Source organism: Streptomyces sp. NPDC107538 (genome assembly GCF_055657445.1).
In genome coordinates, this window is sequence record NZ_JBVKAY010000014.1 from 112,460 (window position 1) to 212,293 (window position 99,834).

Sequence of the window (99,834 nt, forward strand, 5' to 3'; positions counted from 1 at the left end):
GCCGGGCTGGTGCTGTTCACCGTGGGCCCCGCGGAACGTGGCGCGTACCAGTCGCTGTTCCGCGACCGGCTCGTCGCCAAGGAGTACGAGGCCGTCGCCCCGTACGATCCGGCGCTCACCCTGCCGCGCACCGTGCGCAGCCGGATTGTGAAGGAGCGCGGAGTCATGGCGGCCCGAGAGGTCGAGGGCGAACCCAATGCCGTCAGCGGCGTGGAGTTGCTGGACCACCGACAAGACGGCCTGGCCCGCTACCGGCTACGACCCCGCACCGGGCAGACCCATCAACTGCGGGTACACATGACGTCGTTGGGGGTGCCGATCCTCGGTGACCCGCTCTATCCGGAAGTGCGGGACCCCGTGCCGGCCGATGACTTCCGGCGTCCGCTGCAACTGCTGGCGCGCACACTGGAGTTCACCGATCCGTTCACAGGGCTGGAGCACCGGTTCGTGAGCGGGCGGACGCTGCAGGCCTGGTCGTCGTACGAGGAGTGGGCCGGTAGGGCGTACGAGGACCAGGCCTGACGGCATCGCTAGCGGCCGATCAACCAGCGCACCACTCGGCGCAGCAGGCCGGGTCGCGTGACCGGTTCGCCCCCTGTCGCCGCCGGCTGTGTGGGCTCGGACGCGGCGGGGGCGGCCCCGTGTGACGGGCTCGGCGTCGGCATCGGGCAGCCCCCACGCTGGGACGGCACCGGGCGGCCGAAGGACTGTTCCAGGTCTTCCTTGTCCTTCGGCTCGAAGCGCACCGGGAGCCTGACCAGATGACGGGTCGAGATCGACGCCCGCCAGCGCAGTTCGTGTTCCTCACAGTCGAGCTGGATGTCCGGAAGACGCGACAGCAGTGCGTCGACGCCGACATCGGCGATGGCGCGGCCGGTGTCCTGGCCCGGGCACTCGTGCGGGCCGCCGCCGAAGGCGAGGTGGGACCGGTTGCCCTGCATGTTCGCGGTGAGGTCGGGCCGTACGCGCGGGTCGATGTTGCCCGGGGCGATACCGAAGAGCAGTCCGTCGCCCTTGCGGACGCGCTGGCCTCCCAGTTCCGTGTCCTGCTTGGCGAAGTAGGCGAGCTGGGTGCTGAACGGCGGCTCGTCCCACAGGGACTGTTCGACCGCCTCGGGCACCGTCATCTGGCCGCCCTTCAACTGGGCGCGGAACCCGGGGTTGGTGAGGACCACGCGCAGTACGTTGGCGAGGAGGTTGGTGGTGGCCTCGTACGCGGCGATGAGCACGACCCGCAGGTGCTGGCCCACCTCCTCGTCGTTCAGCCGCGCCGGGTGGTTGATCAGATGACTGGTGAAGTCCTCCTGCGGCTCGGCCCTCCGCTGGGCGGTGAGCCGCATGAGGGCTTCCATGATGTAGGCGTTGCTGGCGATCGCCGTCTCGGTGCCCTTGAGCATGTCGCGGGCCGCGTGCACGATCCGGTCGTTGTACTCGTCGGGCATGCCGAGGATCTCGCACATCACCGCCATCGGCAGGTGCTCGGCGAACTGGCTGACAAGATCCGCCTCGCCCTCCTCGCAGAACTCGTTGACGAGCTGCTGGGTGTAGCGGTTGATGCTGCGGCGGATGCCCCGGAAGTTGATGGTCGACATGGCGCCGGTGACCGCGCCGCGCAGCCGAAGATGTTCGTCGCCCTCGGCATGACAGCAGATGGGCTGCCAGGCGATGTGCGGCATCAGCGGGTTGTCCGCCTTGAACGTGCCGTCCTGGAGCTTGTTCCAGAGCCGGGTGTCCCGGGAGTACTGCGACGGCGTACTCACCATATGCATGTTCTCGCCATGCCCGAGCACCACCCAGATCGGCACATCGTCATGGAGGAGGGCGGGGGCCACCGGGCCGTGTTCCGCGCGGAGTTTCTCGTAGACGGCTCCCAGGTCCTCCGCCTCGGGGCCGTACAGGCGGCGGAGGCCGCCGGGTGCCGTGCCGTGGGCGGGGCAGCCGGGGGGCGGGGCGAGGGTGGGGTCGTCCGTGCCGGTCAGGGCGTGTGATTCAGGCGTCACGGTGATCGCTCCGAACTGAGGTGGATCCGTTGTCCGACATGACTTGGATCCGGTGTCTGAAAGGGTGTGAGGGGGCGGGCGTGGGTCAGGCCGACGCCGCCCCCGAGGCCGCCGCCCCCGTGGCCGCCGCTCCCGAGATCGCCAGGGAGTGCAGGAAGGTCATGAGGGTCATCAGGACGTCCCGGCTGGACGCCCGGCGGCGTGCGTCGCAGCGGATGATCGGGATCTCGGCGGCGAGGTCGAGCGCCTGCCGCAGTTCCTCGATGGCGTAACGGGGCGCGTCCGAGAAGTCGTTGACCGCCACGACGAAGGGCACCCCGCGCTCCTCCAGGCGCCCCATGACGTCGAAGCTGACCTCCAGCCGACGGGTGTCGACCAGGACGACCGCGCCGAGGGCTCCCTCGAACAGGCCGTTCCACAGGAACCAGAAGCGCTCCTGCCCGGGGGTGCCGAACAGGTAGAGGACCAGCTCGTCCGTGATGCTGATCCGGCCGAAGTCCATGGCCACGGTGGTGGCGGTCTTGGACTTGGAGCCGAAGTTGTCGTCGACCCCGATGCCGGCCTGCGTCATGGTCTCCTCGGTCGTCAGCGGCCTGATCTCGCTGACGGACCCCACCATGGTCGTCTTGCCGACGCCGAAACCGCCCACGATCACGATCTTCGCCGCGGCCTGCGCGGTGTGCGGGAGGTGGTCCTCGGTCCGTGGACCCGTGATGGTGTCAGAGCTTTTGAAGTCCATGCATCACCGCTTCGAGGAGGGAACGGTCTGCCCGCGCCTGCCGGACGACCGGTGCGCGCGCCTGTACCAGTTCGGCCGTCAGCAGCTCGGTGAGCAGGACGGTCACCACGCTGATCGGCAGGTTGAGATAGGCCGAGATCTCGGCCACGGACAGGGGTGCCTGGCAGATCCGGAGCAGCGCCGACTGCTCCGGAGCGGCGGACGGCGGGGGCTCGGCGCGCGCCACGATTAACGTGACGAGGTCGATCGGGGCGCGCTCTCCGTCCTCACCGGTGATGATGTAGAGCCGCTCGGGAGCGCGCGTGTTCGATTCTCCGGTGGGGGCGTCGCCCTCGGCCGGCGGGAGCGGGGGAGGCGGCGGGGGCGACGGCTCGCGCTTGGGGTGACGCCGCCGGCGTTGCGGAGGCGTCATACGGTCTGCCCGTTCCGCCGCGGCGGACTGGTGAGGTGGGAGCCGATCCGGTCGACGAGGTCGCGCATACGGTTGCTCATCAGGCCGGGTTCGGCGACGCCGTTGGCGAGCACCGCGAGATAGGCGTTCGAGCCGGCGGCCATCAGATAGAAGTTGCCGCCGTTGATCTCGATGATGACCATCCGCATACGGCCGTCGCTGTGCGGGATCTCGTCGGCCACGGCGCCCGCCAGGCTCTGCAGTCCCGCGCAGGCCGCGGCGACCCGGTCGGCGGCGTCCGGGTCACCGCCGTAGCGGGCGATCCGCAGGCCGTCGGCGGAGAGCACCACGATCTGCTGGATGCCGGGTACGCCGTCGGCCAGATCCTTCAGCAGCCAGTCGAAGTTGGCTCGTGGCTGGGTCACTTGAGGTCCCCCTCGTCGTCGGCCTCGGTGCGGGCCGGCTCGGTGTTCGCGGTGCGTGCGGTGCGCGGCGGGTCGTCCGGGTGGTCCCGGAAGGCGTTCGGGTCGGGGTCGGCCTTGAGCCCGGCCATGAACGCCTCCACCCACATGCCCGGCGGGGGCAGCTCCTTCTCGGGTTCGGGCTCCGGCTGCCACACGGGGGCTGCGGCCATGGCGGCCTCGGCCGCGGCCTCCGCGGCGGCGGCCTCGGCGTAGCGCTGGCTGAGCGGGATCTTGTTGCGGCTGCGGCGCTGCGGCAGGCCGTTGGCGGTCCACTCGGTGACGACGGGGACGTCGTCGTCGTCCATGTCCTCCCGGCTCATCTCCTCCGCGGAGCTCGGGATCCGCGGTCCGGTGGTCGGGCGGCGACGCTTGGGCTTGCGGTTGGGGCCCTCGACACCGCCGTTGTTGATGATCGTCCCGGCGCTGGCGCCGATGCCGTGCGCGAAGCCCGGTGCGGGCTCGTCGGTGAGCATGTCGCGCGGTACGACGACGACGGCACGGACGCCGCCGTAGGCGGAGGGCCGCAGCGAGATGTGCATCTTGTACATGGTCGACAGACGGCCCACGACGGCGAGGCCGAGGCGCGGGGTGTCGCCCATCTCCTGGATGTCCACGCCCTGCTGCGCCTTGGCGAGCATGTCCTCGATCTTGGCGCGGTTCTCCTCGCTGAGGCTGATGCCGCCGTCCTCGATCTCGATGGCGATACCGGTCTGCACCTCCACGGCGGTGACGTGCACCTTGGTGTGGGGCGGCGAGTAGCGGGTGGCGTTGTCGAGGAGTTCGGCGCAGGCGTGGATGACCGGTTCGACGGAGACGCCGTTGACGTTGACCTTGGCGATCGATTCGAGCTCGATGCGGCGGTACTCCAGGATCCGGGACATGGCGCCGCGCAGCACGCTGTACAGCGGGACCGGCCGGGACCAGACACGGCCGGGGGGGCTGCCGCCGATGACGGCGATGGAGTCGGCGAGGCGGCCGATCAGCGCGGTGCCGTGGTCGATGCGCAGCAGGTCGTCGAAGACCTCGGGGTTGCGCCCGTGGTCCTCCTCCATCTCGCGGAGTTCGTTGTTCTGCTGGTGGACGATGGCCTGGACGCGGCGGGCGATGTTGACGAACGACCGCTGCGAGGAGTCGCGGATCGCCTCCTCGCGGTCGATGACGGTGAGCACGGTGCGCAGCAAGTCCCGCTGTGAATCGGGAAGTTCACGCCACTCCGCGTCACCGTCGACGACGTGACGAATCACCTCTCCGGGGGATTCTCCACCGCGCAGCCGGTACATCGCGGCGGGCAGGATCTCCTTGCCCAGCCGGGTGAATTCCTGGTCGTGGGCGATGATCCGCTGTTCGAGGAAGGCGGTTTGGCGCTGCTGTTCGGCGCGCAGTTCGCGGACCGTACGACGGCCGCCGCGCAGCGCGACGACGGCGACCGTGATCAGCAGCAGCGTCGCGACGGTTCCGCACAAGCCGACGGCGAGCCGGGCCGACCCCGTCACCAGGGAGACGGTGGTTCCGGTCGCCGCGGCCATCAGTATCGCCGGTAGCGGCAGCACACGCGCGTAGGAAAGTTCACGGCCACCGGGAGGCGATTGAACACTCACCATGTATGCCCTCTAAAGACGGTTCGGCTGAATCAAACTGGATCTTCGGTATTTTTTGGAACAAGCGCCCGAATACATCTCAACTCGGTGCGCTGCGGGCGAGCTTAGTCCGACCGGATCATCGCTGTGTCATATTCAGCAACCGACTGAAATCACCCTCGCGACAGGAGTACGCTCTGGTCATTTACACGCTGGGGCGCCATTCGCACACGCCGGGTAATCGCGAACGGGCGTACGAAGTCGGCCTCTTGACAGGGTGAATCGGCGCCGCGGACGGCGGCCCGAAGGGGCTCCCCTCAGACGCCGACGATGCGCAGCGCGGCGCCCGCCGTAGCCTCGGCGAACGCCGAGACGGGGCGGTCGGGGTCGGAGCGGTGGACGAGGATGACGCCCTCGATCAGCCCGAAGACCAGATCCGTCCGCAGATCCAGCTCTCTCTTGGCGAGCGCCCCACCCACGTCGGTCGCGGCGATCAACTGCCGGTACGCGTCCTTCAGTTCGGCCCGTACGGCGTGGAAGCCGGCGAAGCGTTCGGCGCGGACCTCCGGGAGGAGGTAGAGGCCGCCGAGGTTGTGCGGGCCGCCGCACAGGAGCGCGACATCGGCGCGGCACAGCTCCCGCAGCCGCTCCTCGGCGCGGACGCCGTCCCGGGCGAGGAGTTCGCGGGCGTACGCCAGCGACGGCGTGACCGTGGACTCCAGCAGCTCGGCGAGCAGCTCCTCCTTGCCGGAGACGTAGTGGTACATGGTCGCCTGCCGCATACCGGCGCGCTCGGCGACGGCCCGGGTGGTGGTGGCCGCGTACCCCCGCGTCGTGAACAACTCGGCCGCGGCGGCGAGCAGTTCGTCACGGGACGACAGTCCGCTCTCCGGCCGCCCTTCGGCCCGGGGCCTGCCGACCCGCCGCCCACCGGCGCCACCCGCACTTCCCATGCCCCGATCCTCGCACACGCCACCCGAGCACCCACCGTGACCGACCACCCCCGCCCCCCAGCCGTCCGCCGGCCCGTCCACCTGCCCGCCCAGCGCCCCGCCCACCACCCCGCCCGCTGTGACCGTTCGCACGGTTCACCCCGCCCCCGGCGAGGCACGACCATCGTGAGAGGTCGGTAACTGCCCCGCAACGCAAGGGACATGGCACCGACGCGCCCCGCTTCTAATTTCTGTCGCACGACAGAAATACACGCCGCACCCGGAGGTCCCGCGATGGCGACATCGACGACGTACGGAGCACGTGACCACGCCCGCGCACAGGAGGGCACCCGGACCGAGGCCATGCCCGTGGTGCCCGCGAGCGACTGGCCCGCCCCGCCCCAGGAGGCCGCACGGCTGGTTTGGGCCGAGACGGTGGCGGGCGGCAACTACACCCACCGGGTACTGGCCCGGGGCACCGAGTTCCGGCTCACCGATCCGCACGGCGACGCCTGCGCGCATCTGCTCCTGCACCACGCCGACCGCCCCTGGGAGCGGCTGAACGTCGCGGACACCGTCAAGGTCCAGTGGAACGCCTACCTGGGCGAGGGCGTCCTGCTCCTGTCCGACCAGGGCCGTGTCCTCGCCTCGGTGGTCGCGGACACCTCCGGCCGCCACGACGCCCTGTGCGGCACCTCCACCCTCGTCCGCAACACCGCGCGGTACGGGGACGGCACCCCGCAGTCCCGCTCCCCCGCCGGACGCGAGCTGTTCAAGCTGGCCGCCGCCAAGAACGGCCTCGAACCCCGTGACCTCCCGCCCTCCCTCTCCTTCTTCCAGGGCGTGGCGGTACGCGAGGACGGCACCCTCGACTTCACCGGCTCCGCCGGCCCCGGCGCCGCCGTGACCCTGCGCGCCGAGCAGGACGTGACCGTACTGATCGCCAATGTCCCGCACCCGGCCGACCCCCGCCCCGACTACACCAGCACCCCGCTGGAGGTGCTGGCCTGGCGCGCCGATCCGACCCGCCCCGGCGACCCCCTCTGGGAGGCCACGCCCGAGGGCCGCCGCGCCTTCCTGAACACCGCCGAATTCCTCACCTCGCGGGGGCACGCATGAGCACGACGACGACCGTGATCCCGGCCCGCGCCGCCTGGTCGTCGGTGATCCGCGCCGGCGAGTCCCTCACCCTCACCGATCTGCGCGGCAACCAGGCCGTCGACTTCCTCGTGTACGACGCCCACGACACCGCCGTCCGCTACAGCGCGCCCGACACCATCCACGCGCAGGGCGGCATCTTCCTCACCACCGGCAGTGTGCTGATGTCGAACGAGCACACCCCGCTGATGACCGTGACCGCCGACGACGTGGGCCGCCACGACACGGTCGGCGGCGCCTGCTCCAAGGAGTCGAACACCCTGCGGTACGGGCACCACACCTGGTCGCAGCACGCCTGTGTGGACAACTTCCTCGCGGAGGGCACGAAACACGGCCTCGGCAAGCGCGACCTCGTGTCGAACATCAACTGGTACATGAACGTCCCCGTAGAGAAGGACGGCACCCTCGGCATCGTCGACGGCATCTCCGCGCCGGGCCTCGCCCTCACCCTCCGCGCCGAGCGCGACGTACTGGTCCTGATCTCCAACTGCCCCCAGATCAACAACCCGTGCAACGGCTTCGACCCGACACCCGTCGAAGTCACGATCACCGGAGAAGAGACGCCCAGCGACAGCGTGACGACCCCCGGAGCCGGCGCATGACCTTCGACACCCTGCTGGTCGCCAACCGGGGCGAGATCGCCGTCCGGATCATCCGCACCGCCCGTGAACTGGGCCTGCGCACGGTCGCGGTGTACTCCGACGCCGACCGCGCCGCCGCCCACGTCCGCCTCGCCGACGAGGCGGTACGGCTCGGCCCGGCGCCCGCGAAGGAGTCGTACCTCGACGCGGATCTGATCCTGAAGGCCGCCAAGGACTCGGGTGCGGGCGCGGTGCACCCCGGCTACGGCTTCCTCTCCGAGGACGCGGCCTTCGCCCGCCGCTGCGAGGACGCGGACCTCGTCTTCGTCGGGCCGACCCCCGACCAGTTGGAGATGTTCGGCGCGAAGCACACCGCACGGGCCGCCGCCGAGGCCGCGGGCGTCCCCCTCCTCCCCGGCACCGACCTGCTCGCCTCCCTGGACGAGGCCCTCGGCCGGGCCGCGGCCATCGGCTACCCGGTGATGCTCAAGGCCACCGGCGGAGGCGGCGGAATCGGTATGTCGGCATGTCGATCCGCCGCCGAACTGACCGAGGCCTGGGACCGGGTGCAGCGCGTCGCCACCGCCTCCTTCTCCACCTCCGGCGTCTACCTCGAACGCCTCGTCGAACAGGCCCGCCATGTCGAGGTACAGGTCTTCGGCGACGGCGACGGCCTCGTGGTCACCTTCGGCGACCGCGACTGCACCCTCCAGCGCCGCAACCAGAAGGTCGTCGAGGAGGCCCCGGCCCCCGGCCTCCCCGACCACGTCCGCGCCCGGCTCACCGCCGCCGCCCGCGATCTGTGCGCGAGCGTCGAGTACCGCTCCGCCGGGACCGTCGAGTTCGTGTACGACGCGGCCCGCGAGGAGGCGTACTTCCTGGAGGTCAACACCCGCCTCCAGGTCGAACACCCGGTCACCGAGGAGATCTACGGCGTCGACCTCGTCGCCTGGATGCTCCGCCTGGCGCGCGGCGACTCGGCGGTCGTCCGGGCCCCGGGCCAACCCCACGGCCACGCCGTCGAGGCCCGCGTCTACGCCGAGGACCCCTCACGTGAACACCGGCCGAGCGGGGGCCTGTTGACCCGGGTCGAGTTCCCGGAGGGCGTCCGCGTCGACGGCTGGGTGGAGACGGGCACCGAGGTCACCACGTCGTACGACCCGCTGCTCGCCAAGGTCGTCGCGCACGGCTCCGACCGCGCCCAGGCCCTGTCCCGGCTGGACGCGGCCCTTACGAGCACCCGGATCGACGGCATCGAGACGAACCTGGGCCTGGTCCGCGCCGCCCTCGCCGACGAGGCATTCCGGCGGGCCACGCACTCCACGGCCACCCTCGCGACCGTCACCGACCCGACGCCCCGGATCGAGGTCGTCTCCGGCGGCACCCTCACCACCGTCCAGGACTGGCCCGGCCGCAGAGGCCACTGGCAGGTCGGCGTCCCGCCCTGCGGCCCGATGGACGACCTGTCCTTCCGCCTCGGCAACCGGGCGCTCGGCAACCCCGAGGGCGCCCCCGGCCTGGAATGCACGCTCCAGGGCCCGTCTCTCCGCTTCAGCCACGCCACCACGGTCTGTGTGACGGGCGCCCCCGCCCCGGTGACCGTGGACGGCTCACCGGTCGCGCAGTGGGAGCCGGTGACGCTCCCCGCCGGAGCGGTCCTCGCCGTCGGCGCCCCCGTCGAACACGGCCTGCGCACCTACGTCCTCCTCGCGGGCGGCGGCCTGGACGTCCCCGCCTTCCTCGGCAGCGCGGCCACCTTCACCCTGGGCCGATTCGGCGGCCACGGCGGCCGGGCCCTGCGCACGGGCGACGTTCTGCACGGCGGCACGGTCACGGACGCGGGCGCCCCCGTCCCGCCGGAGACCCGCCCGCTCTTCTCCTCCCCCTGGCGGCTGGCCGCCCTCGAAGGCCCGCACGCGGCACCGGAGTTCTTCACCGAGGAGGACGTCCACGAGTTCTACGCGGCCGACTGGAAGGTCCACTTCAACTCGGCCCGCACCGGCGTACGCCTGGTCGGCCCCAAGCCCCGCTGGGCCCGCACCGACGGCGGCGAGGCCGGCCTGCACCCCTCCAACATCCACGACACCCCGTACTCGGTCGGCGCCGTCGACTACACCGGCGACATGCCGGTCCTGCTCGGCCCCGACGGCCCCTCCCTAGGCGGCTTCGTCTGCCCGGCCACGGTCGTCTCCCACGAACGCTGGAAGCTCGGCCAGCTGCGCCCCGGCGACACGGTCCGCTTCGTCCCGGTCGCGGACGACGGCTCCCCGCGCCCCGCGATCGCCGACGGCGGCGTCCTGGCCCGGGACGGCGACGTCACGTACCGCCGCAGCGGCGACGACAACCTCCTGATCGAGTTCGGCCCCATGCACCTCGACCTGGCCCTGCGCATGCGCGTCCACGCCCTCATGGAGGCCGTGACGGAAGCGCGCCTCGACGGCGTCACCGACCTCACCCCGGGCATCCGCTCCCTCCAGATCCAGACGGACCCGGCGCTGCTCCCCCAGCCCGAACTCCTCACGGCGGTACGCCGGATCGTGGCGTCCCTCCCGCCCACGGACGAACTGGTCGTCCCGTCCCGCACGATCCACCTCCCCCTCTCCTGGGACGACCCGGCGACCCGCGAGGCCATCGCCCGCTACATGGCGGGCGTCCGCGACGACGCGCCCTGGTGCCCCTGGAACATCGAGTTCATCCGCCGCGTCAACGGCCTGGACACGGTGGCCGAGGTGTACGACACGGTCTTCGCCGCCGAGTACCTGGTCCTGGGCCTCGGCGACGTCTACCTGGGCGCCCCGGTGGCGACCCCGCTGGACCCCCGCCACCGCCTGGTGACCACGAAGTACAACCCGGCCCGCACCTGGACGGCGGAGAACTCGGTCGGCATCGGCGGCGCCTACCTCTGCGTCTACGGCATGGAGGGGCCCGGGGGCTACCAGTTCGTCGGCCGCACCACCCAGGTCTGGTCCCCCTGGCAGCAGCGGGGCGCCTTCGAGCCCGGCTCCCCGTGGCTGCTGCGCTTCTTCGACCGGATCAGGTGGTACCCGGTGGAGGCCGACGAACTCCTGTCCCTGCGCGCGGACATCATCGCGGGCCGCTTCGTCCCCCGCGTGGAGGAGGGCACCTTCTCCCTGGCCGAGTACGCCACGTTCCTCTCCGAACACGCCGACTCCATAGCCGAGTTCAGGACCAGGCAGCAGACCGCCTTCGCCGGGGAGCGGGCGGCCTGGGAGGCGGCGGGCGAGTTCACCCGCGCCGACACGACCCCCGCGCCCCCACCCGCCCCACCGGAGATCCACGTCCCCGAGGGCAGCCACCTGATCGAAGCCGAGTTCACCGCCTCGGTCTGGCAGGTACACGTACGCCCAGGCGACCACGTCACCCCCGGCCAGCCCCTCCTGACCCTGGAAGCCATGAAAATGGAGTCCCACATCACCGCCCCCACAAACGGCACGATCACCCAAATCCTGACCACCCCAGGCACCCAGATAGCCCCAGGCACCCCCCTGATCCTCCTGACCCCGCCCCCCACCCCTTAGGGGCGCGAGGAACGGCGCGAGAACCCCCACGAACCCGCACCCGCACAAGTCCCCAAACCCCCCACCCCATAAGGCGCCCAAGGGGGTCATAGGGGCACAGCCCCTAAGGGATGGGACGGGTAGGGGCGGCGGGGGCGAAAGAAATCCCACGCACCCACACCCGACCACCCACCCACCCAGGAGCCCAGATGCCCCAACAACCCCCCACTCCCACACTCACCAGAGTCCGCACGGCCTACGCCCGCATCGAAGCCGCGAACCGCCCCGAAATCTGGATCGACCTACGCCCCCAACCCGACGTGGAAGCCGAAGCCAGAGCCATAGACGCCCAACTGGCCGCCGGCACCCCCCTCCCCCTAGCCGCCCGCCTCTTCGCCGCCAAGGGCAACATCGACGTCCAAGGCCTCCCCACCACCGCCGCCTGCCCCGCCTACGCGTACACCCCCGAGTCCGACGCCCCGGCGGTCGCCCGCCTCCGCAAGGCCGGCGCCCTCCTCCTCGGCACCACCAACCTGGACCAGTTCGCCACAGGCCTGGTCGGCACCCGCTCCCCCCACGGCGCCGTCCGCAACGCCCTCGACCCGTCCCGCATCAGCGGCGGCTCCAGCTCCGGCTCGGCCGTGGCGGTGGCGCTCGGCATCGTCGACTTCGCCCTGGGCACCGACACAGCCGGCTCCGGCAGAATCCCCGCCGCCTTCAACGGCATCGTCGGCCTGAAGCCCACCCGGGGCCTGGTCCCCACCACCGGCGTGGTCCCGGCCTGCGCCTCGATCGACTGCGTCACGGTGTTCGCCCGCACCCTCCCGGAGGCCGAACAGGCCCTCGCCCACATGGCGTCCCCACCCGACCGCCCGCTCCCGCCCCTCCCCCAGCGCGCCCCGGGCCCCTGGCGCGTCGCGGTCCCCCCGCGCGAGCAGCTGGGCGAACTGGACGAGGGCTGGGCGGAGGCGTACGAGACGGCCGTGGCCCGCCTGAGGGCCGCGGGCGCGGACGTACGCCCCCTGGACCTGACCCCGTTCACCGAGGCCGCGGCCATGCTCTACCAGGGCTCGTTCGTGGCCGAGCGGTACACGGCCGTCGGAGCCTTCGTCGACAAGGCCATCGCGGACGGCGTGGACTCCCTGGACCCCACGGTCGCCGGCATCATCACCCGCGCCCGTGACATCCCGGCCCACCAGCTCTTCGCCGACCAGGACCGCCTGGCGGAACTCCGCGGCCGGGCGCTCACCGAACTGGCCGACGCGGACGCCCTGTTGCTGCCGACGGCACCGGGCCACCCCACGCTGGCCGAGGTGGCCGCCGACCCGCTGGGCGCCAACGCCCGCCTGGGCCGTTTCACCAACTCCACGAACCTCTTCGACCTGGCGGCCGTGGCCGTCCCCGCGGGCGAGGTGAACGGCCTCCCGTTCGGCGTCATGCTGATCGGCCCGGCCTTCACGGACGACCGCCTGGCCCGCCTCGCCGCGCTCCTCCAGCCGGAGGCCCGCCTGGCGGTCGTGGGCGCCCATCTCTCGGGCCAGCCCCTGAACCCCCAACTCCTGTCCCTGGGCGCCCGGCTGGAGCGTACGACCACGACGGCCCCCGTCTACCGCCTGCACGCCCTCCGCACGACCCCGCCGAAGCCGGGCCTGGTCCACGTGTCCGAGGGCGGCGCCCCCATCGAGACCGAGATCTGGCGCCTCCCCGCCGAAGGCCTGGGCCGCCTCCTGACCACCCTCCCCCACCCCATGACCCTGGGCTCCGTCGAACTCTCCGACGGCACCCGAACCCCCGGCTTCCTCTGCGAACCCTCAGCCCTACGAAACACCGAGGACATCACGGAGTACGGCGGCTGGAGGCACTACCTGGCCCGCTGAACCCCGGGACACGGACAGGCTCGTGTCTTTCAGGGGCACGGGGAACCACGCGAGAAGCCCCCCGCTTTCAAGAGGCGCGGGGAACCACACGAGAAGCCCCACGCTTTTAAGGGGCGCGGGGAACCACACGAGAAGCCCCACGCTTTTAAGGGGCGCGGGGAACTGCGCGAGAAGCCCCACCGGCCCCGCACCCGCCGAACAACCCGCCCACCCACCCCCGCGCACGGCGGAGCCTCACCGCTCGGCGGAGCCTCACCCCACCGAGGAGTAAGCCACAACCCCCCTCAACAACCCCTCCACACCCTTACGCGCACTCTTCCCCACACTCGACCCGGCCGGCGCCGCCGCCGAGATCTGCCCGAGCACATCGATCACCTGCTTGCACCACCGCACGAAATCCCCGGCCGGCATCTCCGCCTCCCGCAACACCTCGTCCAGCCCCGACCCGGACGCCCACATGTACGCGGCCCAGGCAAAGCCGAGATCGGGCTCCCGCTGCCCGACCCCCTCGCTCTGCGTGATCCGGAACTCCTCCTCCAGCGCGTCCAGCCGCCCCCAGATCCGCACCATCTCCCCGAGCGCGGCCTTCGCGTTCCCGGACGGCAGCTTCGGCGCCATCGCGTCGTCGCCGACCCGGGCCTCGTACACGAGCGCGGAGACACAGGCAGCCAGCTCCGCCGGCCCGAGCCCCTCCCACACACCGGCCCGCAGACACTCACTGGCGAGCAGGTCCAGCTCGCCGTACAGCCGTGCGAGCCGCTTCCCGTGCTCGGTGACCTCGTCACCCCGGAGATAGTCCAGTTCGGTCAGCAGCGCGACGATCCGGTCGAAGGTCCGCGCGATCGTGTTCGTGCGCCCCTCGATCCGCCGCTCCAGCTGCGCGGTGTCCCGCTTGAGCCGGTGGTACCGCTCGGCCCACCGCGCGTGGTCCTCGCGGTCGTTGCACCCATGGCACGGATGCGCCCGCAGGTCGGCACGCAGCCGCGCGATCTCCCGGTCGTCCGCGGCGGCGGCTCTCCGCTTGCGGTGCCGGTCGGGCACGAGATGCCCGGCCTTGGTGCGCAGCGCCGACGCCAGGTCCCGGCGCGACTGGGGCGAGCGCGGGTTGAAGGACTTCGGGATGCGCATCCGCTCCAGGGCCTCCACCGGCACCGGGAAGTCCATCGACGCCAGCCGCTTGACCTGCCGCTCGGCGGTCAGCACCAGCGGACGCGGCCCGTCATGCTGCTCGAAGCCCCGATGGCCGTTGGACCGCCCGGCGGGCAGCCCCGGGTCCAGCACCAGCGCCAGACCGGCGTACTTGCCCGTCGGCACATGGATGACATCGCCCGGCTTGAGCCGCTCCAGCGCGACGGCGGCCTCGGCGCGCCGCTGCGCGGCCCCCTGCTTCGCCAGCTCGGTCTCGCGGTCCTTCAGCTCCCGCCTCAGGCGCGCGTACTCCTCGAAGTCCCCGAGGTGGCAGGTCATGGACTCCTGATAGCCCTCCAGCCCCTCCTCGTTACGCTGCACCTGCCGGGAGATCCCGACGACCGACTTGTCGGCCTGGAACTGCGCGAACGAGGTCTCCAGCAGCTCCCGCGAGCGGTGCCGCCCGAACTGCTCCACCAGGTTGACCGCCATGTTGTACGACGGCTTGAAGCTGGAGCGCAGCGGATACGTACGGGTACCCGCGAGTCCGGCGAGGTGGTCGGGGTTCATCCCCCGCTGCCACAGCACCACCGCGTGGCCCTCGACATCGATGCCGCGCCGGCCCGCACGCCCCGTCAGCTGGGTGTACTCACCGGGGGTGATGTCGGCGTGCTGCTCGCCGTTCCACTTGACGAGCTTCTCCAACACCACCGAGCGGGCGGGCATGTTGATGCCGAGCGCGAGGGTCTCGGTGGCGAACACGGCCTTGACCAGGCCGCGTACGAAGAGTTCCTCGACGACCTCCTTGAACGTCGGCAGCATGCCCGCGTGATGGGCCGCGATACCGCGCTCCAGGCCCTCCAACCACTCGTAGTAGCCGAGGACATGGAGGTCCTCGTTCGGGATGGAGGCGGTGCGCTCCTCGACGAGGGCGCGCACCTTGTGCCGGGACTCGTCGTCGTTCAGGCGGAGGCCCGCGTACAGGCACTGCTGGACGGCGGCCTCGCAGGCGGCGCGGCTGAAGATGAAGGTGATGGCCGGCAACAGGCCTTCGGAGTCGAGCCGTTCGATGACTTCGGGGCGGCTCGGGATCCAGATCCTCGACCGCTGCCGACGCTCGCGCTCACGGTCGGCCTCGCGCATGGCACGGCCGCGCCGGCGGTCCTGGAAGGAGGGCCGGCTCGCCTCCATCCGCGCCATCCTCGTCAGATCGGGGTTGACGGCCTTCTTGTTGCCCTCGCCCTCCTCGAAGAGGTCGTACATCCGCCGTCCGGCCAGCACATGCTGGAACAGCGGTACGGGCCGGTGCTCGGAGACGATCACATCGGTGTCGCCGCGCACGGTGTCCAGCCAGTCGCCGAACTCCTCGGCGTTCGACACGGTGGCCGACAGCGACACGAGGGTGACCGACTCGGGGAGGTGGATGATCACCTCTTCCCAGACGGCCCCGCGGAAGCGGTCGGAGAGGTAGTGCACCTCGTCCATGACCACATAGCCGAGGCCCAGGAGGGTCTGGGAGCCCGCGTACAGCATGTTCCGCAGCACCTCGGTGGTCATCACGACCACGGGGGCGTCGGAGTTGACGCTGTTGTCACCGGTGAGCAGCCCGACCTTGTCGGCGCCGTACCGGCGGCACAGATCGGCGTACTTCTGGTTCGACAGCGCCTTGATGGGGGTCGTGTAGAAGCACTTCTTGCCCTGTTGCAGGGCAAGGTGGACGGCGAACTCGCCGACGATCGTCTTGCCCGAGCCGGTGGGGGCGGCCACCAGGACGCCCTTGCCCGCCTCCAGCGACTGGCAGGCCTCGATCTGGAAGGGGTCGAGACCGAAGTCGTACATCGCGCGGAATCCGGCGAGCGCGGTGGCCTGCTCGGCAGCACGCATACGGGCTGCCGCGTACCGCTCGGCCGGTGAGAGATCCTCTGTCATCGTGCTTTCGAGCGTACCGGGCCCCACTGACAACAGGACGATCATTATCCGGATCCCTGCCGCGACGCCCCGCCCTTAATCACTTTCATGATCCAGCGTTGACAGGTTACGTTCATGAATGACGATCATCGCCATGCGACAGAAAGTGACCACTCCGTCGCATGCCGTTCATTTTCTTCGGGGAGTTCCACTTGAAGCGTTTGACCACGCGCGCAGCAACGACCGGTGCCGCTCTGGGCCTTGCCATGATCGGCCTCGTCGCCGTTCCCTCGCCGGCCTCGGCCGCCGCGGCCAACAAGTGCACAGGCGAGCAGCACAAGACCTACGACACCATAGGCGCGAACCTCGACGTGTACGTCGACCTGTGTGTGAGCAGGACGTCGGGCAACGACTACAAGGCCACTGTCAGGTTCCGCTGGTCCGACGGCGGTGGCGGTCTCAGCACCGGCATGGACAAGCTCAAGGTCAATCTGCGCCTTGAGCGGAACGACGACGTCAAGCGGAGCGCCGGCGCCGACTGGGCCGAAGCGACCAACTTCGCTCAGTCCGGCAACCGCGGTTTCTCGACCACGACCTTCCACAGCACCACGACCGGTGGCTGGACCGCCGACGGCACCATCGACTGGGACATCAACAACGACGGAACGGGCGGCGGCACGACCCAGCTGCAGGGCTCGGGGGAAATCTAGACAGCGGCTCCGCACACAAGGCTGGGGGCCTACCGGTACGACGGTAGGCCCCCAGCTTTTTTCGTGGTCGACGGAGTTCTACGTGACGTCGTCGTAGCCGTTGATCCGGTCGCGTTCGCTCTCCGGCGACGGTGACGGTGACGGCAGTGCCCGGCTCGCCGAGACGGACTCGATCTCGCCGATGTCCTCGGGGGTGAGATCCAGCTCGGAGGCCTCGTCGTCGTCGGGCTTCATCGCCTCGACGCGGGCCCGGCGCCGGTCGTTGGTCAGCGCGACGCCACAGGCGCAGAAGTACAGGACCCAGATGGGGCCGGCCAGCGCCATCATCGAGATGGGGTCGGTACTCGGCGTGGCGATCGCCGCGAAGAGCGTGATGCCGATGATCATGCCCCGCCACCAGCCGAACATCTTCTTGCCGGAGAGGACCCCGCCGAAGTTCAGCATCACGAGCAGCAGCGGCAACTCGAAGGAGAGACCGAAGACGACGATCATCCGCATGATCAGGTTCAGCAGATCATCGAGCGGCAGCTGGTTGTCGCTTCCGATGATCGAGAACTGCAGCATGACCGAGGCCATCTTGGGCAACGACCAGTAGGCGAAGTACGAGCCCATGAGGAACAGCGGGAAGCCCGCCGCCACGAACCCGAGGCTGTACTTCTTCTCGTTGCGGTGCAGACCCGGCGCGATGAACGCCCAGAGCTGGTACAGCCAGACCGGGGCGGCGAGTACCACGCCCGATGACAGCGAGACCGTGAGAGCGAGCGTGAACGGGCTCAGCAGACCGTTCTGCACGATGCGCGCGCACTTGACCGTGCTGGTGTCCTTCGCCAGCTCGGCGAAGCTGTGTTGGCATCCCACCGCCTGGAGGATGGGATCCGTGAAGAACTGGATGATGTTCTTGTAGAACAACACCGCGACGACCGTCGTGACGACGATGGCCAGCAGGCTCTTGACAAGGCGGTTTCGCAGCTCGCGCAGGTGCTCCGCGAGGGGCATCCGCCCCTCGGGATCCTTGTCCTTCTCCGTCTTGCGGGCAGACTTGAGCAACCCACGTCCTCATCTCGTGCGGCAGGCCGGAAGTCTGGTCCGGCCTTGCGTCAGCGCTGGGTGGTGTCCGTCGGCTCGGCGACCGGGCGGGAGCTGGTCACGTCACCGGGGGCGGCCTGGATGGTGCGCTGCGCGGGAGTCTCGGTGTTCTGGTGCGGGGGCGCGGCCGCCGCGGGGGTGTCGTCCTGGCCGTCGGACTTCATGGCCTTGGCCTCGCTCTTGAGGATGCGGGCGGACTTGCCCAGCGAACGCGCCATGTCCGGCAGCTTCTTCGCACCGAACAGCAGGATGACCACGACGAGGATCAGAATGATCTCGGTGGGACCGAGATTGCCCATAGCTGTCTACCTTCTTCACCGAGGCGGCGGGTGGGGGCCGTCCGACCGGTCGGACAGGTGTCCGAACGATCGTGCTGGCAGCGATCGTAACGCTCAGGGGTGAACGTCAGGCAATCCCCCTGCGTACTCCCGATTCGCGACCCGGGCCTCGTTCTCCGTGCCGCGACAGGCAGCGTACCTGCCGAAGGTGAGAGGGGGACAGGGCGAAGTGGCGCAAAACGCACTCGCCGGTCAAGTCACAGGGGCCTCGGCGGGAACTCACAGAGCGTCCACAGAGCGGGCCGCGCTCGCCGTCGCCCGCTCCAGCTCCTCCGCCGCCCGGTTGATCCTCCGGGCCGACTCCGTGACCTGCGCACCCAGCCGCTGGGCCTCCAGAAAGACCCGCACGGCGAGCACCCCGAGCACGACCAGCCCCACGAAACCCACAGCCACCGCGAACATCGCCCAGAACATGCGCCGACCCTAACCCCGGCCTAGCCCGCCGAATGCAGTCGCAGCGTTCTTACCCCGCCCCCGGTCAGCAGCTCGACGATCCGCTCGCCGGCCGGCTTGCGGACGGCGGTGCCGCACTCGGGGCAGGTGAAGGAGTAGAAGGTGGTCTTGCTGCTGGCGCCGATGGCCAGCCGCAGCGCGCTCGCGCCCAGCTCGAAGTTGGCCCGGCAGTCGGGGCAGCCGGCCCTGAACACCACGTCGACCGCCTTCTTCATCCCCGCGAAGGCGACCGCGACGGTCATCTCCTGGATCTCCTGCACACCGGCCTTCACGCCGGATGCCACGCCCGAGACACCCGTCACACCCGATACGCCCGGTACGCCCGACACAACCGACCCGCCGCTCACAGCCCTCGTATCTCCCTCTTCCGGTAGTACGCGTCACGATCTGCCGCTGCCACGATCTGCCGCTGCCACGCTCCGCCGTCACCAGGACCGCGCCGGCGGGCGGCACGTCACGGTCTCGCCGACCCGGCCTCGTCATAGGCCGCCAGCGCCTCGCGGGCCGCCCGGCGGGCGCTGTCGGCGAGGTCCTGCGGGGAGACGATCCGGCCGTCGCGCCCGAGCCGCAGCGCCAGGCGCCGCAGCGAGGCGGGGTCGGGGGTGCGCAGGCTGATGCGCAGCCCACCGTCCGGCAGCTCCTCGGCGCTGTCGTGCGGGTAGTACTCCGCGACCCAGCGCCCGCCGGGGCCCACCTCGACGACGACCTCGGGGTCCTCGGCCGCGGGCTGCACCAGCGCCTCCGACAGGTCCCGCAGCTCGATCTCGGGCGGCGCGGACGGCTCGTCGAGGATCTTGATCTCGGCGACCCGGTCCAGCCGGAACGTACGCCGGGCCTCGGAGCGGCGGCACCAGGCCTCGACATAGGTGTGACCCACGCTGACCAGCCGGATCGGGTCGATCTCGCGCTCGGTGACCTCGTCCCGGGCGGGCGAGTAGTAGCGGATCCACAGCCGTCGCCGCTCCGAGATCGCCCGGTCGACGTCCGCGAAGACGCCGCCCTCGGCCTCGAAGGTGACCGACAGCCGTGAGCTGGCGCCCGCCGCGTCCCCGGCCGCGCCCTCGACCTTGGCGGTGGCCCGCACCAGGGCCTGCCGGTCGCTCTCGCGCAGCCCCGGCAGCGTGGCGACCGCGCGGGCGGCCACCAGCAGGGCGGTGGCCTCGTCGGCGGCGAGCCGGAGCGGCTCGGCGGCCTCCGCGCCGAGGGCCGCCGGGTTGTGCCACCAGATGCGCTCGCCGTCGGTGTCGATGTCGAGCAGATCACCGCCGCGGAAGCTGGTCCCGCACATGGGCAGCACATCGAGGTCCGAGACCAGCTCGTCCTCGGTGATCCCGAAGGCACGGGCGACGTCCTCGATCCGCGCGCCGGGCCGCTCCCGCAGATAGGTCACCAGGGAGAGCATCCGCCGGGTCTGGTCGATGGCGTTCGCCGGCCGGGCCGGTTTTCCCACCACGTTCTTACGTCCCCCTCAACCCTTGGCCACGGCACGCAGCCGGTCCACCACATCGGCCCGCAGCTCGGCGGGCTCCAGGACCACCACATCGGGCCCGAACTCCACCAGCCAGGCATCCAGACCGTGCCCGTACGGAATCTCCAACTCGTCCCAGCCGTCCCCGAGTTCCCGTACGGCCGAGGCCTTCGCCCGCAGCGGGTAGCCGGCGCCGGAGCGCAGCCGGATCAGCGCGGAGCGGTCGGCGGTCTCCCCGGCCCAGCCGGCGACCGTCTCCCGGACGGTGACGACGTCCGGGACCTCGGCGGTGAAGGCGGCACCCCGGCTGCGAACCCTGCCGGTGATCCGGGAGAGCCGGAAGACCCGCTCGGCGCCCCGGTCCCGGTCGTAACCGGCCAGGTACCAGTGACCGCGCCAGCACTCCAGCGCCCACGGCTCCACATGGCGGGGCTCCGGGCGCGCGGCGGTCGCCTTGCGGTACTCGAACACGACCGGCCGCCGGTCGCGGCAGGCCAGCATCAGGGGCTCGAAGGCGGCCTCGTGCACCGGGATGCGCGGCTCCAGGGCGCCATGGGCCTCGTACGGGTCGACGTCCTCGGGCAGCCCGGCCGCGCGCAGCTTCTGCAGGGCACCGCTCGCGGCCCCGGCGAAGCGGGCCTGCTGCCAGACCTTCGCGGCGAGCCCGAGGGCCGCGGCCTCCTCGGCGTCCAGGGTGATGGGCGGCAGGCTGTTGCTGTCGCGGCGGGCCAGATAGCCGACCTCGCCGTCGAGGTTCTCCACCGTCTCGATGACCAGACCGAGTTCGCGCAGATCGTCCTTGTCGCGCTCGAACATGCGGTTGAAGGAGTCGTCGGAACCGGCTTCGAGATAGGCCTCGATGGACTCCCTCAGCTCACGCTTGCTGAGCGGCCGGCGCGTCCCCAGCAGACACAGCGCCAGGTTCATCAACCGCTCGGCCTTGGCAATGGCCATCGACGCCCTTCCTCCGGGTGTTTCCGCGGCACGACCGTACCGCTACGAAGCGTCGCGGCAAAAGCCGAGGGTCCATGCCCGAACAGGCATGGACCCCGAACAGTCAGGACCGGTCACGGACCGATCGCCCCTGACACGGCTTCCGACAGATCAGACCCCGAGCAGGTCCACGACGAAGATCAGCGTCTCGCCGGCCTTGATCGCCGGGGTGGGGCTCTGGTTGCCGTAGGCGAGGTGGGCCGGGATCGTCAGCTGACGACGGCCACCGACCTTCATGCCCTGCACGCCCTGGTCCCAGCCCTTGATGACACGACCGCCACCGAGCGGGAAACGGAACGGCTGCCCACGGTTCCAGCTGGCGTCGAACTCCTCACCGGTGGAGAAGGACACACCCACGTAGTGCACGGTGACGGTCTGACCCTTCTGGGCCACCTCGCCGTCGCCCTCCCAGATGTCCTTGATCGCCAGGTCCGCCGGCGGCTCACCCTCGGGGAAGTCGATCTCGGGCTTCTCAATGCTCACGTCTTCAGGCTCCTGCTTTGTCTATGTACACGTATATGTACGGGGCAACGCCGGACAGTCTCGCATCCCGGCCCGGGGTGCTACATCTTGGCGAGGATGTCCACGGTGAACACCATCACGGAGTCCTTCTTGATGTCGCTGCCGCTCGGCGGCGTGTCCCCGTAGCCCAGCTCGGGCGGGATCACGATGAGAAGGCGACTGCCCACCTTCTTGCCGGTCATGCCCTGCGACCAGCCCTTGACGACCTGCTGCAGCCCGAAGGAGCTGAGCGCCTCCCGGCTGTAGGAGGAGTCGAACTCCTTGCCGTTCTCCCACAGCACGCCCTTGTACTGCACCAGCAGGCTGTCGTCGGCGCCGACCTCGGGGCCGTCGCCCTCGATGATGTAGTTGGCGACCAGCTTGGTCGGCGGGTCCACCTTCGGCACCTCGATGGAGGGCGCCTTGCCGTCGGTGTTGGTGCCCACCTTCGGCAGGTCCACGTTGTCCTGCGCGACCTTCGTGCCCTTCGCCGAGCTCTTGGCGTTGAAGGTGTTCTGCACATCGACGACGAAGACCAGGGTGTCGGTGCCCTTGATCCCCGCCTGCGCGTTCCCGTCCTTGCCGTAGCCCCAGGTCGGCGGCACGGCCATCTGGACCCGGCTGCCGGCCTTCTTGCCGGTCAGGGCGTATCGCCAGCCGTCGATGATGCCCTGCGGGGAGAGCTGGATGACCAGCGGTGTCTTGCGGTCGTAGGAGTTGTCGAAGACCTTCGCCGTGGACCAGATCTGCCCCAGGTAGTTCGCCTGGATGTAGTCGCCCTCGGCGATCGTCTGCCCGCTGCCCGCGATGACCGTCTTCACCGCCAGGTCCTTCGACGGATCGCCGCTGCCCTTCGCGATGGTCGGCTTCTCGTCGAACTTCACCCCGTCCGTGATCGCCGGCAGCGGACCGTCCACGATCTTCGGCGGCTTCGCCGCGCTCGCCGACGCGGATGGGCTGCTGCTGGCCTTGGCCGAGTCGGACTCACCGTCACCACAGGCGGCGAGCGTGACCAGTCCAGCGGGGACGGCGATGAGGAGGGAGCGTCGGCGCACGGTGAAGGCCTCGTATCGGTCGATCTTGTCGGATGGCGTGCGCGCAACTCTACGGCGTGAGAAGGGCGCCGTACGGCAAACGTACGGCGCCCCGCGTTGCGTTCCGACAATCAGGCCCGGAACATTCCGGCTCACATTCCCGCGATGAGCTTCTCCACCCGGTCGTCCACGGAACGGAACGGGTCCTTGCACAACACCGTGCGTTGTGCCTGGTCGTTGAGCTTGAGATGCACCCAGTCGACCGTGAAATCCCGGCGCTGTTCCTGTGCGCGCCGGATGAAGTCACCGCGCAACCGCGCCCGAGTGGTCTGCGGCGGAACCGACTTGCCCTCGAAGATCTTCAAGTCATTGCAGATACGGGTGGCTTGGCCTTTCCTCTCCAACAGGTAGTACAGGCCGCGACGGCGGTGGATGTCGTGATACGCGAGGTCTATCTGCGCGACCCGCGGGTGCGACATGGTCATGTTGTGCTTGGCGCGGTACCGCTCGATGAGCTTGTACTTCATCACCCAGTCGATTTCGGTGCCGATCCGGTCGAGGTCCTCCGCCTCGATCGAGTCCAGCGTGCGGCCCCACAGCTCCAGGACCTGCTCGACGGTGCCCGTACGGATGCCGCGGCGCTCGACGAAGTCCACGGCCTTCTCGTAGTACTCGCGCTGCACCTCCAGCGCGGAGGCCTCCCGGCCGCTGGCCAGCCGCACCTTGCGACGGCCGGTGATGTCATGGCTGACCTCGCGGATCGCCCGGATCGGGTTCTCCAAAGTGAGGTCACGCATGACCGTGCCCGCCTCGATCATGCGCAGCACCAGGTCGGTGGCACCGACCTTGAGCAGCATGGTCGTCTCGGACATGTTCGAGTCGCCCACGATGACGTGGAGACGGCGGTACCGCTCGGCGTCCGCGTGCGGCTCGTCGCGGGTGTTGATGATCGGCCGGGAGCGGGTGGTCGCCGAGCTGACGCCCTCCCAGATGTGCTCCGCGCGCTGGCTCACGCAGTACACCGCACCACGCGGGGTCTGCAGCACCTTGCCCGCGCCGCACAGCAGCTGACGGGTGACCAGGAACGGAATCAGGATGTCCGCGAGCCGGGAGAACTCCCCGTGCCGGGCCACCAGATAGTTCTCGTGGCAACCGTAGGAGTTGCCCGCGGAGTCCGTGTTGTTCTTGAAGAGGTAGACGTCGCCCGCGATTCCCTCCTCGTGCAGGCGGCGTTCGGCGTCGACCAGCAGTCCTTCGAGAATGCGCTCGCCGGCCTTGTCGTGAGTGACGAGTTCGGTCACGTTGTCACATTCGGGTGTCGCGTATTCCGGATGTGAGCCCACGTCGAGATAGAGGCGGGCCCCGTTCCGCAGAAACACATTGCTGCTGCGGCCCCATGACACGACACGGCGGAAGAGGTACCGCGCCACCTCGTCAGGAGACAGACGGCGCTGTCCCCTGAACGTGCACGTGACGCCGTACTCGTTCTCCAGCCCGAAAATGCGGCGGTCCATGACTGAACATTACGCCCGATCCACCGAGCTGAAACGGGGTTCGGCAGCACGGTTTGGATCATTTTCCGATGAGACCGCAACCACCGCACCCTCGGAGGGAACGGCGAGGACCCGCCCCGTGGCCAGCAGCACCAGCAACGACACGGCCCCCGCGGCACCCGGCACCACGAACCCCCACAGCGTCCCGCCCCACTCGACGACCGGCCCCGCGACCGCCGTTCCGACCGACTGGCCCACCGTGAACGTCGTCACGATCCACGAGAACGCCTCGGTGACCGTCCCCCGCGGCGCGTGCCGGTCGACGAGCACGAACACACAGGCGATGGCCGGCGCCAGGAACACACCCGCGAGCGTCGTCAGCCCCGTCATCCCCACCGGACCCGGCATCAGCGTCAGCGGCACGTAACAGACCGCCAGCAGCGCCACCAGCACCTGCAACCGCCGCTCCGGCGCCCCGCTCCACCGCCGCGCGCCGTACGCCGTACCACCGAGCAGCGCGCCCAGCCCGACACCCGCCATCAGCCAGCCGTAGACGGCGTCCCCGCCGTTGTCGTCCGCGTACGAGACGGCGGCGACGGTGATCGAGCCGAGCGCGACACCGACGAAGAGGAACGCGGCGAGGAGCGCCAGCAGCCCGGGTGAGCGCAGCGCGCCCAGCCAGTGCGCCTCGCGCGGAGCGGAACGCCAGGCCCGCGAGGGCGGCGAGACGACCACCCACAGCGCCCCCAGCACCCCGATGACGCTCAGCACCACCAGCGCCGCCGACGCCGACCACAGCGCCACGCACAGCGTCACCAGCAGCGGCCCGACGGTGAACATGACCTCCTGGGCCACGGCGTCCATCGCGTACGCCGTGTGCACCTGCTCCTCCTTGCGCAGGACCGTGGACCACAGGGCCCGCAGCCCGCCCTCCAGCGGCGGCGTGAACAGCCCGGCGACGGCCGTCGCGAGATACGCCACCGGCAGCGGATCCAGCCCCGACAACGCGAAGACGACCATGGCGAGGGCCGAGACGACGGCCGCGGGCAGCTGCACGCGCGGCTGCCCGCACAGGTCCACCAGGCGTCCCAGCAGGGGCTGCCCGACGGCGTTGGACAGGCCGTACACGGCCGCCAGCGCGCCCGCGAGGCTGTAGGTGCCGCCCTCCGCGCGCACGAAGAGCACGATCGCGATCGCGGCGGTGGCGTTCGGCAGCCGGCCCACCAGCGTCCCTGCCAGCAGCCGCGCGGCGTGCCGTGTCCTGAGGATGTCGAGATATCCGGCGGCCATGTCCTGCCTCTCGATGGGCTCTCGCGAGCGACGTGTTACGTATAACGTCCTTCTCCATACGTACCATGTGCCCTGTCCACGAGTCCAGACGAGGGAGCAGGCCGACGGTGGCACGAAGCAGTACGCGCCCCACGAGCCGTGACGTCGCCCAGGCCGCCGGCGTCTCCCAGGCGGCCGTCTCCCTGGTCCTCGGCGACAAATGGCGCGGCCGGGTCTCGGAGACCACCGCCGAACGCGTCCGCGAGGCCGCGCGCGAACTGGGCTACCGGCCCAACCTCGCCGCCCGCAACCTCCGCCTCGGCCGCACCCGCACCGTGCTCCTCGTCGTCCCCGCCCTCACGACCGAGTTCTTCGCCGGCGTCTACACGGGCGCCGCCCGGGTCGCCGCCCGCCACGGCTTCGGCGTCGTGCTCTACCCCTCCCCCGAGGGCGTCGGCCCCGCCCGCGACCCCTTCGCCTCCGCGCAGGCCGCGCTGGACGGCGTGATCGCCTCGTCCATGGCGGCCGACGCGCTCACCGCGATCCGGGGCGACCAGCTCCCGCTGGTGATGCTGGACAGCGACCCCGAAGGCAGCCTCGGCGCCGCCACCGTCAACCTCGACATCCGCGACGGGGTCCGCCAGGTCGCCGAACACCTGCTCGCACTGGGCCACCGCCGGTTCCTGCACCTGGCCGCCGCCGTCCCCTCCTGGACCTTCAACGTCCGCGCGCGTGAACTGGCGGCGCGCGTGGGCTCGGTGCCGGGCACCTCCCTGCGTACGGCCGCCGCGCCGATCTCCATCGAGGGAGCGCTGTCCGCCGCCGAGACGGCGCTCGCCGCGCCTGGCGGCGACGGCCGCCCGACCGCGGTGGTCTGTGACGACGACAAACTGGCCGCCGGGGTCTACAAGGCCGCGCGCCGGCTCGGGCTGCGGGTACCGGAGGACGTCTCCGTGACCGGCCTCGACGACCTCGCCCTCGCCACGGCACTCGACCCCGAGCTGACGACCGTACGACTCGACGCGGAGCTGTTCGGGGAGCGCGGCATGGAGGCGCTGCTGGCCGTCCTGGAGGGGCGTACGCCGGTGGAGGGGGACATTCCCGTGGAGCTGGTGGTGCGGGGGTCCACGGCACCCCCAGGGGCCTGAGAGACGCCGTGCGCCCCGGCCGGGACAGGCCGGGGCGCACTACGGGCGGGGTGAGACGGGTGCCGCTACTCGTCTTCCTCGGCGCTCTCGGCCTCGGTGGCGGCGCCGTCGGTCTCCAGGAGACGGTCCAGCTGACGGCCGACGATGCGCTTGAACTTGCGCTGCTGCGGGCGGGTGCGGTCGAGGACGGCGACTTCGAGGCGCTCGGCGGGGATCTCCCGCTCGGTGCCGTTGGTGTCGCGGGACAGGGCCTGCACGGCGAGCTTCAGGGCCTCCGCCAGGGACACGCCGTCCTGGTGGCGCTGGTCCAGATAGCTGCTGATCTGCTCGGCGTTGCCGCCGACCGCGACCGAGCCGTGCTCGTCCACGATCGAACCGTCGTGCGGCAGCCGATAGATCTGGTCGCCCTCGGGGGTCTCCCCCACCTCGGCCACGACCAGCTCCACCTCGTACGGCTTCTCGGCCGCCGAGGAGAAGATCGTGCCCAGCGTCTGGGCGTAGACGTTGGCGAGACCACGGGCGGTCACGTCGTCACGGTCGTAGGTGTAGCCGCGGAGGTCGGCGTAGCGCACACCGCCGATCCGCAGGTTCTCGTACTCGTTGTACTTGCCGGCGGCCGCGAAGCCGATCCGGTCGTAGATCTCGCTGAACTTGTGCAGCGCGCGGGACGGGTTCTCGCCGACGAAGACGATGCCGTCGGCGTACTGCAGCACGACCAGGCTGCGGCCGCGGGCGATGCCCTTGCGGGCGTACTCCGCCCGGTCGGCCATCGCCTGCTGGGGTGAGACATAGAACGGAGTCGACACCGGTTATCCGTCCCTTTCTGTCGAAGTCACTGGATCACCTTGATAAGGGGGCCGTCCGGCCGGCTCGGTCGGCTAGAGCAGGGCGGCGCGGGGGCCGTCGGGCTGCTCCAGGCGCCGCTCCAGGATCGAGCGGGCGATGTCGGAGGACTCCTCGTCGGTGAGCCGGCGGAAGCCGTCCTCGGTGATCACGGTGACGATGGGGTAGATCCGGCGGGCCACATCGGGACCACCGGTCGCCGAGTCGTCGTCCGCCGCGTCGTACAGGGCCTGGATCACGAGGGTCGTGGCCTCGTCCTCGGAGAGGTCGGCACGGAACAGCTTCTTCATGGCGCCGCGCGCGAAGATCGAGCCGGAGCCGGTGGCCGCGTACCCGCTCTCCTCGGAACGGCCGCCCGTCACGTCGTAGGAGAAGATGCGGCCCTTGTCGCGGTCCACGTCGTAACCGGCGAAGAGCGGGACCACGGCCAGGCCCTGCATGGCCATGCCCAGGTTGGAACGGATCATGGTGGAGAGCCGGTTCGCCTTGCCCTCCAGGGAGAGCTGGGCGCCCTCGACCTTCTCGAAGTGCTCCAGCTCCAGCTGGAACAGCTTGACCATCTCCACGGCCAGGCCGGCCGTGCCCGCGATCCCGACGGCCGAGTACTCGTCGGCGGGGAACACCTTCTCGATGTCCCGCTGCGCGATCATGTTCCCCATCGTGGCCCGGCGGTCACCGGCGAGCACCACGCCGCCGGGGAACGTCACGGCCACGATCGTCGTGCCGTGCGGAGCTTCGATGACACCCTGGGTCGGCGGCAGCTGCCGCTTGCCGGGGAGCAGCTCCGGCTGGTGGTCCGACAGGAAGTCCATGAAGGACGACGACCCAGGCGTCAGGAAGGCAGCTGGTAGACGCCCGGTGCTACGAGTGTTGGCTTCCACGCGTTTCCTTCCACGTATGTCGCAGCCCGCCTCATGACGTCGGGCCGATCCTTGAACTGCCCCAGCGCCGCGTTGCAGCTGAAGCACAGTACGCCTCGGACCCTACCCGTCTCGTGGCAGTGATCCACATGCTCGGCCGGAGCAGCAAGACAGATGCAACAGATGCCTTGCTGCTCGGCGACCATCGCGTCCAACTCGACTGGAGTGAGACCGTACTTGCGCTTGAAGTAGCTGATCCGGTTTCGCTCCGCACGGCACTTGCGGCAATAGCTTGACCAGCCGTCCGAGGAGGACTTGTTACGTTCCCACTCGGAGTGGGGCTTCACTTCCTGGCACTGGGGGCAACGCTTGTGGCCACGAGGAACCGGAACCCGGACGCGCACTGCCTTGCCCTTGGCCTCCTGGCGGCGCTTGTAGTACTCGGCGGCGCATTCGCGACAGTTGGCCTGAAGCCCGTCAGGCCTCGATCTGTTGCTCGCGAATGCGCCGACCGGAAGTGTCTGCTGGCAAGCCGAGCACTTCTTCGACCCCTGCTCGTTCACGTATGTAGATTACTGTCCACCCTTTTGAACGAACGACCTCACGAAATCCTCAGCGTTCTCTTCCAAGACATCGTCGATCTCGTCCAGAACCGAGTCCACGTCGTCGCTCAGCTTCTCCTGGCGTTCCTTGAGGTCCTCCGATGCCTGCGCCTCCGGCGCCGCCTCGGTCTCCTCGGTGGAACGGGTGGCCTTCTGCTGGCCTCCGCCGGTGTCCTTGGTCGCCATAACCCTCACACCCCGCTCTGTTGCCCGACATGGTCGGCAGGTCGGCATTCCTGCCGATCGGTGATGATCAGACCCTACAAGCCGGGTCTGACATTGGCCCTGTTGTTTCCACAACGTCCGGGGACCACCTCGATGATTCCCGGACGCCGCTGTTTCCACCCTGCCCGGCTGATCACGATTGAAGCCTGATTCAGTGACCCGACAGGACCCTGACCAGGTCTTCTGCCGTGCGGCAGCGGTCCAGGAGCTCCTTGACGTGATTTCGCGTTCCGCGAAGCGGTTCGAGGGTTGGGACGCGCTGGAGCGAGTCGCGGCCCGGGAGGTCGAAGATCACCGAGTCCCAGGAGGCCGCGGCGACGTCGTCCGCGTACTGCTCCAGACAGCGACCGCGGAAGTACGCACGGGTGTCCTCCGGCGGCTTCGTACGGGCCCGGTCGACGTCCGGCTCGGTCAGGAGCCGCTTCATCTTGCCGCGGGCCACCAGACGGTTGTAGAGGCCCTTCTCGGCGCGTACGTCGGCGTACTGGAGGTCCACGAGGTGGAGCCGGGCGGCGTCCCAGTCGAGGCTGTCACGGCGCCGGTAGCCCTCCATCAGCTCCCGCTTGGCGACCCAGTCCAGCTCTCCGGAGAGGCTCATGGGGTCGTTCTCCAGGCGGTTGAGGGTGTCTTCCCACCGGCTCAGGACGTCCTTCGTCTGGTCGTCCGCGTCCGCTCCGAACCGCTCCTCGACGTACTTGCGCGACAGCTCGTAGTACTCCATCTGGAGCTGGACGGCGGTCAGGGTGCGCCCGCTGCGCAGCGTGATGAGGCGTTGCAGGGTCGGGTCGTGGGAGACCTGGTGGAGGGTGCGTACGGGCTGGTCGACGGCCAGGTCGACGGCGATGAAGCCGTCCTCGATCATGGAGAGGACCAGGGCCGTCGTGCCCAGCTTCAGGTAGGTGGAGATCTCCGAGAGGTTCGCGTCGCCGATGATCACGTGGAGGCGGCGGTACTTCTCCGCGTCCGCGTGGGGTTCGTCGCGGGTGTTGATGATGGGGCGCTTGAGGGTGGTCTCCAGGCCGACTTCCACCTCGAAGTAGTCGGCGCGCTGGCTGAGCTGGAAGCCGTGTTCGTGGCCGTCCTGGCCGATGCCGACGCGTCCGGCGCCGGCGAAGACCTGGCGGGAGACGAAGAACGGGGTCAGGTGGCGCACGATGTCCGAGAAGGCGGTTTCCCGCTTCATCAGGTAGTTCTCGTGCGTGCCGTAGGAGGCGCCCTTGTTGTCGGTGTTGTTCTTGTAGAGGTGGATCGGCTGGGCGCCGGGGAGCTGGGCGGCGCGCTCGGCGGCCTCGGCCATGATGCGTTCGCCGGCCTTGTCCCACAGGACGGCGTCCAGTGGGTTGGTGACCTCGGGGGCGCTGTATTCGGGGTGGGCGTGGTCGACGTAGAGCCGCGCGCCGTTGGTGAGGATGACATTGGCGAGGCCGATGTCCTCGTCGGTGAGCTGGCTGGAGTCGGCGGCCTCGCGGGCGAGGTCGAAGCCCCGCGCGTCCCGCAGCGGATTCTCCTCCTCGAAGTCCCAGCGGGCCCGGCGGGCCCGGTGCATCGCCGCTGCGTAGGCGTTGACGATCTGGGACGAGGTGAGCATGGCATTGGCATTGGGGTGGCCGGGGACGGAGATCCCGTACTCCGTCTCGATGCCCATTACTCGCCGTACGGTCATGCGGCCCTCCTTGCCCGGCGGCGTCCTCGGTCGGGGACGCTGCTCAAGTACCGCTGGCGCTCCGGTGCGTGTGCGGTGCCCGTCCCCGCACTGCGCGACTCGGCGGTACGAAAGAGCCTAGAACGGCTCTGCGCTGGTGGGGAGATCATTTGCGTCATTGCCTTGCTCCGGCCTTTACCCGAAAAACAGTCGGCTGCGGGTACCCACTGAGGGCACCCGCAGCCGCCCTGTCTTTTACAGGTACTGTCCGGTGTTCGCCACCGTGTCGATGGAGCGTCCGGTGTCGGCGCCCTGCTTTCCGGTGATCAGGGTACGGATGTAGACGATCCGCTCGCCCTTCTTTCCGGAGATTCGGGCCCAGTCGTCCGGGTTGGTGGTGTTGGGCAGGTCCTCGTTCTCCTTGAACTCGTCCACGCAGGCCTGGAGGAGGTGGGAGACGCGGAGACCCTTCTGGTTCTTGTCGAGGAAGTCCTTGATCGCCATTTTCTTGGCGCGGCCGACGATGTTCTCGATCATGGCGCCGGAGTTGAAGTCCTTGAAGTAGAGGACTTCCTTGTCTCCGTTGGCGTAGGTGACTTCCAGGAAGCGGTTCTCCTCGGACTCGGCGTACATGTGTTCCACTGCCGTCTGGATCATGCTCTGGACGGTGGTGGCCTTGGAGCCGCCGTGTTCGCCGACGTCGTCCGTGTGCAGCGGGAGACGCTCGGTGAGGTACTTCTGGAAGATGTCCTTGGCCGCTTCGGCGTCGGGACGCTCGATCTTGATCTTCACGTCGAGCCGGCCGGGGCGCAGGATGGCGGGGTCGATCATGTCCTCGCGGTTGGAGGCGCCGATGACCACGACGTTCTGCAGGCCTTCCACGCCGTCGATCTCGGCGAGCAGCTGCGGGACGATGGTGTTCTCCACGTCCGAGCTGACACCGGAGCCGCGGGTGCGGAAGAGGGATTCCATCTCGTCGAAGAAGACGATGACGGGGGTGCCCTCGCTGGCCTTCTCCCTCGCACGCTGGAAGACGAGGCGGATCTGCCGCTCGGTCTCGCCGACGTACTTGTTGAGGAGTTCGGGGCCCTTGATGTTGAGGAAGAAGCTCTTGCCCTGGGCCTGGCCGGTGACTTCGGCGACCTTCTTGGCCAGTGAGTTGGCCACGGCCTTGGCGATGAGCGTCTTGCCGCATCCGGGGGGTCCGTAGAGCAGGACGCCCTTGGGCGGGCGCAGTTCGTGCTCCTTGAACAGGTCCGGGTAGAGGTAGGGGAGCTCGACGGCGTCGCGGATCATCTCGATCTGGTTGCCGAGGCCACCGATCTGCTCGTACCCGATGTCCGGGACCTCTTCGAGGACGAGTTCCTCGACCTCGCTCTTCGGAACGACTTCGTAGACATAGCCGGAACGGGGTTCGAGAAGGAGGGCGTCGCCGGGGCGGATGGTGATGTCCAGCAGCGGCTCGGCGAGCCGCACCACCCGCTCCTCGTCGGTGTGTCCCTGTACCAGTGCGCGCTCGCCGTCCTCGAGGATCTCCTTGAGGGTGACGATGTCACCGACGCTCTCGAACTCCATGGCCTCGACCACGTTGAGCGCTTCGTTGAGCATTACTTCCTGGCCGCGCCGGAGGTCTTCCAGGTCGACGCTGGGGCTGACGTTCACCCGGAGCTTTCGGCCTCCGGTGAAGATGTCGGCCGTGCCGTCCTCGTTCGCCGTGAGGAAGACACCGAAGCCGGCCGGCGGCTGTGCGAGCCGGTCGACTTCCTCCTTGAGGGCCACGATCTGGTCGCGGGCCTCACGGAGTGTGTTGGCGAGCCGCTCGTTCTGTGCGGACACGCCGGCCAGATTGGTCTGCAGCTCGACGATCCGCTCTTCGAGAATCCTCGTGTGTCGCGGAGAGTCGGCGAGCTTGCGTCGCAGGACGGCGATCTCCTGCTCAAGGTAGGCAATCTGCCCGGCCGGGTCGTCGGACCCTCGTCCCGGGCGGATGCCGCGGTTCATGTCGTCGTCGTGGGCTGCCACGGTCCTCACCTCCTCCAAGGGGAGCTGGACGCTTCCAGACCCTACCTGGGTGGGTGTCGATTGAAACCCCTAGATCACAAAGACGGTCGGGGTGTGTCCGATCTTCACCCTTGCGCTCTCCCTCACGTCAAGGGGATACCCACCGAACATGATGGGGAAGCCGCCCCGGGTAGGGTCGAAGTGTTCAACACCCGTCCGAGCCTGCATCGTTCCCGACCGGCTCGGTGAATGAGACGGCAGGAGAGATGACCGTGCAGCAGGAGGCCGGGGCCGAGGCGGAGGCGCTGGAGGTCTGGATCGACCAGGATCTCTGCACCGGTGACGGCATCTGCGTCCAGTACGCGCCCGAGGTGTTCGAGCTGGACATCGACGGGCTGGCCTATGTGAAGAGCCCGGGGGACGAGTTGCTGCAGGCCCCGGGGGCCACAACGCCCGTTCCGCTGCCGCTTCTCACGGATGTGGTGGACTCCGCGAAGGAATGTCCGGGCGAGTGCATCCATGTACGTCGCGTTTCGGACAGCGTCGAGGTCTTCGGACCTGACGCGGAGTGACCTCGCGACCACTCCGCGTCGCCGCCTGTCTGCTTTCTCACACCGCGTTTGCCGGGTGATCACTTCCCGTTCGCCCGGCGGCGGGCGGTGTCAGACGCTTTGTTCTCCTGCGGGCGTGGAGCGTACGAACGCCCCGTTCTTCCACTGCCACTTGACGGGGTCCGTGACGTCGGGGCAGCAGTTGGGCACCTCGGGCGACGAGTAGCCGTGCAGGGTCGCGGTGACGACGGCGTCACGGACGGCGAAGTCGGAGACGGTCGTGCGGTCCTCGGGGTTCACCAGGGTGGCGACGACCCGGGGCCGCGCGGCGTCGGTGGAGCGGGTGAGGACGTACACGCCGTCGGGCGGGGTGCCCATGCTGGCGTCGCAGTGGACGACGGCCACGGTCTCGGGTCGGCCGTCCCCGTCGAGGTCCCCGGAGCCCTTCTTCTTCACGACGACGCCGACGGGTCCGCAGTCGAGCGGGAGGTCGACCTCGGCGGGGTCGGGGGCCGCCACGATCGCCGGGGCCGGGGCCGCTTTCGGAACGGGCTGGGCCGCTCTCGCCGCGTCGGGCTGGAGGGCGGACGACAGGGCGACGACGCCGGCGAGGGCGGTGGCCGTGGCGAGCCAGTGGATGGGGCGGGTGTGCGCGTGTGCCAGTTCCGGGACGGCGGATTGCTGCACTAGGAGCGTCTCCTGAGGGTGCTGTGCCGGTTGGGATGACCCGCATGGTGCCACACGTCACAGAGGGGTGGAACGGTGGGGTACGTGGTTCCCGCAGCTTTTCGGTGGTGCGTCAACGGGAAAGCGCCGTGGCCGAGTTCCCGGGCGCTGCGGGGAACTCGGCCACGTCAAGGGCGCGTTCGTGATGCGTCTCGGTCAGCGGCCGGAGCCGCCGTCGGCGTTGGGGCCGGTGTAGTCCTCGCCGTAGGCGCCCTTGGAGGGGCGGCGGCGGCGCATGGGGGGCTCGACGCCGTCGGCGAGGCGGCGGGCGGTGAGCAGGAAGCCGGTGTGGCCGATCATGCGGTGGTCGGGGCGGACGGCGAGGCCCTCGATGTGCCAGTTGCGGATCATCGACTCCCAGGCGCTCGGCTCGTTGAAGCAGCCGATCTCGCGGATGGACTCGACGGTCCGGGCGAGCTGGGTGGTGGTGGCCACGTAGCAGCAGACGATGCCGCCGGGGACGAGGGCCTTGGAGACGGCCTCCAGGCACTCCCAGGGGGCGAGCATGTCGAGGACGACGCGGTCGACCTCGGTGTCGCTGAGGTTGTCCTGGAGGTCGCCGACGGTGAGCTGCCAGGCGGGGTGGGGGCCGCCGAAGTAGCGCTCCACGTTGGCCTGGGCGATCTCGGCGAAGTCCGCGCGGCGCTCGTAGCTGTGCAGCATGCCCTGGTCGCCGATGGCGCGCAGCAGGAAGCTGCTGAGCGAGCCGGAGCCGACGCCGGCCTCGACGACGCGGGCGCCGGGGAAGATGTCGGCGAAGGCGAGGATCTGCCCCGCGTCCTTGGGGTAGACCACGGCGGCGCCGCGGGGCATGGACAGGACGTAGTCGGGGAGCAGGGGGCGGAGCGCCAGGTAGGCGACGTTCCCCGTGGTGCGGACAACACTGCCCTCGGGAGCGCCGATCAGCTCGTCGTGCGGGAAGGAACCCTTGTGGGTGTGGAAGTTCTTTCCCTCTTCGAGCGTGAACGTGTAGTGGCGTCCCTTGGGGTCGGTGAGCTGGACCTGGTCCCCGACCTTGAAGGGCCCGCGACGGCGGGCGGCACCGGTCGGTTCGGACATGTGACCCACCCTACCGGTCCCCGGGGAGGGCGCTGACCATGGTGCCCGGGGGCTCAGCTGGGCCGTGCCATCGCCTTCACGAAGGCGCGTTCCACGTCCGCCGCGGACAGGACGCCGTAGATCTCGCCGGAGTTCTCGACCACGAGGTATTCGGTGGCGGGGGCCGCGCGGAGGGCGTCGAGGAGGTCCTCGCCGGCCAGCTCGGCGGAGACGCGCATGCCGTCGGTGAGGTCCTGGGCGAGGCCGCTGACGGCGACCCAGGGGCGGCGGTGTTCGGGGACGCCGACGATGGCGGCCTCGCGGACGAGGGAGAGGGGTTCGCCGTCGGGGTCGACGACGACGAGGGCGCGGGCGCCGGCCTCGTTGGCGCGGCGGAGGGCCTCGGACAGGGGGGTGTCGGTCTCCACGGGGACGGCTCGGCGGGTGAGGGCGCGGGCCTGGAGTTCGGGCAGGTGTTCGCGCAGGCGGGCCATGCGGAGGCTGTTGCCGGCGCCGGTCCAGATGATGGCGGCGAGGATCGCGGCGAGCAGGGCGTCCAGGACGGTGTCCATGCCGACGCTGTCCTCGGCGGCGGCGCCGAGCAGGCCGGACTGGGTGAGCAGCGGCAGTCCGACGAGGACGGAGACGGCGAGGGCGCGGCCGACCCAGGCGGCGGCGATGGTGCCGGTCATGGGCTTGCCGGTGATCTTCCAGACGACGGCGCGGAGCATGCGGCCGCCGTCGAGGGGCAGGCCGGGGAGGAGGTTGAACGCGGCCACGATGAGGTTGGAGATCATCAGGCCGGCGAGGAGGACGCCGGGGACGGTGCCGGGCTCGACGGCGAGCAGGGCGACGTAGAAGACACCCGCGAGGACCAGGGAGAGCAGGGGGCCGACGAAGGCGAGGACGAATTCGCGGCCGGGGGTCTCGGACTCCTTCTCGATCTCGGAGACACCGCCGAAGAACTGGAGCTGGATGCGGCGCACCGGCAGTTTGTAGCGCAGGGCGGCGATGGTGTGGGCGAGTTCGTGGACGAGTACGGAGGCGTAGAAGGCGATCGCGAAGAAGAGGGCGACGAGGTAGCGGAGGGCGCCGAGTTCGGGCAGGACGCGGTCGAGTTGTCCGCCGAAGACCCAGGTGATCAGGGCGGCGACGAGGAACCAGCTGGGGGCGACGTAGACGGGGACGCCGAAGGGGCGGCCCATGAGGATGCCGCCGCCGGGCTCCTTGGGGCGCTCGGGAGGCTTGGGGGCGGCGTCCGCGTGGGCGTGGGGGCGCGGGGAGGCCGCCGTGCGCTCCGGGTCGTCCGCCGGCGCCTTGTGGAGATCGGCCGGGGAGGGCGGGGTCGCCCACGGTTCGGTCCCGGTGTCCGGCGACGGGTCGTCCGCCGCGGGCGTGGGCGACTCGTGCGCGGGGGTGTCCGCCGGGGGCGTGGGCGGCTCGGCCTCGGGGGTGTCCGTCGAGGGCGAGGGGGCCGAAGGCTTCGGGGGGTCCGTCGGGTTCTGGGTGTCGGGGGCGCCAGGGGTTTCGGCGGCGGCGGGTTCCTCGGTGGTGCCGTGCTCCGCCGGTGGCTCGGTCGTGTCGCGGTGTGCGTGCTCCGGCGCCCGGTCGCTGTCGGACCGCGGCTGCCCGCTCCCGCCGCTCGTCTCCACGATGTCCCCTCGTTCGAAGCGCCTTCCGCGCCCGGTGGCCGGGCGGAAGGGTCTGCGGTCGATGCTATGCGGTCACCGGGACGCGTTCCGCCCCGGCACCCCCTCTGTTTTCCCCCGCGTCGCACCGGACACACGGGTGTCGCCGTGCGGGGTGCGGATCGGCGGGGACGGGCCCGTGGCTGTCACTGTCAGTGGTGGGCCGTATGGTCTGGGGTCATGGAAACCAGCACCGACGGCACCCCCGCCGTTCCCGTGGGCGGTGACGGCGAGCGTCCCGCCGTGCGGGCCCCCGCACCGCCTGCCTCGCTGTCGCCGTCGCGCGCCAGCGACTTCATGCAGTGCCCGCTGCTGTACCGGTTCCGGGTGATCGACCGGCTGCCGGAGAAGCCGAGCGAGGCGGCGACGCGCGGGACGCTGGTGCACGCGGTGCTGGAGAGACTCTTCGACGCGCCGGCGGTGGAGCGGACGGCGCCGCGGGCCAAGTCGCTGGTGCCCGGGCAGTGGGACCGGCTGCGGGAGACCCGGCCGGAGGTCGTGGAGCTGTTCGCGGACGACGCGGAGGGGGAGCGGCTGGCGCGCTGGCTGGCCGAGGCGGAGCGGCTGGTGGAGCGCTGGTTCACGCTGGAGGACCCGACGCGTCTGGAGCCCGCCGAGCGGGAGCTGTTCGTGGAGGCGGAGCTGGAGTCGGGGCTCAGGCTGCGCGGGATCATCGACCGGGTGGATGTGGCGCCCACCGGGGAGGTGCGGATCGTCGACTACAAGACGGGCAAGGCGCCCCGGCCCGAGTACGCCGAGGGCGCGCTGTTCCAGATGAAGTTCTACGCGCTGGTGGTGTGGCGGCTGAAGCAGGTGGTGCCGCGGCGGCTGCAGCTCGTCTATCTCGGCAGCGGTGACGTGCTGACGTACGACCCGGTGGTGGCGGATCTGGAGCGGGTGGAGCGCAAGCTGCTCGCGCTGTGGGAGGCGATCCGGCTGGCCACGGAGACCGGTGAGTGGCGGCCCCGGCCGACCAAGCTGTGCGGCTGGTGCGATCACCAGGCGGTGTGTCCCGAGTTCGGCGGTACTCCCCCGCCGTACCCCCTCCAGGTGAGGTCACCCGAGTCGGCCGGGGGCGGACAGGGCAGAATGGGCCCGGACGCGACCTAGGGGCCTGTCCTGTGGGTCGGGCCGGGGCCGCGGGGGCCCGAAGCCGGCCTGTTCCACGGGGACAGGCCCTAGCGAAGGAGACGTTCGTGGCCGTCCGGGTCCTACTGGTGGACGACCAGCCGCTGCTGCGTACCGGCTTCCGGATGATTCTGGAGGCGGAGCAGGACATCGCGGTCGTCGGGGAGGCCGGAGACGGTCTGCAGGCACTCGACCAGGTGCGGGCGCTGCAGCCCGATGTGGTGCTGATGGACATCCGGATGCCGCGGATGGACGGGGTGGAGGCGACCCGGCAGATCACCGGGCCCGGGCGGGACGGTCCGGCGAAGGTGCTGGTGCTGACCACGTTCGATCTGGACGAGTACGTGGTGGAGGCGCTGCGCGCGGGTGCCAGCGGGTTTCTGCTGAAGGACGCGCCGGCCAATGAACTGGTGCAGGCGATCCGGGTGGTGGCGGGCGGCGAGGCGATGCTCGCGCCGAGTATCACGCGCCGGCTTCTCGACAAGTACGCGGAGCATCTGCCGTCGGGCGACGAGCCGGTGCCGGACACCCTGCACACGCTGACGGACCGTGAGGTCGAGGTGCTGAAGCTGGTGGCCCGGGGGTTGTCGAACGCGGAGATCGCCGCCGATCTGTTCGTCAGCGAGACCACCGTGAAGACACATGTGGGTCATGTGCTGACCAAGCTGGGCCTGCGGGACCGGGTGCAGGCGGCGGTGTACGCGTACGAGAGCGGGCTGGTGCGCCCCGGCGCGCAGTAGGCACCGCACTCCGGTGCACGCACCGAGGGCGCTCCCTTCTTGTGGAAGGGAGCGCCCTCGGGCATTCGGGGCCCGTGGTGGCGGCCCGTGCTCGTGTCAGCCCTTGCTGATCTCCCAGAAGCGGAAGACGGTCGAGGCGTCCAGGCAGTACTCCAGGCCGTAGACGTCGTCGCCGACGACGGCGTACTGCTTGGCCTGCCAGATGGGCAGGAGGGGGATGTCGGTGGCGACGAGGTTCTGCAGTGCGGCGTACTCCTTCTCCGTGGCGGACCGCTCGCTCACGGCGGCGGTCTTGGGGAGGAGATCACCGGTGATGGTGTTGTTGCTGTAGTTGTTGTCCAGCACGTTGCCCTTGCCGAAGAAGGGGCCGGTGAAGTTGTCGGGGTCCGGGTAGTCGGGGACCCAGCCCTTGACGTACACCCCGTACTTGCCGGCGGCGATGTCCTTCTCGTACTGGTCGAAGGCGACGGATTCCACGGTGGCGTCGAACAGCCCGCTGTCGTTGAGCTGCTTGGCGATGGCCTCCAACTCCTGGTCGGTGGAGGGGCCGTAGCGCGACGGCGTGGACCAGAGGGTCAGTTCGACCTTGCCGTCGATGCCGTCGGCGCGCAGCGCGGCCTCCGCCTTGTCCTTGGACGGGCGGGCGCCGTAGGTGTCGAAGAAGGCCGTGTTGTGGCCGGTGATGCCGGCCGGGATGATCGAGTACAGCGGGGTGGCGGTGCCCTGGTAGACCTCGTCGACGAGGGCCTCGCGGTCCAGCAGGTAGGCGATGGCCTGGCGGACGCCGAGCTTGCCGGTGATGGGGTCGTCCATGTTGAAGACGAGGTGCTGGACCTCGGCGCCGGTGCCGTCGACGATGTCGACGCCGTTGGCGGTGGAGGTGTCGGTCTCGATGTCGGAGATGTCGGAGGCGCTCAGTCCGCGGTAGGTGACGTCGAGGTCGCCCTCCATCAGGGACTTCTTCAGGGCGTCCTGGTCGCCGTGGAAGAACTTGAGGGTGACGCCGGAGTTCTCGACGTCGGCGGTGCCCTGGTAGTTCTCGTTGACGGCGAAGACGGCCTCGTCCTCGCCGAAGGACTCCAGCTTGTAGGGGCCGGAGCCGACGGCCTCGCCGTCCTCGCGGAGCCCGTCGGCGTCGTAGGAGCTCTCGTCGACGATGGAGCCGGCGCCGGAGGCGATCTTGCTGGGGAAGGTGGCGTCGGCGTACTTGAGGTCGAAGCGGACGGTCTTGTCGTCCGGGGTCTCGACCTTGTCGAGCATGGGGAACATGATCGCGGGGCCGGCGTCGTCGTTGATCTTCAGCATGCGGTCGAAGGAGAACTTGACGTCCTTCGCGGTGAGCGCCTCACCGTTGCTGAACTTCAGGCCGTCCTTGAGGGTGCACTCGTAGACCGTGGTGCCGCCGCCCTCGAAGGAGCAGTCCTCGGCGAGGTCCGGTTCGGGTTCGGTGGCGCCGTTGGGGAAGCTCAGCAACGACTGGAAGACGTTGTTGAACAGGAGCCAGGATCCGGGGTCGTAGCCGGAGGCGGGGTCGGTGGCCAGGACGTCGTCGGACATCCCCATCACGATGTTGGAACCGGAGTCCCCGGATCCCCCCGAGTCGGAGCCGCAACCGGTCAGCAGGCCGGCGGCAAGCCCTGTCGCCATGGTCAGGACGGGCCACTGGGTGCGTATGTTCACGTATGGATGCCTTGTGTCGTCGGTGCATTGCGGGCGCTCCGGGCTCCCCCGAGGCCGAACGGCCCCTGTCCGGAGGGATGGTGAGGTCCGGTCAGTCGCCTCTGCCGCGCTCCAGCTCCCAGAGCTGGAGGGTGGAGGCGGAGTTGAGGGCGTACTCGGTGCCGATGACGTCGTCTCGGGCGGCGACGTACTGGTTGCCCTGCCACAGCGGGATGATCGGCACGTCGTCGGCGACGATGTCCTGGATGCCGGTGAGGCTGTCCGAGGCGGTGAGGCGGTCGGCGGCGCGGCGGGACTCCGGGATCAGCTTGCCGCGGATGTCCTTGTTGTCGTACGGCGAGCCGAGGAAGTTGTCCTTGTCGAGGAAGGGCGCGAGGTAGTTGTCGGCGTCGGGGAAGTCCGGGAACCAGCCCATGCCGTAGACCGCGTACTCGCCCTCCTGCTCGGCGGGGCGGAACGTGGACCAGGGGGTGCCCTTGATGGTCACGTCGAACAGGCCGCTGTCGTCGAGCTGCTTCTTCAGCAGCTCGAACTCCTTCTTCGTGGCCGCGCCGTAGTGGTCGGTCGTGTAGTGCAGGGTCAGCTTCACCGGGGTGGTGATTCCCGCGGTCTCCAGGGTCGACTTCGCCTTGGCGGGGTCGGGGTCGCCGTACTTGTTGAAGAACGAGTTGGAGTGGCCCGTGATGCCGGCGGGGACGAGCGAGTAGAGGGGCTCGGCCTGGGAGCCGTACACCTTGGCGACGAGTTCGCCGCGGTCGATGATCTCGGCCATGGCCCGGCGGACGGCGGTGCTCTCGACCGGGGAGGCGTCGGTGTTGAAGGCGAGGTAGCGGATCTCCAGGCCGGCGGACTCGATCACGTCGATGTCGTCGTCGGGGGAGTCGGTCAGCTCGGTGATCTGCTCCGGCGTCATGGTGCGGGTCATCAGGTCGATGTCGCCGTCCTTCAGGGCGGTGCCCATGGCGTCGGCGCTCGTGAAGGAGCGCAGTTCGACCTTGTCGTTCTTCGGGTCCAACTGCCCCTTGTAGTGGGGGTTCTTGGTGAAGACGGCCCGGACCAGCTCGTCGTTCTCGACCTCGGCGTCCAGGGTGTACGGGCCGGAGCCGTCGACCGAGAAGCCGTCGCGCAGCTTGCCCTTGTCGTAGTCGGCGGGGTTGACGATGCCGGCGACCGGGGTGGACAGCTTGTACGGGAGGGTCGCGTCGGGGCTGTTGAGGTGGAAGATCACCTCTTTGTCGCCCTTGGTCTCGACGAGGTCGATGGTGGACAGCAGGGCGAAGACACCGCTGTCGGCCTTGAGGGAACGGGCGCGGTCGATGGAGAACTTGACGTCCTCGGCGGTGACCGGGGAGCCGTCGGCGAACTTCAGACCGGAGCGCAGGGTGCAGGCGTAGCGCTCGTTGCCGCTGTCGGTGAAGGAGCAGCTGGAGGCGGCCTCGGGTTCCGGTTCGCCGTCGCCGCGGGGCTGGACCAGCAGGGTCTGGACGGTCTGCCGGAGGATGTTCCAGGTGCCGACGTCGTAGGCGTAGGCCGGGTCGATGGGGGCCGGCGCGTCCTTGGAGGCGGTGAACCGGTCGGTGGTGCCGACGACGATCGCGTCACCGCTGTCGCCCGCGCTGTCGGTGGCACCACAGGCGGCGAGTACCGGGGTGAGCAGACCGATCACGGCCGGCAGCACCAAGGTCTTGCGGTTCATGCTCGCGATTCTCCAGAGCTGTGTTCCAAGACGGGTGCTGGCGGGGTGGTGCGAGCGCGTCCCGGGAAGTACGGCGATGTTCTCGCGTCGAGATTAGCCCGCACCGCCAGAGGGGCCCGCGCACACCGGAGTTGAGTTCCCCTCACGCTGTGGAACCGGCCGTGGACGGAAACGGTGTAGCACGCACGGAATCTTTGGGTGCACCCTTCACCAATCAGGACACAAGGGCCTGCCGAACACCCCCGCATACGGGGATCGGAGGGGCCGGAAGAACGTTCCGGAAGCCCTGCGAAGTGGCAAACGTCACAGGTGGAAAGGTATTCCCCAGTGTGGGAATTCAGTCATCGCGACGACGCCGAATTCCCCGTCCCGGCGCCTGTCCGCGATCTTGGAATTCCTTGCGTTTTCAATTGGCCGTGGTCGTGATCAGACCGCGCAGAAATGGCAGGTCGACCTCTTCCAGCGAGGTCACGACGGTGCGCCGGACGGCGGGCGCGATGGGGGCCACGGACGGGACGGCGACCACATGGCAGCCGGCGGCCTCGGCGGCGGCGACCCCGGTCGCGGTGTCCTCGATGACCGCGCACCGGGCCGGATCCGCGCCGAGCCCGGAGGCCGCGAGGAGGTAGGGGTCGGGGAACGGCTTGGTCCGCTCGACCTCGTCGCCCGCGACGGTCAGCGCGAAGTGCTGGGGGCCGAGGGAGGTCAGGACGCGGTCGATGATGCGCCGGTGCGAGGCGGAGACCAGGGCGGTGGGGACGCCGTGCGCGGCCAGCTCGGCGAGGAGTCTGGAGGCGCCGGGCATCAGCGGCAGCGTGCGCCCGATCCGGGCCTCGAAGCCGTCGTTGAGCAGCACGCTCAGCTCGGGGAGGGTGATGTCCGCGCCGGTGGCCTCGATCAGGAAGCCCGCGCTGCGGCTCATGGGGCCGCCGACGACGACATGGCGCCAGGAGTCGTCGAGGGTGTGGCCGAGGCCGGCGAAGATCTCGACCTCCACGTCCCACCAGAAGCCCTCGGTGTCCACCAGGGTGCCGTCCATGTCGAGGAGCACGGCCTGCAGCGCGGAGCCTTCGGCCGTACGGGTTCCTAGCGCGGGGATCGTCGTGGTCATCCGGCGCACCTCCTTGTGGGACGAGCAGGCCGGTTCCCGGGTGGGGAACCGGCCTGCGGTGGACCGACCAGTGTACGACGCCGCGCGGACGAGCGCCTTTCGGTGCGGCCGAAGCCCTGCCCGGGCCGTTACCGGGCGTTGAAGTACTTCGCCTCCGGGTGATGGATGACGATCGCGTCCGTGGACTGCTCGGGGTGGAGCTGGAACTCCTCGGAGAGCTGTACGCCGATCCGCTCGGGCTCCAGCAGCCGGGCGATCTTGGCGCGGTCCTCCAGGTCGGGGCAGGCGCCGTAGCCGAGGGAGAAGCGGGCTCCCCGGTACTTGAGGTCGAACATGTCCTCGATGGCGGCCGGGTCCTCCCCGGCGAAGCCCAGCTCCGAGCGGACCCGGGCGTGCCAGTACTCGGCGAGTGCCTCGGCCAGCTGCACGGACAGGCCGTGGAGTTCGAGGTAGTCGCGGTAGGAGTTGGCCTCGAAGAGCTTGGCGGTCTCCTCGCCGATACGGGAGCCGACGGTGACGACCTGGAGGCCGACGACGTCGATCTCGCCGGACTCCTCGGGGCGGAAGAAGTCGGCCAGACACAGGCGGCGGCCCCGGCGCTGGCGGGGGAAGGAGAACCGGGTCCGCTCGTTGCCGTCGTCGTCCAGGATGATCAGGTCGTCGTCCTTGGAGACACAGGGGAAGTAGCCGTAGACGACGGCCGCTTCGAGGAGGTTGTCGGTCTGGAGCTTGTCCAGCAGACCGCGCAGCCGGGGCCGGCCCTCGGTCTCCACCAGCTCCTCGTAGGTGGGTCCGTCGCCGGTGCGGGCCTGCTTCAGGCCCCACTGGCCCTTGAAGAGGGCGCCCTCGTCGAGCCAGGTCGCGTACTCCTTGAGCTGGATGCCCTTGATGACGCGGGTGCCCCGGAACGGCGGGGTGGGGATCGGGTTGTCGGTGGCGACGTCGGAGCGGACGTGGCCCTCCTCCGGGCGGTCCTCGACGGCGCCGGCGGCCGTGGCGGTGGGGCGCACCCGGCGCTGCCTCAGCTCGGGCAGGGTCGCGCCGGGCACACCGCGCTTGACGCCGATGAGGGCGTCCATCAGGCGCAGGCCCTCGAAGGCGTCGCGGGCGTAGCGGACCTCGCCCTCGTAGATCTCGTGCAGGTCCTGCTCGACGTAGGCGCGGGTGAGGGCGGCGCCGCCGAGGATGACGGGGTAGTCGGCGGCCAGGCCCCGCTGGTTCAGCTCCTGGAGGTTCTCCTTCATGATCACCGTGGACTTGACCAGGAGGCCGGACATGCCGATGACGTCGGCGCGGTGCTCGGCGGCGGCGTCCAGGATCGCGGAGACGGGCTGCTTGATGCCGAGGTTGACGACGTTGTAGCCGTTGTTGGACAGGATGATGTCGACGAGGTTCTTGCCGATGTCGTGGACGTCGCCGCGGACGGTGGCCAGCACGATGGTGCCCTTGCCCTCGGCGTCCGACTTCTCCATGTGCGGCTCCAGATGGGCCACCGCGGTCTTCATGACCTCGGCGGACTGGAGCACGAACGGCAGCTGCATCTGGCCCGAGCCGAACAGCTCGCCGACCACCTTCATGCCGTCCAGGAGCGTGTCGTTGACGATGTCGAGGGCGGCGCGGGTCAGCAGGGCCTCGTCGAGGTCGGCCTCCAGGCCGTTCTTCTCGCCGTCGATGATGCGGCGCTTGAGGCGCTCCTCCAGCGGCAGGGCGGCCAGTTCCTCGGCCTTGCCGGCCTTCAGGGACTTGGCGGTGGCGCCCTCGAACAGCGCCATCAGCTTCTGCAGCGGGTCGTAGCCCTCGGCGCGGCGGTCGTGGATGAGGTCGAGGGCGGTCCGCACCTCTTCCTCGTTGAAGCGGGCGATCGGGAGGATCTTGCTCGCGTGGACGATCGCCGAGTCCAGGCCCGCCTTCGCGCACTCGTCGAGGAAGACGGAGTTGAGAAGGATGCGGGCGGCCGGGTTGAGGCCGAAGGAGATGTTGGACAGGCCCAGGGTGGTCTGGACGTCCGGGCGGCGGCGCTTGAGTTCGCGGATCGCCTCGATGGTGGCGATGCCGTCCTTGCGGGACTCCTCCTGACCGGTGCAGATGGTGAAGGTCAGGGTGTCGATGAGGATGTCCGACTCGTGGATGCCCCAGTTGCCCGTGAGGTCGTCGATGAGCCGCTCGGCGATCTCGACCTTCTTCTCCGGGGTGCGGGCCTGGCCCTCCTCGTCGATGGTCAGCGCGATCAGCGCGGCGCCGTGCTCCCGGGCGAGCGCGGTGACCTTGGCGAAGCGGGAGTCGGGGCCGTCGCCGTCCTCGTAGTTGACGGAGTTGATGACGGCCCGGCCGCCGAGCTTCTCCAGCCCGGCCTGGATGACGTCGACCTCGGTGGAGTCGAGGACGATGGGCAGGGTGGAGGCGGTGGCGAAGCGGCCGGCGAGTTCGGCCATGTCGGCGACGCCGTCGCGGCCCACGTAGTCGACGCAGAGGTCGAGCATGTGGGCGCCCTCGCGGATCTGGTCGCGGGCCATCTCCACACAGTCGTCCCAGCGGGCCTCCAGCATGGCCTCGCGGAACTTCTTCGAGCCGTTGGCGTTCGTGCGCTCACCGATGGCCATGTACGAGGTGTCCTGGCGGAACGGGACCGTCTGGTAGAGCGAGGCGGCGCCGGGCTCGGGGCGCGGGTCGCGGGTGGTGGGGGTGAGGTCCCGGACGCGCTCGACGACCTGGCGCAGGTGCTCGGGCGTGGTGCCGCAGCAGCCGCCGACGAGGGAGAGGCCGTACTCGCGGACGAAGTTCTCCTGCGCGTCGGCCAGCTCCGGCGCGGTGAGCGGGTAGTGGGCGCCGTCCTTGGTCAGGACCGGCAGGCCGGCGTTCGGCATACAGGACAGCCGGATGCGGGAGTGGCGGGCCAGATAGCGCAGGTGCTCGCTCATCTCGGCCGGGCCGGTCGCGCAGTTCAGGCCGATCATGTCGATGCCGAGCGGCTCCAGCGCCGTCAGCGCCGCGCCGATCTCGGAGCCCAGCAGCATGGTGCCGGTGGTCTCGACGGTCACCGACACGATCAGGGGGACGTCGTAGCCGGCCGTCTCCATGGCGCGGCGGGCGGCGATGACGGAGGCCTTGGTCTGCAGCAGGTCCTGGGTGGTCTCCACCAGGAGCGCGTCGGCGCCGCCGGCCAGCAGGCCCTCGGCGTTCTGCTGGTAGGCGTCCCGGATGGCGGTGAAGGTGGTGTGGCCGAGGGTGGGGAGTTTGGTGCCGGGGCCGACCGAGCCCAGCACCCAGCGCTGCCGGCCGTCGCGGGCGGCGTACTCGTCGGCGGTCTCCCGGGCGATGCGGGCGCCGGCCTCGGACAGCTCGGCGGTGCGTTCGGGGATGTCGTACTCACCCAGTGCGGTGAGGTTGGCGCCGAAGGTGTTGGTCTCCACGCAGTCGACGCCCGCGTCGAAGTACGCGGCGTGCACCGAGCGGACGATGTCGGGGCGGGTGGCGTTCAGGACCTCGTTGCAGCCCTCCAGCTGCTGGAAGTCCTCCAGTGTGGGGTCCTGTGCCTGCAGCATCGTGCCCATCGCGCCGTCCGCGACCACCACACGGGTCGCGAGGGCCTCGCGCAGGGCCTCGGCTCGGGCCCGGCCTGCGGCGGCGGACGAAGGGGACGGATTCGGCGACGAGGCCATGGAGCTGCTCCCTGGGATGCGACGGCTGTCGGCTTTGCGGCTCCCCATGGAAGCCGCACGCCGCCAGGGTAGCCCGGAGCGCCACGGATGGTCAGGGGAGTCCACGGGACGGACGGGCGTGGCGTACCCGGCCGAGTGCGGTTTACTCCGACGACGAAACGAACCACGGACGCCCCTTCGGCACCGTGCGGACACTCCACGATCACCTGGCCGTCGGACGGACACCGGGCGGACACCGGACGGGCACGGGATCGTCACCGGACGGCGGGTGTGGCCGAAAAGCCGGTGCCGGCCATTGGCGAGAGGTCGGCAACGACCGGTAGTGTTCGACATTGCCGAACGGTGGTGGGTTCAGTCGCGTACGGCGGCCGAAGGGGACGGAGGCAGGACGGCGATGGCACGGAACATCCAGTCGCTCGAACGGGCGGCCGCGATGCTGCGCCTGCTCGCGGGCGGCGAACGGCGACTCGGACTGTCGGACATCGCCTCGTCGCTGGGCCTCGCCAAGGGCACCGCCCACGGCATCCTGCGCACGCTCCAGCAGGAGGGGTTCGTCGAGCAGGACGACGCCTCCGGGCGGTACCAGCTGGGGGCGGAGCTGCTGCGGCTCGGGACCACCTATCTGGATGTCCACGAGCTGCGGGCGCGGGCCCTGGTGTGGACGGACGACCTGGCCCGTTCCAGCGGCGAGAGCGTCCATCTGGGCGTGCTGCACCAGCAGGGCGTGCTGATCGTGCACCACGTCTTCCGGCCCGACGACAGCCGGCAGGTCCTGGAGATAGGGGCCATGCAGCCGCTGCACTCCACGGCCCTCGGCAAGGTCCTCGCGGCCTACGACCCGGTGGCGCACAGCGAGGTCCTGGAGGGCGAGCGCAAGGCGTTCACCGACCGGACCGTGCACACCCTGGACGACTTCGAGGGCGTCCTGGACATCACCCGCGCGCGCGGGTACGCGGCCGATGTCGAGGAGACCTGGGAGGGCGTGGCGTCCATCGCCGCCCCCATCCACGACCGGCGGCGCATGCCCGTCGGCGCGGTCGGCATCACCGGCGCCGTGGAGCGGCTGTGCCGCGAGGGCGAGCTGCGCCCCGAACTGATCGCGGCCGTACGGGACTGCGCCCGCGCGGTGTCGCGGGATCTGGGCGCGGCCCGGTTCTGACGGGACCGCCGTACGGCGAGGGCCGGGACACCTTGGGGTGTCCCGGCCCTCGCCGTACGCGTGCGTACGCCACCGTTCGATCGGTAACGATCGCACTTCGCGCAACACAGCTCTTGACGCACGTGTAACACCGGAGCAAGACTCCCGTCCATCGGTCGACATTGTCGAACACCTACCGGCAATACGCGTTAGAGTGTGACAAGCCAAGGGCCGAACCTTTCCCCTGGACGAAGGACAAAGGAGTCGCGGGTGTCCAGCTCCGACATCTTCATCGGCGAGACCATCGGTACCGCCATACTCATCCTGCTCGGTGGTGGCGTCTGCGCCGCCGTCACGCTGAAGGCCTCCAAGGCCCGTAACGCCGGTTGGCTCGCCATCACCTTCGGGTGGGGTTTCGCCGTTCTGACGGCCGTCTACACCTCCGCGCCGCTCTCCGGCGCCCACCTCAACCCGGCCGTCACCCTCGCGCTCGCGCTGAAGAAGGACGGCATCGAGTGGGGCGACGTCCCGATCTACTGGGGCGGGCAGCTGCTCGGCGCCATGATCGGCGCCGCACTGGTCTGGGTGGCCTACTACGGCCAGTTCCACGCCCACCTCACCGACCGCGAAATCGTCGGCGAGCCGGCCCCGGCCAAGTCCGTCGAGGCCCGCGAGAGCGGCGCCGGCCCCGTGCTCGGCATCTTCTCCACCGGTCCCGAGGTCCGGGTCGCCTGGCAGAACGTCGCCACCGAGATCATCGGCACCATCGTGCTCGTCCTCGCGGTCCTGACCCAGGGCCTGAACGGCGAGGGCAAGGGTCTCGGCACCCTCGGCGCCCTGATCACCGCGCTCGTCGTGGTCTCGATCGGTCTGTCCCTCGGTGGCCCGACCGGTTACGCGATCAACCCGGCCCGTGACCTCGGTCCGCGCATCGTGCACGCCCTGCTGCCCCTGCCCAACAAGGGCGGGTCGGACTGGAGCTACGCCTGGGTCCCGGTGGTCGGCCCCCTGATCGGTGCCGCCATCGCCGCAGGCCTCTACAACGTCGCATTCGCCTGAGAAACCCGTTGAGCCGCCGTTCCGCGAGCACGCCTCGCGGAACGCTCAGCACGCGCCGTACGTACAGCCCGTTGACCAGTTGACCTTTCAGGAGCACACCGTGACCGACGCCCACACCGCCGGCCCCTTCATCGCCGCGATCGACCAGGGCACGACCTCGTCCCGCTGCATCGTCTTCGACCGCGACGGACGCATCGTCTCCGTCGACCAGAAGGAGCACGAGCAGATCTTCCCGAAGCCGGGCTGGGTCGAGCACGACGCCACCGAGATCTGGACGAACGTCCAGGAAGTCGTCGCCGGGGCCATCGAGAAGGCCGGCATCACCCGTGACGACATCAAGGCCATCGGCATCACCAACCAGCGCGAGACCACGCTGCTCTGGGACAAGAACACCGGTGAGCCCGTCCACAACGCGATCGTCTGGCAGGACACCCGTACCGACGCCCTCTGCCGCGAGCTCGGCCGCAACGTCGGGCAGGACCGTTTCCGCCGCGAGACCGGCCTGCCGCTGGCCTCGTACTTCGCCGGCCCCAAGGCCCGCTGGCTGCTGGACAACGTCAAGGGCCTGCGCGAGCGCGCCGAGGCCGGCGACATCCTCTTCGGCACCATGGACTCCTGGGTCATCTGGAACCTGACGGGCGGTGTCGACGGCGGCAAGCACTACACCGACGTCACCAACGCCTCCCGCACCATGCTGATGAACCTGCACACCCTCCAGTGGGACGAGAAGATCGCCGAGTCCATCGGCGTCCCGCTGTCGATGCTCCCGGAGATCCGTTCCTCCGCCGAGGTGTACGGCGAGGTCAGCGGCGGCCGCCTCGGCGACCTGCTCGGCGGCATCCCGGTCGCGTCCGCGCTCGGCGACCAGCAGGCGGCCCTCTTCGGCCAGACCTGCTTCGAGGAGGGCGAGGCCAAGTCCACGTACGGCACCGGAACGTTCATGCTGCTGAACACCGGCGAGAAGATCATCAACTCCTACAGCGGTCTGCTGACCACGGTCGGCTACCGGATCGGCGACCAGAAGCCGGTCTACGCGCTGGAGGGCTCGATCGCCGTCACCGGTTCGCTGGTGCAGTGGATGCGCGACCAGATGGGCCTGATCAGCACCGCCGCCGAGATCGAGACCCTCGCGCTCTCGGTCGAGGACAACGGCGGCGCGTACTTCGTCCCGGCCTTCTCCGGTCTGTTCGCCCCGTACTGGCGCTCCGACGCCCGCGGTGTGATCGCCGGTCTCACCCGGTACGTCACCAAGGCGCACCTCGCGCGCGCCGTCCTGGAGGCCACCGCCTGGCAGACCCGTGAGATCACGGACGCCATGACCAAGGACTCGGGCGTCGAGCTCGCGGCCCTCAAGGTCGACGGCGGCATGACCTCCAACAACCTGCTGATGCAGACCCTCTCGGACTTCCTGGACGCCCCCGTGGTGCGCCCGATGGTCGCCGAGACCACCTGCCTCGGCGCCGCCTACGCCGCCGGTCTCGCCGTCGGCTTCTGGACCAACACCGACGATCTGCGCGCCAACTGGCGGCGGGCCGCCGAATGGACCCCCCGCATGGACGCGGAGACCCGCGACCGTGAGTACAAGAGCTGGCTCAAGGCCGTCGAGCGGACCATGGGCTGGATCGAGGACGAGGGCTGAGCGGAAGGTCTCCGTCCGTCAGCTCTGATGAGGAGTAAGAACCCGTAATGACCAGTCAGACCACCCTGCAGACCCTGCCTGCCCTGGGGACGCGCCCGGCGTCCGGCTCGAACCCGAGCCGTGCCGAGACCCGGGAGCAGCTCTCCAAGGCGTCGTACGACCTCCTCGTGATCGGCGGCGGCATCCTGGGCATCTCCACCGCCTGGCACGCCGCGCAGTCCGGGCTCAGGGTGGCCCTGGTCGACGCCGGCGACTTCGCCGGCGCCACCTCCTCCGCCTCCTCCAAGCTGCTCCACGGCGGTCTGCGCTATCTGCAGACCGGCGCGGTGAAGCTGGTGGCGGAGAACCACTTCGAGCGCCGTGCGGTCTCCCGCCAGGTGGCCCCCCACCTGGCGAACCCGCTCACGTTCTACCTCCCCGTGTACAAGGGCGGGCCGCACGGCGCGGCGAAGCTCGGCGCCGGCGTCTTCGCCTACTCCGCGCTCTCCGCCTTCGGCGACGGCGTCGGCCACCTCCTCTCCCCCGCCAAGGCGGCGCAGGACGTGCCCGAGCTGCGCACCGACAACCTCAAGGCCGTGGCCGTGTACGGCGACGACCAGATGAACGACTCCCGGATGGCCCTGATGACGGTCCGCGCGGCCGTCGAGTCCGGCGCGGTCGTGCTGAACCACGCCGAGGTCACCGGCCTGCGCTTCACCAAGGGCCGGGTCACCGGCGCCGAGCTGCGCGACCGCCTCTCCGGCGACGAGTTCGGCGTGAACGCCCGCCTCGTCCTGAACGCGACGGGCCCCTGGGTCGACCACCTGCGCCGCATGGAGAACCCGGACGCGGCCCCCTCGATCCGTCTCTCCAAGGGCGCCCACCTGGTCCTGAAGCGGACCGCCCCCTGGAAGGCCGCGCTCGCCACCCCGATCGACAAGTACCGCATCACCTTCGCCCTCCCCTGGGAGGACATGCTGCTGCTCGGCACCACCGACGAGGTGTACGAGGGCGACCCGGCGGACGTCGCGGTCACCGAGAAGGACACGGCCCAGATACTCGACGAGGCCGCCTTCTCCATCCGCGACCAGCAACTCTCCCGCGACCTGATCACCTACTCCTTCGCCGGCCTCCGCGTGCTGCCGGGCGGCCCCGGCGACACCGCCAAGGCCAAGCGGGAGACGGTCGTCACCGAGGGCCGGGGCGGCATGCTCTCCGTCGCGGGCGGCAAGTGGACGACGTTCCGGCACATCGGCCGCACGATCATGAAGAAGCTGGAGGCGCTCCCCGGCCAGCCGCTGGGCGAGGACTTCGAGCCGGTCGCCTCCCTCCCCAAGAAGCTGCCGCTGCCCGGCGTCGCCAACCCGCGCGCGGTCGCCCACCGCCTCCTCGTCGACCGCCCGGCCCCCGGCCCCCGTATGGGCGCCGACACGGCCCGCCACCTGGCCACGCACTACGGCTCCCTGGCCTTCGACATCGCCCGCCTCGCCAACGAGAACCCCGAGCTGGGCGAGCGCGTCCACCCCGACGCCCCGGAGATCTGGGCCCAGGTCGTCTACGCCCGCGACACCGAGTGGGCCGAGACCGCCGACGACGTCCTCCGCCGCCGGACGACCCTGACGATACGAGGCCTCGCCACGGACGAGGTCCGCACCAAGGTCCAGAACCTCCTGGACAAGAAGTAACCGACTCTCGGTCCGGCCCCACCCCCTGACCGGGACCGGACCGAGCGCACCAAGGCGGGCCCCACGCCACTACGGCACCGGGGCCCGCCTTTCGTGTACAGCACCCGGAGGCCGATGCCGGTCCGGGCGGGATCGCGCGACCCGGCGCTCACGGGGTGCCGCTGCGCCCACCCGTGCCGCCCCTAGCGGCACGCATGCCCGCAGCTACGCGCGCGTGCGAACGGCGAGAAGGGGGCGTGTCGGGGGGTGTCCGCCCGCAGAGGTTGGCGCGTCAACTCGTCGAACCTCCCAGCCAACCGATTCCGCGCCGTTCCGAGGACGGACACCCCCCGGCGCGCCCCCGACCCACCCACCCCGCACCCGACGGACGAGCCGCACCCCCTCAGGGGCGCGAGGAACGGCGCGAGAACCCCCACCCACCCGCACCCGACTCCACAACCGCCCGCACGGCCCCCACATCCCGCAACTCCTCCCGCCGCACAACCAGTTCGCGCCCCAACACCAACGCCCGACGCGACGCCGGAACCGGATCCTCCAGCGTCGTCAGATCCGTCAGATGGGCGAAACCGATGACACGCCGAATGATCTCCGTACCGGCGAACCCCAAGGACTCCGTCCAGACACGGGCAAGAAAGCGGTCCAGGTAACCGTCATCGAAGAACGTATCGACACGCCCCGGCCACAACCGCCGGAACTCGGCCTCGAACGCCTCCCAGGAGAGCCGGAGTTGGTCACCGTGATCCGACAGCGTCCCCAGCGCACGGGCCCGCTCCTCCGAGACGAGCGCGTTGGCCCAGTACAACCCCAGATCGAACCCGATGGGCCCCACGAACGAGAATTCGGGATCGAAGACCCGCACGACATGAACCCCGCCCCGCTCACCGACCATCACACTCCCCGAGTGAAGGTCCCCGTGCAGCAGCGCCTGCGCACTCGTCATGAACACATGCCGAAGCTCGGCCACCTCGGTACGCAACACGCCGTCCGCCCGAAACGCCGCCGCCAGATCGTCCAGCCCCGCATCCCAGTGGTTGTGCTCATGCTCGATGTACGGCTCGGAGAGCACGACATCCTCAGTGATCTTGCACAACTCAGGGTTGACCGAGGCGGCGAGCAGCGCCTTGCGCTCACCGGACTCCATACCGAAGTCACTCGTGGCGAAGGACAGCCGGGCCACCAGCCGCCCGATCTGCGGCGAGGTGTGCGGCCCGTACGAAGCCCCCTCGTTCAGCAGCGTCCGCAGCACCTCCAGATCGGAGAGGTCCTCCATGACCAGGGCGAAGTTCTCCGGGTCGTAGCCGTAGATCCCGGGGATCTCGTCGGGCGCGACCCTCCCCAACTGCTCGTACGCCCGCGCCTCCGCATCGGCCCGCTCAGGACTCAACGGCCACGAAGGCCCGGCGACCCGCACCCAGGGCAGCGCCTGCTTCAGGGCCAGACTGCGGGTGCCGTCGCCGTTCGAGGCGAGGAAGACCCGGTTGACGTTGCCGTCCGACACCTCGCGGACGGTGATGTCGTCCACGTCCTCCCAGTGCCCCCGCTCACGCAGGTACGCGGGGATGTCGTCGGTCTCCAGGATGCGGTAGCCCATGGTCGGTGAACTCCCTCGTACGGCTTATGCGGATCAGGCGGTGCGGCGCTTGGACAACGTGAAGCTGAAGACCAGGGCGAGGATGAGGACCACGCCCTCGACGACGTCCTGGGTGTAGTACGGCAGCCCCTTGATGGTGAGGCCGGTGGTGATGATGCCGATGAGGACCGCTCCGAGGGCGGTGCCCCAGACGTTGGGCCGCCCCCGCCCGAGGACCGAGGTGCCGACCAGCGCGACCGCCACGGCCTCCAGAAGCTGGGACGTACCGGCGGACACATCGCCCTGGCCGATACGGGACGCCAGGATCAGGCCGCCGATGGAGGCGAGCACACCGGACAGCACGTACGCCAGCGCCCGGTACGCGCCGACGCGGATGCCGGCCAGGCGGGAGGCCTCGGGGTTGGCGCCGATGGCGTAGAAGACGCGGCCCCAACGGGTCCGCGCCAGAAAGACCCAGGCGGCGACGGTGAGCGCGCCGAAGACGATGACCGAGATCGGGACACCGAGGACCGTCCCCCGGTCGATCTTCAGAAAGCCGTCCGTGAACCTGCCGGGGGCGGTCGTGCCGTCCTCCAGGGTCATGCCGGGGGTGATCGACTGGCCGTCGACCAGGATCAGTTTGGTGCCCTGGATGACGAACATGGTGCCGAGCGTGGCCAGCATGTCGGGGATCTTCAGCACCACGATCAGCAGGGCGTTGAGGAGGCCCGCGAGGGCGCCCGCGGCGAGGACCGCGAGGATCGCGACCGTGCCGATCTGGTTGTAGACGACCATCGTGTGGGCGGCGACGGAGACGCCGAGACCGGCGACCGCGCCGACGGACATGTCCATCCCGCCGACGGCCATGGTGAGGGTGACACCGAGGCCGAGGATGGCGGCGACGGAGACGTAGCGCAGGGTGTCGAGAAGGGTCGCGGACTCGCGGAAGGAGCCCTCGGTCAGCGCGAAGTAGGCGAAGAGCGCGACCGTGACGAAGATGAACCCGTACTTGATGACGGCGTTCTGGACGCGTACGGCGGTGGACGGACCGAGCGGGGTCGCCGCCTTCGCCACGGGCTCGGTGCTCTGGGTGGTGGTCATGGAAGCGCTTCCTCAGGGGGTCGGGCCGGGGTCACACGGACGCCGAGATGGTCTGGATGACGCGGTCGCGTTCCGCGTCCTCGCCGTACGCGTCGAGGTGGATCTCCCCGGCGGCGAGTACGACGACCCGGTCGGCGACCTCCAGGACCTCGTCGACGTCGGCGGAGAGGACGAGGACGGCGGCGCCCTCGGCGGCGAGCGCGCGGGCGCGGCGGCCGATGTCGCGCCGGGCGCCGATGTCCACGCCTCGGAACGGCTCGTCCAGGATGAGGACACGGGGGGTCTCGGCGAGCCAGCGGCCGACGACGACCTTCTGCTGGTTGCCGCCGGACAGCTCCTCGACAGTGCTCTGCTCGTCGCGCGTGACGACCCCGAGGGCGTCGATCGTGTCGCGGCCGAGGGCGTTCTCCCTGGCCGTGTTCATCAGGCCCAGCCGGGACAGGGACTTCAGGAACGGCAGGGAGATGTTCTGGGCCACCGACCAGCCGGGGACGAGCGCGTCGGCGTGCCGGTCCTCGGGGACGAGGTGGACGCCGCCGCGGATGGCGTCGGCGGGGCGGCGGGGCGCGTACGTCTCGCCGTCCAGCTCGACCGTGCCGGTGGTGAAGGGTTCGGCGCCGAAGAGGCCACGGGCCAGCTCGGTCTTGCCGGCGCCCAGCAGGCCGACGACGCCGGTGACCTCACCGGTGCGGAGGTCGAGGTCGAGCGGGGTGCGGCCCTCGAAGAGGCGGACGCCCCGCAGGGAGAGCACGACATCGCCCTGGTCGCCCTCGCGGACCGGGCGGGCGGTGGTGGTCTCCTGGGCCTGGGCGAGCATCGCGCGCAGGGCGGTGTCCCAGTCGAAGGGGCGGGACTGGTCCTCGGTGAGACGGCCGTCCCGCAATACGACCAGGCGGTCGGCCAGGGCGTCGATCTCACCGAGGCGGTGGGAGACGTAGAGGACCGCGATGCCGTCCGCCCGCATCCGCTCGACCAGCGCGAACAGGCGCTCGGCCTCGGCGGCGGAGAGCGCGGAGGTCGGCTCGTCGAGGATCAGCAGCCGGGGGCGGGTGGCGAGGGCGCGGGCCAGGATCAGCAACTGGCGGTCGGAGATGCCGAGTTCGGTGACGTCCCGCTTGAGGACCGCGTCGGACCAGTCGAGGCCGAGCCCGGCCTGGATCTCCCGGGCGCGGGCCAGCAGCTTGCCCCCGTTGAGGAACGGGTTGCCGCGGCTCTGCGCCAGCTCCTCGAAGACCAGGTTCTCGGCGACGGTGAGGCCGGGGACGACGCCCTCGCTGATGCGCTGATGGACGGTCTGGATGCCCAACTGCCGGGCGGCCAGCGGCGACTGGAGAGCCGCGGGCTCCCCCGCGACCCGCACCTGACCGCCGTGGTCGGTGTGCACGCCCGACAGGATCTTGATCAGCGTGGACTTGCCGGCGCCGTTCGCACCGAGCAGCGCGACCACGCTGCCCGGCGCGATGTCCAGCGAGACGGAGGCGAGCACCGTCTTGCCGCCGAAGGCCATGCTGACGTCGGTCAGACTGACGGCGGCCGTCGAGGGGCTCGCGTCAGTGGGCGACATTCGAGATCCAGTCGGCGGTCGAGACCTGCGCCAGGTTCAGCGCGGGCAGCGCCTTCCGCAGCTGGTCCATGTTCTCGATCTTCTTCTCGCGCAGGAAGTCCTGGGTGATGGCGACGGCCGGGAACTCGACGGAGGTCTTGTTCAGCTGACCGGCCAGCTCCAGCGCGGTCGTCCGGACCACGGCGGCGCCGACGGCGGACGGGTCGGTGCCGGCGGTGGCGACCCAGGGGCTGTCCTCGGCGGTGATGGCCTGGATGTCGGCGTTGGAGACGTCGGCGCCGAAGACCTTGACCTTGTCCTGGAGCTTCTTGTTCTGCACGGCGAGGACGGTGCCCTTGGCCAGCTCGTCGTAGGGGGCGAAGACGCCCGCCACGTCGGAGTTCTGGGTGAGGGCGGCCGAGACGAGGGGAACGTTGTCGGTGGCCGTGGAGTCGGTGACCTTGCCGACCTTGAACGCCTGCTTCCAGCCCTGGGCGTCGACCGTGGACTTCCAGACGGTGTCGCGCTTGTCGAGGGCCGCGTAGCCGGCGACGTTGACGTAGCCGACCTTGGCGTCCTTGCCGACCTCCTTCGCCATCACGTCGAGGACGGCCTGGGCCATGCTCGCGTCGTTCTGCTTGGTGGAGACAACGCCCTTGGTGTCGGTCTCGACGTCGTAGACGACGACCTTGATGCCCTGCTTCACGGCCTTGTCGATCTCCGGCTGGATCGTCGCCGGGAAGCCGTGGTCGATGATGATCGCCTTGGCCCCGGAGTTGATCGCCGAGGAGAGGTCGGTGGCCTGCTTGGCGTTGTCGGCCTGGGCGTCGTACACGGTCAGGTCGATACCGAGGGCCTTGGCCTGTGCCTTCGCGCCGTTGCCCCACTGCTCGAAGTAGTCGCCGGCGCCGCTCTGTCTGACCAGCGCGACCTTGACGGAGCCGTCGCTGAAGGGGGCGGGCTTCTCGCCGGTGGCGGCCGAGGCCTTGGCGGCGGTGTCGCCGGTGTCCTTGGAGGCGTCCGTGGACTGCGCGCAGGCCGACAGCAGCAGGGCCGAGGCGGAGGCGAGGGAGAGCGCGGTGAGGGGGAGGCGGGTACGGCGGGACGAGCGGGACATGACGGCTCCAGGTGCGGGGCGGGGCGAAGGGGGGAATGCGAGGAGGGGAGTACTCGACCCGGAGCGGGGGCGGAATCGCGCCACCGTGCGGTGCACGGCGAGCGCCCGGGACGGCAGAGCGCGTCAGGGCGCGTCGGGGCTCCGGAAGTGGTCAGCGACAGCTGGCCGTGGTCGACCGGAGCAGGTCCACGTACAGCCGCCGCACGAGCAGCAGCGTCTTCATACACAGATCATGAGAACGATTTCAGCCATGCGTCAAAGCAATGAGAGCGGTTTCTCACCAGGTGAGACAGCGACTACGTCACACATGTCCGTACATGGACCGGCGTTACCATCGCGGTACCGGCACCCGACCGGCACCACAGTGAGGCCCCGATGACGACATCCGACGCGACGGCGCAGCGTATGCCCGGCATGCGCCGCTGTCCCGGCGCGCTCTGTCGCGGCTGACCGGCCGCTCGCCCCTCGCTTCGCCCCCTTCCCAGCCGTCCGGGTGCTTGTCTCGGTATCCGGACACCCCTTCCAGACTCCTGGAGTTGCTCTCATGACCCTGCTGACCACCTGGCCCGAGTCCGGACCGGAGACCCTGGTGCGTCGTACCTCCGACCCCGTCGAGATCGCCGCCGCGCTGGCGCCGCTCGGGGTGCGCTACGAGCAGTGGCCGATCCGTGAGGACGTGCCGTTCGACGCGGACAGTGAGACCGTGTTCGCCGCGTACGGCCCGGAGATCGAGCGGCTCAACGCCGAGGAGGGGTTCACCACGGTCGACGTCCTCGGGCTGCACCCGAGCGACGACCCCGAGTTCCCGGTGAAGGCGAAGGCCGCCCGCGAGAAGTTCCTCCAGGAGCACACCCACGACGACGATGACGAGGTGCGCTTCTTCGTCTCCGGCTCTGGCATCTTCTATCTGCACGTGAACGGCGAGGTGCACGCCGTCTACTGCGAGAAGGGCGACCTGCTGGGCGTGCCGCGCGGGACGACGCACTGGTTCGACATGGGCACCAGCCCCTCCTTCACCGCGATCCGCTTCTTCCACGAGGAGGACGGCTGGATCGGCAGCTTCACCGGTTCCACCATCGCCTCCCGCTTCCCGGACTACGACACGATCGACGCCGGGTACCAGCGGGACGAGCAGGACAAGGCAGCGGTGTGAGCCAGGTCTTCGACGGCGGCTCCCTCGACTCCGTGGTGCTCGACATCGAGGGGACCACGAGCGCCACGGGCTTCGTCGTGGATGTGCTCTACCCGTACTCGCGCTCCCGTTTCGGGGCGTTGCTGGCGGAGCGGGGCGACGATCCGGAGGTGGCGCGGGCCGTCGCGCAGGTACGCGAACTCATCGGCGAGCCGGACGCCGACGCCGCGCGCGTCGAGAAGGCGCTCCACGCGTGGCTCGACGAGGACCGCAAGGCGACCCCGCTGAAGACCCTCCAGGGCCTCATCTGGTCCGAGGGCTTCGCGCGCGGCGACCTCGTCTCCCACTTCTACGACGACGTCCTGCCGGCCCTGCGCGCCTGGCACGCGGCGGGCGTACGCCTGCACGTGTACTCCTCGGGTTCCGTGGCCGCCCAGCGCGCCTGGTTCCGGTCGAGCCCCGAGGGTGATCTGCTGCCGCTGGTCGAGGGGTTGTACGACACGGAGAACGCGGGGCCGAAGCAGGAGGCGGACTCCTACCGCGCGATCGCGACGGCCCTCGGGCTCGCCGCCGCCCCCGACCGCATCCTCTTCCTCTCCGACCGGCCTGGCGAACTGGACGCGGCGCGGGAGGCCGGCTGGCACGCCGTCGGCGTCCGGCGGCCCGGGGAGCCGTACTACGAGCAAGGCGTCGGCGACCACGCGCAGGCGGGGACGTTCGACGAGATCACCATCACCAGGAGTACCGCGTGACCATAGAGATCTCTTCCCTCGACCTGGAGGAGGCGGGCGCCGTCCTGGCCGCCGAGTCGGCCCGCTTCGCCTCCTTCGGCTGGATGCGCGGCACCTCGGGGAACCTGTCGGTGGTGCTGTCCCGCGATCCGCTGCGGCTGGCGGTGACCGCGAGCGGACACGACAAGGGTGAACTGACGCCCGCGGACGTGGTGTTGGTGGACGGCGACGGTGCGGCCGTCCAGGGAGGCCGGCCGTCCGCGGAGGCCGAGCTGCACGCGCGCGTCGCCGCGCTGACCGGGGCGGGCGCGGTGGTCCACGTCCACACGGTCGCCTCCGTGGCGATGGGGCGCCGTGCGCCCGGGGGCATCGTCTTCCGGGACCTGGAGATGCTCAAGGGCGTCGGCCAGCCCGCGCACGACGTGGAGGTGACCCTGCCGGTCATCACCAACAGCCAGGACATGAGGGAACTGGGCGACCGCCTGGAGGCCGCGCGGGACCCCCGGATGCCGGCGGTGGTCGTCGCGGGCCACGGCCTGTACGTCTGGGGCGACACACCGCGCCAGGCCCGCCACCACACCGAAGTGGTGGAGTGGCTGCTGGAGTTGGAGCTGTCCCAGCACTGACGGCACGTCACAGGGCGGCCCGGTCACGGTGACCGGGCCGCCCTGTCGTGTGCGAGGGTCCGGACCGCCCTCTCGGGTACGAGGGTCCGGGCGGGCCTACCGCAGGCGCTCGCCCGGCAGTTCGCCCGCCGAGACCTCCAGGACGCCCCGCTCGGTGACCAGGCCCGTCACCAGGCGCCCCGGGGTCACGTCGAAGGCCGGGTTGTGGCCGCGGGACTCGGCCGGGGCCGTGCGGATGCCGGACCACTCCAACACCTCGTCCTCGCCACGGAGTTCGATGTGGATGTCGGCGCCGGAGGGGGTGGCGAGGTCGACCGTGGTGGTGGGCGCGGCGACGACGAAGGGGATGCCGGCGTCGGCGCAGGCGAGGGCGACGCCGACCGTGCCGACCTTGTTGGCGGTGTCGCCGTTGGCCGCTATGCGGTCGGCCCCCACGATGGCCGCGTCGACCTCACCGCGCAGGATCGTGCCGGCGGCGGCACCGTCCGCCTGGACGTAGTGCGGGATGCCCTCCTGGACCAGCTCCCAGGCGGTGAGGCGGGATCCCTGGAGGAGGGGACGGGTCTCGTCGGCGTAGACGACTTCGAGTCGGCCCCGCGCGTGGAGTTCGCGTATGACCCCGAGTGCCGTGCCCCAGCCGGCGGTCGCGAGCGCGCCCGTGTTGCAGTGGGTCAGCACGCGCAGCGGACGGTCGACGCCCGCCCGCTTCAGCAGCCAGTCGGCGCCGAACGCCCCCATGGCCCGGTTCGCCTCGACGTCCTCGCGCTGGACGGCGGCGGCCTCCTCCAGCACCGCCTCCAGCCCCTCGTCGAAGCGGGTCATGACGCGGTCGACGCACACCATCAGGTTCACCGCGGTGGGGCGGGCCTCACGGACGCGGGCGACGGCGGCCCGTACCTCCTCGGCCGACCAGCCCTCCCGCTCGCCCTCCAGGATCGCGAGCGCCACCCCGTACCCGCCCGCCGCCCCGATCGCCGGAGCGCCCCGGACGACGAGGCGCTGGATCGCGGAGACCAGGGCGTCGACGTCATGGATCTCGACCGTCTCGGTGCGGTGCGGCAGCACCGTCTGGTCGATGAGCGCGAGGCTGTTTCCGGTCCAGTCGACGGCGCGCAGTTCCTGGGGCATGGCGGGGCACTCCTGGTGTTCCGAGGGTCCTCGAAACCGTACATGACCTCGAAGAACCGTCGGGTTCCCCCCACCAGGAGACCCCAGGTGGGAGCCCCGCCTCATCGGGGCATCGTAGGGACGAGGGCGGCCACGAAGGACGGCGACGGCTTCGAGGGGGACGCCGCGTGAGCGAGTACGTCGATCTGCTGGTCCACGGCGGTGACGTCCTGACCGTCGACGAGGCCGGAACCCTCGTCCGGGGCGGGGCGGTGGCCGTGCGCGAGGGGGCGATAGTGGCGGTCGGACCGGCGGAGGAGATCCGTACCGCTCACTCGGCGGCGGAGAGCATCGACGCCGAGGGCTGTCTGGTGCTCCCCGGGCTCGTCAACACCCACACCCACCTGGCGATGACCCTGCTGCGGGGGCGCGCGGACGACGTCACGCTCCAGGAGTTCCTGGACCGGGTGCCGAGGTGGGTGGCGGAGCTGCTGTCGCCGAAGAACGTCGCGGCGGCGGTACGGGTCGCGATCGCCGAGAGCGTACGGGCGGGGGTGACGTCCGCGCTGGACATGTACTGGTTCCACGAGGCGGCCGAGCGGGTCGCGCGCGAGGCGGGCTGGCGGCTGCACACGGGCCCGGCCTTCATGGACGTGCCCGACCCCGCCGACGGCCTGGAGTACGGGCAGCGGCCGGCATGGGCCCGGCGGGACCTCGCCGACCGCTCCCGCCGGCCGGGGACGCGCCTGGTCCTCTTCGCGCACTCGACGTACACGCTCGCCCCGGACCAGCTGCTCGACATCGCCGCCCTGGCACGGGAGTTCGGGGCGCTGCTGCACCTCCACGCGGCGGAGAACGCCACCGAGGTCGCCACGGTCGAGGCGCGGTACGGCAGGCGCCCGGTGGAGCTGCTGGACTCGCTCGGGCTGCTCGGCCCCGATGTGCTGCTCGCCCACGCGGTCGATCTCACCGGCCCGGAGATCGCGGCGCTGGCCCGCACCGGGACCTCGGTCGCGCACTGCCCGGTGTCGAATCTGAAGCTGGGCTGCGGGATCGCCCCGGTGCCCCGGCTGCTGGGCGCGGGCGTCACCGTCGGGCTGGGCACGGACGGGGCGGTCAGCTCGAACACGCTGGACGTGCTGGGTGCCGTACGGCAGGCCGCGCTGGTGCACAAGGCGGCCGGGGACCCCACGGCGGTCGGTGCCGAGCAGGCGGTGCGCATGGCCACGATCGAGGGCGCCCGCGCGCTGGGGCTCGGCGACCACCTGGGCTCCCTGGAGCCGGGCAAGCGGGCCGACCTGATCGTGCTCGACCTGGGCGGCCCCCATCTGCGACCGCGCCACGACCCGTGGTCCACCCTGGCCTACGCCGCGCACTCGGCGGACGTCCGGGACACGGTCGTCGAGGGACGGGTGCTGATGCGCGAGCGCGTCCTGACCACCCTCGACGAGGCCGCGGCGCTGGCCGATCTGGAGGCTTTGGCCTGATAGAGGCACTGGAGCCTTCATAATGACCTGAGACATCGGATGTCTGAACGACAGGATCGACCAGGGTCGACCAGGAACGACAGGGAGGGCCGCCATGGCAGTCACCGACGAGGCGATCGAGAAGATCAAGGGCATGATCGTCTCCGGCGCGCTGCGCCCCGGCGACCGGCTCCCCAAGGAGAGCGAGCTGGCCGCCGATCTCGGGCTGTCCCGCAACTCCCTGCGCGAGGCCGTGCGCGCCCTGTCGCTGATCCGCATCCTGGACGTACGGCAGGGCGACGGCACCTATGTGACCAGCCTCGATCCCCAACTCCTTCTCGAAGCGCTGAGTTTCGTCGTCGACTTCCACCGCGACGACACGGTCCTGGAGTTCCTCGCCGTCCGCCGCATACTGGAGCCGGCGGCCACGGCGATGGCCGCGCTGAAGATCAGCGAACAGCAACTGGACGCGCTGTCCTCCCAGTTGGACAAGCTCGGCACCGGGCCGTCGGTGGAGGAACTGGTCGCCTGCGATCTGGAGTTCCACCGGGGCATCGTGCAGAGTTCCGGAAACTCCGTGCTCTGCTCGCTCCTCGACGGTCTGTCGGGCCCCACGACCCGGGCCCGCATCTGGCGCGGTCTGACCCAGGAGGACGCGGTGAGCCGGACCCTGCACGAGCACCGCGCCATCCTCGCCGCCCTCCGCGCCCGCGACGCCGACGCCGCCCGCTCCTGGGCGACGGTGCACATCGCGAGCGTGGAGCAGTGGCTGCGGTCGACACTCTGAGAAGTCGATCACTTGGAACCCTGGCAGGCGGCGCGTGTTTCGGCCGTGCGATCGGGGCATTGATCCGTTCACTCCCCCGTGCAAGGGGGCTGCGGAGGGCCCCTCGGCACGCCGTAAGGTTGGGGCGTACGCGAGGGCACGTCGGAAGGAGGCGCTGGGTGATCGAGCTGGAGGGGGTTCCCGAGCTGATCGACCCAGTGATGGTGGCCGCGTTCGAAGGCTGGAACGACGCCGGCGACGCCGCCTCCACCGCGGTCGCGCATCTGGACCGGGAATGGAAGGGCGAGGTGTTCGCGGCGCTGGACGCCGAGGACTACTACGACTTCCAGGTGAACCGTCCCACGGTGTGGCTGGACGGCGGCGTACGGAAGATCACCTGGCCGACGACAAGGTTGTCGGTGGTCAGGGTCGGCGGCGACAAGCCCCGCGATCTCGTACTCGTCCGGGGTATCGAACCGTCGATGCGCTGGCGCTCGTTCTGCAACGAGCTGCTGGGCTTCGCCCACGAACTGGGTGTCGAGCTGGTCGTCATCATGGGCGCGCTGCTCGGCGACACCCCGCACACGCGTCCGGTCCCGGTCAGCGGTGTCACGTCCGACCCGGATCTGGCACAGCGGATGGATCTGGAGGAGACCAAGTACGAGGGCCCCACGGGCATCGTCGGCATCCTCCAGGAGGCGTGCACGCACGCAGGCGTCCCGGCAGTCTCGCTGTGGGCCGCGGTGCCGCACTACGTGTCGCAGCCGCCGAACCCGAAGGCGACGCTGGCCCTCCTGAACCGGCTGGAGGACCTGATCGACGTACGCATCCCGCTGGGCGAGCTGCCCGAGGACGCGCGCGCCTGGCAGGTGGGCGTGGACCAGCTGGCCGCGGAGGACAGCGAGGTCGCCGAGTACGTGCAGACGCTGGAGGAGGCCCGGGACACGGCGGAGCTGCCGGAGGCGTCGGGCGAGGCGATCGCGCGGGAGTTCGAGCGGTATCTGCGGCGGCGGGACGGGGGGCCCGGCTCCGCCGGGCATGCCACGGCTGACGGGGGTGACGGGGCCTCGGGGGCCTGGAATCCCAAAGACAATCCCGGCGGTCGAGCGCGACCGCCGAAAGCGCCTCGGCCCGAGACCGAGACCGAAGCCGGGGACGAGGATCCGTCGGAGGAGTAGCGCGCCGGGGACGCCGTCCCGGTGACGCTGCGCGAAATCCGCGGGTTCGTCGGGGCTGGTCGCGCAGTTCCCCGCGCCCCTTCGAGGCGCGGGGAAGTGGCCCGGAGTTACCGAGTGCTCAGCGTTTGATCGCCACTACCGCATACGTCGTGTCCGGCGTCGGAGTCGTGGTGAAGCGGGCGTTGGGGAGGTAGAGGCGGTTCTTGTGGGCCGCCGCCGTCGTCGGGACGTCGAAGTCGGCGTCGGTGAGGCGGCCCTCGAAGATGCCGCTGCGGCCGTCGGTGGCGAGCTGGAACACGTCGACCGCGTTCTGGCGGTTCTGGACGACGTAGAGCCGCCGGCCGAGGAGCAACAGGCCGTCGCCGTTGGTGAGGGGTGCCGCGTCGCCCAGGTCGACGAGGGTCGTGACACCCGTCCTCGGGTTGACCCGGTGGAGTCCGCCCGCGCCGGACTGGACGACCAGGAGCGCCTTGCCGTCCGGGGTGCGGGTGATGCCGTTGGCGTTGACGACCTCGCCGGGGGTCTGGCTCCAGGCACCGCTCAGCGTGACCGTGACGACCTCGTCCGGGTCCGGCAGACCGCCGTGGCGGCCCAGCGGCAGGGCGTACAGGGCGGGCTGGAACGAGTCGGTGAACCAGGCGGCCCCCGGCGTGAGGAAGACGTCGTTGGCAAAGGTCGGCGTCTTCGTGGTGAGCGTGTACGAGGCGATGATCCGGCCGGTACGAGCGTCCACCACCCGGGCGCCCTGACCGCGTCCGGCGACGAACAGCCGTCCCCGGTCGTCGAGTTTGAGCCCCACGGAGGGTGTACCGGGGCCCGCCGAGATGATGCGGCCCTCTCCGGTGCGCAGGTCGGCGCGGTAGATCGAGCCGTCGCCGAGGGAGCCCAGGTAGGCGTAGGGGGCGGCGCCGATGGTGATGCCCTCGGGGCGGAAGCCGTTGGGCAGCGGGATGAGGTCGGGCCAGGTGCCCTCGGAGGCGGATCGGGAGGCGGCGGACGGGGCCGAGGCGGTCGCCGCCGCCGAGGACCCGACGAGCAGCGCGCCCGCGGTGGCGGCGGACGTCGTGAGCAGTCTGCGCCGGCTGAGGTGACGGGGGGCGGGGGATGACGCGGAATGCGGGGACTGCGCGGGATGCGGGGGTTGCGGGGGTGCCACGGTGCGTCCCTTTCACGAAGGGACCGGCAGCTGGCCGGTCCGGCTTCAACTGACGTCTGTCATGCCATCACATGCCGACCGGCCCCGCAGCCCTTCGATCATCGACCGACAGCGCCTTGACAGCCCCGGGGCAGCTTCTGCGTGGGTTGATGGCGTGCCGTCCGGTACCGGACGGCTGACGAGGAAAGGGCGCCTTCTCCGGTGCCGGAGAAGGCGCCCCACTGCCCTGCCCTCATGTGCAGAGTCGTTACTTCAGAAGCCGTGGCCTCAGCCGGCTCACAGGGCCACACCGAGGAGCGCGTCCACGGCACGTGACACGACGCCGGGCGCGCCCTCGTCCGTACCGCCCCGCTCCTCCTGGAGCGCGGCCCAGCGGTCGACCGCGGCGAGCGCGGCCGGCGCGTCCAGGTCGTTCGCGAGGGCCTCGCGTAGCTCCTCGACGAGGGCCTCGGCGGGCGGTCCGTCGGGCCGGGAGACGGCGGCACGCCACCGGCCGAGGCGGTCGACGGCGTCCTGGAGCACCTGGTCGGTCCACTCCCAGTCGGCCCGGTAGTGGTGGGCGAGGAGCGCGAGCCGTATCGCGGCCGGGTCGACCCCGTCGCGGCGCAGCGCGGAGACGAAGACCAGGTTGCCCTTGGACTTCGACATCTTCTCGCCGTGCAGCGCGACCATGCCGGCGTGGACGTACGCCTTGGCCATGGGGAACTCGCCGGTCAGCGCCTGGGCGTGGGAGGCGCCCATCTCGTGGTGCGGGAAGGCGAGGTCGGAGCCGCCGCCCTGGACGTCGAAGCCCATGCCGAGGTGGTCCAGGGCGATGGCGACGCACTCGATGTGCCAGCCGGGGCGGCCCCGGCCGAGGGAGCCGCCGTCCCAGCTGGGCTCGCCCTCGCGCGCGGCCATCCAGAGCATCGGGTCGAGGGGGTTCTTCTTCCCGACGCGCTCCGGGTCACCGCCGCGCTCGGCGGAGAGCAGCCGCATCGTGGCGGCGTCGAGGCGGGAGACCTTGCCGAAGTCGGGGTCGGCCTCGACGGAGAAGTAGATGTCGCCTTCGAGTTCGTACGCGGCGCCGGAGTCACGGAGCCGTTCGACGAGCGGGACGATGCCGGGGATGGCCTCGACCGCGCCGATGTAGTGGCGCGGCGGGAGCATCCGCAGGGCGGTCATGTCCTCGCGGAAGAGGGCGGTCTCCTTCTCGGCGAGGGCCACCCAGTCGATGGAGTCGCGCGCGGCCCGCTCCAGCAGGGGGTCGTCGACGTCCGTCACGTTCTGGACGTAGTGAACCTGCCGCTTGGTGTCGAGCCACACGCGCTGGACGAGGTCGAACGCGTTGTAGGTCGCCGCGTGACCCATGTGGGTCGCGTCGTACGGGGTGATGCCGCAGACGTAGATACGGGCGACGGGACCGGGGTCAAGGGTGATGAGCCCATCGGTCGCGGTGTCGTGGATCCGAAGGTCGCGGCCCTTGCCGGGCAGGGCGGGGACCTCAGAAGCGGGCCAGGCATGCATGTCACGAGCCTAACCCGATCGCTGCGCACCTATGCCGGGCGCCTGTGCACTCGGGGGTACGCGCTGTCTGGCGGCCGCGGCGGGTACGTGGCTGATCGCGCAGTTCCCCGCGCCCCTTTACGGGGCGCGGCCCCCAGACTTGCACCGTCAGACCGGGGGCCAGGGGATGGCCGGCCAGTCGCCGCTGGGCTGGGGGTGACGGCCGGTCTTCAGCAGCTCGGCCACCCGCTCTCGCGTGGCGTCCAGCTCGGCCGGTGTGATCAACGCGACTAGCCTGGCGGCCAGTGCCCCGCCCTCGCCGAGGGCCTCGCGCAGCTGCTCCAGCACCGCGACGGCCTCCTCGGTGAGGGGCTCCCCGGCCCACCCCCAGAGCAGCGTCCGCAGCTTGTTCTCGACGTTGAACGTCACTCCGTGGTCGATGCCGTAGAGGCGCCCCTCGGCGGCCGGCAGCAGATGCCCGCCCTTGCGGTCCGCGTTGTTGACGACCGCGTCCAGCACGGCGAGCCGCCGCAGCCGCCGGTCGTCGGCGTGCACGAGCAGCGCGGTCTCCCCGTCCCCGACCTCCGCGAACCCGACCGCCTTCCAGCCCTCCCCTGCCTCCTCGCCCTCGACGAGGGCGAGGAGCTCGGACCCGGCCTCGCCCTCGATCCACAGCTGGCACATGCCCTCGCCGTACGGCCCGTCCCGCAGCACGGTGGGCGGCACGAGCCCCCAGCCGGTCGCCTCGGACACCTCGTACGCGGCGACCTCCCGCTGCGCGAGCGTCCCGTCGGGGAAGTCCCACAGGGGCCGCTCCCCGGCGACGGGCTTGTAGACACAGGCGGCTTCCCGCCCCGCGTGCGAGACCGTGCAGTAGAGCACCGCGTTGGACGCCTCCCGCACCTGCCCCCGTACGGTCAACTCGCCCTCGGCGAGCAGCGCGACGAGGGAGCCGTCGGACGGCTCGGCGGGGGCCCCGGCAGGCGACGGTGACTCGGCGGCGGAGGTCACGCGTCGCGCCGGTATCCGTTCTGGCGCGGACATACGTGTCCCTCCGGATCGAGCGGCAGACTGCACAGCGGGCACGGTGGACGCCCCGCGTTGACGACGTCGAGGGCGCGCTTGGCGAAGGCACGGGCCTGGGAGCCGGTGAGGCGGACGCGGAGCATCGGCGGGCCGTTCTCCTCGTCCTGGAGCATCCGCTCCTCCGCCTCGGCCAGATCCTCCTCGGAGTCGGCGTCCAGCTCCACCAGGGCCTGGGCCTCGACGATCATGCGCTCCTCGTCGCCGTCCCAGGCCAGCGCCATGGTGCCGACCCGGAACTCCTCCTCGACGGGGGTCTCCAGCGGCGCCGTGTCCGACACCTCGGTGGGGGCGACGGCCGGTACCGCGGCACTGCCGCCGCTGCGCCGTACGACCTCGTCGAGCAGTTCGTCCATGCGCTCGGCGAGCGCGGCGACCTGGGTCTTCTCCAGCGCGACGCTGGTGACACGCTGCCCGGAGGAGGCCTGCAGGAAGAAGGTCCGGCGCCCGGGCAGCCCGACCGTACCGGCCACGAAGCGGTCCGGGGGGTCGTAGAGGAACACCTGACGGGACACGTCCTGTCTCCATTGGAATCGACGTCGGGACCGGCCGCGTCGGTTGCTGACTGGTTCAGCTCCGCCGCGACCGCTTCACCCTACTGCGGTTGACGATCACGGTGCTCCCGCACCGCCCCCGACGGTCGCGTCACCGCTCGGGGGCTGCTCGCGCGGCGCCAGGGACGAGAAGTCCCCGGTGTCGCCGAGACGGACGAGAAACGGCCTGAGTCGTGTGTAACGGATCGCGGTGATGGAACACGGTTCCACAGAGATCCGCTGGAAGAGGTCCAGATGAAGTCCGAGTGCGTCCGCGACGAGCGACTTGATGATGTCGCCGTGCGAACACATCAGATACACGGCGTCGGCCCCGTGCTCACGCTCCACGCGCGCGTTCCACTCCCGCACCGCCTCCGCGGCCCGGTGCTGCATCGCCCGCATCGACTCGCCGCCGGGGAACTCGACGGCCGTCGGATGGGTCTGTACGACCTCCATCAGCGGCTCGCCCGTCAGCTCGGCGAGCTTGCGGCCGGACCAGTCGCCGTAGTGGCACTCGCCGATGCGCTCGTCGGTGTGCGCGGTGAGCCCCGGCCGGGCGTCGAGCAGGGGGCGAATCGTCTCCTGGCAGCGCTGGAGCGGGCTGCTCACCACCTCGGCGATCGGCAGCGCGGCGAGCCGGCCGGGCAGCGCCGCGGCCTGCGCGGTGCCGCGTTCGTCGAGTGCGATCCCGGGGGTCCACCCGGCGAGCACTCCCTCGGTGTTGGCGGTGGAACGTCCGTGCCGGACAAGGATCAACGTGGGCATGGGCCCCAGCGTAGACGCCTGCCCCGGCGGCCTCCCCGGCCCTGTGGACAAGGCCCCTGTGGACAAGCCCGCTGTGGACAAGGCAGCTGTGAAAGGAACTCCCTGTGATCGTCGACTGCGCCGTCTACCACGACGGGCGCCGGACCGAGGGCCCCGACGACCTCTCCGACGCCCTGGCCGCCGCCCGCGCCTCCGGCGGCTTCGTGTGGATCGGCTTGCACGAGCCGTCGGAGAAGGAGTTCGCGCTGGTCACCGAGGAGTTCGCGCTGCATCCGCTGGCCGTGGAGGACGCCCTGAAGGCGCATCAGCGGCCCAAGCTGGAGGTGTACGACGACTCGCTGTTCATGGTCCTCAAACCGGTCGTGTACGAGCCGTCCAGTGACACCGTGAGCACCGGCGAGGTGATGGTCTTCCTCGGCCACGCCTTCGTCGTGACCGTCCGCCACGGCGAGGGCTCACCCCTGGGCGTCGTACGACGCCGCCTGGAGCAGGAGCCCGAACTGCTCGGCAAGGGGCCCACGTCCGTGCTGTACGCGATCACGGACGCCACCGTCGACCACTATCTGGAGGTGGCGACCGAACTCCAGACCGACCTGGAGGAACTGGAGGCGGAGGTCTTCTCCCCGGACGTCGGCGGCTCCCGGAACACGGCGTCCCGCATCTACACGTTCAAACGCCAGGTACTGGAGTTCCGCCGGGCCACCGGCCCGCTGGCCGCACCGCTCGTCCGGCTGTCGGGCACCGGCGGCTCCGGCCTCACGGTGCCCTTCGTCGACGAGAAGGCGCAGCCCTTCTTCCGCGACGTCAACGACCATCTCACCCGCGTCAACGAGTCCGTCGAGGGCCTGGACCGCCTCGTCTCCGACATCCTCTCCGCGCATCTGGCGCAGATGAGCGTCCGCCAGAACGACGACATGCGGAAGATCTCGGCCTGGGCGGCCATGGCCGCGATCCCGACCATGGCCGCCGGTGTGTACGGCATGAACTTCGAGCACATGCCCGAACTGCGCTGGGTCTGGTCGTACCCGGCGCTGATGGCGCTGATGGTCCTGACGGAGGTGCTGGTGTTCCGGCTCTTCAAGCGCCGGGGCTGGCTGTAGGAGGGCTGATGCGAAAGGGGCGCGGAGGCCCGCACACGCGCGCGGAGCGTCTCCGTGCTCCACGCGCGCGTGCGGGCTCGTGTCGTGTGTCGTGCCTCAGGCGAACTCGGGGGCCGTCGTCGCCGGGCCGCCCAGGGCGTCGCGGCGTTCCGGCATCTCCAGGGTGACCATGCGGCGCCAGCCGAGGGCCCGCTCGTAGGCGTACACGGCGTGGATGCCGGCGGCGAGGACGGCGGCCTTGGCCCTCGGCCAGCCCAGGATGCGTCCCATGCGGTCCATGACGGCGAGGCTGACGTCCCGGTAGACGGCGATCTCCGCGAGGGCGCACTCGCGCAGGGTCTTCTGGATGAGGCGGCCGTGTCCGGCGGCGGCGTGGCGCAGCAGTTCCTCGTGGGTGTAGGCGAGGTGGTTGTCCTCGTCGTCGGAGATCATCCGGACGGCCTTGCCGATCTCGGGGTGGGTCTCGAAGTGCTTGCGGAGCATCACCATCTGGTCGGCGGCCCGCTGTTCGGTGACCCGGCTGTGGGACAGGTAGACGATGATGTCCCGCTCCGTGAGGGGCTGGTCGGCCTTGAGCTTCTCGTGCGCGAGACCGATACCGCGGCGTTCGAGGAGCATGGTGTAGTCGGTCTCGGTCGGGACCTCCACGGGCTGGAGGCCGCGCTTCTTCATCAGGGCGTTGAAGATCCGCCCGTGCTTGTCCTCGTCGGCGCCGTGGCGGGTGATCTTGGGGGCGAGCGCGCGCTCGCTCGGCGGGACGAGCGCGGCGATGCGCGCGTTCTCCCAGCCGCCCTGCGTCTCCCCGCTGGCGGCGATGGAACAGAACAGCCGGAACGACTCGTCGTCGTCGATGATCTCCTGGAACAGACTCTTGGCCGAAAGCATCGGAAGACACCTCTCTGCAGGGGGCCTGGCAGGGGCCTGCAGAAAACGAGTCAAATGGGGTACCAGGAGCCGGGCAACAGCTGTGTCGGACAAATCCGCCGAACGAAGGAGACCGGGGCGGCGCGGGGGCGTAACCGGACAGGCCGTGCCGCGTTGTCCCCGGTGACGGCCGTGGCGGGGTGGACCCCCGAGCCCCCACCACGGCCGTAGCGCTTTTCTCCGGGCTTCTCCGGCCCGGTTCCGGCTCTCGTCGGCCGTTGCGCCGTTCGGGTTACGCGAGTCCGGCCAGCTCCATGGCCTCCGTGCCGGCCCGGAGCGAGGCGATCCGCTCGTCCAGGGTGAAGCCGGCCGGGGCGAGGGTGAGGGTGGTGACACCGGCCGCGGCGTAGGCCTTCATCCGGTCGGCGATGCGCTCCACCGAGCCGAGCAGCGTGGTCTGGTCGATCAGCTCGTGCGGGATGGCCGCCGCGGCCCCCGCCTTGTCGCCGGCCAGGTACTTGTCCTGGATCTCGGCGGCCTCCTTCTCGTAGCCCATGCGCTGGGCGAGCTGGTTGTAGAAGTTCTGCTTGCGGCTGCCCATGCCGCCGACGTACAGCGCGGTGTACGGGCGGAAGGTGTCGGCGAGCGTCGTGACGTCCTTGTCGTCGCCGACCGCGAGCGGCAGGGTCGGGCAGACGTCGAACCCGTCGAGGGTCTTGCCTGCCTTCTCCCGGCCCGCCCGCAGGTATGTGATCGCCGTGTCCTCCAGGTGCGCGGCCGAGGGGAAGATCAGCAGGGCGCCGTCGGCGATCTCGCCGGTCTGCTCCAGGTTCTTCGGGCCGATCGCGGCGATGTACAGCGGGATGTGCTCACGGGTGGGGTGCACGGTCAGCTTCAGCGGCTTGCCGGGGCCGCCGGGCAGCGGCAGCGTCCAGTGCTCGCCGTCGTGCGACAGGCGCTCGCGGGTCATCGCCTTGCGGACGATCTCCACGTACTCGCGGGTGCGGGCGAGCGGCTTGTCGAACTTGACGCCGTACCAGCCCTCGGAGACCTGCGGTCCGGAGACGCCGAGGCCGAGCCGGAAACGGCCGCCGGAGAGCGAGTCCAGGGTGGCGGCGGTCATCGCGGTCATCGCGGGCTGGCGGGCGGGGATCTGGAAGATGGCCGAGCCCACGTCGATGCGTTCGGTCTTGGCGGCGACCCAGCTGAGCACGGTGGCGGCGTCCGAGCCGTACGCCTCCGCCGCCCAGCACACCGCGTAGCCCAGCCGGTCGGCCTCCTGGGCCACGGCCAGATTGTCCGCGTCCATTCCGGCGCCCCAGTAGCCGAGGTTGATCCCGAGCTTCATATAGACCAGCCTTCCCCTTACCGATCAGTAACGTCTTTGTCCCGCCGACCCTACCGGGCGCTGCCGCGTCGGAGCTCGGGTGGCGGGCGTTGTGTGGCGGGTGCGGGTGGGTTGTGGCTGATCGCGCGGTTCCCCGCGCCCCTCAAGACGGCCCTGCGGGCCGGTCTCGACGGGCCGCAGGCCCTTTCAAGGGGCGCGGGGAACGGCGCGACCAACCCCCACCCAGCCGCACTCGCCCCACGGCCCCGCCCCCTCGGCCGCGTTCAACGCGCGGCTCCCTGTGGAAATCGGTTATCCACAGGCACCCACGTGGCGAACCGTGGCCAGTAATGTCGGCGTTCATGGAGCAGAGGCATCTCGGCCGTACCGGCCTGCGCGTGTCCCGGATCGGGCTCGGCACCCTGACATGGGGCCGCGACACGGACGAGCATGACGCCGCGGACATGTTGAAGGTGTTCTGGGAGGCGGGCGGCAACCTCGTCGACACCGCCGACGTGTACGGGGACGGCGAAGCGGAGTATCTGCTCGGGCAGTTGATGGACGGGCTGGTGCCCCGCCGCGACCTGGTCATCTCCACGAAGGCCGGCAGCGTCCCGGACCCCGACCGCCGTTTCGACGGCTCCCGGGGCCATCTCCTCGCCGCCCTGGACGCCTCCCTCGCCCGTCTGGGCACGGACTACGTCGACGTCTGGCACATCCACGCCTACGACCCCGAAACCCCGCTGGACGAAACGCTCCAGGCCCTCGACCTGGCCGTCAGCAGCGGCCGGGCCCGCTACGCCGGCGTCTCCAACTTCTGCGGCTGGCAGCTCGCGAAGGCGGCCACCTGGCAGCTCGCGGCCCCCGGCATACGCACCCGCCTGGCCAGTACGCAGCTGGAGTACTCCCTGCTGCAGCGCGGCGTCGAGCGCGAGGTGCTGCCCGCCGCGCTGGACCTGGGCATCGGTCTGCTCCCCTCCTCACCGCTGGGCCGGGGGGTGCTGACCGCCAAGTACCGCCACATCACACCCCCGGACTCCCGAGGCGGCTCGGAGCACATGGCGCCGTTCGTCGCGCCGTACCTCGACGACACGGCGACCAGCATCGTGGACGCGGTGCAGACCGCCGCGGACGGTCTCGCCGTGACCCCGATCCAGGTGGCCCTCGCCTGGGTGCGCGACCGGCCCGGAGTGGCCGCGCCCATCATCGGCGCGCGCAACGCACTGCAGCTCACCGGGGCATTGTCAGTGGAGACCCTTAGTCTTCCTGACGAGATCTGCCGGGCCCTCGACGATGTGTCGGCGCCCGTGCACCGCTATCCCGATCACGACTGGAGCACGCTGTGAGCACGGAGCCCGCGACCACGGAGCCGGACGAGCCGGGGGGACGGGGCGACGGAACGCCGACCGACGGCACCACCGCGCCCGGTGCCGGGGACTCGGCGGTGACGGACGGCGAGTCCCCGGAGAGCACGGACGCCACCGAGACCACCGAGGACGGCACCGCCGAGGAGGGCACCACCGAGGAGGGCAGCGCCGAGGCCGCCGCCACCGGCACCGCCTCCGAAGCCGCGCCCGAAGTCTCCGAGGCACAGGCCGAGTTGGCGGCTCAGCGGCTGGAGCGGGAGCGGATCGAGCGGCGGAAGGCGGAGAAGGCGGCGCCGATCACGAGCGGGGCCAAGCTCAGCGGGACGGCCGCCGATCTGCTGGCCGCCGTACGGGCCGTGGAGGGCGGCCAGAAGCCCACGGCCACCGCGTTCCGCGATCCGGAGCCCACACCGCGTCGGCCCGCGCCGGAGCCGGTGCGCCAGCCCCGGCCCATGGCGTCCGCGGCCGGTGCGGCCGCCCCCTCGGGCGAGACCGTCGAGGCGGTGCGCGCGGTGCTGGCCGAGGGCGGTGCCCCCGAGGCGCTGGTGCCCCAGGTCGCCGAGGCACTCGGTGAGGGCGCGGGAGTCGGACTGCGCGAGGATCCCTGGCAGTTGCTGCGGGTTCCGGGCGTACGGCCGGAGCAGGCGGACGGGTTCGCGCGGGCGCTGCTCGGCGCGGAGTGCGGCCCGGACGACGAGCGGCGCGGCCGGGCGGTCACCGTATGGCTGCTGGAGCAGGCGGCCGTCGCAGGTCACACGGCGCTGGAAGCCCCGGCCCTGGTCGCCGCGCTCGCCCAGCGGGCCGTGCCCGACCCGGACGAGGCCGTCCAGAGCACCGTCGCCGAGGGCGAGGCCCTGATCTTCCAGGACGCCCTCGACGACGCCCCGCACGCGCCACGGTCCGCCCCCGCGGACACCGGCTCCGACGCGGGGGACGACGAGGCGGAGGAGGAGCGCCCGGTCCGGGTCCTCATCGGCCTGGAGCGTTACGCCCTCGCCGAGGAGAGTCTCGCCGACGGGCTCGCCCGGGTCGTGAACTCCCTGCCCAAGGAGGACCCGGCCGACTGGGAATCGGCAGCCGCTTCCGCGCCGCGTGCCGCGGCCGAGCTGATCCGCGCCGTCGCCGGGCACGGGCTCGTGCTGCACACCGGCGGCGAGGCGGCCCGCGCGGAGCCGGCGGCGCTGGTCACGGCCGCCCGGGCGCTCGGACTGCGGGCGTACGCGGCGACGCACAGCGCGGACGGCGGACGCCGGTTCGCCGCGCTGCTGGGCTCCGCCGAGGGCGACGCCGAGGAGGGCGCCGAGGAGGGCGCCGACTCCGCCGTGGCGACCCTCGCCGGGCTGCTCTCCGGTGCCGAGGGGCCCGGCCGGGACGCGGACGGCGCGCTCGACCTCGATCTGCTCGTGGTGCTCGACGCGCCCCAGTTGGACGTGGAGACCGCCGCCCTGGTCGCCGAGTCGCTGCCCGACGGGGCCCGGCTGGTGCTCAGCGGCGACCCGGGGGTGCTGTGGTCCGCCGGGCCGGGGCGGGTCTTCGCCGATCTGCTCGCCGCCCGCACCTGCCCGCAGGTCGCCTCGCGGACCCCCGACTTCGGGCCCATCGGCGAGCTGGTCTCCGGGATCGGGATCGGGGAGCTGAACCAGGTCGACGCGCCCGGCAAGGAGGTCGTGATCGTGCCGGTGCGGGACGCGGGCGAGGCGGTGCACCGGACCGCGCAGCTCGTCGTGGACTCGGTGCCGAGGGCGTTCGGGGTCACGGCCGAGCAGGTGCAGGTGATCACCCCCGGGCACGGGGGCGCGGCCGGGACGCGGGCGCTCAACGCCGCGCTCAAGGAGCGGCTCAACCCCGGGCCAGGGCGGTTCGGCGGGTTCGACCCGGGGGACCGTGTGGCCTACTCCCCCGCGCCGGGGCGTACGACGCCGGGCCGTGTGGTGAAGGCCGACGCCGAGGGGCTGCATCTGGAGTGCGCGGGTCTTGCCGTCGTCGTGCCGAAGGAGCGGGTCGAGCAGAGTGTGCGGCACGGGTGGGCGCTGACCGCGCACCAGGCGGTCGGGCAGCGGTGGCCGGCCGTGGTCGTGGTGCTGCCGGGGGACGCGGCGCAGCTGCTCACCCGGCCCTGGGTCTACACGGCGTTCGGCCGGGCCGAGCGGCACCTGTCCGTGGTGCACGGGGTGGAGCAGGCCCTGCCCCACGCGGTCGCCGAGACCCCGGCGAAGCCGCGCACGACCCGATTGCCGGCGCTGCTGAAAGCCCAGGTCCCGGCGGCCGATTGACAGTGCGGTGAGCTGGGGCCGAGCAGAGGTGGGCTGCGCAACTCGGCGCGACGAGGTGCCGCCTGCGCCCACCCGTGCCGCCCCAGCGGCACGACTGCCCGCAGCTGGGGGACCGGGCCCGTCTATGAGGCGCCCGATCCCCACCCCTCGCTACCGATCCGCGTCCAGCGGTTCCAGGTCCTCGTCCTCGTCCAGCCCCACCACGAGCGCGACGTCGTCGTCGAGGTCGTCGTCCTCCGCGTCGTCGTCGAAGACCGCGCTGACGTCGAAGCGGCAGACCACCCGCTGCGCGTCGACCTGGTCGAAGGGCGCCTCCAGCCACTCCCCCGGCTCGGCGGTGTCGTCCGCGGCGGTCACCCAGAGCGTGGAGTCGCCCTCTTCGAGGCCGAACTCCTTGTGCCGGGAGGCGATCTCGTCCGGCTCGAACTCACCGAACAGCAGCCCCAGCGCCCCGTGCACCGTGTCGGCCGCCCCACCGGCCGCGGCGGCCGCCGGTTCCTCCGCGGCCTCCACCCGCTGTGCCTGCGCCAGCAGCCGCTGCGGCTCGGCCACCGTGTAGTCCCGGCGGATCAGCACGCTGAGCGCGCCCGGCTCCCCGGGTCCGGTGTACGGCGGCATGTCCTCGGTGCCGGGGATCTCGAAGGGAGTGACCTCGTCGTAGCGGTCGTAGAGCAGTTCGTCGTACTCCTCGGCGGCGGCGGCCAGCTCGTTGAACGCTTCGTAGACGGCCGGGTCGTCCTCACCCGACCGGCGTTCGACCGCGGCCAGGTGGCGGTCGAGCGCGGTCTTGACCGCCTCGGCGGCGGCGCGTACCTCGGCAGCGGTGGGCTGCGCAGCATCAGACATAGTGCAGACGCTATCCGTACCGGGCCCCAGCCCGCACAATAGATACCGATGCCGGAATACGAATTTGTCGACGTGTACGTACCGCGCGGGGTCTCCCGCAAGGACGCCACACGCCTGCTGACGGACCATGCCGAGTACGGACACTGGGAGTTGGACCGACTGAGCCTGCTGCGTGACGGCAGCCGCAGGGTGCGGTTGCGCCGACGGATCATCCGCCAGGTGCGCGCCACGTGGTGAGTGGGCGGAGCTGAAACGGAGCGGGCCCCGCAGGTGCGGGGCCCGCTCCGTTCGCGGGTGCCGGACAGGCGCTACAGGGCCGCGGCCCGCGCCTTGCGGTAGATCAGCGCGCCCCCGATCAGTGCGCCCGCGCCCACCGGGAGCGCGAGCCCCAGCGGCAGTTCGGCGCCGGTCTGGGCGAGCTGCGCGGCACCGTCGGGCCGGCTGACGCTCTGCGTGCCCGGGGTGTTGGTGTCCCCCCGGGAGACCTCACCGTCGGGCTTGCCCGGCTGGACCGGCTTGGTCGGGACCTGCGGGGACGCCTCCTCGGAGTCGCCCGGCGGGTTCTGGTGGCCACCGTCCGGGGTCTCGGGCGCCCCTCCGCCGCCCGGGTTCCCGCAGTCGTTGCCGAAGACGCCGTTGCCGACGCCGATCACGCTGACGGTGTTGCCGCACAGGTTGACCGGTACGTCGACCGGGACCTGCACGGTGTTGCCGGAGCCGACACCCGGCGAGCCACTGGTGTGGCCGTCCGCCTGGGAGCCGCCGTGCGAGGAGCCGTAGCCGCCGTCGCCGTGGCCGCCGCCGCCGTTGTAGCAGTCGTTGTCGGTGGCGGGGTTGCCGACGCCGAGGACGTTGACGCTGTTGCCGCAGACGTTGACCGGTACGTGCACCGGGACCTGGATGTGGTTGCCGGACGCCACGCCCGGCGAGTCACTGGCGTGACCGGAGGCCTGGGAGCCGCCGTGCGAGGAGCCGGACGAACCATGACCTGCGTCGCCGTACCCGCCGCCGCGGGCGTGCTTGCCGCCTCCGCCGTTGGAACACTTGTTGCCTGCCGCCGGGTTGAGCAGTCCGACGACGCTCACCGTGTTGCCGCAGACGTTGACCTCGGCCTCCACCGGCGCCTGCACGGTGTTGCCGGAGAGCACGCCGGGGGAATGGGTGGCGGAGCCCTGCGCGCCGGCGTCGGCGTGCGCCGCGCCACCGCCCGCAGCGGCGAGGACTCCGGACGCGGCCGCCACCGTCATGAGGCCTTTGCGGGTGACCTGTCGCATTGCTGAATTACCTGCCTTAGCCCTATGTTCTGATCTTTTACACCTTGCCGGGATACCGATCGGCCCCGGAGTGCATGGCGCGCACTCCGGGGCCGACGGTTATTTCAGACCCTCACCTGGTGAGGCACAACGTCACTTGTTGATGCAGGTGTTGCCGAAGGCGGGGTTCAGCAGCCCGATCACCGAGATCGTGTTGCCGCACACGTTCACGGGCACGTGAACCGGCACCTGGACGACGTTGCCGGACGCGACACCCGGGGAGCCGACGGCGGCACCCTGAGCCCCGGCGTCGGCGACGGCCAGACCCGCGCCCGCGAGAACCAGACCACCGGTGGCAGCCGCAGCGGCGACGACCTTCTTGAGCATTATTCCTCCTTGTTGGCAAAGCGACCCCAAGTAGCGAGTCACATCACCTGTAACGAGGAGGGAGTAATGGAGCTACGAGCTTATGGTCGGATTCACCCGTCACGGTTGATCTCCGCACGTGCGACCGAATAAGTGCCGAACAGTTCAGGACGCGTCGATAAAACGGTCGAGCACACGGACGCCGAACTTCAGCCCCTCGACCGGCACCCGCTCGTCCACGCCGTGGAACATGCCCGCGAAGTCCAGCTCCGGCGGCAGCTTCAGCGGCGCGAAACCGAAGCCGCGGATGCCGAGGTCGTCGAAGGACTTGGCGTCCGTACCGCCGGAGAGCATGTAGGGGACCGCCTTCGCGGCCGGGTCCTCGGCGAGCAGCGCGGACTGCATGGCGTCGACGATCGCCCCGTCGAAGGAGGTCTCCAGCGCCTTGTCGGAGTGCACGTCCTCGCGCCGCACCTTTGGGCCGAGGATCTTGTCGAGGTCGGCGAGGAACTCCTCCTCGAAGCCCGGCAGGAACCGCCCGTCGACATGGGCGGTGGCCTCGCCCGGGATGACGTTGACCTTGTAGCCGGCGCCGAGCTGCGTCGGGTTGGCGGTGTTGCGCAGGGTCGCGCCGATCAGCTTGGCGATACCGCCGAGCCTCGCGAGGGTGCCCTCCATGTCCTCCGGGTCGAGCGTGGTGCCGAGCGCGTCGCCGAGTTCGTCGAGGAAGGCCCGGGTGGTCTTGGTGACCCGGACCGGGAACTGGTGGCGGCCGAGGCGGGCGACGGCCTCCGACAGCTCGGTGATGGCGTTGTCCCGGTGGATCATCGACCCGTGGCCCGCCGTACCGGCCACGGTGAGCTTCATCCAGTGCATGCCCTTCTCAGCCGTCTGGATCAGATAGAGCCGCCGCTGCTCGTTCACCGTGAACGAGAACCCGCCGACCTCGCTGATCGCCTCGGTGACGCCCTCGAAGAGATCGGCGTGGTTCTTGACGAGATGCTTGGCCCCGTACGTGCCGCCGGCCTCCTCGTCGGCGAGGAAGGCGAGCACGATGTCGCGCGGGGGCTTGCGGCCGCTGCGCAGCCGGTCGCGGACGACCGCCAGCGTCATCGCGTCCATGTCCTTCATGTCGACCGCGCCCCGGCCCCACACACAGCCGTCCGCGACCTCGCCGGAGAAGGGGTGGTGGGTCCAGTCCGCCGCGTTGGCCGGGACGACGTCGGTGTGGCCGTGGATGAGCAGCGCGGGCCGGGACGGGTCCTCGCCCTCGATGCGGGCCACCGTGGAGGCGCGGCCCGGGTGCGACTCGAAGATCTTCGGTTCCAGACCCACCTCGGCCAGCTTCTCGGCGACCCACTCGGCGGCCTTGCGCTCCCCCGGGCCCGAGTGGTCGCCGAAGTTGCTGGTGTCGATCCGGATCAGCTCGCGGCAGAGGTCGACGACCTCGTCCTCGCCGGTCACGTGCCTGCCCGTGTCCGTCTCACTCACGCTGGTTCCTCCCGCTGTCGCTGCTGGTGGTTCCCCCTCATCCTCCTCCTGCCCGGCCTCCCGCCCCAAGACCGGGACCAGCCCGTCACACGCCGTTCACGCCCGTCCGTGACCGGAACGGGGTGTGATCGGGGGCCCCGGAAAGCCTGGTAATGTTTTCCTCGTCGCCGCGGGGAGGACCCCGCACGACAGACACCTTGTCCGGGTGGCGGAATGGCAGACGCGCTAGCTTGAGGTGCTAGTGCCCTTTATCGGGCGTGGGGGTTCAAGTCCCCCCTCGGACACTCAGTGGCGAAGGCCGCGACCCCAGGGTCGCGGCCTTCTCGCGTTACACTGACGAAATGTGGGCGACGTCTCTCCCCACCGGCAAAACCCCAGGTCAAGGCCCTTCCCCTCACCCCTCCGGGTCGCCCGGAGGTCGCCCCCGCTTGGCCGACACGACAGGCCGTAGTCACCCGAGCACTACAGTATTGGGCTTGTTCGGTGCCGGTACGGAAATATCCCCAGGCAGACCTGTGGGTCCGTCGGCGCCCCCGGATGGTCCGGGTTCGAGAGGCGAGGATCCGATGGCCGCCGTATACGAGAGTCCTGACCTGACGCTGCTCGACGGAGAGTTGGCGGAGGGTGCCGGGGGGTTCGGCGGGGCGGCGCGGTTCACGGCCGGTCCGGCGGCGTCGCCGCGCACCCTCGTCGATGTCTTCGAGGCGTCGGTGCGGTCGTATCCGGACGAGCCCGCGCTGGACGACGGGAAGCGGCGGCTGACCTATCGCGCGCTGGCGGTCGAGGTCGAGGACCTGCGGCGACGGCTGGGAGCCGCCGGAGTGGGGCTCGGGGACCGGGTCGGGGTGCGGGTGCCGTCGGGCACCAACGAGCTGTATGTCGCCGTCCTCGCGGTGCTGGCCGCAGGGGCCGCCTATGTGCCCGTGGACGCCGAGGACCCCGACGAGCGGGCCGAGCTGGTGTTCGGCGAGGCCGAGGTGCGGGCCGTCGTCGGCGCCGACCATGAACTGACCGTGCACGGCGCGTCCGACTCCCCCGCCTCCCGCCCCGGGGTCGAGCACGACGCGTGGATCATCTTCACCTCCGGGTCGACGGGCAAGCCCAAGGGTGTGGCCGTCAGCCACCGCAGTGCCGCCGCGTTCGTGGACGCGGAGGCGGCGCTGTTCCTGACCGAGGAGCCGATCGGGCCCGGGGACCGGGTGATGGCCGGTCTTTCCGTGGCCTTCGACGCGTCCTGCGAGGAGATGTGGCTGGCCTGGCGGTACGGGGCCTGTCTGGTGCCGGTGCCGCGTGCGCAGGTCAGGAGCGGTGCGGATCTGGGGCCCTGGCTGGTCGAGCAGGAGATCACGGTGGTGTCGACCGTGCCGACGCTGGCCGCGCTGTGGGAGCCCGAGACGCTCAACGACGTACGGCTGTTGATCTTCGGTGGTGAGGCCTGCCCGCCGGAGCTGGCGCAGCGGCTGGTCACCGAGGGGCGCGAGGTCTGGAACACCTACGGGCCGACCGAGGCCACCGTCGTCGCCTGTGCGGCGCTGATGTCGGGCGAGGAGCCGATCCGGATCGGGCTGCCGCTCGACGGGTGGGAGCTGGCCGTCGTCGACGAGGCCGGGGAGCCGGTGCCGATGGGCGGCAGCGGGCAGCTGGTGATCGGTGGCGTGGGGCTCGCGCGGTATCTCGACGCCGAGAAGGACGCGGAGAAGTACGCGCCGCTGGAGTCGCTGGGCTGGGAGCGCGCCTATCGCAGTGGTGACCTGGTGAAGGCCGAGCCCGAGGGGCTGGTCTTCCTCGGGCGGGCCGACGAGCAGATCAAGCTCGGCGGGCGGCGGATCGAGCTGGGCGAGGTCGACGCCGCCCTGCAGGCGCTGCCCGGTGTCGCGGGCGCCGCGGCGGCCGTACGGACCGCGCGGAGCGGGAACCAGCTGCTCGTCGGCTATGTGGTCACCCAGGACGGCTGGGACCAGGCGGCGGCGGTGGAGAAGCTGCGGGCGGAGCTGCCGGCCGCGCTGGTGCCGCTGCTGGCGCCGGTGGCGGAGCTGCCGACCCGGACGTCCGGGAAGGTCGACCGGAACGCGCTGCCGTGGCCGCTGGCGGATCTGGAGAAGGCTGGGCCGACGGAGGAGCTGTACGGGACCGAGGCGTGGCTCGCCGAGCAGTGGGCCGAGGTGCTGGGCATCCCGGTCGGCAGTGCCCAGGACGACTTCTTCGCGATCGGCGGCGGCAGCCTGGGCGCCGCGCAGCTGACGACGCGGCTGCGCACCCGGTATCCGAGTGTCGCGGTGGTGGACATCTACCAGCGGCCCACGCTCAGGAAGCTGGCCCGGTATCTGGAGGAGTCCGGTGAGCAGGACGGTTCCAGCCGGGCCGTGGCACCCGTGCCCGCGCGGGCACGGGTGGTGCAGCTGGCGCTGCTCGTCCCGCTGTTCACGCTGCTCGGGCTGCGCTGGATCGTTCCGCTGGCGGCGCTCGGGAATCTGCTGACGCCGTACGCCTGGCTGCCGACCGCGTCCTGGTGGGCGGTGGCGGCCGGGGCGGTCCTCTTCTACACCCCGCCGGGGCGGCTGGCGATCGCGGCGGGCGGGGCGCGGCTGCTGCTGCGCGGCGTCGAGCCGGGGCGGTACGCGCGCGGTGGAAAGGTGCATCTGCGGCTGTGGGCGGCCGAGCGGCTGGCCGAGTTCAGCGGGGCGACCTCGCTGACCGGGGTGTGGCTGGAACGGTACGCCCGTGCCCTGGGCGCCAAGGTCGGGGCCGAGGTCGATCTGCACGCGCTGCCGCCGGTGACCGGGATGCTCAAGCTCGGGCGGGGTGCCGCCGTGGAGTCCGAGGTGGACCTCTCCGGGTACTGGCTGGACGGGGACCGGCTGGAGATCGGGTCCGTCAAGGTGGGCGCCGGTGCGGTCGTCGGGACGCGGAGCATGCTGCTGCCCGGTGCCCGGGTCGGCAAGCGGGCCGAGGTGGCGCCCGGGTCGGCGGTCGCCGGGCAGGTGCCCACGGGTCAGCGCTGGGCCGGGGCGCCGGCGGTGAAGCTGGGCAAGGCGAAGCGGAACTGGCCCAAGGAGCGGCCGCAGCGTGGCCTGTTCTGGCGGGTGTCGTACGGCGTGACCGGGGTCGGGCTGACCGCGCTGCCGGTGCTCGCCGGGGTCGCCGCGCTGGCCGTGCTGACTCTGTTCGTGGACCCGGACGCCGGGCTCGCCGTGGCGATGCGGGGTGCGGCGCTCGGGCTGGTGCCGGCCACGCTGGCGTTCGGGGCGGCGTACGCGCTGCTGCTGCTCGTCGCCGTACGGCTGCTGAGTCTCGGGCTGCGGGAGGGCACGCATCCGACGCACAGCCGGGTCGGCTGGCAGGCGTGGACGGTCACGCAGCTGATGGACCGGTCGCGGCAGACGCTGTTCCCGCTGTACGCGGGGCTGGTCACGCCGGTGTGGCTGCGGCTGCTCGGGATGCGGATCGGAAAGGGCGCCGAAGTGTCGACCGTCCTCGCGCTGCCGAGTCTGACGACGGTGGGCGACGGGGCGTTCCTCGCGGACGACACCCTGACCGCGCCGTACGAGCTGGGCGGTGGCTGGCTGCGGATCGGGCGGGCGGAGATCGGGCGGCGGGCGTTCCTCGGGAACTCCGGGATGACCGCGCCGGGCCGTTCCGTGCCGGACGGCGGGCTGGTGGGTGTGCTGTCGGCGACGCCGAAGAAGGCCAAGAAGGGCAGCTCGTACCTGGGGCTGCCGCCGGTGCGGCTGCCCCGGGCGGCGGCGGACGGCGACCAGAGTCTGACGTACGAGCCGCCGGCGCGGCTGCTGTGGGCGCGGGCGCTGGTGGAGCTGTGCCGGATCGTGCCGGTGTTCTGCTCGGCGGGGCTGGCGCTGCTGACGGTGGCGGCGCTGAGCGCGCTGGACGGCTGGGCGTGGCCGCTGGGCGGGGTCGCGCTGCTCGGGGTGGGTGCGCTGGCCTGTCTGGTGTCGATCGTCGCGAAGTGGGTGCTCGTGGGTCGGCACCGCACGGGTGAGCACCCGCTGTGGAGCGGTTTCGTGTGGCGCAACGAGTTGGCGGACACCTTCGTCGAGGTGCTGGCCGTGCCGTGGCTGGCCGGGTCGGTGCCGGGGACGCCGGTGCTGAACGTGTGGCTGCGCGGACTCGGGGCGCGGATCGGCAAGGGGGTGTGGGTCGAGAGTTACTGGCTACCCGAGACCGACCTGGTGACCCTCGGCGACGGTGCCACGGTGAACCGGGGGTGCGTCCTGCAGACCCACCTCTTCCACGATCGGATCTTGCGGACGGATACTGTTGAACTCCGTGAGGGTGCCACCTTGGGCCCGGGCGGAATCGTCCTGCCCGGCAGCGTGGTCGGGGCCCGCACCACCTTGGGCCCGGCGTCGCTGGTCATGGCCGCGGAGTCCGTTCCCGACGACACCCGGTGGCTGGGCAACCCGATCGAGTCATGGCGCCGCTGAACGCGGCTCGTGCGGCGTCGGGAGACCCGGGGGACGATGGACGGCGTACGAGAGCGGAGCGGGGAGCAGAAGCGGCAGTGGCGGTTCAGCAGTCAGTGGGTCCGGACCCGTACTTCCCGGCGAACGGCGATTCCCGTTACCGGGTGCATCGGTACGAGCTGGCTGTGGACTACCGGCCGGGGCCGAACCGGCTGGCGGGCACCGCGCGGCTCAACGCCATAGCGGGCCGGGCCGCGCTCGCCGAGTTCCAGCTGAACCTCGCCGACTTCAAGATCGGCCGGGTGCGGGTGGACGGCCGGGCGCCGCACTATTCGCACCGGGGCGGCAGACTGCGGATCCGGCCCGCGAAGCCGATCCGGCCGGGGGCCGCGTTCACGGTCGAGGTGCACTGGTCGGGCAATCCCAAGCCGGTGAACAGCCCCTGGGGCGGGCTCGGTTGGGAGGAGCTGACCGACGGGGCGCTGGTGGCGAGCCAGCCGGTCGGAGCGCCGTCCTGGTATCCGTGCAACGACCGGCCCGCCGACAAGGCCGCGTACCAGATCTCGGTCACTACGCCGTCGGCGTACCAGGTGGTGGCGGGCGGGCGGCTGCTGACCCGTACGACGAAGGCGTCCACGACGACCTGGGTGTACGAGCAGTCGGCGCCGACGTCGAGCTATCTGGTCGGGCTGTCGATCGGCAAGTACCAGACGGTGCTGCTGGGCGACCCGCGGCCCGGTGGCATCCCGCAGCACGGGCACATCCCGGCCCATCTGCTCACCGAGTTCTCCCGGGACTTCGCGCGGCAGCCCGCCATGATGGAGCTGTTCGAGGAGCTCTTCGGGCCGTACCCGTTCGGCGAGTACGCGGTCGTGGTGACCGAGGAGGAGCTCGATGTCCCCGTCGAGGCGCAGGGGTTGTCGCTGTTCGGCGCCAACCACGTGGACGGGGCACGGGGTTCGGAGCGGCTGGTGGCGCACGAGCTGGCGCACCAGTGGTTCGGCAACAGTGTGTCCATCGCCGACTGGCGGCACATCTGGCTGAACGAGGGGTTCGCCAAGTACGCGGAGTGGCTGTGGTCGGAGCGGTCCGGGGGCCGTACGGCGCATCAACTGGCCGCCGCCGCGCACCGGAAGCTCGCCGCGCTCCCCCAGGACCTGCGGCTGGCCGACCCGGGCCGCAAGCTGATGTTCGACGACCGGCTCTACGAGCGCGGGGGGCTGACCGTGCACGCGGTGCGCTGTGCGCTCGGCGACGACGCGTTCTTCCGGATGCTGCGCGGCTGGGCGACCGTGCACCGCGGGGGCGCGGTGACCACGGCCGGCTTCACCGCGCACGCGGGGCGCTACGCGGACGGGCCGCTGGACGACCTGTTCCGGGCCTGGCTGCGGGAGCCCGCGCTGCCGCCACTGCCCGCGCCGAAGGGGCCCACGCTCCCGGCGCGTCCGACCTATCCGCCGACGAACACGGGCCCGGCGTAGGGCCTCTTCGGGCGGCCCTCGTACGGCTTCCACGTGGGGTCGGTACGGGTTCGTGCGGGACCGGGTGCGCGGGGCGGGCAGAATGGCCGCCATGTCGTCGCGTCGCAGTGGTTCCAAGGCCAGGTCCAAGAGCGGAGCCTCCCGGGTCTCCTCGCCGACCCCGCGCACCTGCCCCTGCGGGCTGCCGCAGGCCTACGAGGACTGCTGTGGGCGCTACCACTCGGGGAGCGCCTCCGCGCCGACCGCCGAGGCGCTGATGCGGTCGCGCTTCAGCGCCTTCGTCGTCCGCGACGAGGCGTATCTGCTGCGCAGCTGGCACCCCCGGACGCGGCCCGCCGATGTCGCCTTCGACACGACGATGCGCTGGACCGGCCTGGAGATCCTGGACACCCGGGACGGCTCGGCCTTCCACACCACCGGCACGGTCACCTTCCGCGCCTCGTTCCGCGGTGGCTCGCTGCACGAGCGGAGCCGGTTCGAGCGGGTGGACGGGGCCTGGGTGTACGTGGACGGGGAGTTCCTGGACTAGGGCAGGACTAGGGCCCCCGGTACGGGAGGCCCGGGTCAACCGGCGGCCGGGGTGTGGCCGTTGGGGGCCAGGATGTCCAGTTCCTGGAGGGCGCCCGCGGTGATCTCCCGGGTGAGTTCCTCGGCGCGGGTGGTGTCGCGTGCGCGGATGGCCTCGGCGACCTGGACGTGGAGGGTGACGGCGGCGGGGTCGGGGTCGTCGAACATGACGGCGTGGTGGGTGCGTCCGGCGAGGACCTCCTCGACGACATCGCCGAGGCGGGCGAACATCTCGTTGCCGGAGGCGTCGAGGATCAGCCGGTGGAAGGCGACGTCGTGGTGGAGGTAGCCCTCCAGCTTGTGGCCGCGTGAGTGGGCGACCATGCCGAGGGCGCACTCGGTGATCGCGGCGCACTGCTCGGCCGTGGCGTTGCGCGCGGCGAGGCCCGCGGCGATCGGTTCGACGGCGCCCCGGAGCACGGTCAGCGACCGCAGCTGGCGGGGGCGGTCCGCGCCGGCCAGCCGCCAGCGGATGACCTGGGGGTCGTAGACGTTCCATTCGGCGGACGGGCGGACGATCACACCGACCCGTCGGCGGGACTCGACCAGGTGCATGGACTCCAGGACCCGGACCGCCTCGCGCATCACCGAGCGGGACACCTCGAAGGTCTGGGCGAGTTCGTCCGTGCGCAGCACGCTGCCCGGCGGGTACTCGCCCGCCGTGATCGCCGGTCCGAGGGTGTCGAGTACTCGGCCGTGCAGCCCCCGGCCCGGTGTGGTCATGGGGAGAAGGGTACGAGGAGCGAGGAGTGAAGAAAAAGTCAGACTTATTTAGGTCGAGGGCTTGAATTAGTCGTACCTAATAGGTTTCAGTGTCGTCGACGTCGGGTGACGTCTCAGATGTCGACGAAGACAGCGAGGTAGCGATGCGTACCCCTCATGTCGTCGTGGTGATGGGCGTGGCAGGAACCGGGAAGACCACGATCGGTCCCCTGCTCGCGGCCCGGCTCGGCGTTCCGTACGCCGAGGGCGACGACTTCCACCCCGAGGCCAACATCGCCAAGATGTCGGCCGGGACACCGCTGGACGACGCGGACCGGGGGCCGTGGCTGGACGCCATCGGCGCGTGGGCCCACGGCCGGGACGGGCTCGGCGGGGTGGTCAGCTGTTCCGCGCTGAAGCGGGCGTACCGGGACCGGCTGCGGGCCGCCGCACCGGGGGTCGTGTTCGTGCACCTCGCCGGTGACCGTGCGCTCATCGAGGACCGGATGTCCCACCGTCAGGGCCACTTCATGCCGACGGCGCTGCTCGACTCGCAGTTCGCCACGCTGCAGCCGCTCCAGGCGGACGAGGCGGGCGTGACGGTCGGTGTGGCGGGCACACCCGAGGAGATCACCGAGCGGGCGGTCGCCGCGCTGCGGGAGTCCGATCCGGCGGCCTCGTAACTCTCTGTCGCCTTCCTTTCCCTCCCTCCCCTTCTCCCCCCTTCAAGGAATCACCGTGACCAGACTCAACGTCGAGCTGCTGGCAGCGGACCCCGTCGAGCCGATCACCTCGGCGGGGCACGCGCAGCTGGGCATCGCCGTACTGGCGGGCATCGCCGTGATCGTCGTGCTCATCACCAGGTTCAAGGTGCACGCCTTCCTGGCGCTGACCATCGGCTCGCTCGCGCTGGGCGCGTTCGCCGGGGCGCCGCTGGACAAGGCGATCGTCAGCTTCACCACCGGGCTCGGGACGACCGTGGCCGGGGTGGGCGTCCTCATCGCGCTGGGTGCGATCCTCGGCAAGCTGCTGGCGGACTCCGGGGGCGCCGACGAGATCGTCGACACGATCCTCGCGAAGGCCGGCGGGCGGGCGATGCCCTGGGCGATGGTGCTGATCGCCTCCGTGATCGGGCTGCCGCTGTTCTTCGAGGTCGGGATCGTGCTGCTGATCCCGGTCGTGCTGATGGTCGCCAAGCGCGGCAACTACTCGCTGATGCGTATCGGCATCCCGGCCCTCGCCGGTCTGTCCGTCATGCACGGGCTGATCCCGCCGCACCCCGGCCCGCTGGTCGCCATCGACGCCGTGGGGGCCAACCTGGGGGTGACGCTGGCGCTGGGCCTGGTCGTCGCGATACCGACCGTGATCATCGCCGGGCCGCTGTTCTCGAAGTACGCGGCCCGCTGGGTGGACGTGCCGGTGCCCGAGCGGATGATTCCGCCGCGCGCCTCGGAGGAGCTGGCGAAGCGGCCCGGATTCGGCGCGACGCTCGCGACCGTGCTGCTGCCGGTGGTGCTGATGCTGGCCAAGGCGCTCGTGGACATCGTCGTGGACGATCCCGAGAACATGGTGCAGCGGGTCTTCGACGTGGCCGGCTCACCGCTGATCGCGCTGCTCGCGGCGGTGCTCGTGGGCATGTTCACGCTCGGCCGGGCGGCCGGGTTCACCAAGGAGCGGCTCGGGTCGACCGTCGAGAAGTCCCTCGCGCCGATCGCGGGCATCCTGCTGATCGTCGGCGCGGGCGGCGGCTTCAAGCAGACGCTGATCGACTCCGGGGTCGGGCAGATGATCCTGGAGATCTCCGAGGACTGGTCCATCCCCGCGCTCGTCCTGGCCTGGCTGATCGCGGTCGCGATCCGGCTGGCGACCGGGTCGGCGACGGTCGCGACGATCTCGGCGGCGGGCCTGGTGGCCCCCCTCGCCGCGGACATGTCGACGACCCACACGGCCCTGCTCGTCCTCGCCATCGGCGCCGGCTCGCTCTTCTTCAGCCATGTCAACGACGCCGGGTTCTGGATGGTCAAGGAGTACTTCGGGATGACCGTCGGCCAGACCATCAAGACCTGGTCGGTGATGGAGACGATCATCTCGGTGGTGGCGGGCGCGATCGTGCTGCTGTTGTCGCTGATCATCTAGGCGGTACGGGACCGGGCCTGTCCTGGTCCGGACGGGGAGCATCCGCTGTGTCCGGCTCTACGGCCGCCACAGCGGATGTTCGCTGTCCGCCCACTCCCGGCTCACGGAACCCGTGCGCAGCCCCCGCCGTGCCTCGGGGTCGCCCAGGGCCATGCCGATGTGGCCGCCCAGGACGATGCCGATGGTCAGGGCCAGCCAGTCGTGGACGAAGGTCGCGCTGGTGCGCCACATCAGGGGGGTGAGGTGGGTGAACCACATCATCAGGCCCGTGGCGAGCATGACGAGGGTGGCGCCCGCGATCCAGGAGGCGTAGAGCTTCTGGCCGGCGTTGAACTTGGCCGCCGGGCGGCTGCCGGGGGTGCGGCGGCGGGCGGCGCGGAGCCAGACGCGGTCGTGCGGGCCCCAGCGGTTCAGCCGGCCGAGGTCCGCGCGGAACGCCCGGGAGGCGAGGCCCGCGAGGACCGGCAGGGGCAGCAGCAGTCCCGTCCACTTGTGGACCGTCACCACCAGGGCCCGGCGGCCGACCAGTTCGGCGAGGGCGGGGACGTAGAGGCAGGCCGCCGTCGCCACGCAGATGCCCATCAGCACGGCCGTGGTGCGGTGGATCCAGCGTTCGGCGGCCGTGAAGCGGCGGACGCGGGCCGTCTCCCGCACGGGCGGCTCGTCAAGTAGTGGGTTCATCGTCCCGCCCGTTCGACCGGCCGACCCAGGCGTCGATGTCGTAGCCGCGCTCCTCCCAGTAGCCGGGCTCGACCTCCTTCGTGACCTCGATGCCGGAGAGCCATTTGGCCGACTTGTAGAAGTACATGGGGGCCACGTACAGCCGGACCGGGCCGCCGTGGTGGTGGCTGATGTCCTTGTCCTGCATCCGCAGGGCCACCAGGACGTCCGCGCGACGGGCCTGCTCCAGGGTGAGGCTCTCGCTGTACGCCCCGTCGAAGCAGGTGAAGCGGACCGCGCCCGCCGAGGAGCGCACCCCGGCCGCGTCCAGGAGCGCGGAGAGCCGTACGCCCTCGAACGGGGTGTCCGGCACCCGCCAGCCGGTGACGCACTGGACGTCCTTGACCATCCGGGTCTGTGGGAGGGCCCGCAGGTCGGCGAGGGTGTAGGAGGTGGGTCTGTCGACCTGGCCGCCGACGGTGAGGCGGTAGTTCCTCGCGGTCTTGCGGGGCACGGACGACGTCACCGAGTAGTAGCGGAAGCCGCCGCCGTTGGGGAGCAGGCCGGTCAGACCGGTGGGGTCCTTCTGGGCGGCCTCGCCGAGGAACGCCTCCATGCCGCGCTGGAGCACGGGCGCGGAGACCACGCCGAGGGCGCCGAGACCGAGGGTGCCGAGGAGGACGCGGCGGCCGATGGGTGCGCCGCGCTCCGGTTCGCCCTCTTCGGGTTGCTCCGTCGGCGCTGACCTCGCTTCGGGGTGTTCAGGGTTCACCCCTTGATTCGAACATCCGCCACCCCTGTCGGGCGAGGGATCGCGGATGTCCGTCAGAATTCCGTAACCACCGACCGCTCGGGGTGGCCGCACCGCTCGGGGTCAGCGGACCGCCTTCGCCGCCGCGCGGCCCGCCGTACGGCCGGAGAACAGGCAGCCGCCGAGGAACGTGCCCTCCAGGGAGCGGTAGCCGTGCACACCGCCACCGCCGAAACCGGCGGCCTCACCGGCCGCGTACACGCCCTCCAGCGGGTCGCCGCCCTCGGTGAGGACGCGGGAGGAGAGGTCGGTCTCCAGGCCGCCGAGGGTCTTGCGGGTCAGGATGTTCAGGCGGACGGCGATCAGCGGGCCCGCCTTGGGGTCGAGGATGCGGTGCGGGGTGGCGGTGCGGATCAGCTTGTCACCGAGGTAGTTGCGGGCGCCCCGGATCGACATGACCTGGAGGTCCTTGGTGAAGGGGTTGGCGACCTCGCGGTCCCGGGAGACGATCTCGCGGCGCAGCTCGGCCTCGTCGATCAGCGGTTCCTTGGTCAGCGCGTTCATGCCGCGCACCAGGGAGCCGAGGTCCTTCTCGACGACGAAGTCGACGCCGTTGTCCATGAACGCCTTCACCGGGCCGGGGACGTCCGCGCGGGCCCGGATGAAGACGTCCTTGACGGACTTGCCGGTGAGGTCGGGGTTCTGCTCGGAGCCGGAGAGCGCGAACTCCTTGCCGATGATCTTCTGGTCGAGGACGAACCACGTGTAGTCGTAGCCGGTCTTCATGATGTGTTCGAGGGTGCCGAGGGTGTCGAAGCCCGGGAACAGCGGGACCGGGAGCCGCCTGCCGCGGGCGTCCAGCCAGAGCGAGGACGGGCCGGGGAGGATGCGGATGCCGTGGTTCTCCCAGATCGGGTTCCAGTTCTGGATGCCCTCGGTGTAGTGCCACATGCGGTCGCGGTTGATGAGGCGGGCGCCCGTCTCCTCGGCGATGGCGAGCATCTTGCCGTCGACGTGCGCGGGCACGCCGGAGATCATCTTCTCCGGGGGGTTGCCGAGGCGCTCGGGCCAGTTGGCGCGGACCAGGTCGTGGTTGCCGCCGATGCCGCCGGAGGTGACGATCACGGCCTGGGCCTTCAGTTCGAAGGCGCCGGTGACCGTGCGGGTGCTGGCCTGGCCGCGCTCGATCGTCGAGGGCTCCAGGATCTCGCCGGTGACGGTGTCGACGGCGCCCGCGCTGCGCGACAGGCCGGTCACCCGGTGCCGGAACTTCAGCTGGACCAGGCCCCGGGCGACGCCTTCCCGCACCCGCCGCTCGAAGGGCGCGACGAGGCCGGGGCCGGTGCCCCAGGTGATGTGGAAGCGGGGGACGGAGTTGCCGTGGCCGTTGGCGTCGTAGCCGCCGCGCTCGGCCCAGCCGACCACCGGGAAGAAACGCACTCCCTGCTTGTGCAGCCAGGACCGCTTCTCGGTGGCCGCGAAGTTGACGTACGCCTCGGCCCACTTGCGCGGCCAGTGGTCCTCCTCGCGGTCGAAGGCGGCCGTGCCCATCCAGTCCTGGAGGGCGAGGGCGTGGCTGTCCTTGATCCGCAGCCGGCGCTGCTCGGGCGAGTCGACGAAGAAGAGCCCGCCGAAGGACCAGTGCGCCTGGCCGCCGATCGACTGCTCCGGCTCCTGGTCGAGGAGGATCACCTTGCGGCCCGCGTCGACGAGCTCCGCGGTCGCCGCGAGCCCGGCGAGGCCCGCCCCGATCACGATCACATCTGCGTCGTACGACATGGAGGACGTCCTCTCGGGAACGGGTCGGGCGGCCGGCGGCGTGCCGGGGCAGGCCGGATACCGCCCAGCGCTTTGTTACTGGCCGGTCAGCAGCTTTGTGGCAACAGATCCTTCGGCACCGGAGTGACCTAGTCAACTGCGGGGATGTGTCTCCTCTTACGGACAGGTCACGGCCGGGTGGTTAGAGTCCGAGGACAGACACATTGACCGTTATGCCCCCTGTTGATCGTCAGAGGTGCCCCCACCGTGTCGGTTCTCGTCCTGATCCTTGCCGTGAGTGCCGCCTGTTGTCTGGGTTTCGGCTTCGTTCTCCAGCAGCAGGCCGCCGCGCACGCCCCGCTCAGCGACTTCCTCTCGCCCCGGCTGCTGCTCGACCTGATCCGGGTGCCGCGCTGGCTCGGCGGGATCGGGCTGATGGTGTGCGGCATGGCCCTGGGTGCGATCGCGCTCAGCCAGGGCGAGGTGACCCTCGTGGAACCCCTCCTCGCCACGAACCTCCTCTTCGCGCTCGCCCTCTCCCGCCGGCAGACCCGTCAGCCGCTGGGCCGCCAGGGCTGGGCGGGGCTGGTGCTGCTCGCGGGCGGCGTGACCGCGTTCATCGTCGCGGGGCGGCCGGAGGGCGGTGCCGCAGTGGGCGGGCCCGTGCGGCAGTGGCTGATCATCGGTGTCATGGCGGGGCTCGCGCTGCTGCTCACGGCGTACGCGAAGCGGTCCCGGCTGAGCGCCGCGCCCGTGCTCCTCGCGGTCGCCGCGGGGCTCCTCTACGGCGTCCAGGACGCGCTGACCCGGGTCAGCGGGCAGGTGTTCGGGGAGAGTGGTTGGAGCGGGCTGTTCACCACGTGGCAGCCGTACGGGGTGGTCCTGCTCGGGGTGACCGGGCTGCTGCTGGTGCAGAGCGCGTTCGAGGCGGGGCCGCTGCGGATGTCCTTGCCGGCCCTGACCGCGGCGCAGCCGTTGGCGGGGATCGTGTGCGGGGTGGGGTTCCTGGGGGACCGGTTGCGGATGGACGCGGGGGCGCTGGCCTGGGAGGCCGTGGGGTTGGCGGGGGCGGTGGTGGGGGTGGTGTTGCTCGGGATGCATCCGGCCATGCCGTGCGGCTCCGCGGGCGGCTCCGCGGGCGGCTCCGCGGGCGGCTCCGCGGGCGGCTCCGCGGGCGGCTCCGCGGGCGGCTCCGCCGGGGGTGCGCGGGAGGGGGCGGGGGTTCGGGTCGCGTAGCGGGTGCGGGTGGGTGGGGCTTCTCGCGCAGTTCCCCGCGCCCCTGAAAAGCAGGGGCTGCGCCCCGTGCTTTTCGGCCCGAAAGGGCCGTAGGCCCGTCAGGGCCTGCGGCCCTCAAGGGGCGCGGGGAACTGCGCGGGAAGCCCCCACTCACCCGCGCCCGACGACGGACCCGCTTGGATGGGTCCATGAGTGCCACCGACGAGATTCTCGACATCGTGGATGGGGAGGGGCGGGTGTTCGTGCATCGGCGGACGGAGACGAAGCTGGTCTTTCCGTCGCTGTACGACCTGTTCGTGGGCGGGGTGGTCGGCGCGGGCGAGTCCTATGACGACGCGGCGCTGCGGGAGGCCGTGGAGGAGCTGGGGGTCTCGGGGCTGCCGCGCCCCGATCCGCTCTTCAAGTTCCTGTACGACGACGGCGCCGGGAAGACGTGGTGGTCGGCCGTGTACGAGGTCCGCTGCGCGCTGCCGGTGGATCCGCAGGTGGAGGAGGTCGCCTGGCACGGGTTCCTCACCGAGGCCGAGGTGGAGCGGCGGCTGGGCGAGTGGGCCTGGGTGCCGGACGGGCTGGCGGCGTACGAGCGGCTGAGGGTGAGGACGAGGGCGAGGGAGCACAGGGGCGACCAGGGCGACCAGGGCATCGAAGTCGACCGGTAGTGTCCTGTGCGTGATCGAATTTGTACGGAACGTCCGGCTCTGGTTCGCTCCCGAGGGGGTCCGGGAGGAAGGCGGGACCCCGGACTACCGGTTCTCCCTGGCCAATGAGCGGACCTTCCTCGCCTGGCTGCGCACCTCGCTCGCGCTCATCGGCGGCGGTTTCGCGGTGGACCAGTTCCTGCCGGACCTGCGCTGGGGCTGGCGGGTGGGGCTCGCGCTCGCCCTGCTGGCCGCCGGGGTGCTGTGCGCGCTGCGGGCGGTCAACCACTGGGTGCGTTGCGAGCGGGCGATGCGGCGCGGGGAGGATCTGCCGGTGTCCCGCTTCCCGGCGGTGCTCAGCCTGGTGGTCGCCGTGGTCGCCGTCGCCATGGTCGCCGTCGTCCTGCTCGGGTGGGAGGGGTGACCCCGGGGCCCGCCGCCGTGGGGGCGCCCGACCGGGACCCCGGGCTCCAGCCCGAACGCACCCGGCTCGCGTGGCGCCGTACGACCCTCACGGGGGCCGTGGTCGCCGTCCTGGCCGGGAAGTCCGCGCTGCACGGCGGGCCGTCGGCGGCGGGTGCGACGGCGGCGGCGCTGTGCGTGGCACTGTGGCTGGGCCTCCTGGCGCTCGCCCACCGCCGGATCCACACCCTGACGGCCGTCCGCCCCGCCGTCCTCGCGCCCCGGACTGCCACGGCGGCCGCCCTGTGCGTGATCGCCCTCGCGGTGTGCGGCGCGGCCCTGGTGTTCTGAAGAGCAAGCCTTGGTGTGTGCATGGAGTTTCTAAAAGGAAGAACTGGGACTTCTGTGACTAGCCTGGAGATGTCACCCCCACCCCACCGAAGGTGAGCACGATGACGCTCCTGCACCAGGAACACCCCGTTCACGACCACGACCACGGCCCGACCTGCGGACATGTCGCCGTGTCGCACGGTGACCACACCGACTACGCGCACGACGGGCATCTGCACCGCGAGCACTCCGGGCACTGGGACGAATGCGAGCCGAGCGAGCACACCGCGCACGACGGGCACGCCCACGAGCACGGCGAGGACTGCGGCCACCAGGCGGTCACGCACGGGGACCACGTGGACTATGTGCACGACGGCCACCGGCACGCCGCCCACGACGGGCACTGGGACGACCACTGACGGCATCACCCGCGCCGTTCCGTACCCCGGATTCCACCGGATCGTCGCCGACTGGCAGGCTCTGACCAGCAGTTGGCGACGATCCGGGGGGATGAAAGGGGTCATTATGACCGCGGAAGAGCCGTACACCGTCGAGCTCGCGAGCGACGTGTACGCGTATGTGCAGCCGGACGGCGGATGGTGTCTGAACAACTCGGGTTTCGTGAGTGACGGAACCACCACCCTGCTCGTGGACACGGCGGCGACGGAGCGCCGGACCCGGGCGCTGGGCGCCGCGCTCGACGCGACGGGCGTCCCGAGGCCCCGCTTCCTGGTCAACACGCACCACCACGGCGACCACACCTACGGCAACGGGCACTTCACACCGGAAGCCACCCTCGTCTCGCACGCGGCCTGCCGCCGCGAGGCGCTCGCCAGCGGGCAGCACCTCCATCTGCTGTGGCCGCAGACCGACTTCGGGGAAGTACGCATCCAGGGCGCGGACCTGACGTACGACGACCGTGTGACGCTGCACGTCGGGGACATCGAGGCGCAGGTCATCCACCCGGGTGTGTCACACACGGTCGGCGACTCCGTGGTGTGGCTGCCGCACCGGCGGGTGCTGTTCGCCGGGGACCTGGTCTTCGAGGGCGGGACGCCGTTCTTCCTCATGGGCTCGCTCAGCGGTTCGCTGCGCGCGCTGGCGCTGCTGCGCGAGCTGGGCGCCGAGACCGTCGTACCGGGGCACGGGCCGGTCACCGACCCGTCGGCGTTCGACAAGGCCGAGCGGTACATGCGGTTCGTGGCCGAGGTCGCCGAGAAGTCGCACGCGGCGGGGCTGACCCCGCTGGAGGCCGCGCGGAACACGGATCTCGGCGAGTACGCCGCGCTGCCGGAGAGCGAGCGGCTGGTGGCGAACCTGCGCCGGGCCTACGCCGAGCTGGACGGGCACCCGGAGGGCGAGGGCGTGGACCCGTTCGCCGGATTCATGGACATGGCGACCGTGAACGGTGGGGAGATGATGACCTGCCACGCGTGACGGACGGCGGGTGGCTCTCCGCTTCGGGATCCGGCCGCGTCCGGCGGCCGGATCCCGTCGAGACTCCGATCACTTTCGCGTCGCCCACTGGACGACATACCGACCGGTCGGCATCATGAGGGGGTACGGTCCGGTAAACCGCGCGTAGGAGCGATGATGCACCCAGACCACCCGCCAGGTCTCGACCTCGACCGGCTCCGTGCCCTGCTCGACACCGAGCGGCCCGGACTCGTGGGCGGCCCGCTCACCGGCCGGCTGATCGAGGGCGGACGGTCGAACCTGACGTACGAGGTCACGGACGGCACCGCGAGATGGGTCGTACGGCGGCCGCCGCTGGGCCATGTGCTGGCGACCGCGCACGACATGAAGCGCGAGCACCGCGTGATCAGCGCGCTGCACACCACCGACGTGCCGGTGCCGCGTCCCGTGCTGTTCTGCGACGACGAGGAGGTGCTCGGCGCGCCCTTCTACGTCATGGACTTCGTCGAGGGCACCCCCTACCGCACCGCCGAGCAGCTCGCCCCGCTCGGTCCGGAGCGCACCCGGGCGGCCGTCCTGGGCCTGGTCGACACCCTCGTCGAGCTGCACGCGGTGGACCCGGCCGAGGTGGGCCTGGCCGACTTCGGGCGCCCGGCGGGCTTCCTCGACCGTCAACTGCGGCGCTGGGGCAAGCAGTTGGACGCGTCCCGCAACCGCGAGCTGGCCGGCATCGACGAGCTGCACGCCGCCCTGGGCCGCCAACTGCCCCACTCCCCCGCCGCGACCGTCGTGCACGGCGACTACCGCCTCGACAATGTGCTGCTCGGCGAGGACGACCGGATCCGGGCCATCCTCGACTGGGAGATGTCCACGCTCGGCGACCCTCTCACCGACCTGGGCCTGCTGGTGATGTACAGCGTGCCGCTGGCCACGCCCGACTCCCCCGTCTCCACGACCGCGACGGCCGCCGGGCACCCGGATCCGGCCGAGATCGTCGAGCGGTACGCGGCCCGCTCGGGCCGCGACGTCTCCGCGGTGTCCTGGTACACGGCGTTCGCGTGGTTCAAGCTCGCCGTGATCCTGGAGGGCATCCACTACCGGTACACCCTCGGCCAGACGGTCGGCCGCGGCTTCGACCGTATCGGCGACCTGGTCCCCGTCTTCATCGAACACGGCCTGACGACACTTCGTACCGGCCCCGGCTCCGATTCCGATTCCGGCTCCGGTTCCCGCTCCCAGGAAGGCTGACCACCCATGGACTTCGCATTCGACGCCCGTACGGAGGAGCTGCGCGCCAAGCTCCTCGCCTTCATGGACGAGTACGTCTACCCGGCGGAAGCCGTGGCCGAGGAGCAGCGGGCCGGGCTGGCCTCGCCGTGGGACACCCCGGCCGTGGTGGAGGAGCTGAAGGCCGAGGCCCGCAGGCAGGGCCTGTGGAACCTCTTCCTGCCCGACTCCGAGTACGGGGCCGGGCTCACCAACCTCCAGTACGCCCCCCTCGCCGAGATCACCGGCCGCTCCCCGCAGCTGGCGCCGACCGCGCTGAACTGCGCCGCGCCCGACACCGGGAACATGGAGGTGCTGACCCAGTTCGGCGACGAGGCGCAGAAGAAGCAGTGGCTGCAGCCGCTGCTCGCCGGTGAGATCCGCTCCGCGTTCGCGATGACCGAGCCGGAGGTGGCCTCCTCGGACGCCACCAACATCACCACGCTGATCGAGCGGGACGGTGACGACTACGTCATCACCGGGCGCAAGTGGTACATCTCCGGGGCCATGAACCCCGACTGCCAGATCTTCATCGTGATGGGCAAGACGGACCCCGGCGGGGCCGATGTCCGCCGTCAGCAGTCGATGGTGCTGGTGCCGCGCGACACCCCGGGTGTCACGGTGAAGCGGGCGATGCGGGTGTTCGGGTACGAGGACCACTCCCACGGCGGTCACGCCGAGGTGGTCTTCGAGGGTGCGCGGGTGCCCGTGTCGAACCTGATCGGCGAGGAGGGCGGCGGCTTCGCCATCGCCCAGGCCCGCCTCGGGCCCGGCCGTATCCACCACTGCATGCGGCTCATCGGGATGGCCGAGCGGGCGATCGAGCTGATGTGCCGGCGGGCGGTGGCCCGGGAGGCCTTCGGCAAGTCGCTGGCCCAGCAGGGCGTCGTCCACAACTGGATCGCCGACGCGCGGGTCGCCGTCGAGCAGTTGCGGCTGCTGGTGCTCAAGACGGCCTGGATGATGGACACGGTCGGCAACAAGGGGGCGCACACCGAGATCCAGGCGATCAAGATCGCGACGCCTCGGACGGTGGTGGACATTCTCGACCGGGCGATCCAGTTGTACGGGGCCGGGGGTGTCAGTCAGGACTTCCCGCTGGCGGAGCTGTATGCGGGGGCGCGGACGCTGATGATCGCGGACGGGCCGGATGAGGTGCATCAGCGGTCGTTGGCTCGGCGGGAGTTGAAGCGGTACGTGTGAGGGTGGGCGGGGGCGCCTCATAGCTCGGGGGGCGTGGGTTCGTTGGCGGGTGCGGGTCCGGTGGGGCTTCTCGCGCAGTTCCCCGCGCCCCTGAAGAGCCGGGGCTGCGCCCCGTGCTCTTCGGGCCGAGAAAGCAGGGGCGCAGCCCCGCTTTTTCAGGGGCGC

Annotated in this window: 87 protein-coding genes and 1 tRNA gene (1 of these 88 running past the window's edge); 38 read left to right on the forward strand and 50 right to left on the reverse strand. The window is 70.9% G+C overall.

All coding sequences use genetic code 11. The features are described from left to right. On the forward strand, window positions 1–522 hold the 3' portion of the coding sequence (locus tag ACZ7MG_RS35125) for an RluA family pseudouridine synthase (RefSeq protein ID WP_471389395.1). Its footprint begins 444 nt before the window's first position; 522 of the gene's 966 nt are visible here — the last part of the coding sequence; its start codon lies off the left edge, out of view; it ends in the stop codon at window positions 520–522. An 8-nt stretch (window positions 523–530) separates the two neighbouring features. Here the strand turns inward: ACZ7MG_RS35125 and ACZ7MG_RS35130 are convergent, their stop codons facing one another. The 6 genes from ACZ7MG_RS35130 to ACZ7MG_RS35155 form a co-directional block, all read right to left on the reverse strand. Then, window positions 531–2,000: a cytochrome P450 gene (locus tag ACZ7MG_RS35130; RefSeq protein ID WP_471389392.1), complete on the reverse strand. Its 1,470-nt coding sequence runs from the start codon at window positions 1,998–2,000 to the stop codon at window positions 531–533. 85 nt (window positions 2,001–2,085) lie between these two features. Next, window positions 2,086–2,739: a GTP-binding protein gene (locus ACZ7MG_RS35135; protein ID WP_471389389.1), complete on the reverse strand. Its 654-nt coding sequence runs from the start codon at window positions 2,737–2,739 to the stop codon at window positions 2,086–2,088. After that, window positions 2,720–3,151: a DUF742 domain-containing protein gene (locus tag ACZ7MG_RS35140; RefSeq protein ID WP_471389386.1), complete on the reverse strand. Its 432-nt coding sequence runs from the start codon at window positions 3,149–3,151 to the stop codon at window positions 2,720–2,722. Before ACZ7MG_RS35140 ends, ACZ7MG_RS35135 begins: the two co-directional genes overlap by 20 nt. Next, entirely contained in the window at window positions 3,148–3,555 is a 408-nt protein-coding gene (locus ACZ7MG_RS35145) for a roadblock/LC7 domain-containing protein (RefSeq protein WP_152167615.1), read from the reverse strand. Before ACZ7MG_RS35145 ends, ACZ7MG_RS35140 begins: the two co-directional genes overlap by 4 nt. Then, entirely contained in the window at window positions 3,552–5,195 is a 1,644-nt protein-coding gene (locus ACZ7MG_RS35150) for a sensor histidine kinase (RefSeq protein WP_471389384.1), read from the reverse strand. Before ACZ7MG_RS35150 ends, ACZ7MG_RS35145 begins: the two co-directional genes overlap by 4 nt. 293 nt (window positions 5,196–5,488) lie before the next feature. Then, window positions 5,489–6,124, reverse strand: a complete 636-nt coding sequence (locus ACZ7MG_RS35155; protein ID WP_471389382.1) for a TetR/AcrR family transcriptional regulator — start codon at window positions 6,122–6,124, stop codon at window positions 5,489–5,491. Window positions 6,125–6,397: 273 nt separating this feature from the next. Here ACZ7MG_RS35155 and ACZ7MG_RS35160 point away from each other — a divergent pair, with 273 nt between their 5' ends. The 4 genes from ACZ7MG_RS35160 to atzF all read left to right on the forward strand — a co-directional run bounded on the left by ACZ7MG_RS35160 (window position 6,398) and on the right by atzF (window position 13,237). Beyond that, entirely contained in the window at window positions 6,398–7,222 is an 825-nt protein-coding gene (locus tag ACZ7MG_RS35160) for an urea amidolyase associated protein UAAP1 (protein ID WP_471389379.1), read from the forward strand. Beyond that, window positions 7,219–7,863, forward strand: a complete 645-nt coding sequence (locus tag ACZ7MG_RS35165; protein ID WP_471389377.1) for an urea amidolyase associated protein UAAP2 — start codon at window positions 7,219–7,221, stop codon at window positions 7,861–7,863. The genes ACZ7MG_RS35160 and ACZ7MG_RS35165 overlap by 4 nt, the downstream gene beginning before the upstream one ends. Then, on the forward strand, window positions 7,860–11,381 hold the full coding sequence (locus ACZ7MG_RS35170; protein ID WP_471389375.1) for a 5-oxoprolinase/urea amidolyase family protein: 3,522 nt from the start codon (window positions 7,860–7,862) through the stop codon (window positions 11,379–11,381). The genes ACZ7MG_RS35165 and ACZ7MG_RS35170 overlap by 4 nt, the downstream gene beginning before the upstream one ends. A gap of 188 nt (window positions 11,382–11,569) precedes the next feature. Then, window positions 11,570–13,237 carry an allophanate hydrolase gene (gene atzF, locus ACZ7MG_RS35175; RefSeq protein WP_471389372.1) on the forward strand — a complete coding sequence of 556 codons (1,668 nt, stop codon included), beginning with the start codon at window positions 11,570–11,572 and terminating at the stop codon, window positions 13,235–13,237. Window positions 13,238–13,489: 252 nt separating this feature from the next. On the opposite strand, the gene ACZ7MG_RS35180 is transcribed toward atzF, so the two are convergent. Further along, window positions 13,490–16,339, reverse strand: coding sequence for a DEAD/DEAH box helicase (locus ACZ7MG_RS35180; RefSeq protein ID WP_471389369.1), 2,850 nt, complete (start codon window positions 16,337–16,339; stop codon window positions 13,490–13,492). Between the two features lie 116 nt (window positions 16,340–16,455). On the opposite strand from ACZ7MG_RS35180, the gene ACZ7MG_RS35185 reads away from it, so the two are divergent. Then, window positions 16,456–16,983, forward strand: coding sequence for a hypothetical protein (locus ACZ7MG_RS35185; RefSeq protein WP_471389366.1), 528 nt, complete (start codon window positions 16,456–16,458; stop codon window positions 16,981–16,983). Between the two features lie 78 nt (window positions 16,984–17,061). Here ACZ7MG_RS35185 and tatC read toward each other — a convergent pair whose 3' ends face one another. The 10 genes from tatC to ACZ7MG_RS35235 form a co-directional block, all read right to left on the reverse strand. Then, complete coding sequence (gene tatC / locus ACZ7MG_RS35190; RefSeq protein ID WP_471389363.1) at window positions 17,062–18,030, reverse strand: twin-arginine translocase subunit TatC; 969 nt, start codon at window positions 18,028–18,030, stop codon at window positions 17,062–17,064. Window positions 18,031–18,080: 50 nt separating this feature from the next. Then, window positions 18,081–18,368, reverse strand: coding sequence for a Sec-independent protein translocase subunit TatA (gene tatA, locus ACZ7MG_RS35195; protein ID WP_471389360.1), 288 nt, complete (start codon window positions 18,366–18,368; stop codon window positions 18,081–18,083). 258 nt (window positions 18,369–18,626) lie between these two features. Next, window positions 18,627–18,821: a hypothetical protein gene (locus tag ACZ7MG_RS35200; protein WP_336540050.1), complete on the reverse strand. Its 195-nt coding sequence runs from the start codon at window positions 18,819–18,821 to the stop codon at window positions 18,627–18,629. Between the two features lie 20 nt (window positions 18,822–18,841). After that, entirely contained in the window at window positions 18,842–19,102 is a 261-nt protein-coding gene (locus ACZ7MG_RS35205; RefSeq protein ID WP_471389981.1) for a hypothetical protein, read from the reverse strand. 212 nt (window positions 19,103–19,314) lie between these two features. Next, complete coding sequence (locus ACZ7MG_RS35210) at window positions 19,315–20,313, reverse strand: helix-turn-helix transcriptional regulator (RefSeq protein ID WP_471389357.1); 999 nt, start codon at window positions 20,311–20,313, stop codon at window positions 19,315–19,317. 15 nt (window positions 20,314–20,328) lie between these two features. Continuing rightward, a complete protein-coding gene (locus ACZ7MG_RS35215) occupies window positions 20,329–21,282 on the reverse strand; it encodes a helix-turn-helix transcriptional regulator (protein WP_471389354.1) in 954 nt (317 codons plus the stop codon). Window positions 21,283–21,432: 150 nt separating this feature from the next. Continuing rightward, on the reverse strand, window positions 21,433–21,804 hold the full coding sequence (locus ACZ7MG_RS35220; RefSeq protein ID WP_471389352.1) for an FKBP-type peptidyl-prolyl cis-trans isomerase: 372 nt from the start codon (window positions 21,802–21,804) through the stop codon (window positions 21,433–21,435). An 80-nt stretch (window positions 21,805–21,884) separates the two neighbouring features. Further along, complete coding sequence (locus ACZ7MG_RS35225) at window positions 21,885–22,877, reverse strand: FKBP-type peptidyl-prolyl cis-trans isomerase (RefSeq protein ID WP_471389349.1); 993 nt, start codon at window positions 22,875–22,877, stop codon at window positions 21,885–21,887. Between the two features lie 131 nt (window positions 22,878–23,008). Continuing rightward, window positions 23,009–24,370, reverse strand: coding sequence for a Pup--protein ligase (gene pafA, locus ACZ7MG_RS35230; protein ID WP_152167630.1), 1,362 nt, complete (start codon window positions 24,368–24,370; stop codon window positions 23,009–23,011). Window positions 24,371–24,379: 9 nt separating this feature from the next. Then, the gene (locus tag ACZ7MG_RS35235) at window positions 24,380–25,639 is read right to left on the reverse strand and encodes an MFS transporter (protein WP_471389346.1); all 1,260 of its coding nucleotides are present in this window, start codon (window positions 25,637–25,639) and stop codon (window positions 24,380–24,382) included. Window positions 25,640–25,746: 107 nt separating this feature from the next. Here ACZ7MG_RS35235 and ACZ7MG_RS35240 point away from each other — a divergent pair, with 107 nt between their 5' ends. After that, the gene (locus tag ACZ7MG_RS35240; protein ID WP_471389343.1) at window positions 25,747–26,766 is read left to right on the forward strand and encodes a LacI family DNA-binding transcriptional regulator; all 1,020 of its coding nucleotides are present in this window, start codon (window positions 25,747–25,749) and stop codon (window positions 26,764–26,766) included. A 65-nt stretch (window positions 26,767–26,831) separates the two neighbouring features. On the opposite strand, the gene prcA is transcribed toward ACZ7MG_RS35240, so the two are convergent. The 6 genes from prcA to arc form a co-directional block, all read right to left on the reverse strand. Beyond that, complete coding sequence (gene prcA, locus ACZ7MG_RS35245) at window positions 26,832–27,572, reverse strand: proteasome subunit alpha (RefSeq protein ID WP_471389341.1); 741 nt, start codon at window positions 27,570–27,572, stop codon at window positions 26,832–26,834. 72 nt (window positions 27,573–27,644) lie between these two features. Beyond that, window positions 27,645–28,490, reverse strand: coding sequence for a proteasome subunit beta (prcB, locus tag ACZ7MG_RS35250; RefSeq protein WP_471389338.1), 846 nt, complete (start codon window positions 28,488–28,490; stop codon window positions 27,645–27,647). Then, window positions 28,442–29,032 carry an endonuclease VII domain-containing protein gene (locus ACZ7MG_RS35255; protein ID WP_471389335.1) on the reverse strand — a complete coding sequence of 197 codons (591 nt, stop codon included), beginning with the start codon at window positions 29,030–29,032 and terminating at the stop codon, window positions 28,442–28,444. The genes prcB and ACZ7MG_RS35255 overlap by 49 nt, the downstream gene beginning before the upstream one ends. A gap of 9 nt (window positions 29,033–29,041) precedes the next feature. After that, the gene (locus tag ACZ7MG_RS35260) at window positions 29,042–29,257 is read right to left on the reverse strand and encodes a ubiquitin-like protein Pup (protein WP_045557092.1); all 216 of its coding nucleotides are present in this window, start codon (window positions 29,255–29,257) and stop codon (window positions 29,042–29,044) included. 190 nt (window positions 29,258–29,447) lie between these two features. Next, a complete protein-coding gene (dop, locus tag ACZ7MG_RS35265) occupies window positions 29,448–30,959 on the reverse strand; it encodes a depupylase/deamidase Dop (RefSeq protein WP_471389331.1) in 1,512 nt (503 codons plus the stop codon). 234 nt (window positions 30,960–31,193) lie between these two features. Beyond that, on the reverse strand, window positions 31,194–32,960 hold the full coding sequence (arc, locus tag ACZ7MG_RS35270; protein ID WP_471389328.1) for a proteasome ATPase: 1,767 nt from the start codon (window positions 32,958–32,960) through the stop codon (window positions 31,194–31,196). A 245-nt stretch (window positions 32,961–33,205) separates the two neighbouring features. Between arc and ACZ7MG_RS35275 the strand changes: the two genes are divergently transcribed. After that, entirely contained in the window at window positions 33,206–33,511 is a 306-nt protein-coding gene (locus ACZ7MG_RS35275; RefSeq protein ID WP_471389325.1) for a ferredoxin, read from the forward strand. Between the two features lie 90 nt (window positions 33,512–33,601). Here the strand turns inward: ACZ7MG_RS35275 and ACZ7MG_RS35280 are convergent, their stop codons facing one another. The 3 genes from ACZ7MG_RS35280 to ACZ7MG_RS35290 form a co-directional block, all read right to left on the reverse strand. Beyond that, window positions 33,602–34,177: a hypothetical protein gene (locus ACZ7MG_RS35280; protein ID WP_471389322.1), complete on the reverse strand. Its 576-nt coding sequence runs from the start codon at window positions 34,175–34,177 to the stop codon at window positions 33,602–33,604. A 195-nt stretch (window positions 34,178–34,372) separates the two neighbouring features. Further along, window positions 34,373–35,275 carry a tRNA (adenine-N1)-methyltransferase gene (locus tag ACZ7MG_RS35285; protein WP_471389320.1) on the reverse strand — a complete coding sequence of 301 codons (903 nt, stop codon included), beginning with the start codon at window positions 35,273–35,275 and terminating at the stop codon, window positions 34,373–34,375. A gap of 53 nt (window positions 35,276–35,328) precedes the next feature. Continuing rightward, window positions 35,329–36,906 carry a site-2 protease family protein gene (locus ACZ7MG_RS35290; RefSeq protein WP_471389317.1) on the reverse strand — a complete coding sequence of 526 codons (1,578 nt, stop codon included), beginning with the start codon at window positions 36,904–36,906 and terminating at the stop codon, window positions 35,329–35,331. 216 nt (window positions 36,907–37,122) lie between these two features. Between ACZ7MG_RS35290 and ACZ7MG_RS35295 the strand changes: the two genes are divergently transcribed. Together ACZ7MG_RS35295 and ACZ7MG_RS35300 are read left to right on the forward strand one after the other, a co-directional pair. Then, window positions 37,123–38,052, forward strand: coding sequence for a RecB family exonuclease (locus ACZ7MG_RS35295; RefSeq protein WP_471389314.1), 930 nt, complete (start codon window positions 37,123–37,125; stop codon window positions 38,050–38,052). Between the two features lie 86 nt (window positions 38,053–38,138). After that, window positions 38,139–38,810, forward strand: coding sequence for a response regulator (locus tag ACZ7MG_RS35300; RefSeq protein ID WP_005485214.1), 672 nt, complete (start codon window positions 38,139–38,141; stop codon window positions 38,808–38,810). A gap of 96 nt (window positions 38,811–38,906) precedes the next feature. Here ACZ7MG_RS35300 and ACZ7MG_RS35305 read toward each other — a convergent pair whose 3' ends face one another. From ACZ7MG_RS35305 to metH, 4 genes are all read right to left on the reverse strand, one after another. Continuing rightward, the gene (locus ACZ7MG_RS35305) at window positions 38,907–40,490 is read right to left on the reverse strand and encodes an ABC transporter substrate-binding protein (protein WP_471389310.1); all 1,584 of its coding nucleotides are present in this window, start codon (window positions 40,488–40,490) and stop codon (window positions 38,907–38,909) included. A gap of 91 nt (window positions 40,491–40,581) precedes the next feature. Further along, window positions 40,582–42,186, reverse strand: a complete 1,605-nt coding sequence (locus ACZ7MG_RS35310) for an ABC transporter substrate-binding protein (RefSeq protein ID WP_471389307.1) — start codon at window positions 42,184–42,186, stop codon at window positions 40,582–40,584. Window positions 42,187–42,592: 406 nt separating this feature from the next. Then, a complete protein-coding gene (locus ACZ7MG_RS35315) occupies window positions 42,593–43,297 on the reverse strand; it encodes an HAD family hydrolase (RefSeq protein WP_471389304.1) in 705 nt (234 codons plus the stop codon). Between the two features lie 128 nt (window positions 43,298–43,425). Further along, the gene (metH, locus tag ACZ7MG_RS35320) at window positions 43,426–46,956 is read right to left on the reverse strand and encodes a methionine synthase (protein WP_471389301.1); all 3,531 of its coding nucleotides are present in this window, start codon (window positions 46,954–46,956) and stop codon (window positions 43,426–43,428) included. Window positions 46,957–47,350: 394 nt separating this feature from the next. Here metH and ACZ7MG_RS35325 point away from each other — a divergent pair, with 394 nt between their 5' ends. The 4 genes from ACZ7MG_RS35325 (at window position 47,351) to ACZ7MG_RS35340 (ending at window position 52,456) form a co-directional block, all read left to right on the forward strand. Next, the gene (locus ACZ7MG_RS35325) at window positions 47,351–48,115 is read left to right on the forward strand and encodes an IclR family transcriptional regulator (RefSeq protein ID WP_152167647.1); all 765 of its coding nucleotides are present in this window, start codon (window positions 47,351–47,353) and stop codon (window positions 48,113–48,115) included. Between the two features lie 249 nt (window positions 48,116–48,364). Then, window positions 48,365–49,153, forward strand: a complete 789-nt coding sequence (locus ACZ7MG_RS35330) for an MIP/aquaporin family protein (RefSeq protein ID WP_471389297.1) — start codon at window positions 48,365–48,367, stop codon at window positions 49,151–49,153. A gap of 100 nt (window positions 49,154–49,253) precedes the next feature. Further along, window positions 49,254–50,792 (forward strand): glycerol kinase GlpK, encoded by a 1,539-nt coding sequence (gene glpK / locus ACZ7MG_RS35335; protein ID WP_471389296.1) that lies wholly within the window; start codon window positions 49,254–49,256, stop codon window positions 50,790–50,792. 47 nt (window positions 50,793–50,839) lie between these two features. Further along, complete coding sequence (locus ACZ7MG_RS35340; RefSeq protein WP_471389293.1) at window positions 50,840–52,456, forward strand: glycerol-3-phosphate dehydrogenase/oxidase; 1,617 nt, start codon at window positions 50,840–50,842, stop codon at window positions 52,454–52,456. Window positions 52,457–52,838: 382 nt separating this feature from the next. On the opposite strand, the gene mtnK is transcribed toward ACZ7MG_RS35340, so the two are convergent. The 4 genes from mtnK to ACZ7MG_RS35360 are packed head-to-tail and all read right to left on the reverse strand — an operon-like array spanning window position 52,839 to window position 57,787. Then, on the reverse strand, window positions 52,839–54,047 hold the full coding sequence (gene mtnK / locus ACZ7MG_RS35345) for an S-methyl-5-thioribose kinase (RefSeq protein WP_471389290.1): 1,209 nt from the start codon (window positions 54,045–54,047) through the stop codon (window positions 52,839–52,841). 33 nt (window positions 54,048–54,080) lie between these two features. Continuing rightward, entirely contained in the window at window positions 54,081–55,127 is a 1,047-nt protein-coding gene (locus ACZ7MG_RS35350; RefSeq protein ID WP_471389287.1) for an ABC transporter permease, read from the reverse strand. 31 nt (window positions 55,128–55,158) lie between these two features. Then, window positions 55,159–56,691 carry a sugar ABC transporter ATP-binding protein gene (locus ACZ7MG_RS35355; RefSeq protein WP_471389285.1) on the reverse strand — a complete coding sequence of 511 codons (1,533 nt, stop codon included), beginning with the start codon at window positions 56,689–56,691 and terminating at the stop codon, window positions 55,159–55,161. Further along, window positions 56,678–57,787 (reverse strand): substrate-binding domain-containing protein, encoded by a 1,110-nt coding sequence (locus ACZ7MG_RS35360; protein ID WP_471389282.1) that lies wholly within the window; start codon window positions 57,785–57,787, stop codon window positions 56,678–56,680. Before ACZ7MG_RS35360 ends, ACZ7MG_RS35355 begins: the two co-directional genes overlap by 14 nt. 544 nt (window positions 57,788–58,331) lie before the next feature. On the opposite strand from ACZ7MG_RS35360, the gene ACZ7MG_RS35365 reads away from it, so the two are divergent. Genes ACZ7MG_RS35365 through mtnB form a run of 3 tightly spaced genes read left to right on the forward strand, consistent with a single transcriptional unit; the run spans window position 58,332 to window position 60,276 of the window. After that, complete coding sequence (locus tag ACZ7MG_RS35365; protein ID WP_471389279.1) at window positions 58,332–58,940, forward strand: 1,2-dihydroxy-3-keto-5-methylthiopentene dioxygenase; 609 nt, start codon at window positions 58,332–58,334, stop codon at window positions 58,938–58,940. Further along, the gene (gene mtnC, locus ACZ7MG_RS35370; protein ID WP_471389276.1) at window positions 58,937–59,671 is read left to right on the forward strand and encodes an acireductone synthase; all 735 of its coding nucleotides are present in this window, start codon (window positions 58,937–58,939) and stop codon (window positions 59,669–59,671) included. The genes ACZ7MG_RS35365 and mtnC overlap by 4 nt, the downstream gene beginning before the upstream one ends. Continuing rightward, the gene (mtnB, locus tag ACZ7MG_RS35375; RefSeq protein WP_471389273.1) at window positions 59,668–60,276 is read left to right on the forward strand and encodes a methylthioribulose 1-phosphate dehydratase; all 609 of its coding nucleotides are present in this window, start codon (window positions 59,668–59,670) and stop codon (window positions 60,274–60,276) included. The genes mtnC and mtnB overlap by 4 nt, the downstream gene beginning before the upstream one ends. A 96-nt stretch (window positions 60,277–60,372) precedes the next feature. Here the strand turns inward: mtnB and mtnA are convergent, their stop codons facing one another. Next, window positions 60,373–61,404, reverse strand: a complete 1,032-nt coding sequence (mtnA, locus tag ACZ7MG_RS35380; protein WP_471389270.1) for an S-methyl-5-thioribose-1-phosphate isomerase — start codon at window positions 61,402–61,404, stop codon at window positions 60,373–60,375. A gap of 167 nt (window positions 61,405–61,571) precedes the next feature. On the opposite strand from mtnA, the gene ACZ7MG_RS35385 reads away from it, so the two are divergent. The 3 genes from ACZ7MG_RS35385 to ACZ7MG_RS35395 all read left to right on the forward strand — a co-directional run bounded on the left by ACZ7MG_RS35385 (window position 61,572) and on the right by ACZ7MG_RS35395 (window position 64,793). Continuing rightward, window positions 61,572–62,870 carry an amidohydrolase gene (locus ACZ7MG_RS35385; protein ID WP_471389267.1) on the forward strand — a complete coding sequence of 433 codons (1,299 nt, stop codon included), beginning with the start codon at window positions 61,572–61,574 and terminating at the stop codon, window positions 62,868–62,870. Between the two features lie 94 nt (window positions 62,871–62,964). Beyond that, window positions 62,965–63,636 (forward strand): FadR/GntR family transcriptional regulator, encoded by a 672-nt coding sequence (locus ACZ7MG_RS35390; RefSeq protein WP_471389264.1) that lies wholly within the window; start codon window positions 62,965–62,967, stop codon window positions 63,634–63,636. 158 nt (window positions 63,637–63,794) lie between these two features. After that, a complete protein-coding gene (locus ACZ7MG_RS35395) occupies window positions 63,795–64,793 on the forward strand; it encodes a PAC2 family protein (protein WP_471389261.1) in 999 nt (332 codons plus the stop codon). Window positions 64,794–64,911: 118 nt separating this feature from the next. Here ACZ7MG_RS35395 and ACZ7MG_RS35400 read toward each other — a convergent pair whose 3' ends face one another. The 5 genes from ACZ7MG_RS35400 to ACZ7MG_RS35420 form a co-directional block, all read right to left on the reverse strand. After that, the gene (locus ACZ7MG_RS35400; protein ID WP_471389259.1) at window positions 64,912–65,949 is read right to left on the reverse strand and encodes an SMP-30/gluconolactonase/LRE family protein; all 1,038 of its coding nucleotides are present in this window, start codon (window positions 65,947–65,949) and stop codon (window positions 64,912–64,914) included. A 276-nt stretch (window positions 65,950–66,225) separates the two neighbouring features. Beyond that, window positions 66,226–67,455, reverse strand: coding sequence for a cysteine--1-D-myo-inosityl 2-amino-2-deoxy-alpha-D-glucopyranoside ligase (gene mshC, locus ACZ7MG_RS35405; RefSeq protein WP_471389257.1), 1,230 nt, complete (start codon window positions 67,453–67,455; stop codon window positions 66,226–66,228). A gap of 147 nt (window positions 67,456–67,602) precedes the next feature. Beyond that, window positions 67,603–68,478 (reverse strand): SCO1664 family protein, encoded by an 876-nt coding sequence (locus ACZ7MG_RS35410; protein ID WP_471389254.1) that lies wholly within the window; start codon window positions 68,476–68,478, stop codon window positions 67,603–67,605. Further along, window positions 68,442–69,032: a DUF3090 domain-containing protein gene (locus tag ACZ7MG_RS35415; RefSeq protein WP_152167665.1), complete on the reverse strand. Its 591-nt coding sequence runs from the start codon at window positions 69,030–69,032 to the stop codon at window positions 68,442–68,444. The genes ACZ7MG_RS35410 and ACZ7MG_RS35415 overlap by 37 nt, the downstream gene beginning before the upstream one ends. 96 nt (window positions 69,033–69,128) lie before the next feature. Further along, the gene (locus tag ACZ7MG_RS35420) at window positions 69,129–69,815 is read right to left on the reverse strand and encodes a histidine phosphatase family protein (protein ID WP_471389251.1); all 687 of its coding nucleotides are present in this window, start codon (window positions 69,813–69,815) and stop codon (window positions 69,129–69,131) included. Between the two features lie 104 nt (window positions 69,816–69,919). Between ACZ7MG_RS35420 and ACZ7MG_RS35425 the strand changes: the two genes are divergently transcribed. Continuing rightward, on the forward strand, window positions 69,920–70,915 hold the full coding sequence (locus ACZ7MG_RS35425; RefSeq protein WP_471389249.1) for a magnesium and cobalt transport protein CorA: 996 nt from the start codon (window positions 69,920–69,922) through the stop codon (window positions 70,913–70,915). Between the two features lie 96 nt (window positions 70,916–71,011). Here the strand turns inward: ACZ7MG_RS35425 and ACZ7MG_RS35430 are convergent, their stop codons facing one another. Both ACZ7MG_RS35430 and ACZ7MG_RS35435 read right to left on the reverse strand, forming a co-directional pair. Beyond that, window positions 71,012–71,800, reverse strand: coding sequence for a ferritin-like domain-containing protein (locus ACZ7MG_RS35430; protein WP_471389247.1), 789 nt, complete (start codon window positions 71,798–71,800; stop codon window positions 71,012–71,014). Between the two features lie 271 nt (window positions 71,801–72,071). Beyond that, a complete protein-coding gene (locus ACZ7MG_RS35435) occupies window positions 72,072–73,127 on the reverse strand; it encodes an LLM class F420-dependent oxidoreductase (protein ID WP_471389245.1) in 1,056 nt (351 codons plus the stop codon). A 341-nt stretch (window positions 73,128–73,468) separates the two neighbouring features. Between ACZ7MG_RS35435 and ACZ7MG_RS35440 the strand changes: the two genes are divergently transcribed. Further along, the gene (locus tag ACZ7MG_RS35440; RefSeq protein ID WP_471389243.1) at window positions 73,469–74,452 is read left to right on the forward strand and encodes an aldo/keto reductase; all 984 of its coding nucleotides are present in this window, start codon (window positions 73,469–73,471) and stop codon (window positions 74,450–74,452) included. Then, window positions 74,449–76,746, forward strand: coding sequence for a helix-hairpin-helix domain-containing protein (locus ACZ7MG_RS35445; RefSeq protein WP_471389240.1), 2,298 nt, complete (start codon window positions 74,449–74,451; stop codon window positions 76,744–76,746). Before ACZ7MG_RS35440 ends, ACZ7MG_RS35445 begins: the two co-directional genes overlap by 4 nt. Window positions 76,747–76,896: 150 nt before the next feature. On the opposite strand, the gene ACZ7MG_RS35450 is transcribed toward ACZ7MG_RS35445, so the two are convergent. Beyond that, window positions 76,897–77,592, reverse strand: a complete 696-nt coding sequence (locus ACZ7MG_RS35450) for a hypothetical protein (RefSeq protein ID WP_471389237.1) — start codon at window positions 77,590–77,592, stop codon at window positions 76,897–76,899. A 48-nt stretch (window positions 77,593–77,640) separates the two neighbouring features. On the opposite strand from ACZ7MG_RS35450, the gene ACZ7MG_RS35455 reads away from it, so the two are divergent. Beyond that, window positions 77,641–77,829 carry a DUF5703 family protein gene (locus ACZ7MG_RS35455; protein ID WP_005485166.1) on the forward strand — a complete coding sequence of 63 codons (189 nt, stop codon included), beginning with the start codon at window positions 77,641–77,643 and terminating at the stop codon, window positions 77,827–77,829. A gap of 71 nt (window positions 77,830–77,900) precedes the next feature. On the opposite strand, the gene ACZ7MG_RS35460 is transcribed toward ACZ7MG_RS35455, so the two are convergent. The 3 genes from ACZ7MG_RS35460 to ACZ7MG_RS35470 form a co-directional block, all read right to left on the reverse strand. Next, entirely contained in the window at window positions 77,901–78,866 is a 966-nt protein-coding gene (locus ACZ7MG_RS35460) for a chaplin (protein ID WP_471389233.1), read from the reverse strand. Between the two features lie 132 nt (window positions 78,867–78,998). Continuing rightward, entirely contained in the window at window positions 78,999–79,232 is a 234-nt protein-coding gene (gene chpH / locus ACZ7MG_RS35465) for a chaplin ChpH (RefSeq protein WP_033531632.1), read from the reverse strand. A gap of 144 nt (window positions 79,233–79,376) precedes the next feature. Beyond that, window positions 79,377–80,702 (reverse strand): M20/M25/M40 family metallo-hydrolase, encoded by a 1,326-nt coding sequence (locus ACZ7MG_RS35470; protein WP_391804523.1) that lies wholly within the window; start codon window positions 80,700–80,702, stop codon window positions 79,377–79,379. 199 nt (window positions 80,703–80,901) lie between these two features. On the opposite strand from ACZ7MG_RS35470, the gene ACZ7MG_RS35475 reads away from it, so the two are divergent. The 4 genes from ACZ7MG_RS35475 (at window position 80,902) to ACZ7MG_RS35490 (ending at window position 87,133) form a co-directional block, all read left to right on the forward strand. After that, window positions 80,902–80,986, forward strand: a tRNA-Leu gene (locus ACZ7MG_RS35475). A 282-nt stretch (window positions 80,987–81,268) separates the two neighbouring features. Beyond that, window positions 81,269–85,144: a Pls/PosA family non-ribosomal peptide synthetase gene (locus ACZ7MG_RS35480; RefSeq protein ID WP_471389229.1), complete on the forward strand. Its 3,876-nt coding sequence runs from the start codon at window positions 81,269–81,271 to the stop codon at window positions 85,142–85,144. Between the two features lie 77 nt (window positions 85,145–85,221). Continuing rightward, complete coding sequence (locus ACZ7MG_RS35485; RefSeq protein WP_471389226.1) at window positions 85,222–86,604, forward strand: M1 family metallopeptidase; 1,383 nt, start codon at window positions 85,222–85,224, stop codon at window positions 86,602–86,604. 91 nt (window positions 86,605–86,695) lie between these two features. Continuing rightward, window positions 86,696–87,133 carry a YchJ family protein gene (locus tag ACZ7MG_RS35490; RefSeq protein WP_471389224.1) on the forward strand — a complete coding sequence of 146 codons (438 nt, stop codon included), beginning with the start codon at window positions 86,696–86,698 and terminating at the stop codon, window positions 87,131–87,133. A gap of 35 nt (window positions 87,134–87,168) precedes the next feature. On the opposite strand, the gene ACZ7MG_RS35495 is transcribed toward ACZ7MG_RS35490, so the two are convergent. Continuing rightward, complete coding sequence (locus tag ACZ7MG_RS35495) at window positions 87,169–87,894, reverse strand: FadR/GntR family transcriptional regulator (protein WP_471389221.1); 726 nt, start codon at window positions 87,892–87,894, stop codon at window positions 87,169–87,171. Between the two features lie 143 nt (window positions 87,895–88,037). Here ACZ7MG_RS35495 and ACZ7MG_RS35500 point away from each other — a divergent pair, with 143 nt between their 5' ends. Beyond that, window positions 88,038–88,556 (forward strand): gluconokinase, encoded by a 519-nt coding sequence (locus ACZ7MG_RS35500; protein WP_471389219.1) that lies wholly within the window; start codon window positions 88,038–88,040, stop codon window positions 88,554–88,556. Between the two features lie 55 nt (window positions 88,557–88,611). Beyond that, a complete protein-coding gene (locus tag ACZ7MG_RS35505) occupies window positions 88,612–90,009 on the forward strand; it encodes a GntP family permease (protein WP_471389217.1) in 1,398 nt (465 codons plus the stop codon). Window positions 90,010–90,066: 57 nt separating this feature from the next. Here ACZ7MG_RS35505 and ACZ7MG_RS35510 read toward each other — a convergent pair whose 3' ends face one another. The 3 genes from ACZ7MG_RS35510 to ACZ7MG_RS35520 all read right to left on the reverse strand — a co-directional run bounded on the left by ACZ7MG_RS35510 (window position 90,067) and on the right by ACZ7MG_RS35520 (window position 93,199). Beyond that, window positions 90,067–90,690 carry a cytochrome b/b6 domain-containing protein gene (locus ACZ7MG_RS35510; protein ID WP_471389214.1) on the reverse strand — a complete coding sequence of 208 codons (624 nt, stop codon included), beginning with the start codon at window positions 90,688–90,690 and terminating at the stop codon, window positions 90,067–90,069. Beyond that, window positions 90,674–91,441: a molybdopterin-dependent oxidoreductase gene (locus ACZ7MG_RS35515; protein WP_471389211.1), complete on the reverse strand. Its 768-nt coding sequence runs from the start codon at window positions 91,439–91,441 to the stop codon at window positions 90,674–90,676. The genes ACZ7MG_RS35510 and ACZ7MG_RS35515 overlap by 17 nt, the downstream gene beginning before the upstream one ends. 102 nt (window positions 91,442–91,543) lie before the next feature. Then, window positions 91,544–93,199 (reverse strand): FAD-binding dehydrogenase, encoded by a 1,656-nt coding sequence (locus ACZ7MG_RS35520; protein ID WP_471389208.1) that lies wholly within the window; start codon window positions 93,197–93,199, stop codon window positions 91,544–91,546. Window positions 93,200–93,445: 246 nt separating this feature from the next. Between ACZ7MG_RS35520 and ACZ7MG_RS35525 the strand changes: the two genes are divergently transcribed. The 8 genes from ACZ7MG_RS35525 (at window position 93,446) to ACZ7MG_RS35560 (ending at window position 99,669) form a co-directional block, all read left to right on the forward strand. Next, complete coding sequence (locus tag ACZ7MG_RS35525; RefSeq protein WP_471389205.1) at window positions 93,446–94,414, forward strand: DMT family transporter; 969 nt, start codon at window positions 93,446–93,448, stop codon at window positions 94,412–94,414. Window positions 94,415–94,602: 188 nt separating this feature from the next. Further along, window positions 94,603–95,073, forward strand: coding sequence for an NUDIX domain-containing protein (locus tag ACZ7MG_RS35530; protein ID WP_471389202.1), 471 nt, complete (start codon window positions 94,603–94,605; stop codon window positions 95,071–95,073). A 10-nt stretch (window positions 95,074–95,083) separates the two neighbouring features. Next, complete coding sequence (locus ACZ7MG_RS35535; RefSeq protein WP_471389199.1) at window positions 95,084–95,476, forward strand: YidH family protein; 393 nt, start codon at window positions 95,084–95,086, stop codon at window positions 95,474–95,476. Next, window positions 95,473–95,805 (forward strand): DUF202 domain-containing protein, encoded by a 333-nt coding sequence (locus tag ACZ7MG_RS35540; protein WP_471389196.1) that lies wholly within the window; start codon window positions 95,473–95,475, stop codon window positions 95,803–95,805. Before ACZ7MG_RS35535 ends, ACZ7MG_RS35540 begins: the two co-directional genes overlap by 4 nt. 101 nt (window positions 95,806–95,906) lie before the next feature. Further along, a complete protein-coding gene (locus tag ACZ7MG_RS35545) occupies window positions 95,907–96,203 on the forward strand; it encodes a hypothetical protein (RefSeq protein WP_086762432.1) in 297 nt (98 codons plus the stop codon). Between the two features lie 106 nt (window positions 96,204–96,309). Further along, the gene (locus ACZ7MG_RS35550; RefSeq protein ID WP_471389192.1) at window positions 96,310–97,221 is read left to right on the forward strand and encodes an MBL fold metallo-hydrolase; all 912 of its coding nucleotides are present in this window, start codon (window positions 96,310–96,312) and stop codon (window positions 97,219–97,221) included. Window positions 97,222–97,377: 156 nt separating this feature from the next. Next, window positions 97,378–98,448, forward strand: a complete 1,071-nt coding sequence (locus tag ACZ7MG_RS35555; protein ID WP_471389979.1) for a phosphotransferase family protein — start codon at window positions 97,378–97,380, stop codon at window positions 98,446–98,448. A 6-nt stretch (window positions 98,449–98,454) separates the two neighbouring features. Next, on the forward strand, window positions 98,455–99,669 hold the full coding sequence (locus ACZ7MG_RS35560) for an acyl-CoA dehydrogenase family protein (protein ID WP_471389190.1): 1,215 nt from the start codon (window positions 98,455–98,457) through the stop codon (window positions 99,667–99,669). Window positions 99,670–99,834 lie beyond the last annotated feature (165 nt).

Excerpts from the sequence above, each read along its gene's own strand:
- ACZ7MG_RS35490 (WP_471389224.1), top strand. The coding sequence starts at position 86,696 with ATGTCGTCGCGTCGCAGTGGTTCCAAGGCCAGGTCCAAGAGCGGAGCC.
- ACZ7MG_RS35235 (WP_471389346.1), bottom strand. The coding sequence starts at position 25,639 with ATGGCCGCCGGATATCTCGACATCCTCAGGACACGGCACGCCGCGCGG.
- ACZ7MG_RS35450 (WP_471389237.1), bottom strand. The coding sequence starts at position 77,592 with ATGTCTGATGCTGCGCAGCCCACCGCTGCCGAGGTACGCGCCGCCGCC.
- ACZ7MG_RS35315 (WP_471389304.1), bottom strand. The coding sequence starts at position 43,297 with ATGACCACGACGATCCCCGCGCTAGGAACCCGTACGGCCGAAGGCTCC.
- ACZ7MG_RS35160 (WP_471389379.1), top strand. The coding sequence starts at position 6,398 with ATGGCGACATCGACGACGTACGGAGCACGTGACCACGCCCGCGCACAG.
- ACZ7MG_RS35530 (WP_471389202.1), top strand. The coding sequence starts at position 94,603 with ATGAGTGCCACCGACGAGATTCTCGACATCGTGGATGGGGAGGGGCGG.
- ACZ7MG_RS35430 (WP_471389247.1), bottom strand. The coding sequence starts at position 71,800 with ATGCTTTCGGCCAAGAGTCTGTTCCAGGAGATCATCGACGACGACGAG.
- ACZ7MG_RS35150 (WP_471389384.1), bottom strand. The coding sequence starts at position 5,195 with ATGGTGAGTGTTCAATCGCCTCCCGGTGGCCGTGAACTTTCCTACGCG.
- ACZ7MG_RS35295 (WP_471389314.1), top strand. The coding sequence starts at position 37,123 with ATGGAAACCAGCACCGACGGCACCCCCGCCGTTCCCGTGGGCGGTGAC.
- ACZ7MG_RS35355 (WP_471389285.1), bottom strand. The coding sequence starts at position 56,691 with ATGTCGCCCACTGACGCGAGCCCCTCGACGGCCGCCGTCAGTCTGACC.
- ACZ7MG_RS35170 (WP_471389375.1), top strand. The coding sequence starts at position 7,860 with ATGACCTTCGACACCCTGCTGGTCGCCAACCGGGGCGAGATCGCCGTC.
- ACZ7MG_RS35155 (WP_471389382.1), bottom strand. The coding sequence starts at position 6,124 with ATGGGAAGTGCGGGTGGCGCCGGTGGGCGGCGGGTCGGCAGGCCCCGG.
- ACZ7MG_RS35455 (WP_005485166.1), top strand. The coding sequence starts at position 77,641 with ATGCCGGAATACGAATTTGTCGACGTGTACGTACCGCGCGGGGTCTCC.
- ACZ7MG_RS35440 (WP_471389243.1), top strand. The coding sequence starts at position 73,469 with ATGGAGCAGAGGCATCTCGGCCGTACCGGCCTGCGCGTGTCCCGGATC.
- pafA (WP_152167630.1), bottom strand. The coding sequence starts at position 24,370 with ATGGACCGCCGCATTTTCGGGCTGGAGAACGAGTACGGCGTCACGTGC.
- ACZ7MG_RS35200 (WP_336540050.1), bottom strand. The coding sequence starts at position 18,821 with ATGTTCTGGGCGATGTTCGCGGTGGCTGTGGGTTTCGTGGGGCTGGTC.
- ACZ7MG_RS35285 (WP_471389320.1), bottom strand. The coding sequence starts at position 35,275 with ATGTCCGAACCGACCGGTGCCGCCCGCCGTCGCGGGCCCTTCAAGGTC.
- mshC (WP_471389257.1), bottom strand. The coding sequence starts at position 67,455 with ATGCATGCCTGGCCCGCTTCTGAGGTCCCCGCCCTGCCCGGCAAGGGC.
- tatA (WP_471389360.1), bottom strand. The coding sequence starts at position 18,368 with ATGGGCAATCTCGGTCCCACCGAGATCATTCTGATCCTCGTCGTGGTC.
- ACZ7MG_RS35135 (WP_471389389.1), bottom strand. The coding sequence starts at position 2,739 with ATGGACTTCAAAAGCTCTGACACCATCACGGGTCCACGGACCGAGGAC.
- ACZ7MG_RS35550 (WP_471389192.1), top strand. The coding sequence starts at position 96,310 with ATGACCGCGGAAGAGCCGTACACCGTCGAGCTCGCGAGCGACGTGTAC.
- ACZ7MG_RS35560 (WP_471389190.1), top strand. The coding sequence starts at position 98,455 with ATGGACTTCGCATTCGACGCCCGTACGGAGGAGCTGCGCGCCAAGCTC.
- ACZ7MG_RS35165 (WP_471389377.1), top strand. The coding sequence starts at position 7,219 with ATGAGCACGACGACGACCGTGATCCCGGCCCGCGCCGCCTGGTCGTCG.
- ACZ7MG_RS35365 (WP_471389279.1), top strand. The coding sequence starts at position 58,332 with ATGACCCTGCTGACCACCTGGCCCGAGTCCGGACCGGAGACCCTGGTG.
- ACZ7MG_RS35510 (WP_471389214.1), bottom strand. The coding sequence starts at position 90,690 with ATGAACCCACTACTTGACGAGCCGCCCGTGCGGGAGACGGCCCGCGTC.
- ACZ7MG_RS35185 (WP_471389366.1), top strand. The coding sequence starts at position 16,456 with ATGCCGTTCATTTTCTTCGGGGAGTTCCACTTGAAGCGTTTGACCACG.
- ACZ7MG_RS35140 (WP_471389386.1), bottom strand. The coding sequence starts at position 3,151 with ATGACGCCTCCGCAACGCCGGCGGCGTCACCCCAAGCGCGAGCCGTCG.
- dop (WP_471389331.1), bottom strand. The coding sequence starts at position 30,959 with ATGACCGTACGGCGAGTAATGGGCATCGAGACGGAGTACGGGATCTCC.
- atzF (WP_471389372.1), top strand. The coding sequence starts at position 11,570 with ATGCCCCAACAACCCCCCACTCCCACACTCACCAGAGTCCGCACGGCC.
- ACZ7MG_RS35555 (WP_471389979.1), top strand. The coding sequence starts at position 97,378 with ATGCACCCAGACCACCCGCCAGGTCTCGACCTCGACCGGCTCCGTGCC.
- ACZ7MG_RS35360 (WP_471389282.1), bottom strand. The coding sequence starts at position 57,787 with ATGTCCCGCTCGTCCCGCCGTACCCGCCTCCCCCTCACCGCGCTCTCC.
- ACZ7MG_RS35520 (WP_471389208.1), bottom strand. The coding sequence starts at position 93,199 with ATGTCGTACGACGCAGATGTGATCGTGATCGGGGCGGGCCTCGCCGGG.
- ACZ7MG_RS35205 (WP_471389981.1), bottom strand. The coding sequence starts at position 19,102 with ATGACCGTCGCGGTCGCCTTCGCGGGGATGAAGAAGGCGGTCGACGTG.
- ACZ7MG_RS35275 (WP_471389325.1), top strand. The coding sequence starts at position 33,206 with ATGACCGTGCAGCAGGAGGCCGGGGCCGAGGCGGAGGCGCTGGAGGTC.
- ACZ7MG_RS35180 (WP_471389369.1), bottom strand. The coding sequence starts at position 16,339 with ATGATCGTCCTGTTGTCAGTGGGGCCCGGTACGCTCGAAAGCACGATG.
- chpH (WP_033531632.1), bottom strand. The coding sequence starts at position 79,232 with ATGCTCAAGAAGGTCGTCGCCGCTGCGGCTGCCACCGGTGGTCTGGTT.
- mtnA (WP_471389270.1), bottom strand. The coding sequence starts at position 61,404 with ATGCCCCAGGAACTGCGCGCCGTCGACTGGACCGGAAACAGCCTCGCG.
- ACZ7MG_RS35350 (WP_471389287.1), bottom strand. The coding sequence starts at position 55,127 with ATGACCACCACCCAGAGCACCGAGCCCGTGGCGAAGGCGGCGACCCCG.
- ACZ7MG_RS35325 (WP_152167647.1), top strand. The coding sequence starts at position 47,351 with ATGGCACGGAACATCCAGTCGCTCGAACGGGCGGCCGCGATGCTGCGC.
- ACZ7MG_RS35435 (WP_471389245.1), bottom strand. The coding sequence starts at position 73,127 with ATGAAGCTCGGGATCAACCTCGGCTACTGGGGCGCCGGAATGGACGCG.
- ACZ7MG_RS35260 (WP_045557092.1), bottom strand. The coding sequence starts at position 29,257 with ATGGCGACCAAGGACACCGGCGGAGGCCAGCAGAAGGCCACCCGTTCC.
- ACZ7MG_RS35500 (WP_471389219.1), top strand. The coding sequence starts at position 88,038 with ATGCGTACCCCTCATGTCGTCGTGGTGATGGGCGTGGCAGGAACCGGG.
- ACZ7MG_RS35410 (WP_471389254.1), bottom strand. The coding sequence starts at position 68,478 with ATGTCCGCGCCAGAACGGATACCGGCGCGACGCGTGACCTCCGCCGCC.
- ACZ7MG_RS35495 (WP_471389221.1), bottom strand. The coding sequence starts at position 87,894 with ATGACCACACCGGGCCGGGGGCTGCACGGCCGAGTACTCGACACCCTC.
- ACZ7MG_RS35480 (WP_471389229.1), top strand. The coding sequence starts at position 81,269 with ATGGCCGCCGTATACGAGAGTCCTGACCTGACGCTGCTCGACGGAGAG.
- ACZ7MG_RS35215 (WP_471389354.1), bottom strand. The coding sequence starts at position 21,282 with ATGGCCATTGCCAAGGCCGAGCGGTTGATGAACCTGGCGCTGTGTCTG.
- ACZ7MG_RS35545 (WP_086762432.1), top strand. The coding sequence starts at position 95,907 with ATGACGCTCCTGCACCAGGAACACCCCGTTCACGACCACGACCACGGC.
- ACZ7MG_RS35460 (WP_471389233.1), bottom strand. The coding sequence starts at position 78,866 with ATGCGACAGGTCACCCGCAAAGGCCTCATGACGGTGGCGGCCGCGTCC.
- mtnK (WP_471389290.1), bottom strand. The coding sequence starts at position 54,047 with ATGGGCTACCGCATCCTGGAGACCGACGACATCCCCGCGTACCTGCGT.
- ACZ7MG_RS35310 (WP_471389307.1), bottom strand. The coding sequence starts at position 42,186 with ATGAACCGCAAGACCTTGGTGCTGCCGGCCGTGATCGGTCTGCTCACC.
- metH (WP_471389301.1), bottom strand. The coding sequence starts at position 46,956 with ATGGCCTCGTCGCCGAATCCGTCCCCTTCGTCCGCCGCCGCAGGCCGG.
- ACZ7MG_RS35420 (WP_471389251.1), bottom strand. The coding sequence starts at position 69,815 with ATGCCCACGTTGATCCTTGTCCGGCACGGACGTTCCACCGCCAACACC.
- ACZ7MG_RS35340 (WP_471389293.1), top strand. The coding sequence starts at position 50,840 with ATGACCAGTCAGACCACCCTGCAGACCCTGCCTGCCCTGGGGACGCGC.
- ACZ7MG_RS35390 (WP_471389264.1), top strand. The coding sequence starts at position 62,965 with ATGGCAGTCACCGACGAGGCGATCGAGAAGATCAAGGGCATGATCGTC.